Source organism: Janthinobacterium sp. BJB446, assembly GCF_002735655.1.
GTDB lineage: Bacteria > Pseudomonadota > Gammaproteobacteria > Burkholderiales > Burkholderiaceae_D > Janthinobacterium > Janthinobacterium lividum.
The window spans coordinates 173,015-284,037 of sequence record NZ_PDZK01000002.1 but is presented as its reverse complement, the minus strand read 5'-3'; the positions used below and the strand labels follow the sequence as shown (position 1 = coordinate 284,037).

The window sequence follows — 111,023 nt, the reverse complement described above, 5'->3', positions numbered from 1 at the left end:
GCAGCCAAGCCTGTAGCGAAAAAAGCCGCAGCCAAACCGGCCGCCAAGCCAGCAGCAAAAGCCGCTGCAAAACCAGCGGCCAAGGCAGCAGCCAAGCCAGCAGTGAAAAAAGCTGCAGCGAAGCCAGCAGCCAAGGCAGCAGCGAAACCGGTCGCCAAGGCAGCAGCCAAGCCAGCAGCGAAAAAAGTCGTCGCCAAGGCAGCCGCCAAGCCAGCAGCAAAAGCTGCAGCCAAGCCAGCAGTGAAAAAAGCCGCAGCGAAACCTGCAGCCAAGGCAGCAGCGAAACCGGCCGCCAAAGCGGCAGCCAAGCCAGCAGCGAAAAAAGTCGTCGCCAAGGCAGCAGCGAAGCCGGCCGCCAAAGCAGCAGCCAAGCCAGCAGCAAAAGCTGCAGCGAAGCCAGCGGCAAAAGCGGTAGCCAAGCCAGCGGCAAAAGCAGCAGCCAAACCGGCAGCGAAGCCAGCAGCGAAAGCTGCAGCCAAGCCAGCGGCCAAGGTAGCGGCGAAGCCGGCAGCAAAAGCTGCAGCCAAGCCAGCGGCCAAGGTAGCAGCGAAGCCGGCAGCGAAAGTTGCCGCCAAGCCAGCAGCGAAAGTCGCAGCCAAGCCGGCAGCCAAAGCAGCAGCGAAACCTGCGGCCAAGGTTGCAGCAAAACCTGCAGCGAAGCCAGCGGCCAAGGTAGCAGCGAAGCCAGCAGCAAAAGTTGCAGCCAAGCCAGCCGCCAAGGTAGCCGCGAAGCCGGCAGCGAAAGCAGCAGCGAAACCTGCCGCCAAGCCAGCCGCAGCGCCAGTCGTGGCAGCCGCACCGGCAGCAGCGCCGGCAGCAGCCCCAGCGGCACCAGCCGCCGTGGCAGCCAAGCCAGCCGCCAAGAAGGCCGCGCCTAAAAAGGCCGCACCGAAGAAGGCAGCTCCTGTCGCCAAGCCATCGGCACCTATCGCACCTGTAGCAAAAACCGTGTTGGCTCCGGCTGCAGCCTGGCCATTCCCAACCAGCACCCGCCCATCGTAATTCCAACGATACGGGTGCCTGGATGAGGCAACACGCCGCTGTGTGACTCAATCACACAGCGGTTTTTTTTTGGAGAATTAGTCGTGCTGATCGTTATCCTTACATTGATCGTTGATACCATCGCCACCTTGCTGGGCGGCGTGTTGCTGCTGCGCTTCTGGATGCAGGCGGTGCGCGTGCGGCCGCCTTCGTCGGTGGCGCAATTCACGTTTCAATTGTCCGACTGGCTGGTGCGCCCCCTGCGCCGCGTGGTGCCGGGCGTGGGCGGGTATGACTGGGCCAGCCTGATCGGCGCCTTCCTGATCGTGCTGCTGGCCAGCTCGGTGCTGTTTATTTCCGGCTACCCTGTCGAAGTGGTGCTGCTCAAGTCGCTGCAACGCTTCCTGCAATGGATACTCTACGGTTTCATGGCCTTGCTGATCATCGAAGCCATCTTCAGCTGGGTCAACCCGCATGCGCCGCTGGCGCCGTTTGTACGGGCCTTGAACGAGCCCCTGCTGCGTCCGATACGCAAGGTGGTGCCGCTGGTCGGCAGCCTGGATCTGTCGCTGCTGGTGGCTTTGATCCTGCTGCAGATCGCGCAGGTGCTGGTGGGGATGATTATTGTGGTGAGGTAATACGAGAAGGTCGGCCTGGCGCTTGGGCGCAAGCCGACCGGACTACATACTAATAGCGGTAACCGAACGCCGCTTCGAACTGGTCGGCGATGCTCTCCGGCGTAAACACATGGTTTTGCGCGCCCTGGGTGGCGATCTTGATGGCGCCCAGCAGGCTGGCCAGACGGCCGCTGGTTTCCCAGCCCAGGTCGTTGGTGATACCGAACAGCAAGCCGGCACGGTAGGCGTCGCCGCAGCCGGTCGGGTCCAGCACTTCTTTGGCGGTCACGACAGGAATGTCGATGCGCTTGCCGTCCGTATAGATTTCCGACCCTTTTTCGCCACGCGTGACGATCAGCGCTTCCAGGCGGCTGGCGATGTCCGGCAGGGTCAATCCCGTGCGTTCCATCAACATTTCCATCTCATAATCGTTGGCCGATACATACGTGGCTTTGTTGATGAAATCGATCAACTGTTCGCCATTGAAGCGTGGCAACTGCTGGCCCGGGTCGAACATGAAGGGGATGCCCAGCCCGGCCAGGTCGGCGGCGTGCTTGAGCATGCCCTGGTCGCCGTCCGGCGAAATGATGGCCACCTTGGCCGGGCCCGCATTGGCGATCGGGTTTTCATGCGCAAACGACATGGCGCCCGGGTGGAAGGCATTGATCTGGTTATTGTCCGCATCGGCCGTGACGAAGCACTGCGCGTTGTAGCTGTCGGCCTTGATGAGGATGTTGGCGGTGGAAATGCCCAGCTTTTGCAGGCGTTCCAGGTAGGCGGCGCTATCTTGCCCCATGACGCCGACGATGCGCGGGTCGCCGCCCAGCATTTTCAGGCTGTAGGCGATGTTGCCCGAGCAGCCGCCGAACTCCGTGCGCATGGTTGGCACGAGGAAGGACACGTTTACTTTGTGCAACTGGTCGGCCAGCAGGGATTCGCCGAAGCGGCCGGGGAATTGCATGATGGTGTCGGTGGCAAGCGAGCCGCAGATCAGCGATGTTTTGGTCATGATAGTGTCTGTTAAGGATAAAAGATGGCGATATGGTAGCCAGACGCCGTGAGCTGGTCTAATGCGAAATACAGTTTGATGGTTTGTTCCGAGCGCGGTGCAAACCCCGTGCTCACGTCGATCGTGGCCGGCAGGTAGTCGCGCGGCGCGATCACGCGGCGCAAGACCGGCTTGTCATTGGCGTCGTTGAGTATCAGTTCGATGCTGGGCCAGGCTTGCACGCTGCGGCTCTGGTTGCGCAGCAGCGAGACGTAGGAGAAAGTCTGGTCCTTCAAGGTCTGCAACTCGCCTTGCTCGATAGCCAGCGCCTCGATCTGCGCCGGCAAGTCGACCTGGCAGCCACTGAGCTTGCACAGCGCGACCAGGGTCGGCTTCCACTGCGGAAATTGCGCCGCCAGCGGATTGCGGAAGGTGGTCATCACTTGCAGGAATAGTAAAAGCAGCAGTACAACCGAGCCGATGGCCATGGCCACGCGCAAGGCCTTGCCGCTCTGTTCGCGGCGCCGGCCCAAGGTCACAAAGGCCGGCTCGTCGTCGGCCGGCGGCAGGATGGGTTCTTCCTGCTCTTCGGCGGCATCCGGCGCGACGGGGGCGGCGGGCAATGGCGTGAAGGAATGGTCGGCCAGCGTGGGTTCCCGGCGCGCGGGCTTGTCCAGACTGACTTTTTCAGCGGCAGGCAATGCCGGAGCGGCCGGGGCTGTCACCGTTTCCAGGTTCGGTTCGCGGCGGCTATCGCGCAAATACGTGGCGAAGGCGGGCGCGTCATCGATCTGGCGGCGCTTGAAGGGCGCCATCGGCTGGGGCAACGGTGGTTCGGGCAGCTCTGCCGGTGTTGCAGCAGATTCAGGCAGGTCGAGCGGTGCGGCGGCAGGCGTGTCGGCCAGCGCCTCGTCAGGCAGTGCCACGTCGAGGTCCAGCTCGATGTACTCGCCATCGTCTTCGTTCTCCTTGAGCTGCGCCGTTTCCGGCAGGATGCCGAACGGGTCGAACGAGGTGTCGAAGTCGAGGGAATAAATGGGTTCGTCGTCCGTGGCGGACGGCAGGCTGTTGTCGGCCGGATAACTGGTTGGCAGGGGAGCGGCAGTGCCGGGAGCGGACGTTAAAAACGGCGATGCCGCGGCTGGATCGATCAGCGCGGCATTGCCGTCAAACACTTCCCTGCACGTGCCACAGCGCACGATGCCCCCACGTAACTTCAATTGGTCAGCAGCGACCCGAAATATCGTGTTGCAATGGGGGCATTTGGTGGCGAGGGCCATTGCTGTGCTTATGCACCTTCCGCGCGGGGCGCAGGTGCTTGCGTGCTGCCCAGGCGGCCATGCAGAGCCACCCAGCCATCTTGCTCGGCCCACACACCCAGCTGGATGAATGGTGCGTAGGCAGCGGCCACTTCTTCCGCCTGGCGTGCCAGCACGCCGGACAGGATCAGCGCGCCGCCATCGGCGACACGGCCCGACAGCATCGGCGCCATCAGCTTCAATGGGCTCGACAGGATGTTGGCGACGACGATGTCAAACTTGGCCGTGGCGTGTGCCGAAGTGGCAAACGTGTCTGGCAAGAAATATTCGATCTCGCACTGGTTGCGTTCGGCATTGTCGCGCGCCGATTCGATCGCTTGCGGGTCGATGTCGACGCCGGCCACCGTTTCCGCACCGAGTTTCTTGGCCACCATGGCCAGGATGCCGGAACCGCAACCGTAGTCGAGCACAGTCTTGCCAGGAGCCGGATTGGCTTCCAGCCATTCCATGCACAAACGCGTGGTCGGGTGGCTGCCCGTGCCGAAGGCCAGGCCCGGATCCAGTTCCAGGATCAGGCCGTCAGGGTCCGGTGCCTCGTGCCAGCTGGGCACGACCCAGATATTCTTGCCGATGTGAATCGGGGCGAATTGCGACTGGGTCAGGCGCACCCAGTCCTGCTCTTCGACGGGGCGCATGGCAAAGGCGGGAACTTCCGCCATGCCGACGGCCTGGGCCGCAGCGGCCACGATGGCAGCCTGGTCGGCGTCGACGTCCGTCAGCGCCACCACGCGGCTGCGTTCCCACGCCGCTTCCTTCGGTTCCATGCCCGGCTCGCCAAACAGCGGCTGCTCGGCATCCGTGCCTTCATCGGCGTCTTCCACCGAGACCGACAGGGCGCCCGCTTCCATCAACGCGTCGGACATGGCCTCGGCGTTGTCACGGGCGATCTCGATGACGATTTCCGTCCAGCTCATGCGCCCGCCTTGATTTCGGACTTCTTGGCGATGCTGGGGCTGCCGCCATTCAGGTTCTTGCCCAGGTCCGGCATGTCGGCCAGTTTCTGTTCCAGATAGTGAATGTTGGTGCCGCCTTCGATAAAGCGCGCGTCGATCATCAGTTCGCGGTGCAGGGCGATGTTCGTGTTGATGCCTTCGACCACCATTTCGGACAGGGCGATCTGCATGCGGCGGATCGCCTGCTCGCGCGTGGCGCCGTAAGCGATCACTTTGCCGATCATCGAGTCGTAGTGCGGCGGCACGTAGTAGCCGGCGTAGGCGTGCGAGTCGACGCGGATGCCAGGACCGCCCGGTGCATGCCACGACACGATCTTGCCTGGCGATGGCGTGAACTTGAAGGGATCTTCGGCGTTGATGCGGCACTCGATGGCGTGGCCCGACAGCAGGACGTCGCGCTGGCGGAAACGCAGTTTTTCGCCGGCCGCGATGCGGATCTGTTCTTGCACGATGTCGATGCCGGTGATCATCTCGGTAACCGGATGTTCCACTTGCACGCGGGTATTCATTTCAATGAAATAGAACTCGCCGTTTTCGTACAGGAATTCAAACGTGCCGGCGCCGCGGTAGCCGATCTTGCGGCAAGCTTCGGCGCAACGGTCACCGATTTTCTCGATCAGTTTGCGCGGGATGCCCGGCGCTGGTGCTTCTTCGATCACTTTCTGGTGGCGGCGCTGCATGGAGCAGTCGCGCTCGCCCAGCCAGACGGCGTTCTTGTGTTCGTCGGCGAGGATCTGGATTTCCACGTGGCGCGGATTTTCCAGATACTTCTCCATATACACTTCAGGGTTGCCGAAGGCCGTGCCGGCTTCCGTCTTGGTCATCGCCACGGCGTTGATCAGGGCCGCTTCCGTGTGCACCACGCGCATGCCGCGTCCGCCACCGCCACCGGCGGCCTTGATGATGACCGGGTAGCCGATCTTGCGGGCAATTTGCACGATCGCTTTCGGATCGTCCGGCAACGCGCCTTCCGAGCCGGGTACGCACGGTACGCCAGCCTTGATCATGGTTTGCTTGGCCGACACTTTGTCGCCCATCAAACGGATCGATTCGGAGCGGGGGCCGATGAAGACGAAGCCCGATTTCTCGACGCGTTCGGCAAAGTCGGCATTTTCCGACAGGAAGCCATAGCCTGGGTGAATCGCTTGCGCATCCGTCACTTCAGCAGCGCTGATGATGGCGGGCATGTTCAGGTAGCTCAGGGACGACTGTGCCGGGCCGATACAAACGGATTCGTCGGCCAGCTTGACGTATTTCGCGTCCTTGTCGGCTTCGGAGTGGACTACAACCGTTTTAATGCCCATTTCGCGGCAGGCGCGCTGAATACGGAGGGCAATTTCACCACGGTTGGCAATCAGGATTTTTTCAAACATGGTAGGTTCGCGTATGTCTGTGAGAGCCGGCGAGCCGGCGAAACAACAAGTGTGAGGGGCTAAAACTGCAAACGGCCGTTGCCGGCCGTGTGGACTGGGTTTTAGCCGATCACAAACAAGGGTTGACCGAATTCGACCGGTTGGCCGTTTTCGACCAGGATCTGGGTCACGACACCGGCTTTATCGGAGTCGATTTCATTCAGGAGCTTCATCGCTTCGATAATGCACAGGGTATCACCTTCCTTGACGGTCGAGCCCACTTCAACATAGGCGGCGCTGCCAGGAGCGGAGGAACGGTAGAAGGTACCGACCATCGGCGACTTGACCACATAGCCCGTTGGCTCGGCGGCGACCACGACGGCAGCAGCCGCTGGTGCTGCGGCTGGCGCGGCTGGCTGGTATTGGGCTTGCATGCCTTGCGGCTGCATCATGACCATCTGGTTTTGCGGCATGGCCGACGATTTGACGATGCGAACCTTGCTTTCGCCTTCGGTAACTTCCAGCTCTGCGATATCCGATTCGGCGACCAGGTCGATCAAGGTCTTGAGTTTTCGTAGATCCATGTAAAACCCCTAGGAATGTAGTTTGTTTTATGAGTGATGCGGTGATGTCCAAGAACCTATCGCCGCGCTAAATGCGTGCAGATCGCGTAGATTAACGTTTTTTAAGCGCAAAGTCGATGGCAAACCGATATCCATCGATACCCAGGCCGCAGATCGTCCCCTGCGCGATCGCGCTGAGAAATGAGTGATGTCGAAACGTTTCGCGTTGATAAATATTCGAGATATGGACTTCCACGAACGGGATGGCGACCCCGGCCAGCGCATCGCGCAAAGCAACGCTGGTATGGGTCAGGCCGCCCGGATTGATGACGATGGCATCGATCCCTTCCGCTCGCGCGGCATGGATGCGGTCGATCAGCGCGCCTTCATGGTTGCTTTGAAAGCAAACCAGGTCGGCACCGGCCGCCATGGCTTGCGCCATTGCTGCCTGCTCGATATCGGCCAAGGTGCTGGCGCCGTAGACCTCAGGCTCGCGCGTTCCCAGCAAATTCAGGTTGGGACCGTTGAGCAGAAGGAGGTTTTTTGCCATGTATGGAAGACCGTTTTAGCGAAAGTTCCGCATTTTGCCGCCAAAGATACGCATTGGCAAGAGAAAAAAGCACGCTCCGAATTTACAATTTATCCAGATCGGCGCGCAACTGATCAAATTTCAAGCGGCCCAGATAGGTCTTTTTGACTTCGCCATCGGCGCCGATCAGCACCGTAAAGGGCAAACCGCCCGTGGCATTGCCAAAATGACGCGACAGGTCGGTGCCGCTCATGCCGGACACATACACGGGATAGGCGATCTTGACCTTGCTGGCAAAAGTGGCAATATTACTGGCCGAATCGATGCCGATACCGATCACCTGCAGATTTTTCGCCCCGTAGTGGCCTTGCACTTCGGATAACTCCGGCATTTCTTCCACGCACGGCGGGCACCACGGTGCCCAGAAATTGACCAGCAAATTCTTGCCTTTCCATTGCGACAAGGCTTGCGTGGCGCCTGCCGCGTCCGGCAGGGACAGCGCATACAGCTCGTTGACGGGACCCGTCGCGCCTGGCGCGATGGCGGTCGTCAGCGGTCCCGCTTCTTTCTCCGCTTCTTTCGCTTTTTCCTTGCTCAAACCGACGTAAGCGCCCATGCCGCCAAACATCAACGCCACGATGGCACAGGCGATCCAATTCTTTTTTGTCATAACTTTATCTATATCAATGTTAGTCGGCAGCCGGCACGCCATCGGCGAGGCTGGCGGCCAGCAGGCTGCGCAGCCCGGCGATATCGGTGCGCAGCACCTTGCCGTCCGCCTTGGCTTTCAGCGCGCCGCGCATATCGTCGAGCTCATACAGGGCCGCGTGCACGCCTTCGTTTTTCCACAAGAAACTGGCTGTCTCGACCGCATCATAACGCGCTCCCTTGAAATGCGGGCTTTCCGACATGTCGAGCACGACATTTTTATTGAGCAGGAAGATGTGGATTTCCTTGGCGCTCTCGGCAAACAGCTGCAAATAGATCTCGTCGTGGGGGCCGGCCGTGCCATTGAGTACGGGGCCACTGAGCAGGGGATGAAATTGTTGCAACGCCTCCATCACCTGCAGCGCGATCGTGCGCAGCTGGAACAATCGCGCCGGCTGGCTGTCGGCCAGGAACAGGGCATTGTATTGCCGCACCTGTTCTTCGATCATGTCGTTGTCAGGCAGTATATTGGGCAGGTTCGGCGCGTCACCGAGGACTTGCCGCGCCGCCTTGCGCTTGGCGCTGCCATAGTCGGCGCCATCCTGCGCCACGAGGCGCGCGGCAGCGGCAGCGATTTCCAGGCGCAACTGCGCGCTATCGTCAAATGCATCGTTTGTCATGAGCGAGATGATACTCCGAAGCGGAAAAAGTCATGGCGTCAGGTAAAATCCTGCACTTGCTGTTTTTTATCTCACCGTCTTACTTACTTAAGCGTGCACCTTTCGCACTGATCACATGCATATTCATATTCTCGGCATTTGCGGTACCTTCATGGGCGGCCTGGCTGTCCTGGCCAAGGAAGCCGGCCATAAAGTCACTGGTTGCGATGCCAACGTGTATCCGCCGATGAGCACCCAGCTGGAATCGCAGGGAATCGAACTGATCCAGGGCTTTGATCCGGAACAAACCAAGTTGAACCCGGATTTGTATGTGATTGGCAATGTGGTTTCGCGCGGCAACCCGCTGGTGGAAGAAATCCTCAACCGCAGCCTGCCGTATGTGTCCGGCCCGCAGTGGATCGGTGAACACATCTTGCGCAACAAGTGGGTGCTGGCCGTGGCGGGGACGCATGGCAAGACGACAACCTCGGCCATGCTGGCCTGGATACTCGAAGACGCGGGCTACGCGCCGGGCTTCCTGATCGGCGGGGTGCCGATGAACTTTGGCATTTCCGCCCGCCTCAGCGGCAAAATCGACGGCAAGAGCGCCGACTCGGACTTCTTCGTCATCGAAGCCGATGAATACGATACGGCCTTCTTCGACAAGCGCAGCAAGTTCGTGCATTACCATGCGAAGACGGCCGTCATGAATAACCTGGAATATGATCACGCCGACATCTTCCCCGATCTGCACGCGATCGAGACGCAATTCCATCACCTGGTGCGCACCGTGCCCGGCATTGGCCGCCTCGTGTTCAACGGCGACGAAGCGTCGCTGCAGCGCGTGCTGGCGCGCGGTTGCTGGAGTGAAAAGGAAAGTTTTGGTCAAGATGCCAACTGGCAACTGCAAGAGCAGGCCGATGGCAGCTTCGACGTGTATTTCAATGGCCAGCAGGAAGGCCATGTGGCGTGGGCGCTCACGGGCAAGCACAACCGCAGCAATGCGCTGGCGGCCATCGCCGCCGCGCGCCACGTGGGCGTGCCGATTGCCCAGGCCTGCGCTTCGCTGGCCAGCTTCGAGAGCGTCAAGCGGCGCATGGAAGTGCGCGGCGTGGTCAACGGCATTACCGTGTACGACGATTTCGCGCACCACCCGACGGCCATTGCCACCACCGTGGGCGGGCTGCGCCAGAAGATAGGCAGCAGCGGCCGCATCCTGGCCGTGCTGGAACCGCGTTCGAACACCATGAAGCTGGGCGCCATGAAAGATGCGCTGCCGGGCAGCCTGAAGGATGCCGACCTGGTCTTCGGTTTCGGCAGCCATGCCGCGCTGGGCTGGAGCCTGGGCGACGCGCTGGCGCCGCTGGGCAAGATTGCCAGCGCCTACGAAGACATCGATACCTTGGTGGCCGCCGTGGCCGCCAGCGCCCGTCCCGGCGACCAGATCGTGGTCATGAGCAACGGCGGCTTTGGCGGCGTGCACCAGAAGTTGCTGGAGGCGCTGGGCCGATGATTCTGTACCTGCATGGATTTCGCTCGTCGCCCCTGTCGATGAAGTCGCGCCTGCTGGCCGCGCAGATGCAGGCGCTGGGCCGCGAGGCCGAATGGCTGTGCCCGCAATTGCCGGCCTCGCCCAAGCTGGCCATCGAACTGGCCCTGTCGCTGGTCAAGGATGTGACGCCGGCCGAGCTGACGATCATCGGCTCCTCGCTGGGCGGCTATTACGCCACCTGGCTGGCGGAGCAGCTCGGTTGCCGCGCCGTGCTGCTGAACCCTGCCATCGTACCCCTGATCGACCTGGAACAGCATGTGGGCGTGACGACCGAGTTCCATTCAGACAAGCCATTCGAGTTCAAGCGCGAATACATCGACGAGCTGCGAACCTTTGCCGTAGAGAAAATTACCGAGCCGCAACGCTATTTCCTGATTGCCGCCACGGGCGATGAAGTGCTCGACTACCGCGACATGGTGGCGCATTATCAGGGGGCGCAGCAGTGCGTCATCGATGGCAGCGACCATGGCATCAGCGAATTTGCCGCATACGTGGCGCCCGTGCTGGCATTTTGCGGCATCGATGCGGACGCGGCCAAGTGAGGCCGGGGTCGCTGCGGCAGGCGCAATGGCATGCGCACGTGAACGCCGTCAATGCGCCGCTGGCCTTGCGCCACTGGCTCACGGGCGGTGGGTCGCTGACGGCCAAGCTGAAAGCGCATAGCCAGGCGTTTCGCGTGCAATGTTTGCATCAGAAAACATCGCGCTGTTTGACGGACGAGGCCGCCATCATCGGTTTGCACCGCGCGGGCCGGGTATGGGAACGCGAAGTGCTGTTGCGTTGTGATAACAAACCGGCCGTGTTTGGCCATACCGTCGTGCCCATGCAGGCGACGGCCACGGACTGGCCCTTGTTTTCCGCGCTGGGCGAGCGCTCGCTGGGCACGACCTTGTTTGGCGACCGCATGGTGCGGCGCGGCGAACTGGAATTTGCCCGCTTGCGCGCCGGCCACCCGCTGGTGCAGCGGGCGCAGGCGGCGCTGGCATTGGAAGGGCAGCGCGCCGGCGAGCAGGCGCTGTTTTTTGCCCGCCGCTGCCTGTACCAGCGTCACCAGGGATTGCTGCTGGTAACAGAAGTATTTTTGCCGGCGGTGCTGGAGTTGAATCCCTTCACTCGCACCGTTGCAACCGACACATTAATAAACAAAGCATAACAATGAATCTATTTTTTGAAGAATCCGGCGATTTCAAGGTCGGCACGGTCCTGTCGCAGGCGGGTGAAGCGTACCAGGTCGAAATGGCCAGCGGCAAGCGTACCAAGGTCAAGGTCAAGGATGTGCTGCTGCAGTATGAAAAGCCGTCCCCGGCCGAGTTGCTGGAGCAAGCCAAGACAGTTGCTGCCGAGATTGACCTCGATTTCCTGTGGGAAGTGGCGGGTGAAGACGAGTTCGGCTTTGCCGAGCTGGGCGCCGAGTATTTCGGCCACGCACCGTTGCCGCCGGAAGCGGCCGGCCTGATCCTGGCCCTGCATTCGGCGCCCGTGTATTTCTACAAGAAAGGCCGTGGCCGCTACAAGGCGGCGCCGGAAGCGTCGCTGAAGGCGGCATTGGCCGGTATCGAAAAGAAAAAGCAGCAGGCGCTGGTGCAAGCCGCCTATGTGGAAGAGCTGAAACAGAACCGCTTGCCTGCCTCGATGCAGCCCATGGTGCTGCAACTGCTGTTCAAGCCGGACAAGAACACCATCGAATACAAGGCGCTGGAAGCGGCGTGCACGGAATTGCACACGACGCCGCCGCGTTTGATGCTGGCTGTCGGCGGTATTGCTTCGCCGAAAGATTTGCACTTGTCGAAATTCCTCTTCGAAAATTTCCCGAAAGGCGCCGGCTTCCCGAGCGTGCCCGTGCCGTCCGTGACGGCCAAGCTGCCGCTGGCCGACGTGGCCGGCTTCTCGATCGACGACGTGACCACGACCGAGATCGACGATGCCTTCTCCGTGCAGCCGCTGCCCGATGGCACCGTGAAAGTGGGTATACACATCGCCGCGCCGGGCCTGGGCATCCGCCCGGAAGACGTGATCGACAAGATGGCGCGCCAGCGCATGTCGACCGTCTACATGCCCGGCGACAAGATCACCATGCTGCCGGACGAAATCGTCAACGCGTTTACCCTGGCGGAAGGCACGACGTGCCCGGCCCTGTCGCTGTACGCCACGCTGGACCCGAAAGCGGACTGGGCCGTGGTCAGCACGCAGACGCGGGCCGAGCTGGTGCCGATTGCCAGCAACTTGCGCCATAACCAGCTGGATGACCTGGTCAACGAGGAAACCTTGGCCAGCGGCGAAGGCGAGTACCCGCACAAGGCCGATTTTGCCGTGCTGTGGCAATGGGCGCAGCAGCTGGAACAGGGCCGCATGAAGAAACGCGAAGCGTTCGGCCTGAAGCCGGAACAGAATAACCGCGTCGATTTCAATTTCTATGTGGAAAACGACATCGTCACCGTGGCGCGCCGCAAGCGTGGCGCGCCGCTCGACAAGATCGTCGCGGAACTGATGATTTTTGCCAACAGTACCTGGGGCAAGATGCTGCACGACCATGGCGTGCCCGGCATCTATCGCAGCCAGGGCGGTGGCAGTGGCAATAGCTGGGCGGCAAAGATGCAGGTGCGCATGGTCACCCATGCGGCGCCGCACCAGGGCCTGGGCGTCGATCAATACGCGTGGAGCACCTCGCCGTTGCGCCGCTATACGGACCTGGTGAACCAGTGGCAAATCATCGCCTGCGCCGAGCATGGCGTGACGGCGCCGCTGGTGGCCCCGTTCAAGCCGCGCGATGCGAATCTGTTCGCCATCGTTTCGGCGTTCGACGCCGCGTATGCCGCGTATGGCGATTTCCAGTCGAACATGGAACGCTATTGGTGCTTGCGCTGGTTGCACCAGGAAAACGCGCGCCAGGTCGATGCCGTCGTGCTGAAAGACGAGATCCTGCGCCTGGTCGACATTCCGCTGGTCATCAAGCTGCCGGGCATGCCATCGGTGGCGCGCGGCGCCCAGGTAAAACTGGACTTGCTGCGCTGGGATGAGGTCGACCTGAGCATCGAAGCGCGCCTGCTGGAAATCGCCGCCGTACCGGATGCGGCGGCCGATGCCGAACTGGATTACGAAGAAGAATCGGGCGACGTGGCGCCGGAAGCATCGCCGGAAGCGGCGAACCAGGTCAGCGACGCCGATGCGGAAGTGGCGGAACTGGCCAGCGAAGACGTGGTCAGCGAACCCGAGGTCAAGTAAGGCCGTCGTCAGGCCATCAAGGCGGTGCTGAAAACTGTTGCCGGCACCGCCCTTTGACGTAGAATTCAGCCATCTTGTTATGGTGTGTTTGTTGCGAATTGGGTTGCGCGTGAAGTCTTTCCGAGAGAATCGTTTCCTGATGATTGCCGTGGCGGTATCGCTGCTGGCGCACGGCGCCTTGCTGGCGATGCATTTTGTCGCCCCGGCCCCGCAGCGGGCCGTGGCGACCGATCCCGGCCTGGAAGTGATCCTGGTCAACGCCAAGCATGCGAACAAGCCGCTGAAGGCCGATGCCCTGGCGCAAGCCAATCTCGACGGTGGCGGACAAGCCGACAAGGGCCGCGCCAAGTCGCCCTTGCCCGACATGCGCCAGGTGGAAGAGGGCGACAGCGTCAAGGCCAGCGCCCGGCGCATTGCCGAACTCGAGCAGAAGCAGCAGGAGCTGCTGACGCAGGCGGCCAGGCCGACGCCTTACAGCGCCGCGCCCGTCACGGAAAAAGACAAGCCCAATCCGCTCGCATCCGGTTCGGACTTGATGGAAAGCAGCAAGGCCATCGCGCGCATGGCGGCCGAGATCAGCCAGACCGTGGAAGACCAGAACAAGCGTCCGCGCAAGACTTTCATTACGCCCAGCACGCAGGAAGTCGGCTACGCCATGTATTACAAGACCCTGCAAAAGCGCATCGAGGAAATCGGCACCCTGAATTTCCCGCAAAAGAATGGCCGCAAGATGTATGGCGAACTGGTTGTCTACATCCCTATCTTCCAGGATGGCACGATTTACCAGAAGGAAGGCGGCGCCCGCGTGGAGAAAAGCTCGGGCAACCCCGCGCTCGATGCGGCGGCTCTGGCCATCGTGCGTCGCGCGGCACCGTATGGGCGTTTCCCACCGAACATGTTGTCAAGTGATAAGGATGACCTGTGGGTCGTCATTACCCGCTTCAAATTTACGCGCGAAGAAAAAATGGAAGCTAACCTGACTGGCGGCAGCAATTGAACAAGCAAGAAATGAATCCCGATCAATATTGTGTCTTCGGCAATCCCATCGCCCACAGCAAGTCCCCCTTGATCCACGCCGCGTTTGCCCTGCAGACGGGCGAGCCCATCGTCTACGATCGTCGCCTGGCGCCGCTCGATGGCTTTGCCCTGGCGGCCCGTACGTTTGCCGCCGAGGGCGGCAAGGGCGCGAATGTGACGGTGCCCTTCAAACTGGACGCGTGCGCGCTGGCCACCGTCCTGACGCCGCGCGCGCAAGCGGCCGGCGCCGTCAATACCCTGCGTTTCGATGGCGATACCATTCTTGGCGACAATACCGATGGCGCGGGCCTGGTGGCGGACATCATGCGCAACGCGGGCGTGAGTGTCTCCGGCAAGCGCGTCCTGCTGCTGGGCGCGGGCGGCGCGGCGCGCGGCGTCGTGCTGCCCTTGCTGGAACAGGGGCCGCAGGAAATCTTCATTGCCAACCGCACCGTGGCTACGGCCGAGGCGCTGGTGGCGCAGTTTGCCGATGCGCTGGATCAACCCGGTCAGTTGCGCGCCGGCGGCTACACGCAGCCCGATGGCGTCTTTGATATCGTCATCAATGCCACCTCGGCCAGCCTGGCGGGCGACTTGCCGCCCGTGCCGCCGGGAATCTTCGGCGATCACACGCTGGCGCTGGACATGATGTATGGCGCCCAGCCCACCGTCTTCATGGACTTTGCTGCGCAGCATGGCGCGCAGGTGCGCGACGGCCTGGGCATGCTGGTGGAGCAGGCGGCCGAAGCGTTTTACGTGTGGCGCGGCGTGCGGCCGCGGACGCAGGATTTGCTGGCGCAATTGCGCAGTGCCCTGTGAGCGCCGGCAAGAAGGGCCAGCGCCGCAGCGGCAGCCGCTACGGCTGGATCAAGTGGCTGTTCATCGTTCCCGTGCTGGCGTTTATCGTCGTGCAGCTGTATTTCTTCCTGCAAATCTGGTGGTGGGTCGAGCATAACCCGTCCAGTACGGCTTTCATGCGCGAACAGCTGTCTGTCTTGCAGGACAAGAATCCCAACGCCACGATCAAGCAGACGTGGGTACCGTACAACCGCATCTCGAACAACTTGAAACGGGCCATCATCGCTTCGGAAGACGCGAATTTTTCCGAGCACGAAGGCGTGGACTGGGAAGCCTTGCAAAAGGCATATGAAAAAAACAGCAAGAAGCAGAAGGTCGTGGCGGGCGGTTCCACCATCACGCAGCAGCTGGCGAAGAATCTGTTCCTGTCCGGCTCGCGCAGCTATGTGCGCAAGGGCCAGGAACTGATCATCACGTATATGCTGGAAAGCCTGATGGAAAAGCAGCGCATTTTCGAGATTTATTTGAACGTGGTGGAGTTTGGCACGGGCATCTTTGGCGCCGAGGCGGCCGGGCGCCACTATTACCGGGTCAGCGCGGCGGGCCTGAGCGCCGGGCAGGCGGCAAAACTGGCCGTGATGCTGCCGAACCCCCGCTTTTATGACCGTCACCGCGATACGGGCTACCTGAACCGGCGTACGGGCGTGATCCTGCGCCGCATGGGAGCGGCGGAACTGCCTTGATGGCAGCCGGCTTTCTTTGTATAAAGTTAAAGCTGCCTGATTGGCACTATTGCAGCGCAGCATCTTAATCGGCACCGGTTGGTGCAACGCCGCACTTTTTCGGTGAAAAAGCGGTGCCGGGGGTGGTCGTGAAAAGGCCTTTGCGGGTACACTTGCGCTGTTTTCATTTTTGGCGCCAGCGCCAGCACATCACGATAACCCAACATCCGGCTGAGAGCGCGCATGATCAATGTCTTTGTATTACAGAATGGCCGGCTCAACCAGGTGCCGATCGACAGCCGCGCAGACCTCGAAAATGCCGAACCGGTGTGGGTCGACCTGACCGACCCTACCGATGATGAACGGGCCTGGGTCAAGGCCATCTACAACGTTACCCTGCCGGGCGAAGACGAAGTCAAGGATATTGAAGCGTCGGCCCGCTATTACGAAGCGGAAAACGGCGACTTGCACCTGCGCACAGATTTCCTGCGCGAAGAGGACGATGGTCCCTCGCGCGTCATCACGGTCGCCTTCATCCTGGCCCGCAAGATCCTGTTTTCCATGCATACGGACGACTTGCCCGTGTTCCGCCTGGTGCGCATGCGCGCCCGTTCGCGGCCCGGCTCGATTGCCGACTACATGGACGTGCTGCTCGACCTGTACGCCACCGATGCCGAATATTCGGCCGACGTGCTCGAAGGCATCTACCAGAACCTGGAAGAAGTCAGCACGCGCGTGCTGCAAAAGGAATTTACCGATGCGCACGCGGCCGAAGCGCTGAATGCGATTGCCCACGAGGAAGATTTGAATGGCCGTATCCGCCGCAACATGATGGATACGCGCCGCGCCGTGAGTTTCCTGATGCGCGGCCGCTTGCTCAATTCCGAGCAGTTCGAGGAAGCGCGGCAGATTTTGCGCGACATCGAATCGCTGGACGGCCATACCTCGTTCCTGTTTGACAAGATCAACTTCCTGATGGATGCCACCGTCGGTTTCATCAACATCAACCAGAACAAGATCATCAAGATCTTCTCGGTGGCCAGCGTGGCCTTCCTGCCGCCGACCCTGATCGCTAGCGTATACGGCATGAACTTCAAGCTGATGCCGGAACTGGAATGGTCGTTCGGCTATCCGTGGGCCTGGGGCTTGATGATCACCAGCGCCATCGCGCCGTTCCTGTACTTCCGCCACCGCGGCTGGCTGAAGTAAACCGCATCGCCGGGGCGCTTTCCGCGTCCCAGTTTCAAGACGAACGCAGCGAATTCAAAAATCAGCGATAATCACTGGTATTGCGTGGTATTGAATTGGTATTTACGCGTCGACGCCTGCCTGGCGCCCGATTCTTTCCCCCGTTGGCTGCCTTTTGCAGAAAAGTATCGTCATTCAGACGTTTTCTGCGTGGTAGCGTCCGCCTGTTCCACCTATGATCATTGCGATGCCTGCCTTGGCCGGCTGGCCGCCGCATTTCCCGTCACCGTTGCCTTCTGGAGAGTCCATGCCTGATACCGCCACCACCCCACTGCGCTATACCCATTTGATCAGCGACTGCGATGGCGTGCTGATCGACAGCGAAGCCGTGGCCCTGCAAGCGCTGCTGGAATTGCTGGGACCGCGCCTGCAGAACCTGCCCGAGGGCGTCACCCTGCAAGGCTTGATCGAGCCGCGCCTGGGCCAGCGCCTGGTGCCGCTGATGCAGGATATCTACAAGGAGCTGGGCTTGCCGCAATTGCCGGCCGACGAGATCATGGCCATCGGCAACGCTGTCGATGCGGCCTGCGACGCGCAGCTGCGCGCCGTGCCTGGCGTGGCGCAGGCGCTGGCAGCCATTCCCCTGCCCAAGGCCGTCGCTTCGAACAGCGTCAGCGCGCGCGTGCTGTCGGCGCTCGAGCGGACCAGCATGGCGCCGCTGTTCGACAAGCGCGTCTTTACGCCGGACCTGGTGGGCCACGCCAAGCCGCATCCGGGCGTCTACCTGGCGGCAGCTGCCGCCTTCGGCGTGCCGCCAGGCCAGTGCCTGGTGCTGGAAGACAGCGTCACGGGCGTGACGGCGGCCGTGGCGGCGGGCATGACGGTGTTGGGGTTTATCGGCGGCGGGCATATCGCGCCCGGCCAGGAAGCGCGCCTGAAGGCGGCCGGTGCGCATGTCGTGTTCAGCGACATGGCCAGGCTGCCGGCGCTGGTGGCCGCGGTGATGGACACTGTGGCCGTGTAAAACGCTTATGCCAGTTTGGCAAAGACCTTGCGCGCGGCGGCGATGGTGGCGTCGATGACGGCGTCATCGTGCTGTGCCGAGACGAAGCCTGCCTCGAAGGCGGCGGGCGCGAAGTACACGCCTTCGTCCAGCATGGCGTGGAAGAAGGCGTTGAACTTGCTGCGGTCGCCCGCCATCATTTCCGCGTAGCTGGTCGGCGGGGTGGCGCTGAAATAGATGCCGAACATGCCGCCGATGTAGTCGGCGCAGAAGACCACGCCCGCTTCTTGCGCGGCGGCGGTCAGGCCTTCGGCCAGGCGCTTGGCCGTGGCGCCCAGCTGCTCGTAGAAGCCAGGCTGCTGGATCAGTTTCAAGGTGGCCATGCCGGCCGCCACGGCGACCGGGTTGCCGGACAGGGTACCGGCCTGATAGACGGCGCCCAGCGGCGCCATGTTGTGCATCAGCGCCGCGCTGCCGCCGAAGGCCGCCACCGGCATGCCGCCGCCGATCACCTTGCCCAGCGCCGTGAGATCGGGCTTGATGCCGTACAGCGCCTGCGCGCCGCCCAGGGCCACGCGCAAGCCGCACATGACTTCATCGAAAATGAGCAGGGCGCCGTACTGCGTGCACAGTTCGCGCATCGCCTGCAGGAATTCCGGCGTGGCTTTCACCAAGTTCATGTTGCCGGCCACCGGTTCGACGATGACGCAGGCGATTTCCGCGCCGAAGCTGTCGAAGGCGTCTTTCAGCTGTTCCACGTTGTTATAGTCGAGCACCAGGGTGTGCTTGACGACATCTTCCGGCACGCCGGCAGATGTCGGGTTGCCGAAGGTGAGCAGGCCGCTGCCAGCTTTTACCAGCAGCGAATCGGCGTGGCCGTGGTAGCAGCCTTCGAACTTGACGATCTTGTCGCGTCCCGTGGCGCCGCGCGCCAGGCGCAGGGCGCTCATGGTCGCTTCCGTGCCCGACGATACCAGGCGCACCTGTTCGATCGACGGCACCAGGCGCGTGATTTCCTCTGCCATCAGCACTTCGCCTTCCGTCGGCGCGCCGAACGACAGGCCCAGCGCGGCAGCATCCTGCACCGCCTTCACCACTTCCGGATGGGCGTGGCCGACGATGGCCGGGCCCCACGAACCGATGTAGTCGATATAGCGCTTGCCGTCCGCGTCCCAGAAGTACGGGCCTTCGGCGCGCGTGATGAAGCGCGGCGTGCCGCCGACCGAGCGGAAGGCGCGCACGGGCGAATTAACGCCGCCTGGCGTGGTTTTTTGTGCGCGGGCAAACAGGATGTCGTTTTGTGAAGTCGTCGTCATGATAATCGTGCCTTGAAAGTGGATCGTTGTCTGTGTCGTCTGTACTTATTGGGCGCCACGCTGGCGCTGCTGCCGGAACAGGCGGTTCGGCACCAGCTTGCCCATGCCGTGGCGCTGCGCGTGGGCCAGGGCGCCGGCCGTGAATTCCTGCGCCGCCACGACCACCTGCGGCACATCGTCTTCATCGTTCGCCAGGGCCAGCAGGGCGGTGGCGGCGGCAGACAGGGTGCTGCCGGCGCCGTTGAAGATGCCGGGCAGGTGCTGCCATTCGTCGTGGCGCACCACGCCGTCCTCGCCGAACAGGGTGTTGGCGCGCAGCTTGCCTTCGGCCGTGCCGGACTTGCTGGCGTCGGCCGGCATGCCGGTGACGAGCACGTATTCGCAGCCCAGGGCCACCAGGTAGTCGACGTCGTTTTGCAGGGTGTCGTCCGGATCGGCGTCGCGCCAGGTCTCGGCCAGGCGCTCCAGTTCCACCGGCGAGAGCACCAGCAGCGTCGTTTGCGGGATGAGGAGCTGGCGCACGGCCGTCAGGATGTCTTCATCGTCCATGCCCTGTTCCGGCAGCGCCGAAATGAAGGGATCGAGGATCAGCGGCACGTTCGGATAGTCGGAGACGATTTCGGCGATGGCCGTGACGTTTTCCACGCTGCCCAGCGCGCCGATCTTGATGGCCGAGACGGACATGTCTTCCAGCAGCACGCGCGCCTGGTCGGAAACCCAGTCCGGGTCGACCGCCTGCACGTCTTCCACGCGCGCCGTATCGCTGATCAACAGGCCCGTGGTGACGGACAGACCATGGCAGCCGAAGGCTGAAAACGTGGCCAGGTCGGCCTGGATGCCGATCGCGCCGACCGGATCGGACACGCCGAAGCTTAATATGAGGGGAGAAGTTTGGTTTTGCACGGCGGGTAGATTAAGATACCTAATTCAGCATTTTACTTGATTGAAGGGTGGCAGAACGTGAGTAGCAACGAAACAACGCAGCAATTCCAAACGTGGATGTGTCTTATTTGCGGCTGGGTTTATGATGAAGCGGCCGGCATGCCCGACGAAGACATCGCTCCGGGCACGCGTTGGGCCGATGTTCCGATGAACTGGACCTGTCCTGAATGCGGTGCGCGCAAGGATGATTTCGAGATGGTGGCGCTGTAATCAATCGAGATCCATGGGATGCCGCTGCCGCACGCAGGTATCGCGGCTGCCTGTGCTATGGTATGAAAGATTGTCGAATAATCACATGACGCGTCCCTTATTGCCCGAGGCGCCGTCCGATGCCGTGTGCGCCAGCGCCACGATACTCGTCATCGACGACAGCGCGACGATACGCAGCGCGGCCGCGAAGATCCTGGGCGAGGCCGGTTATCGCGTGGTGGTGGCGGAAAACGGCTTCGATGCCCTGGCCAAGATCGCCGACTGCCGGCCGGCGCTGATCGTGTGCGACATTGTGATGCCGCGCCTGGACGGCTACCGCACCTGCGCGCTGATCAAGTCCAGTGCGGCCTTCCACGCCACGCCGGTGCTGATGCTGTCGTCGAAGGAAGGCTTGTTCGACCGCGCGCGCGGGGCCATGGCGGGCGCCAGCGCCTGCCTGGCCAAGCCGCTGGCGCGCGAGGCGTTGCTGGAGGCCGTGCGGTTGCACCTGGCCGGGCATTTTGAATAAGTGTTTTTATTGATTGACAACGCAGCAAGGAAGCAGATGGCCATACACACAATTCTGATCGTCGACGACTCGCCGACAGAACGCTATTACCTGAGCGAGATGCTGGTGCGTGCCGGTTATGCCGTCCTCACGGCGCAGGATGGCGCCGACGCGCTGGCGCAACTCAAGCAGGCCAGGCCCGACCTGATCCTGATGGACGTGGTGATGCCCGGTGCGAATGGCTTCCAGATCACGCGCGCGATTGCGCGCGATCCCGAACTGCAGGACGTGCCGGTGATTATCTGCTCCAGCAAGAGCCAGGAAACGGATCGCATCTGGGGCTTGCGCCAGGGCGCGCGCGATTACCTGGTCAAGCCGGTGGTCGAAGCCGAGCTGCTGGCCAAGATCGCCGCGATTTCCTGAAAATGCACACGATGCCAGGTCACGGCGTGTCCACAGCGGCCCTTTCGTCTGCCGCTGCCATGCCATCTTTCGAGACGGGCGCGCGGCAGGGGCGCTTGCGCCAGTATCAGCTGCAATTGATCGAGCGGATACAGGCCGCGCGCAGCGGCGCGCTGGCAGCGCGCAAGGAACTGGGCGTGATGCTCGGTGGCCGGCCGTGCCTGCTCGACCTGACGCAGCTCGGCGAAATCGTCATTGCTTCCAGCGTGCAGATCCAGGGCGTGCCGCTGGCGCAGGACTGGTACCTGGGCCTGGCGGCCATGCGCGGACGCCTGACGGCGGTCGTCGACCTGGCCCGCTACATGGGCGAGCCGGCTTGCGTATCGGGCAATCACTGCCGCATCATCACGTTTTCTCCCCGTCTGGGCCTCAATTGCGCCTTGCTGGTCGAACGCGTACTGGGCTTGCGCCAGTTGCGCGCGATGCAATCCGTGCCCGTTCCCGATGCGGCGCAGGGTGTGCTCCCATCGTGGGCGGCGCAGGCGCTGCGCGACAGCGAAGGGCAGCAGTGGCTGCGCCTGGACCTGGCGCAGCTGGCGCAATCTGAACGCTTCCTCGATGCCGGCTTTGACGGCTTCCCCGACCACAAGGATATTTGCTGATGGGCGCCAATTCCCCCATTCTGGCGGCCGGCATGCCCGAAGCGCAGCACGCTGCGGATGCGCCGGCATCGGCGGCAGACCTGCCGCTGCGCCTGCGCGACGCGCTGGGACGGCGCAAGTCGCTGGCCAGCGCGCCGGTCAGCGACTTGAAGCTGCCGCTGATCGGCCATTTTCCGCTGCAAAAGCAGCTGAGCATCCTGTCCACGCTGATGGCCCTGAGCCTGGCCGCCAGCCTGCTGTTCGTGGGGCTGAATACGCGCAGCGGCAATATCGCCTCGGCACAAACGCAGCTGGCCAGCGATGCGCTGATGCATTCGCAGCGCATCGGCAAGGCCGCGCCCAACGCCGTGCAAGGCAATCCGGAAGCCTTCCGCCAGCTCGAGGAAAGCCGCAATGAACTGAACCAGGATTTCCGCCTGATGCTGCGCGGCGGGACGTATCACGGCCGCGATATCGGCGAGTCGCGTGCCGCCCTGCTGGCGGCGGTGGCCGACGCGCGCAAGAAGTGGGCCAGCAGCGACCGCGCGGCCAGCACCATCTTGCGCCTGAAACCGGAACTGGGCGAATTCGACAAGACCTTGCAGCAATTGAATGGGCTGTCGCCGGCGCTGCTGGCGCAGACCGAGGAAATCGCGGCCCTGAAGGTGCAGCGTGGCGGCAATGCGCGCGACCTGGCCGTCATCGGCCGCCTGATGATGCTGAGCCAGCGCATGAGCCGCAGCGCCAGCGAATTCCTGTCGTCGGGCAGCATCAGCTCGGAAACGGCATTTTCGCTGGGACGCGACACGACGTATTTCCGCACCGCCGTGGAAGGCTTGCTCAATGGCAGCGTGTCGCTGCAATTGGCGCCCACGCGCGACGCCGAACTGCGCGACCGCCTGGTGGCGTTGAAAGCCAGTTTCGACACGTACCAGAAGCTGGTGTCGTCGATACTCGACCGGCTCGACAAATTCAGTTCGGCGAAAAGCGCCGAACAGCTGATCTTCAACGAGAACGAAGACCTGCGCCAGCGTTTGACCCTGCTGCAGCAGATGTATCACGTGAACCAGGAAACCCTGGGCATCGCCTTCTGGATGATGGTCGGCGGGGTGTTGCTGACCCTGATCGCGGCGGCCGGCATCGGCCGCGTGCTGCTGCAGGACTCCGTCAACCGCACGCGCGACGCCGAGCGGCGGCGCCAGGAAGCGGAAATCCTGCGGCTCCAGTCGCAGGGAAAAGAGGAAGAGGCGAAGGCCAGGAATGAGCAGAACCAGGCGGCCATCCTGCGCCTGATGAATGAATTGCAGAAGGTCGCCGATGGCGACCTGACGGTGCAGGCGACCGTGTCGGAAGACATCACGGGCGCCATCGCCGATTCCGTCAACTATACGGTGGAGGAATTGCGCGGCCTGGTGGGGAGGGTGACGGCGACGGCCGAACAGGTCAATCGCGCCTCGACGCAGGCGCAAAGCATTTCCAGCAAGCTGCTGATCGCGTCGCAGCAGCAGTCGCGCGAAATCCAGGGCGTCAGCGCCACCGTGGTCAAGATGGCCAATGCGATTACCGACGTGTCGAAGTCGGCCAGCGTCTCGGCCGACGTGGCGCGCCAGTCGGTGGCGGCCGCGCAGCAGGGTTCGACGGCGGTGGAAAACGCCATCAAGGGCATGCATGAAATCCGCGAGCAGATCCAGGATACGTCCAAGCGCATCAAGCGCCTTGGCGAATCGTCGCAGGAAATCGGCGAAATCACCGAGCTCATTTCCGACATCACCGAGCAGACCAATGTGCTGGCGCTGAACGCCGCCATCCAGGCCGCATCGGCCGGCGAGGCGGGGCGCGGCTTTTCCGTCGTGGCCGAGGAAGTGCAGCGCCTGGCCGAACGCTCGGCCGCCGCCGCCAAGCAGATCGGCGCGCTGGTGCGCACCATCCAGGCCGATACCCAGGATGCGACGCGGGCGATGGAAACGTCCACGCAGGGCGTGGTCGAGGGCGCGCGCCTGTCGGACGCGGCCGGCGCAGCCTTGAACGACATCAGCCAGGTGTCGAAACACCTGGCAGAACTGATCCAGGGCATTTCGTTCGCCACCGGCACGCAGGCCGGTTCGGCCAGCGGCGTGGCCTTGAATATCCAGCATATCCTGAGCGTGACGGAGCAGACCCAGGATGGCACGCAGCAAACGGCGCAATCGATCCATAAACTGTCGATGCTGGCGCAGGAACTGAAAAATTCGGTGTCGCGCTTCCGCGTCGCCGCCTGAACGCCGCGCCAGTCCAGGCGATTTCCTTACCGAGGCATGCATGAGCACACCTGATAGTCCACAGCAGTCCAAGCCGTTCGACAGCGAACCTTTGTCGTGGGTGATGGTGGAAATCCGCGAAGCGCTGGGCCGCTCGAAAACGGCCCTGTTCGAGGCGGGTGGCCGCGAGCGCGAGGAACGCGCCACGGCCCTGCAGCATGCACGCTCGCATCTGCACCAGGCGCATGGCGCGCTGGTGATGGTGGACGTGGCCGGCGCCAGCCTGCTGACGGACGGCGCGGAACAGGCGCTGGCGCGCTTTCGCGACGGCAGCCTCGAATACACGCTGGACCATGCGCAAGTCGTCGCCGAACTGTATCAGGCCCTGATCGAATACCTGGAAGATCTGGTGGCCGGCACGCCGCCGCAGCCCACGCGTTTGTTTCCCTACTACCGCGACCTGCAAGCCATGCTGGGCGCCGAGCGTATACACCCGGCCGACCTGTTTTTTCCGCCGGCATCGATGCTGGAAGGGCATGCCATCGCGCTGGCGCAGGCGCCCCCGGTGGCCGATTATCCGGCCTGGCGCGGACGCTTTGAAAAGTCCCTGTTGCCCTTCCTGAAGGCGCAGGATGACGCGGCGCGGCGCCAGCATGCCAGCGACTTGCACGCCACCCTGACCCTGGTAGCCGACGCGCAGCAGGAAGCGCCGGCGCGCACCTTCTGGTTCGCCATGCAGGCCTTTGCCGGGCTGGCGGCCAGCGGCGAGGGCATGGGCACGCTCAACGTCAAACAGCTGTTCGGCCTGATCAACCTGCAATTGCGCCGCCTGGCGCAGGGCACGGCCAGCCTGCCCGAATCGATGCTGCGCGACGCCCTGTTCTTCATCGCGGCCGCCACCGAGCCGACGCCGGAGGCACGCCAGCTGCGCGCCGCCTTCGCCCTGGAGGGGCAGGTTCCGGCCGACGTGGAAACGCGGCGCTACGGCCAGGTTGACCAGGATGCCTTGCAAGGCGCCCGCACGGCCCTGGCGCAGGCGCGCGCCAGCTGGAGCCGCCTGGCGCAAGCCGACCTCGATCCAGGCCTGGGCACGGATTTCGAAGAGTCGCTGCAACAGGTGGCCGCACATGTGGAGTCCTTGAAGCAGCCGGCCCTGGCCAGCCTGCTGCGCGAATGCGCGGCCGTGGCGCGGCAAGCCGTGGCCAGCGGGCGCAGCGCGGCCCTGGAAAATGAAATCGGCATGGCGCTGCTGTTTGCCGACACGGGGCTGGAGCAGCTGCGCCGCCTGCCCGACGATTTTGCCGGCAATGCGGAAACCATCGCCGCGCGCCTGCAGGCATTGCTGGCTGGCGAAGCGCCGCCGCCCGTCACGGCGGGCGAGCTGTCGCGCCAGATCGAACAGGGCCAGACGGTGGCCGCGCTGGCCGAGGAAATGAAGACGGGCCTGCGCCAGGTGGAAAAGGTGCTCAACGCTTATTACGCGGATACGTTGCGGCCGGCGGGGGCACTCGATGGCGTCGCGCCGGTGCTGGGCCAGTTGCAGCAGCAACTGGCCGGGCTGGGACAGGAAGACGCGCGCGCCGCCGTGCTGCAGGTCGACGCGGCCGTGCGGCAGCTGGCCGGTAGCGGCGCCAAGGCGGAGGCGCATGCGGAGGCGCTCGACGAGATCGCACAAAACGTCAGCGCGCTGGGCTTTTTTGTCGATATGCTGGGCCGCAATGCGCAGGCGGCCAGCGGGCGTTTCCATTTCGATGCCGCCGCCGGCACCTTCCGCGCCCTGCCATTTGAGAAAGTCGCCGCCGCCGGTGCCGTACCGGTGCCCTTGCTCGACCAGACCCTGGCGCCCGCCGCGCCTGCCGGCATGGATGCCGCGCCCGCCGTGACCGATGTCGATGCGGAGATGCTCGATATCTTCCTGGCAGAAGCGCGCGAAGTGCTGGCCTTTATCGACACCACCCTGGCCCTGCCGCGAGAGCAGGCCGCCAGCGGCGACCACCTGGCCATGCTGCGCCGCTCGTTCCATACCCTGAAAGGCAGCAGCCGCATGATCGGCCTGGCGCAGTTTGCCGAAGCGGCCGGCGCCATTGAACGCGTCATGAATACCTGGCTGGCCGAGGCGCGCCCCGTCAGCGACGACTTGTTCACCTTGCTGAATTACGGCTGGTACCAGCTCAGCGAATGGGTGGCCGAACTGGAAGGCGGAGCGGGACGCGAGCGCGAGGCCGGCATGCTGCTGATGGCGGCCGAGCGCGTGCGCGAAGGCGGCCCGTTCGAATTGCGCAAGCCGCGCCCGGCCGCGCCCGTGGCCAGCAATGGCAATGTGATCGGACTTCCCCTGGCCACGGCGCCCACGCTGCACGAAGCGCCGGACGATCACCTCAAACACGTGGGCGAACTGCGCATCAGCCTTCCCTTGTACAACATCTACCTGGCCGAAACGGATGAATTGCTGCGCGTGCTCACGCGCGACTTCGGCGAGTGGCGCCATGAACAGCGCGCCGTCAGCGCGGAAGCGCTGCAAGCCGTGCATACGCTGGCGGGGACCTCGGGCACGGTGGGTTTCCAGTCCCTGCGCGACTTGGCGCACGCGCTTGAAACGGTGATCGAGACGGTGGTGCCGCCGCTGGCCGGCCTGCGCGCCGAACAGCACGACGTGCTGGAACAGGCCACGCAGCGCATCGGGCAAATGCTGCAGGCGTTCGCGCTGGGCGATTTGGCGCCAACGCAGCCGGACATGATCGAAGCGCTCAACACCCTGTGGCGCGCCCTGACGGCGCCGCCCGGCGAGAGCCAGGAAGACGGGCTCAATGCCCTGTTTGCGGCCGCCTACGCCAGCATCGTCGGCGCGCCGGCCCAGCCTGCCGAGTCGCTTGCCGACGCGCCGGCCGACGCATTGGCCGAGATTCCTGTACCCCAGCTCGAGACCCTGTTCGAGGCGACGTATGCGAGCATCGTCGCCGATGCGCTGCAGCCGGCTGCTGCCGAAGTGCCGGCACCGGCGCCGATGCAGGACAGCGGCGCCAGCGACGACCTGTTCGACGCCGGCTTCGAGCACGCGCCGCCATTGGAGCACGCGGCGCCGGAAGCGCCGGCGCCCGCCATCATGCCGGCCGACGCGGCCGCGCTGCTGGCGGCGAGCGCCGGCATCAGCGATGAACTCGACCTCGATTTATTGTCCGTCTTCCTGGAGGAGGGCGCCGACCTGCTGCCGCAGATCGGCGAGGCGCTGCGCAGCTGGCAGCAGCAGCCGCACGACAGCGGCCAGGCGCAGATGCTGCTGCGCACCCTGCATACGGTCAAGGGCAGCGCCCGCATGGCCGGTGCCATGCGCCTGGGCCAGCATGCGCATGAAATCGAGACGCATATCGAAAACATGCTGCATGCGGGTACCGCCACGCCGCAGGCCTTCGAGGAATTGCTGGCCCACTACGACCATGCGCTGCACCTGTTCGAACAGTTGCAGCAGCCCTTGCTGCCCTTGCCGGGCATGGAAGACACGCCTGCCGCCGAACCGAAGGCGGCCCTGGTGCGCGTGCGCGCCGATATCCTCGACCGCCTGGTGAACCAGGCTGGCGAAGTGTCGATCACGCGCTCCAAGATGGAGAATGAAGTGGGCGTGCTGGGCGCTTCGCTGGCCGAGTTTTCCGACAACCTGGCGCGCTTGCGGCGCCAGCTGCGCGAAGTGGAAATGCAGGCCGAATCGCAGATCGCCTCGCGCATGGCCGTCGGCAGCGAGCGCGATTTCGACCCGCTCGAATTCGACCGCTTTACGCGCTTGCAGGAACTCACGCGCATGATGGCCGAAAGCGTCAACGACGTGGCCTCGTTCCACGAAAACCTCAGCCACAGCGTCGATGCGGTAACGGACGACCTGGTGCTGCAGGCGCGGCTGACGCGCGAGCTGCAGCGCGACCTGATGCAGATCCGAATGGTGCCGTTTGCCAGCATCGCCGAACGGCTGTTCCGCGTGGCGCGGCAAAGCGCCAAGGAAGTCGACAAACGCGTCAACCTCGACATCCGCGGCGGCGGCGTGGAAATCGACCGCAGCGTACTGGAACGCATGGCGGCGCCCTTCGAGCACCTGCTGCGCAACGCCATCGTGCACGGCGTCGAGCCGCGCGACGCGCGCCTGTCCGCGGGCAAGAGCGAAACGGGCGAGCTGCTGGTGCAGGTCAGCCAGCAGGGCAATGAAGTGGCGATCGCCTTTTCCGACGATGGCGCGGGGCTGGACCTGGAACGCATCCGCGCCAAGGCGCACGGCGCCGGTCTGGTGGCGACGGATGCGCCATTGACCGACGCGCAGGCGGCCGAACTGATTTTCACGCCCGGCTTTTCCACCGCCGACAGCCTGACGGAACTGGCCGGGCGCGGTTTTGGCATGGACATCGTGCGATCCGAAGCGCTGGCCCTGGGCGGGCGCGTGGAAACGCTGACGCAGGCGGGCCTGGGCATGCGCTTCACCATCCACCTGCCGCTGACCCTGGCCGTCACGCAAGTGGTGTTGCTGGCGGCCAGCGGCAAGACGTATGCCCTGCCATCGGTGCTGGTGGAGCAGGTGCTGCACCTGAAAGGCGAACAGCTGGAGCAGGTGCGGGCGGCCGGGCGCATCGAGTCGCACGGGCAGTCGCTGGCGCTGCACCACCTGTCGGCCATGCTGGGCGAGACGCCGGCGGCGCAGGCCACGCAGCGCTATGCGCCCGTGCTGTTGCTGAGGAATGGCAATGACAGGCTGGCCTTGCAGGTCGATGATGTGGTGGGCAACCGCGAAGTCGTGGTCAAGCACGTGGGCCCGCAGCTGGCGCGCATGCCGGGCATCGCCGGCGCCACGGTGCTGGGCACGGGCGACATCGTGCTGATCCTCAATCCGGTGGCGCTGGCACAGCATCTGGAACACCATCCGGAACTGTTGGCGCAGTATGCGCTGGCCAGCAGCGAGCAGCATGCCGCTTCCAGCGCGCTGGCCGTGCCTGCCGTGCGCATGATGGTGGTCGACGACTCGCTGACGGTGCGCCGCGTGATGCAGCGCCTGTTCGAGCGCGAAGGCTACCAGGTGCTGCTGGCCAAGGATGGCGTCGATGCGCTGGAACAGCTGCATGCGCTGGAGCCGGCTGCCATGCCGGCCCTGCTGCTGGTCGACGTGGAAATGCCGCGCATGGATGGTTTTGATTTGACGCGCAATGTGCGCAGCGACGACAAGACGCGCGCCATCCCCGTCATCATGATTACCTCGCGCAGCGCCGACAAGCACCGCGCGCACGCGTTCGAGCTGGGCGTGAATGCGTATTTCGGCAAGCCGTTCCAGGAAGAGGAATTGCTGGCGGAAGTGCAGCGTTTGCAAACGGAGGCTGGTGCAGAAACACCGCGGCAACCATAACAGGCGTGCATCGCCAAATCAGGAAAACAATGAGCCTTCACGCCAAACTGAAAAAACTCGAAGACAAAGCCATGGCCAAAGGTGAGCATGCGGTCGCCGCGGCCGCCGCCCATCTGTTGCAGGATATCGACTCCATCGACAGGCAAATCAACTTCGTCGGGGCGTTGCATGAAGTGGGCTACCTGCAGAACTCGCTGAAGCCCTACTGGAATGCGTTCAGGGCCGATGAGGCGGCATGGATAGAACGCTGCCTGGCAAGGCTGGTCATTGCCGATCATGACTATTGGGCACTCGCCGCGCTGCTGGGGTGCGATGGTCCGGCCACCATCGGCATCGCCATGGGCAAGGGGTTCAAATCCGCCGCGACGAGGCAGTATGAACGTTTTGACAAACCCGCTGTCCATGTCGATACCCTGTATTTGTCAGGCATGGGCAAGGTGCTGCATCCCATATTGGAAATCGGCTATGACACGCGGGAAATGATCAATGTCGACGTGGGAAGGGCGCGGGCACTGAGCATCGACAATCAGTTGGACACTGCGCAATGGCAGCCAGGTGACCCGCTGGGGACGGGCGGACTATCCCTTTCCATGCAGGCGAAACTTCCGCACGGCGCCTGGCGGTCGGTGTGGACGCCGTTCACCGCACAGGAAGCCGGTGGTCCTACTTGACCACTTTGACCACTTCATAACGCTCCAGGGTCTCCTTGCGCGCCTCGTCGTGCTGCACCAGCGGTTCCGGATAATCGCGCCCCAGCATGATGTTTTTTTGCTCGAGCAGCATGCGCGGCACCAGCCAGGGGGCGTGGATTTCCTTGTCGCCCAGCGCCTTCAGCTGCGGCAGGTAGCGGCGGATGAAGCGCCCGCTGGCATCGAATTTTTCCGACTGCGTGACGGGGTTGAAGATGCGGAAGTAGGGCTGCGCATCGCAGCCGGACGACGAGGCCCATTGCCAGCCGCCGTTGTTCGAGGCCAGGTCGAAGTCATTCAGGTGCAGCGCGAAATACGCTTCGCCGCGGCGCCAGTCGATGCCCAGATCCTTGATCAGAAAGCAGGCCGTGACCATGCGCAGGCGGTTGTGCATGTAGCCCGTCTGGTTCAGCTGCGCCATCGCCGCGTCCACCAGCGGATAGCCGGTGCGTCCCTCGCACCAGGCGGCAAACAAGGCATCGGCCTCGGGTCCCGTTTCCCAGGCGATGGCGTCGTAGGCGGGTTTGAAGGCGCCGCCTTCCACATGCGGGTTCTGGTACAAAATCATGGCATAGAAATCGCGCCAGATCAGTTCCGCCAGCCACACGGGCGCGCCATCGCCGCCACCGCCACGGTCCATCAGGTCGACCACGGTGCGCACCAGATAGCGCAGCGACACGGTGCCGAAGCGCAGATGCATGGACAGGTAGGATGGCCCCTTCAGGGCGGGAAAATCGCGCGCCACGTCATAGCGGGCCACGCGCGGCAGGAAATCCTCGAACAGTTGACTGGCGCCCGCCATGCCGGTGGGGATGGCCAGTTCGGCCAAGTTGCTGGCCTCGAAACCCAGTTCGCCCAGGGTGGGCAGCGGCGCCGGCGTGCCGGCGCGCGGCGGCGCCAGGCTGGCCGCATGCGGCTCGATATCGAACGGCGCCAGGCAGGCGGGTTCGGCGCGCATTTTCTTCAGCCAGGCATTCTTGTACGGCGTGTAGACGGTATACGGCTTGGCCGAGAGCGTCAGCACCTCGTCCTTTTCAAAGATGACCTGGTCCTTGAAACTGAACCACAGGCGCGCGTCGCGCGTGAGCGCGGCGGCCACGCCGGCATCGCGCGCGATCGCTTGCGGCTCGTAGTCGTGGTTGGCAAAAACGGCGTCGGCGTTCAACTCGGCGGCCAGGCGCGGGATGGTCTCGGCCGCGTCCGCGTGCAGCACGATCAGGTCGCCGCCCAGCTGGCGCAGCTCGCTGGCGAGTTCGGCCACACTGGCATGGATGAAGTCGACCCGCCGGTCGCGGCGCGGCAGCGTTGCCAGGATGGCGGTGTCATACACGAAGACGCAATGCACGGCCTGGCTCTGGCGCAGGGCGTGATGCAGTGCAGCATGGTCAAATGCGCGCAGATCGCGCCGGAACCACACCAGGGAAGTCTTGATTGTCATTATTTCGCGTGTTCAGGGTCAAAGATAGGCGATTTTTTGCCGCCAACAGGGCTTTATGGCCGCTCGCGTCGTGCCTTTGGCGTCGCTGCAGCGGCAATTCAGTGTAAACTACCGGGTATGTTCATGGTGCTTTATGTGCGACAGCGATTTTGCAATCAATTTTACAATTGGCATTGAAATGCGCTTGCAGGGAAAGCGACGTTTCCTATCAAGCAAGTCACTCAGCGTGCAGGATGTCGCCGCATGGCACAGCGAATTGATAACTAATTTATAACATAACAAGAATAGCGCCTGGCAACACGGTTCCCGCCGCCCAGCATTCGCGGCAGGATGTGCCAGGCGTACGATAGCGGGGTAAGCGAGACTTGCCAGCAAGCCCACAGAGAGAGCATCGCGTATGAAAAAGAGTAAAATCGACCAGACTCTACCAGGACATCGTCTGATGCAGGGTGTGGGAGAGCCGGCCGCGACCGGTTCCTCCACCCTGAATCTGGCCAACCATTTCCTGATTGCGATGCCGGCCATGCAAGATCCGATCTTCGGCGGCACGGTCGTGTACGTGTGTGAACATAATGAAAACGGCGTGCTGGGCGTCGTCATCAACAAGCCCACCGACATGACCATGGAAGTGCTGTTCGACCGCATCGACCTGAAACTGGCGGCCGGCAGCGACACGCCCATCATCAACGAACCGATCATGTTCGGCGGTCCCGTGCAGGATGACCGCGGCTTCGTGCTGCACACGCCGGGCGCGCGCTATTCCTCGTCGCTGACGGTGACCGATGAAGTGGCGTTTACTACGTCGATCGACGTGCTCGAAGCCGTCGCCAAGGGCGATGGCCCCGAGCGCATGCTGGTCTCGATCGGCTATTCGGGCTGGAGCCCGGGCCAGCTGGAAGACGAGATCGGCCGCAACGGCTGGCTGACGGTAGGCGCCTCGGCCGACATCCTGTTCGACTTCCCCATCGAGCAGCGCTACGTGGCGGCCATCAAGTTGCTGGGTATCGATCCCCTCATGCTCGCCAGCGAGGCTGGCCACGCATGAGCGGTGACGCCATCGACACCATCCTCGCCTTCGATTTCGGCTTGAAACGCATCGGCGTGGCCATCGGCAATACCATGATTTGCCAGGCCAAGCCGCTCAGCGTGATCACGGCCACGGCGAACGAGCCGAAGTTTGCCGCCATCGATAGCCTGATCAAGGAGTGGGGCGCCAGCCGCATCGTGGTGGGCTTGCCCAGCCATCCCGATGGCACGGAACACGAGATGAGCGCGCGCTGCCGCCGTTTCGCCAACCAGGTGCATGGCCGCTTCAACCTGCCGGTGGAACTGGTCGATGAGCGTTACTCCTCGGCCGTCATCGCCGCCAAGCGCGGTGAAGTGATCGACGACCGCGCCGCCGCCATCATCCTGCAACAGTATTTCGACGCGAATTATTAATCTGACCCTAGACTTCCTCCCTGAATGATCAAGAACTCTATGCCGCATCCTACGAATCCTTCCCAACTCGACGCCGAGGCCCTGTACGCGGTCTTGCTGCAGCAAGTGCAGAGCGGCCTGGCGGGCATCTCCAACGTGGCCATCGTCGGCATCCATTCGGGCGGTGCCTGGCTGGCCGAACGCCTGGCGCGCGACCTGAACCTGGTCGACCGCGTGGGTGTGCTCGATGTCTCGTTCTACCGCGACGACTTCGCGCAAAAGGGCCTGCATGCGGACGTCAAGCCGACGCAGATCAGTTTTGACGTGGCCGGCGCCACCATCCTGCTGGTCGACGACGTGCTGTACACGGGTCGCACCACGCGGGCGGCCATCAACGAATTGTTCGACTATGGCCGCCCCGCGAAGATCATGCTGGCCGCCCTGGTCGACCGCGGCGAGCGCCAGTTGCCGGTGGCCGCCGATTTCGTGGCCGCCTTCACAGCCGTGCCGCCGGGCCAGGCCCTGGTCCTGAAGCAAGCCGACGATGGAAAATTCACGCTCACCATAGATACCCACCATGCTTAATCCGCAACTGAATAAACACGGCGAACTGCAACATCTGCTGACGATCGAAGGCTTGCCGAAGTCTATCGTCAACCACATCCTCGATACCGCTTCCTCGTTCGTCGGCATTTCCGACCGCGATGTGAAAAAGGTGCCGCTGATGCGCGGCAAGAGCGTTTTCAATCTGTTCTTTGAAAACTCCACGCGCACCCGCACCACCTTCGAGATCGCCTCGAAGCGGCTGTCGGCCGACGTCATCAACCTGAACATCCAGGCGTCGTCGGCCAGCAAGGGAGAGTCCCTGCTCGACACCATCGACAACCTGTCGGCCATGCATGCCGACATGTTCGTCGTGCGCCACGCGCAGTCGGGCGCGCCCTACCTGATCGCCAAGCACCTGATCGACACCAGGCAGCCGCACGTCCACGTCGTCAACGCGGGCGACGGACGCCATGCGCACCCGACCCAGGGCTTGCTCGACATGTACACGATCCGCCACTACAAGAAGGATTTCACGAATCTGACGGTGGCCATCGTGGGCGACATCCTGCACAGCCGCGTGGCCCGTTCCGACATCCATGCGCTGACCACGCTGGGCGTGCCGGAAGTGCGCGCCATCGGCCCGCACACCCTGCTGCCGGGAGGCCTGGAGCAGATGGGCGTGCGCACCTTCACCAACATGGATGAAGGCCTCAAGGGCGTCGATGTGATCATCATGCTGCGCCTGCAAAATGAACGCATGAGCGGCGCGCTGCTGCCATCGGCGCAGGAATACTTCAAGAGCTATGGCTTGACGCCCGAGCGCCTGGCGCTGGCGAAACCGGACGCCATCGTCATGCATCCGGGCCCGATGAACCGCGGCGTGGAAATCGATTCGGCCGTGGCCGACGGTCCGCAGGCGGTGATCCTGCCGCAGGTGACCTTCGGTATCGCCGTGCGCATGGCGGTGATGAGTATTTTGGCTGGTAATCAGGGCTGATAGCCCAAGGACGAGTAAGCGAGCATGACGACACTACATATCAAGAACGGCCACCTGATCGACCCTGCCAACGGCATCGATGGCTTGCAAGACCTGTTTATCGCCGACGGCAAGGTGCTGGCCGTGGGCAGCGCCCCGGCCGGTTTCAAGGCCGACACCACGTTTGACGCGGCCGGCCTGGTGGTTTCCCCCGGCCTGGTCGACCTGTCCGCGCGCCTGCGCGAGCCGGGCTACGAATACAAGGCGACCCTGGAATCGGAATTGCAGGCGGCTCTCCAAGGCGGCGTCACGAGCCTGGTATGCCCGCCTGACACCGACCCCGTGCTGGACGAGCCGGGCCTGGTGGAAATGCTGAAATACCGCGCCAAGACGCAGAACAAGGCCCACGTGCATCCGCTGGGCGCACTGACCATGGGCTTGAAGGGCAAGTCGCTGACGGAAATGGCGGAACTGACGGAAGCGGGCTGCATCGGCTTCGCGCAGGCGGAAGAGCCGATCGAAGACACCACCGTGCTGCTGCGCGCGATGCAGTATGCGAATACCTTCGGCTACACCGTCTGGCTGCGCCCGCAAGACCCGCACATCGGCCGCGGCGGCATCGCCCACAGCGGCCCGCTGGCGTCGCGCCTGGGGCTGTCCGGCGTGCCCGTGATGTCCGAAACCATCGCCTTGCACACGATTTTCGAATTGATGCGCGCCAGCCGCGCGCGCGTGCACCTGTGCCGCATCTCGTCGGCGGCCGGCCTGGAACTGATCCGTGCGGCCAAGGCTGAAGGCTTGCCCGTCACCTGCGACGTGGGCGTGCACCATGTGCACCTGACGGACGCCGATATCGGCTTCTTCGACCCGAATGCGCGCGTCACGCCGCCGTTCCGCAGCCAGCGCGACCGCGATGCGATCCGCGCCGGCCTGTTTGACGGCACGGTCGACGCCATGTGCTCGGACCATACGCCTGTCGATGACGATGAAAAACTGCTGCCGTTCGGCGAAGCGTCGCCCGGTGCCACGGGGCTCGAGCTGCTGCTGTCGCTGGCCCTGAAATGGGCCGACGACTATGCGCTGGCGCAGCCGCAAGCGGGCGCCCGTCCGCTGGCGCGCGCCGTGGCCAAGGTCACGGCGGACGCGGCCCGTGTCGCCGGCATCCCGGCCGGCAGCCTGGCCGTGGGCGAAGCGGCCGACATCTGCGTCTTCGATCCCGCCGCGCGCTGGACCGTGTCGTCGGCGTCGCTGGCCAGCCAGGGCAAGCACACGCCTTTCCTCGGCTATGAGCTGAGCGGCATCGTCAAGGCGACCATCGTTGCCGGACAGGTGGCGTTTCAGCGTTAAAAAATCAGATCCATGGACCGGGGCGCGCTGCCCCGGCATCCCTTGTCTGCTCCCGGATTTCGGTTCTGGTTTATTTGTTGGTGTGATTTGAAACTTCTGCTTACCTACCGCCTCGCGCGCATCGCCATTCACCTGGGCTGCGGCATGGCCAAGAGCGCCGTGCTCTTTCCCTGGCTGGACCTGGAGGGGCGCAACCGGCGGATCCGCCGCTGGTCGACGCAACTGCTCGACATCTGCGGCGTGCACGTGGCGCAGCCGGCAGACAGCGTGCCGGCACTCGACCATGCGATGGTGGTGGCGAACCACGTTTCGTGGCTCGATATCTTCGTCATCAATGCCGTCCACCCCTGCCGTTTCGTCGCCAAGGCGGAAATCCGCGCCTGGCCGATCCTGGGCTGGCTGGCGGGGCGTGCCGGCACCATCTTCATTTCGCGCGGCAGCAAGCGCGACCTGCGTTTGATTTTCCAGGGCCTGGTGGATAAATTGACGGCGGGCGAGCGCATTGCGTTCTTCCCCGAAGGCACGACCGCCGCGCAAGGACAGATCCTGCCGTTTCACGCCAACCTGTTCGAGGCGGCCATCGACGCGCAAGTGCCGGTGCAGCCGTTCGCGCTCGTGTATGTGGATGACAAGGGAGCCTTGCACCACGCCGTCGACTTCATCGGCGAGATGAGCTTTGCGCAAAGCATGGTGGCGATTCTGAGCGGCCCGCCCATCACGGCGCGCCTGACCTGTCTGGCGCCAGTGGCGACGCTCGACGCGCACCGCCGTGAACTGGCAGCGGCAACGCAGGCGACTATCGCCGCCACGCTGCCGCTGGATAAGGCGGCTTAGTTCTTCACGTGCAGCCAGCGCGCATGGGCGGCGCGGGCCAGGTAGTCGAGGATGAAACCGAGTATGCCGATCAGCACGATGGCGGCCATCAGCTCCGAGTACGCGAGCCGGTCGCGCGTGTCGAGGATGAAGTAGCCGAGGCCCGCCGACACGCCCAGCATTTCCGCCGGTACCAGCACGATCCAGATGATGCCGATGGCCAGGCGCACGCCCGTCAGGATATCGGCCGTAATGCCCGGCAAAATTACCTTGAAGACGATCTCGCTGCGCGTGGCCGACAGGCTGCGAGCCAGCAGCAGCCAGTTCGGATCGAGCCGCGCCACGCCGGCCGCCGTATTGAGCAGGATCGGCCAGACGGCCGCAAACGCCAGAAGGAAGTACACGGGCGCGTCACCGACACCGAGCACCATCACGGCAATCGGCATCCACGATAACGGCGAAATCATGCGCAGCAGCTGGAACAGCGGCATGGCCGCGCCGGAAAAGCTCTTCGACATGGCCACCAGCACGCCCAGCGGCACGCCGATGACGATGGCCAGTCCCAGGCCCACGGCTACCCTTTGCAGGCTCAGTACCACGTGCAGCCAGATATCCGAACCGCCCACCATCTCCTGGAACGCCAGCGCCGTGGGCAAGGGCGCGAAGGCGGTGGCGATCGGCGTGGATTTCTCCAGCGCCGTCACGCCGATGGACCACAGCAGCAAGGCACAGGCCAGCCCCACCAGGGGCAGGCCGAACTTCGTGAACAACTTGCTTGCCATCGTCAGACCGCCACGGTTTCGCTGCGCAGCAGGTTGGCCGGCAAGCCGAAGGCGGCCGGGCCGCCGACTGCCGTGATGGCCTTGCGCACGAAGCGGTCATCGACCAGGTCGCGCGCGGCGAACTTCGGATCGAGGTTGGCCAGGAAGCGCGTATCGCCTTCGACCTTGGTGCGGCCGATGGCGCGCACCAGCTCTTCCGTGTACGAGGCGAATGGATACGGCTGGAAGTCGATGCGGCGCTGCTGCCAGTTCTTGTGCACGATCAGGCCCTGTTTTTCATAGCTGGCGTAATCGGTGGTGGCCAGCACCTTCGTCAGCACTTGCAGCGGATGCGGCGTGTAGCGGTGCTCGCCCACGTTCGACAGCAGCTTGGCCGTGTCGACCTGGTTCGAGCGCGTCCACAGCTGCGCCTTGACGATGGCGTTGGTGACCTTTTGCGCCCATTCGGGACGCGTGTTGATGTCGCGTTCGGACAGGAACGTGACACAGCATGCATGGTTTTTCCACACGTCGCCCGAGAAGCGCAGGATCTTGCCGATGCCGGCGTTTTCCGCCGCCGCATTGAACGGCTCGGCCACGATGTAGCCGGCAATCGACTTGCTGGCCAGTGCGGAGACCATCTCGGCCGGCGCCAGCACGATCAGATTGACCTCATTCGATTTGATGGCTGCGTTGCGCGCGCGTGTGACCGGGGTCAAGCCATTCGAGGACAGGATTTGCTGCAACAGGATGTTGTGGATCGAGTACCAGAACGGGATGGCGACCGTGCGCCCGCCCAGGTCGGAGACCTTGTTGATCTCGTTGGCCACCGTCAGCGCGGAACCGTTGACGTGGTTCCAGGCGACAACTTTGGCGGGGAACTTGGCGCCGTAGCGCACCCACAGGGTGGCCGGCGACAGCAGGTGGATGACGTTGACCTGGCCGGCGACGAAGGCTTCGATGATCTGCGCCCAGCTGCGGAACAGGCGCGGCGTTTCCGCCTGCAAGCCCTCGGCCTCGAACAGCTTGCGGGCGTGCGCGACGAGCAGCGGGGTGGCGTCGGTAATCGGCAGGTAGCCGATCTTCACGGGCTGGTCGTCGCCTTTCGGACCCTGCTGGGCCATGGCGTCGCCGGCGAACAGCAGCGGCGAGGCGACGCTGGCCGTGGCCAGGGCCGACATGCGCAGGAAGTCGCGCCGCGTCAGGCCGCAATCGCAATCGGACGAGGCGCAGATGTGCAGGGGTTTGTTTTGGTCTTCGAATGTCATGGGAATGTTCCGGTCGATTAATGGGGAGCAAAGGCGGGCGTTTGATCCTGCTTTTGCAGCGCCTGCAGGGCGTCGAGGATGTCCATCTTGAGGGCGATGACGTCGGCGCTGTGGCCGATTCTGGGCTGGGCGATGGCGACGGGCCATTCGCGCACGATGTTGCCCGGCTTGCCGCCCATGAGCAAGATGCGGTCGGCCACGAGGATCGCTTCATCGATATCGTGCGTGACGAGCAGCACGGCCGTGTGCCAGCGGTGCACCACGTCGACCAGCAGTGACTGCATCTCGGCGCGCGTGATGGCGTCGAGCGCGGAAAACGGTTCATCGGCAAACAGCAGTTCCGGTTCGCGCGCCAGCGCACGGGCCAGCGCCACGCGCTGCGCCATGCCGCCCGACAGGGCGGACGGGTACAGTTTTTCGCGGCCCTTCAAACCGACCGCTTCGATGGCTTGCGCCACGCGCGCCTGGTGCGCCTCGCGCGTGAGCTGCGGCTGGTGCTTGAAGTCCAGGCCAAAGCCGGCGTTGCCCGTGACATTCAGCCAGGGCAAGAGGCTGGCTTGCTGGAACACGAGGGCGCTGCGCGGATCCGGTTCGCGCATGGGTGCATCGAGGAACTGGATCTCGCCCGTCGATGGCGGCTGCAAGCCGGCCAGCACGCGCAGCAAGCTCGATTTACCGCAGCCGCTGCCGCCCAGCAGGCAGACGATTTCACGCTTGCGCACGCCTAGCGAGACGTGCTGGAACACAGGCGCTGTGCCGGGATAGGCGTAGCTCAGGTCCTGCGCCTGCAGCGCCCAGTCCTGCGCCGCTGCCGTCATGCCGGGGCTCCCGCCGCCTTGGCCGCCTGCTGGCTGTCGAACAGCTGCAAGGCCGCCTGCAATTGCGTCAGGCTGGGGGTGACGATGGGGATGAACGACGATTCGCGCCAGCGGCGGGCAAAGCCCTGCTGCTCGGCGTTCAGGTAGGCGCGCCCGCCCATGGCTTGCAGTTCCAGCATCAGCGCCTGCTGCAGCACGTCGGCCAGCTGTATGCGCAGGCGGAACATGGCTGGCGCCTGCGTCTGGAAGCGGCCATCATGCACGCCGGCCAGCAGGGTAGCGACAGCGTTTTCCAGGGTGGCTTGCAGCGCTTCGATGCGGGGCGTGAGCTGGTTGCGCGAGCCGGCGGAAATCTGCGCCGCTTTTGCCAGGCTGGCGCGCGCCAGGCCGATCGACAGGCCGCACTGCATGCCGAGGAACGATGGGCGGACCTGCGGCAGCCAGGCTGGCGCATTGTCGCTGATGATGTCCGCGGCGGGAATGTGCACCTGCGCCAGCTTGACGGAAGCCGTATTGCTGCCGCGCAGGGCGATCAGGTCCAGGTCTTCGCTGCGCTTGACGCCTGCCGTGCCGCTGTCGAAGGCGACGATGACGGGGGGCGCGCCGTCGTTCGGCGCCACGGCGGCCGCCGCGACAAAGCCCGCCTTGCGCAAGTTCGTCACCCAGGCCAGGCCGCCGTCGACCAGCAGGCCGTCATCGTGGCGCGCGCCCGTGATCTGCAGCTGCTCGATGCCGGACAAGAATTTCATGGCGTTCGACAAACCGCTGGCGCCCGCTTGCGTGCCTGCCAGCAGGCCTGGCAAGCGGCGCTCGGCCAACGCGCGGTTCTCGCTTTGCAGCAGGAATTCGATGAAGCAGCGCTGGCCCCAGAAAACAAAAGCTGCCGTCACCGATTGCTCGGCCACTTTGGCGATGGCGTCGATGGCGTCGCGTACGTCGCCGCCCGCGCCGCCATGTGCCTGCGGCACGCCGATGGCCAGCAGCTGGTCGCCAGCGAGGGCCGGCAAAACGGTTTCAGCCAGTTCCGATGTTTGGTCAAGCTGGTCGGCATGCATGTGCAGCCAGTGATTGAGGCGGCCCATGTCAGACGGCGCCAGGCAGGTAGGGTGTCAACTGCGGATTGACGGGCGTGCCGGCCAGGCTGTTGGCGAAATTGCACAGGGTGGCCAGGCTGATGCCCAGCACGACTTCCAGCGCCTGCTGTTCCTCGTAGCCGGCGGCCAGGAAGGCTTGATATTCGGCGTCGCTGACGGCGCCGCGCGTGGCGATGACGGCCGTGGCGAAGGCGGCGACGGCGTCCAGTTTGATGTCACCCGTCGGCTGGCCGTGCTGCAGGGCGCGCACCGTGTCCGGTGTCTGGCCCGCTTTTTTCAGCGAGATGGCGCTGTGGCCGGCGATGCAGAAATCGCACCCATGGATGCGCGCTGCCGTGATTTGCACCACTTCGCGTTCCATCAGGCTCAGGCTGGCGCGTCCATTGATGCCGGAGACGGTCAGATAGGTTTCCAGGGCCAGCGGGGCATTGGCCAGCACGCCGATCAGGTTGGGCAGGAAGCCATTGTTGGCGATGGCCTTTTCCACGAAGGGACGGCTATCGGCCGGAGCGGTATCTAGAGTGTGCAGCGTCAGACGGGACATGGGGTACCTTGCTAAGTTGGTAAGTCACCCGGCCATTATATCGGCCATGCCGTGCGCGCAACAGACGTCAGCGTCGCCCTTTTGTGCTCGTTCGTCTGCGATTGTGAGATCCTTGATTTCAGCTGGCCAGCTGGCGCAGGCGCTGGTCGCGCCGGTAGGCGCCCGGCTGCTCGCCCGTGACCCGCTTGAAGGCGCGCGTAAAGGCGGCGTGCGAGCGGTAGCCCACCAGTTCGGCCGCGCGTTCGACGGAGACGCCGTCGTGCAGCCGGCGCGCCGCGATCTTCATGCGCAGCAGGAGCAGGAACTGGGCCGGCGAGTGGCCGCTGGCGCTGGCGAAATGCTTGCAGAAGCTGGCGCGCGACATGCACGCTGCCTTGGCCATGTTCTCGATCGACCAGTCGGCGGCGGGGGCGTCGAGCATGCGTTCGAGCAGTGGCGAAAACGCGGGCTGGTGCAGCAACGACAGCAGGCCGGCCGCCACCTGCTCGCCCTGCGCCACATGGCGGATCAGGTAAAAGAACAGCAGTTCGACCAGGCGGGCGATGAGCGGCGATGGTTGTTCCGGATCGCCGCCCGCCTCCGCCAGGATCAGGTCGAACAGCGCGGCGGCGGCGCTGAAGGCGGGCGCGTCGCCGCGTATCAGCAGATATGGCGGGAAGGAGTCGACGATCAGCGCTGAGAGGGCACCGCGAAATTGAAAGAAGCCGCAGGCCAGCGCCGTCGCCGGCAGTTTCGTGGGCGCCTGCAGCGGCAGCATGGCTTGCGCGCTGACCGCCTGCAGCGGGTCGCTGTGGGGACTCAGAAAGTGCGGCAAGTCGCGCAGCAGGAAGACGCCGTCGCGCGGGCCGAGCGCGATTGGCGCCGCGCCGTCGAGGTGCAGATAGCAGTGGCCATCGAGCACCAGGTGAAAGCTGCCCAGTTCCCGGCCTGCCGTGGAGGCGCGCCAGCGACCGCAGTACTGGCCCACATGCAGGACGGCGGTGTCGAGTTCCAGGCTGCCGAGCAGCCAGCGCGCCAGTCTGTCGGTATCAGGGGGCATGGGATCGCACAGACAAAAGCTGCATCATAAAAGTTGCATCATAAGGGCCACGCGCGGCAAGGCCAACGACCGATTTCGACTAAGCATATGCGCGCCATGCTTGTCACTTACCGCTTGCCACTGTGCTGCTGGAAGGCAGGGCAATCGACTTGCAGCAGCGAGCGGTCTTCCAGACACACGGCCGACAGTTTTCCGCCCCACACGCAGCCGCTATCGAGGCCAATCAGGTGTGGCCGCAACTGCAGTCCCAGCGCCGACCAGTGGCCGAAGACGATGGTGTCGCCAGCGCTGCGCCGTCCCGGCACGTCGAACCACGGCAGCAGGCCGGAGCCGGGCGGCGGGCTGCCGCTTTCCTTCATCTTGAAGTCCATCACGCCGTCCGGCGTGCAAAAGCGCAGCCGCGTCATGGCGTTGATGATGCAGCGCAGCCGGTCGGCGCCCTGCAGGTCGTCGCGCCAGGCGGCCGGCTCGTTGCCGTACATGGTGCGCAGGAACGCCACCCAGCCGTCGCTGCGCAGCATGGCGGACACCTCCCCGCTCAGCGACAGGGCCTGGGCAGCGCTCCATTGCGGCAGCAAGCCCGCATGCACGAGCACATGGCCGTCGTGTTCCAGTGCCAGTGGCCGCTGGCGCAGCCAGGCGAGCAATTCCTCGCGGTCGGGCGCATCGAGGATCTCGGCCAGCGTATCGGACGCATGCTCGGGGCGGATGCCGTTGGCCACAGCCAGCAGGTGCAAGTCATGGTTGCCCAGGACGCTGTCGGCCAGGCCCTGCCGCGCCAGCGCATGCACGTGGCGCAGGGTGGCCAGCGATGCGGGGCCGCGATTGATCAGGTCGCCCGCGAACAGCAGGCGGTAGGGGCCATCCGCTGCCGCCTGGATCCGTTCGATCAGCTCGACGGTTTGTGCGTGGCAGCCTTGCAGATCGCCGATAAAGTAAGTTTTCATATGTGCCGGGTGAAGTGAACTACGCGCCTGCATTATAAGCATGCCAGTCCTTTGGCGTTGGGGACATTGCGGATCTGCGAGCAATTGCGCGCATGGCCGGCGGGAAGGAAAAAGCGGATGCCGATTATGCCGCATGGGGATTTAATAGGGCTGCATTTCCCGTTGCCGTACATCGATAATAATCTGCCAGCGCGTTTATCGGCATGGCATGGCTGCGCCATGCCAGCCTTGCAAGCAGCATGCGCAGCCATTCCGGAATGCCACGCATCCTTGTTTATTTATTTTTCACGCGCGCTTTCGGCATATTCCTCATTGAATCTTAATGTTGAACGGATAAATACGCTGATGGCCGCGATTCAATAGCTGATGGATTATGCAACGGTGCGCAGCTGTTTATACAATGTAGTATATTTCACGTGATTTTATTATTTAAATTAATGTAAAGGATGTACCGGATGGATCTGTCAACGATGACGATGCTGGAATTGCGCAAGCTGGAAGATAATGTGAAGCAGGAATTGAACGGCCGCGAGCGCGAAGACTTGAACAAGGCGCGCGAACAGATCATGGCCATCGCGCAGCAGGCGGGCATTCCGCTGAAACAGCTGATACTCGATGGTTTGCACCCGCGCACGGGCAAGGTCGCGGTGCGTTACCGCCACCCTGACAATGCGACCGAGCAATGGACAGGCCGTGGTCGCCAGCCGCTGTGGGTCAAGCAGTGGGTGGAATCGGGCAAGTCGATCGATCTGCTGCGCGTATAATTCGGTATACTCTTGGCGCAGCAGCAAGCTGTCAGCCGCGCGCTGCACCTTGCCAGGCACCACACTATTCCCTTACTTATACCGCCCACACCATGCTTCCATTGTCCAGAACGATCTTCAAGGCCTACGATATCCGCGGCATCATCGCTAAAACCCTCGATGCCAGCGTGGCGCACAAGATCGGTCAGGCATTTGGCCAGGCAGCCCTGGCCAAGGGCGAGCAGCGGGTCGTGATCGGCCGCGATGGCCGCCTGTCGGGACCGGAATTGACGGCAGCGCTGGCGCAGGGCTTGCAAGCGGCAGGCATCGACGTGATCGACCTGGGCGTGGTGGCTACGCCGATGGTTTATTTCGGCACGAATGTGCTCGACACGCGCTCCGGCATCATGGTCACGGGCAGCCACAATCCGCCCGACTACAACGGCTTCAAGATGGTGCTGGCCGGTGAAGCCATTCACGGCGAAGCGATCCAGGCCCTGTACCACAGCATCGTCGCGCACGACGGCAGTGCCAGCAGCACGCCGGGCAGCTATGCCACGCACGATATCCGCGCCGCCTACCTGGAGCGCATCCTGGGCGACGTCAAGCTGGCGCGCCCGATCAAGATCGCCGTCGACTGCGGCAATGGCGTGGCCGGCGCATTCGCGGGCGACCTGTTCCGTGGCATGGGCTGCGAAGTCATCGAACTGTTCTGCGAAGTCGATGGCAATTTCCCGAACCACCACCCGGACCCGGCGCATCCTGAAAACCTGCAAGACCTGATCCGCTGCCTGGCCGAGACGGATGCCGAAATCGGCATCGCCTTCGACGGCGACGGCGACCGCCTGGGCGTGGTCACCAAGGATGGCCAGATCATCTACCCTGACCGCCAGATGATGCTGTTTGCCGCCGACGTGCTGACCCGCCACCCAGGCGCGCAGATTTTGTATGACGTGAAATGCACGCGCCACCTGGCGCCGTGGATCAGCAAGCATGGCGGCGTGCCGCTGATGTACAAGACGGGCCACTCGCTGGTGAAAGCCAAGCTGCGTGAAACGGGCGCGCCGCTGGGCGGCGAAATGAGCGGCCACATCTTCTTCAAGGACCGCTGGTACGGTTTCGACGACGGCCTGTATTCGGCTGCGCGCCTGCTGGAAATCCTCACGCGCGAAGCGGATCCGTCAAGCCTGCTCAATTCCCTGCCGCAGTCCGACAGCACGCCGGAACTGCACCTGGAACTGAAGGAGGGCGAGAACGTCGCGCTGATGGACATGCTGCGCCGCGACGCCGTCTTCCCCGGCAATGAACAGATCATCACCATCGACGGCTTGCGCGTGGAATACGCGGACGGCTTCGGCCTCGCCCGCTCGTCGAACACCACGCCGGTGATCGTCATGCGCTTCGAAGCGGAAACGCCGGAAGCCCTGGCGCGCATCCAGGGGCAGTTCAAGAGCGTGATCCTGGCGGCCAAGCCAGACGCTGTCCTGCCGTTCTGACAGCATGGCCGGTCAACCTGACGCACAGGCGCCCTTGAAAATCCTGCTGGTGCGGGTATCTTCGCTGGGCGACGTGCTGCATAACTTGCCGATGGTGGCGGACATCGCCCGCCATTTTCCGAACGCGACCATCGACTGGGTGGTCGAGGAGGGCTATACCAGCCTGGTGCGCCTGAACCCGCGCGTGGCTACCATCTTCCCGTTTGCGCTACGGCGCTGGCGCAAGAGCCTGGGCAAGAAAGAGACGCGCGCGGAAATCGCCGCCTTCTTCCGCAGCCTGCGGCAGACGCGCTACGATTATGTGTTCGATACCCAGGGCCTGCTCAAGACGGGCATCATCATGGGCGCCGCGCGCCTGGCGCCGGGCGGACAGAAAGTCGGCCTGGCCAATGGCAGCGAAGGTTCCGGCTATGAAGGCATCTCGCGCCTGTTTCACACGAAAAGCATTCCCCTCGACCCGCGCACGCATGCGGTAGCGCGGGGCCGCCTGGTGGCCGCCGCGGCACTCGGCTACACGGTCGACACGCCGGCCGATTTCGGCTTGCCGGAAGTATCAGGCAGCGAGCCGCGCCCGGACTGGATGGGCGAGGCGCCTTACTGCGTGTATTTCCACGGCACGGCGCGCGACGCCAAGAAATGGGCGCCGGAAAACTGGATCGCCCTGGGCCAGGCGCTCGCGCCCATGCCGATTCTGCTGCCCTGGGGTTCGCCCAAGGAAAAGGCGGAAGCCGAACAAGTGGCGGCCGGCTTGCCGAATGCGCGCGTGCTGCCTAAGCTGTCGATGGGCGACGCCACCCTGCTGGCGCGCCACGCGGCGCTGGTGATCGGCGTCGACACGGGCTTGACGCATATCGCCGCCGCCTTTGTGCGTCCGACGGTGGAAATCTATGCCGATTCCCCGTTGTGGAAAACGGAAGGCAACTGGTCGCCGAAAATCATCAACCTGGGCGACAAGGGCGCGCCGCCCGGCGTGCCGGAAGTGCTGGCCGCGGCGCAGCGCCTGCTGGCCGACTATCCTCCCGCCTGACTTCAACATCAAACAATCATGCGACTTCTTTATACCCTTGCCTGGTGGCTGGCCTTGCCACTGGTGCTGGCGCGGCTGTGGCTGCGCGGACGCCAGGAACCCGGCTACCGCCAGTACTGGGGCGAGCGCCTGGGCTTTTACGGGCGCCAGCCAGCGCCTGCCATGGACACCATCTGGCTGCACGCCGTTTCCGTCGGCGAGACGCGCGCGGCCGAGCCGCTGATCGATGCGCTGCTGGCCGCATGGCCCGCTTGCCGCATCGTCCTCACGCACATGACGCCGACGGGGCGCGCCACGGGCAAGTCCCTGTTCGCCAAACACGGTACGCGTCTCGTGCAAAGCTATCTGCCGTACGACACGGGCGCCATGCCGGCCCGCTTCATCCGCCATTTCGCGCCGCGCATCTGCATCCTGATGGAGACGGAAGTGTGGCCGAATCTGATCCACCAATGCAATCGCTACAAAGTGCCGGTGGTGCAGGCCAATGCGCGATTGTCGCAGCGCTCGCTGGGCAAGGCGCAGCGCCTGGGCAAGCTCATCACCGATGCGGCGCGCGGCATCACCCTGGTGGCGGCGCAGACGCAGGACGACGCCGATCGCGTGCGCCAGCTGGGCGTGCGGGACGTGGTCGTCACGGGCAGCATCAAGTTCGACGTCGTCGTGCCCGAGGCGGCGCTGGCGACGGGGGCGGCGCTGCGCGCAGCCATCGGCGCACGTCCCGTGCTGCTGTGCGCCAGCACGCGCGAAGGGGAAGAGCAGCTGATCCTCGCCGCACTGGCGCGCGCCAGCCTGCCACCTGACGCGCTGCTGCTGGTCGTGCCGCGCCATCCGCAGCGCTTCGACGAAGTGGAAAAACTGATCGCGGCGCAGGGCCTGGCCGTGCAGCGCAGGTCCGGCCTGGCGCAGGGCGATACCGTTGCGGCGGCCACGCAGGTGCTGCTGGGCGACTCGATGGGCGAGATGTTTGCGTATTATGCGGCCTGCGATTGCGCTTTCGTCGGCGGCAGCCTGCTGCCGCTCGGCGGGCAAAACCTGATCGAGCCGGCAGCCCTGGGCAAGCCCGTGCTGATCGGTCCCCACACCTTCAATTTTGCGCTGGTGACCGAGCAGGCGATTGCCGCCGGCGGCGCCGCGCTGGTGGCAGACGCCGATGCGCTGATGGCGCAGGCGTCGGCCCTGCTGCAGGATCCCGCGCGCCTGGCGGCTATGGGAGAAAAAGCGCTGGCGTTTGCCAACCAGCACCGGGGCGCCACGCCACGCACGATAGCGGCCATCAAGCCCCTGTTGCCGTGATGGATGCACGGCCAACAATGTTGTCGGATTACGGCCTGCGGCCTAATCCGACCTACTGCCGTGATCGAGGTAGGTCGGATTAGCGCTTGCGCGTAATCCGACAGGCGACGCCAACAATGTTGTTTACGCGAACAGGACTGGCAGCTCTTGCGAGCGTTTTCTGAGCGCCTGCTTGGCACCGTCGTAATCGGGATAGATCGATTCCACGGTGGCCCAGAAGCGGGGGCTGTGGTTCATTTCCAGCAGGTGCGACAGTTCGTGCGCCACCACGTAGTCGATCAGCGGCAGGGCGAAGTGGATCAAACGCCAGTTCAGGCGGATCTTGCGCTCGATGGTGCAGCTGCCCCAGCGCGTGCCGGCCGACGATAGCGACAATGAGTCGTAGCGCACGCCCAGCTTGTCCGCATACAGGTCCAGCCGCGCCTCGAACAGCTGGCGCGCTTCATGCTGGAACCAGCCCTTCACTTTTTCCTTCAATTGCTGCTCGCTGCCCGTGGGCGTGACCCATACGTGCAGCTCATTCGTCTCGCGCTGGAAGCTGGCGCGGTGGCGCGGCGCCTGGTGCAGTCGCAGGGTGATGTCGCCGCCGAGGTAGGGCAGTACGGCGCCATCGACCCAGGCCACGGGCGGACGCTGCTGGCGCTGCACCTTGCGCTCGCCCCGCTCCAGCAGCTTCGAGACGATCCAGCCTTGCTTGGCGCGGATGGCGTTGTCGATTTCGGCCAGGGTGACGCGCTTGGGCGCCGTGACGCGCAAGCCGTTATCGTCGATCATGAAGCCGATGGAACGGCGCGTGGAGCGGCGCAGGGCGAATTCGACGAGGTGGCTGCCCAGCTGCAGCTGACGCAGCGGCGGGCCATCGGCGGTGCGTGGCGGGGAAGGCAGGGGAGGCGGGGCAGGACGAATGATGGGGGGCGCGGGCGCCACTACCGGTGGCGCCACGGGCGGCGCTGGCGGTGCCGTGGGGCGCACCGCCGGGGGCGTGCTGGTCGAGACGTCATGCGCGAACAAATCCAGTTGCTGGTCGCCGACCTTGATGGTCTTCATCTGCTGGCGCAGTGTCGGCTCCTGGATGACCGCGCTGATGCCGTCTAGCCAGCGTTGTAGGCGTGAGGCGAAATGACGCGCATTTCTGATTCTATCCAATTTTCCACCTGTTGCATCATGCTGTCCGGGGTTTGCCCTTCCGGCGAAATCGGTTTGCCTATCGAGACGGTGATCAGTCCCGGGCGTTTGAGGAATGACTGCTTGGGCCAGCACTCGCCTGAGTTGTGTGCAATCGGCACCACCACGGCGCCCGTGGCGATGGCCAGACGCGTGCCGCCGCTCTTGTATTTGCCCGCCTGGCCCACGGGAATGCGCGTGCCTTCAGGGAACATGATAATCCATTGGCCATCGGCCAGGCGGCGCTTGCCATGCGCGACCACGCTCTTGAACGCATGCTTGCCCTGCTTGCGGTCGATGGGGATCATGCGCAGCAGCGCCATGGCCCAGCCGAAGAACGGGATGTACAAAATCTCCTTCTTGAACACATACACGAGCGGGCGTGGCAGGCTGGGAAGTAAAAAGATGGTTTCCCATGCCGACTGGTGCTTCGACAGCACGATGGCCGGCGCGTCGGGGAAGTTCTCGGCGCCCTTGACTTCATAGCGGATGCCGCAAATGACCTTGGCACACCACAGGATAAACACGTTCCAGCGCGAGGTGACCCAATAGCGCTTGTTGTAGCTCAATGGCGCGGCAAAAAAGCACACGCAGGCCCAGACGATGGTGGCCACGATCATGATGATCATGAACAGCAGGGATCGCAGGAACAGGGAAATATTACGCAATGCGGTTCTCCGAAGATTAGATACTCAATGCCACGCTGGGCGCCGCTGCGGCGGGTGCCTTGAGCAGGTGGCTGACGACGGCGGCCAGGTCGGAGAAGACCTGCGTGCCAGGCGGCAGGCCACCCGTTTCGTTGGTCTTTTCGCCCTTGCCCGTCAATACCAGGTAGGGCACGCAGCCGCTGATGAAGCCGGCCTGCAGGTCGCGCAGCGAATCGCCGACGGTGGGCACGCCTTTCAGGCTGGTGTTGTAGCGCTGCGAGATTTCATGGAACATGCCGGGCTTGGGCTTGCGGCAGTCGCAATTGTCCGCGCCCGCGTGCGGGCAAAAGAAGATGGCGTCGATATCGGCGCCTACCTGCTGCGCCAGGGTGTGCATCTTCTGGTGGATCGCGTTCAGCACCGTCATGTCGAAATATTCGCGCGCGATGCCCGACTGGTTCGAAGCGATGACGACGCGATAGCCAGCCTGGTTCAGGCGGGCGATCGCGTCGAGCGAGCCGGGGATCGGCAGCCATTCGGCCGGCGACTTGATGAAGTCCGGCGAGTCATGATTAATGACGCCGTCGCGGTCGAGAATAATCAGTTTCAGAGCCGGAGTACCCATTATGCCGCCAGCTTGGAAATGTCGGCCACGCGGTTCATCATGCCGTGCAAGGACGACAGCAAGGCCAGGCGGTTGTTGCGCAGGGCGACATCCTCGGCCATCACCATCACGTCATTGAAGAAGCCATCGACATCGTCGCGCAGCTGCGCCAGGGTTTGCAGGGTGCTGGTGAAATCGCCCTTGGCAAAGGCCGCGTCGACTTCCGGCTGCACGCGCGAAACGGCGGCGGCCAGTTTTTTCTCCGCTTCGTCCTGCAGCAGCGCCACGTTCACGCCACCGGCGGCGACCTGGCTGACGGCTTCCTCGTTCTTTTTCAGGATGTTCGTGATGCGCTTGTTGGCGGCGGCCAGCGAGGCGCTTTCCGGCAGTGCTGCAAACGCCTGCACGGCTTCCAGGCGCTGCACGATGTCGTCCAGGCGGTCCGGGTTTTGCGCCACGACGGCTTCGATTTCATTTGGCGAGAAACCGCGCTCGCGCAGGATGCCGCGCAGGCGGTCCAGCATGAAGGTGGTGACATCCGCGACCGGATCCTTGAAGCCGGGCACCGTTGCGAACTGCGCGGCGGCATCGGCCAGCAAGCCCTGGATCGACAGTGGCAAGCGTTTTTCCAGCAGCATGCGCAGCACGCCCAGAGCGTGGCGGCGCAGCGCGAACGGATCCTTGTCGCCCGTCGGCGCCAGGCCGATGGCCCAGATGCCGACCAGGGTTTCGAGCTTGTCGGCCAGGGCCACGGCGGTGCCGGTGCCGGTGGTCGGCAGGCTGTCGCCGGCAAAGCGCGGCTGGTAGTGTTCGGAGGCGGCCAGCGCCACTTCTTCCGGTTCGCCGTCATGGCGCGCGTAATACGTGCCCATGATGCCTTGCAGTTCGGGGAATTCGCCCACCATATCGGTCAGCAGATCGGCCTTGGCCAGCAGGGCACCGCGTTCGGCCAGGGCCACGTCATATTGCAGCTTGGCGGCGATGGCGCCGGCCAGCGACTTGACGCGCTCTGTGCGTGCCGCTTGCGTGCCCAGCTTGTTGTGGTAGACCACGTTGGCCAGCAGCGGCAGACGCGCTGCCAGGGTCTTCTTCTTGTCTTGCTCGAAGAAGAACTTGGCGTCGGACAGGCGCGGGCGCACGACGCGCTCGTTGCCGCCGATGATGTGCTCGGGCGTGTCCGTCTCGATGTTCGAGACGATCAAAAAGCGCGAGCGCAGCTTGCCTTCGCTGTCCGTCAGGGCGAAGTATTTCTGGTTCGTCTGCATGGTGAGGATCAGGCATTCCTGCGGCACGGCCAGGAATTCTTCCTCGAAGTGGCATTCATACACGACCGGCCATTCGACCAGGGCGGTGACTTCATCGAGCAGCGCTTCGGGCATCAGCACCTGGTCGGCGCCGGCCTTGTCCAGCAACTGGGCGCGGATGCGTTCCTTGCGTTCCTCGTTGCTGGCGATGACGCTGGCGTTGAGGATCAGCGAAGGCGCATAGTTTTCCGCGTGCGCGATGGTGATCGGTTCGCCATCGGTGAGGAAGCGGTGGCCCAGGGTGGTGCGGCCGGCCGTCAAGCCCAGCAGAGTCAACGGCAGGATATTGATGCCGTGCAGGGCGATCAGGCTGTGGGCCGGGCGCACGAATTGCACGGTGGTGCCGTCCGGGCGCTGATAGCTCATCAGCTTTGGAATCGGCAGCTTGGCGCAAGATTCCGTCAATGCCGCCTGCGCGCCGGTGGCGAGCTGGCTGCCTGGCGCCGTGTAGGTGTAGAAGAAGCTTTCGGCCTTGCCATCGACGGCGCGTTCCAGCTCGGCCACCGTCAGTTCGGGGAAGCCCAGTGCGGCCAGTTTCTTGGCCAGCGGCGGCGTGCCGTTGCCGTTCGCGTCCAGCGCCACGGAGACGGGCAGGACTTTTTCGCGGATCGATTTGTCGGGCGAGACTTCGCGCACGTTGGTGATGGAGACGGCCAGGCGGCGCGGCGAGGCGTAGCTGGTGGCGACGCTGTCGGCTTCCAGGAAGTCGCGCGCTTTCAGGCCGTTGACGATGCCGGCCGTGAAGGCGGCGCCCAGTTTGGCCAGCGCTTTCGGCGGCAGTTCTTCGGTCAGCAGTTCGATGAGCAGTGTTTGGTTCATGGTGTTCTTGTCTGGTACGGCGGTGTATGAGCTAGGCGATCAAGCGGCGGCGGGTTGGTCTGCGGCGGGCAGCATCGGGAAACCGAGGCGCTCGCGCGAGTCGTAATACGCTTGCGCCACCAGGCGCGACAGGGTGCGCACGCGGCCGATGTAGGCGGCGCGTTCCGTCACCGAGATGGCGCCGCGCGCGTCGAGCATATTGAAGCTGTGCGAAGCCTTCATGATCTTTTCGTAGGCGGGCAGGGTCAGTTGCAGCTCGATCAAACGCTTCGCTTCCGCTTCGTAGTTGCCGAACTGTTCGAACAGCAGGTCCGTGTTCGCGTGCTCGAAGTTGTAGGTCGATTGCTCCACTTCGTTCTGGTGGAAGACGTCGCCATAGGTCAGCTTCTTCGTGACTCCGTTTTCTTCCCACTCGGTCCACACCAGGTCATACACGTTTTCCACGCCTTGCAGATACATGGCCAGGCGTTCGATGCCGTAGGTGATCTCGCCCAGCACGGGCTTGCAATCGAGGCCGCCCACTTGCTGGAAGTAGGTGAACTGGGTCACTTCCATGCCGTTCAGCCAGACTTCCCAGCCCAGGCCCCAGGCGCCCAGGGTCGGGCTTTCCCAGTCGTCTTCGACGAAGCGCACGTCATTCTGCTTCAAGTCCAGGCCCAGCGCGGCCAGCGAACCCAGATACAGGTCGAGGATGTTTTCCGGCGCAGGTTTGAGCACCACCTGGTACTGGTAGTAGTGCTGCATGCGGTTCGGGTTTTCGCCATAGCGGCCATCTTTCGGGCGGCGCGACGGCTGCACATACGCGGCGCGCCAGGGTTCCGGGCCGATCGCGCGCAGGAAGGTGCCGGTGTGGAAGGTGCCGGCGCCGACTTCCATGTCGTAAGGCTGGAGCAGGGCGCAACCTTGCTTGTCCCAATAGGTTTGCAAGGTCAGGATAATTTGTTGAAATGTGAGCATCGTATGAGTTCGCCGCGCGGGAGACTGCGCGCTGTTAAGGTTTGCTTGAAGCCCGGACGCTGCCAGTCAAGCGCGTCCGGGCCGGGGTTTTGCTAATTTTAGCGGTTTTTACGGGCCCACTGTGACTCTTCCGGCAATATCGGCCGCTTATTGCTGCCCGGCGCGGCCACGGCGGGCGGCGCGCGACAGCAGGAAGGCCGCCAGCAGGGCCAGCGCGGCCAGGGCCAGCACCAGTTTGTTGCCGTACAGAATGTATGGCGTCATGCCGCCCATGCCTTGCACCTTGGCTGCCAGCGTGGCTTGCTGTTCCGGCGGCAGCAGGCTTTGCACCACGCCCTTGCCGTCGATGACGGCGGTGGCGCCCGTGTTCGTCGAGCGCAGCATCGGGCGGCCCGTTTCCAGGCTGCGCATCTGCGAAATCTGCAAATGCTGCGGGATGGCGATCGAGTCGCCGAACCAGGCCAGGTTCGAAATATTCAGCAGCACGGACGCCGACTGCTTGCCATGGCGGTGGGCGCTGGCCAGCTGGCCCGCGATTTCCTCGCCAAACAAGTCTTCGTAGCAGATATTCGGCAGCACCAGCTGGTCGCGCACCTGCAGCGGCGCCTGCACTTCCGCGCCGCGGCCCATGTCGCCCAGCGGGATGGCCATCATGGCGACAAACCAGTGCAGGCCGGGCGGCACGAATTCGCCGAACGGCACCAGATGGTGCTTGCGGTACTGGTAATACGGTCCCGGCGCGCCGTTGGGCGTGATCCCCAGGGCCGCATTGTAGAAGCGCTGCTGTTCGTCGAGCACGGGCATGCCGACCAAAATCGTGCTGCCCGTCTGCTGAGAATAAGCCGTCAGGCTATCCAGATAGCCGGGCGGCAGCTGGTGCGGCAGTACGGTGACGGCCGTTTCCGGCGTGGCGATCAGGTCGGCCGGCGCGCTGGTGATGGCGCTCTGGTACATTTGCAGGGCGCCCAGCACGAAGCCGGGGTCGAATTTCTGCTGCTGCGGCACGTTGCCCTGCAACAGGCGCACCGTGATCGGGCGTCCGACCGGGTGCGTCCACGCCACGTACTGCAAGCCGATGCCGGCCGCGTACAGCGCGATGACGCCGCCCAGCGCAAACCAGCGCGTGCGGTGCGTCAGCAATAGCAGGGCGCCGGCCGACAGCGCCGCCAGCCAGCCCAGGCCATACACACCGACGATGGGGGCAAAGCCGGCCAGCGGGCTGGCATTGTGGGCGTAACCGGTGGCCAGCCACGGGAAGCCCGTAAACAGCCAGCCGCGCGTCCATTCGAACAGCGTCCATGTGGCGGGCAGCACCAGCAAGGTCATGGCGGGCAGGGACAGCACCCAGCGCTGGCGCAGCCAGGCGGCCGCGCCCATGGCCAGGGCCACGTAAATGGCCATCAGGAGGGCCAGCAGGGCCACGGCGATGACCGCGATCGGCGCGGCCATGTCGCCATAGCGGTGCATGGAGATATACAGCCAGTGCGTGCCGGCCGCGCACCAGCCAAAACCGTAGGCCCAGCCGATCAGCGCGCCGGCCTTGACGTTCGCCGCGCGCAGCACCTGGTAGAACAGCACGCCCAGGCTGAGGATTTGCAGGGGCCAGTAGCCGAAAGGGGCGAATGCCAGCACCGCGACGGCGCCGGCAACGGCGGCAGTCAGCATGCGCGCCCCTATGCTGCGGGGCGGTTTGGCGGGGGCGTTGGGGTCAGCGCGTCTGAAACGCATTTACAGCACGCGCATGTCAGAGTTCCAGTTCCGGCACGTTGGGCAGGCGCTCGACCAGCAGCACGTGCACCTGGCGCGCATCGGCGCGCAGCACCTCGAAGCGCAAATTGCCCAGGTCGAAAATATCGCCCTTGTGCGCCATGCGGCCCAGGTACTTCGACACGAGGCCGCCGATGGTATCGACGTCGTCGTCGACCAGGTGGCTGCCCACTTCTTCGTTGAACTGCTCGATCTCGGTCAGCGCCTTGACGCGCCAGCGGGGGCCGAACTGGCCTTCCTTGAGCGACAGGATGTTGTCCTCGGCTTCGTCGAAGTCGTATTCATCCTCGATATCGCCGACGATCTGTTCCAGCACGTCTTCGATGGTGATCAGGCCGGCGACGCCGCTGTATTCATCGACGACGATGGCCATGTGATTGTGGTTGGCGCGGAAATCGCGCAGCAGCACATTCAGGCGTTTCGATTCGGGGATGAAGATGGCGGGGCGCAGCATGTCGCGGACGTCGAAAGTTTCTTCTGCGTAATAACGCAGCAAGTCTTTCGCCAGCAGGATGCCGATGACCTTGTCGCGCTCGCCTTCGATCGCGGGGAAGCGCGAGTGGGCGGTGGACAGGACTTCCGGCATCCATTCCTCGATCGGCTTGCTGATGTCGATGACATCCATTTGCGAACGGGGAATCATGATGTCGCGCGCGCAGAGATCCGATACCTGAAACACGCCTTCGATCATCGACAGGGCGTCGGCGTCGATCAGCTTGCGTTCATGCGCATCGTGTAGAACTTCGAGCAATTCTGCACGGTTCTCTGGCTCGGGGGAAATGAGTGCGGTCAGGCGTTCAAACAGTGACCGGTGGGGCTTGACGTCAGTTCTGACGCCACTAGGGTGCTCGGGCATAGGAGGCGTGAGCCGTTGTTGCGAAGGGATATAGGATACACCAAAAGTGGGGGAATACCGGATTTCCCCGCTTTTGATGCAAATTTAATATGTTGAAGTGCGCCGTTGCCCGACGTTTCAGGCGTCCGCGCCTAGCACGCGCGCGCGCAGGGCCGCCACGTCGGCCTGCCAGTCGGCGAAATGCTCGCTGTCCTGCCACAGCTGGCGCAGTTCCGACGCTTCCCCGCCGATCTTGTCGAAGGCCAGGCGTGCTTTTTCCAGCAACGGCGGCGTGACCTTCTTCTTGCAGGCGGCCACCCATTCGTCCACTTCCGCGGTGGCCGGGTCGTCCTCGCCCGGCTTGCCCAGCAGGCGCGCGATCACTTCCAGCGCGGCCAGCGCTTCGGCGGCGAACGGCGCCTCCAGTTGCGCTTCCTGGCTGTCGATGACGTTGTCGAGCGTCGTCTCGACCAGTTCCAGGGTTTTATATTCGTGCAAGTCCTGCGCCCAATCCATGGCGTAGTCGTTGCCGAAGGCATCCAGTGCCCAGGTTCCCATGCTCTTACTCCTTGTACGGGTCGGTAATGCCGAGTTTCGCGAGGATGTCCGTTTCCAGGCCCTCCATCTCGGTGGCTTCCTCGTCATCCATGTGGTCGTAACCCTGCGCATGCAGCACGCCGTGCACGATCAAATGGGCCGTGTGCTCTTCCACGCTCTTTTTCTGCTCCGCCGCTTCCTTCTCCAGCACGTCGGTGCACAGGATGATGTCGGCGCGCGTCGGCTCGTCGTCATTCAGCTCTTCGCCTTCGTTGTAGGCGAACGTCAGCACGTTGGTGGCGTAATCCTTTTCGCGGTAGTCGCGGTTCAAGGTACGGCCTTCTTCCGCGTCGACGAAGCGGATCGTGAATTCGGCGGGGGCGAACAGGGCCGCCTTGACCCAGCGGCGCACTTTCGGGCGCGTGATCAGGGTTTCCAGGCGGGCATCCGGGTATTGCACGGACAGGGACAGTTTATTTTTTTCGGACATTTTTGGCGGCAGCTGGTTTCAACAAGGGGAGTAACTGGGCGGCGTCGGCGCCGGCCGCCTGCGCCGTTTCATAGGCGTCGACGATGCGCGCGACGAGCGGGTGGCGCACCACGTCGGTGCTGTTAAATTGCGTGAAGCCGATGCCGCGCACGTCTTTCAGCACGTGTACGGCGTCGATCAGGCCGCTCGTCTGGCTCTTGTGCAGGTCGACTTGCGTGACGTCGCCCGTCACCACGGCCTTGCTGCCGAAGCCGATGCGCGTCAAAAACATCTTCATCTGTTCGACGGTGGTGTTTTGCGCCTCATCGAGGATGACAAACGCGTGGTTCAGGGTGCGCCCGCGCATGTAGGCCAGCGGGGCGATCTCGATCACCTGTTTTTCAAACAGCTTTTGCGTGCGGTCAAAGCCCAGCAAATCATACAGCGCATCGTACAGGGGACGCAGATACGGATCGACCTTTTGTGCCAGGTCGCCCGGCAAAAAGCCCAGGCGCTCGCCCGCTTCGACGGCCGGGCGCGTCAAAATGATGCGCTTGACGGCGTCGCGTTCGAGCGCGTCGACGGCGCAGGCGACGGCCAGATAGGTTTTACCCGTGCCGGCCGGGCCCACGCCGAAGCTGATGTCGTGTTCGAGGATGTCGCGCAGGTAGGCGATCTGGTGCGGCGTGCGCCCGCGCAGGTCGGAGCGCCGCGTTTTCAGCACGGGGCTGGCGATATCCGGCTCGACGAAGGTGCTGGCGGGCGCGTTGGCGTGGTGTTCCGAGGCGGCGGACAGTCCCGCGCGCTGTTCCACCAGGGCCAGCTGCACTTCTTCCAGCGGCACGACCTTGTTGGCGATGGCGTAGAACTGCTCGAGGATTTCCACGGCGCGTTCGGCATTGCTGCCGCCGACGATGAATTTCTCGCCGCGGCGGAAGATCGTCACGTCGAGGGCGGCGGAAATCTGGCGCAGGTTTTCATCGAGGGGGCCGCACAGGTGCGCCAGGCGCGTGTTGTCCAGCGGCTCGGGGATGAAGTAATGCGGCTGTATCGGGGCTTTGGTTTTCAACTGGCTCTTTTCAATGCGGGTGCGCTGGCGACGAGTTCGCCGCGCAGGGTGTAGGAATGGCTTTCGGTGATGCGCACGTCGACCAGCTGGCCGGTCAATTGCAAGCCGTCGGGACCGGCGTCGAAATTGACCACGCGGTTGTTTTCCGTGCGGCCTTGCAGTTCGCTATCGTCTGTATCCTTTTTGGAGCGGCCTTCGACGAGGATGGTTTGCACCGTGCCCACCATGGCCAGGCTGTATTTGCGCGTGTTGGCGTCGATGGCCGCCTGCAGCTGCTGCAGCCGGGCCAGCTTGACTTCGTGCGGCGTATCGTCTTCCAGGCTGGCGGCCGGCGTGCCGGGGCGCTTGCTGAAGATGAAGCTGTAGCTGTTGTCGAAGCCGACATCGGCGATCAGCTTCATCATGGCGTCGAAGTCGGCCTGCGTCTCGCCGGGAAATCCCACGATGAAATCGGACGAAATGGCCATGTTCGGGCGCACGGCGCGGATGCGGCGGATGATGGACTTGTATTCGAGGCCCGTGTAGCCGCGCTTCATGGCGCCGAGGACTTTGTCGGAACCGTGCTGCGCCGGCAGATACAAATGGTCGACCAGCTGCGGGATCTTCGCATAGGCGTCGATCAGGCGCTGCGTGAATTCCTTCGGGTGGCTGGTGACGAAGCGCATGCGTTCGATGCCGGGGATGTCGGCCACGTATTCGAGCAGCAAGGCGAAGTCGGCGATCTCTCCGCCTTCCATCGCACCGCGGTAGGCGTTCACGTTTTGCCCCAGCAGCGTGATTTCCTTGACGCCCTGGGCGGCCAGGCCCGCCACTTCCGTCAGCACGTCCTCGAAGCGGCGCGACACTTCCTCGCCGCGCGTGTAGGGCACGACGCAATAGCTGCAATATTTGCTGCAGCCTTCCATGATGGAGACGAATGCCGAGGCGCCCTCGACCTTGGCCGGCGGCATGTGGTCGAATTTTTCGATTTCCGGGAAACTGATGTCCACTTGCGAGGCGCCGCTGGAGCGGCGCAACTCGATCATCTGCGGCAGGCGGTGCAGGGTTTGCGGGCCGAAGACCATGTCGACATACGGCGCGCGCTTGACGATGGCGTCGCCTTCCTGCGACGCCACGCAGCCGCCCACGCCGATCAAGAGGTGCGGCTTGGCCAGCTTCAGGTCGCGCAGACGGCCCAGGTCGGAAAACACTTTTTCCTGCGCCTTTTCTCGCACGGAGCAGGTATTGAGCAGGATCACATCGGCATCTTCCGGCGTGTCCGTGCGCACCAGGCCATCTGAGGCGCCCAGCACGTCGGCCATCTTGTCCGAGTCGTACTCGTTCATCTGGCAGCCGAAGGTTTTAATGAATACTTTTTTCTGCATGGAGTTGGGCGCTTATCGGTAAATGTGGCGGCAAACAAGATGGCTGGGCGGGATGCTGCAGCGCAGGGGGCCGCTCAGGGCGGGCGCGGTGGATGACCGGCCTGGCGCCTCTGGCTGCCCGGCGGCAGGCTCGCTGCAAGTTCAGGCGATAGTTTAGCGTAAAACGCCGGGGCGGGCCATGTTGTGCTTACCTTGCCGACAAGGTTGCCGCCTGCATATGCCGCCATGTGTCGTGGTGCTCAAAAGCATTTATTGCCGTGCGACACCATTGATTTGTAACAAGTTGCTGCAAAGCCTTGTGTGCGCCCGCTGGCATCCTAATGTGTTGAAATAGCATCGTTGCCAAGCCAACCAGCAGCTTGATTGATATTTAACAATCAGGAAGTTTGCGCGAGGCGCAGATGCTGCGTGTTTGGGCTAGTATATTGCCTTATATGCAATTCATTTTTGGCGAGTCATACGTGCTTTGAGTGTCTTTATTCACGCGGCAAGTTGCGTACGTTGGCTGGGCGTGGCAGTGCGAGTCCTGTACAGGCAGTGCGATAAGGAGGGAGGGCTGAATCCGATGGAAGACGTTTATTTGAACACTCTAAGCCAGCCTTAAGTTCGTATCGGCATTATTTTCTACATTCACCAGACGAGGAAAAATCATGGCACATCATGCATTAGCATCGCAAGAGAGTTACAACCCGAACCACCTGCTGGACATTCTGCTGAGCAAGATGCAGCTGAAAAACGATGCAGCCCTGTCGCGTCTGCTTGAAGTGGCGCCACCGGTCATCAGCAAGATCCGCCACCACCGCTTGCCGGTCGGCGCCTCGCTGCTGATCCGCATGCACGAAGTGACGGGCATGAGCATTCGTGACCTGCGTGACTTGATGGGCGACCGCCGCACCAAGTATCGTCTGTCCGACGCCCAGGGCCGTCCAAAAGCGGAAGACCGCGGCGATGCGCAAGAATCGAATTACGCGCACTGATGTGGTGGTTGTACGCTGACTGTGCCGCTTGCGTAGCTGCTGGCGGCAACAGGCTGGCGTGGACCGGGCAGCATGGACGTACCGCAGTACCTATAACGGCTTTCGCCTCGCAGCGAGAGCCGTTTGCGTTTGCGGCTGTGCCTGCCGAGTTCGCTTAAGCAATCAGCTTAGCAAGGCCGAGGTGATTTCATCGTAGCGCAGCTCCGTTTCGCGGAACAGCTGCAGATACGTGTCTTCGCCCAGTCCCAGCGCATCCCAGGCCACCGGCGAGACGCGCGGCACCATGTCGTCGCCCGCCTGCGCCAGGTCGAGCGCGCAAACAAGCGCATTGGCCACGTGGATCAGCGATGCGAGGAAGCCTGCCCCCGGCGTTTCCGGCTGCAGGTAGTTGGCCAGCGCCAGGCGCATGGTGTCGGAAAAATTCCAGTGTTCGGCTAGCGCCACGCCGGCCTGCACGTGGTCCACGCCCAGCACGGTTTGCTCCGCTTCGAGCAGGCTGCAATCGTGCGCCGCCTGGTGCGCGATGACTTGCGCGTAGTGCGCGGGAAAGCTGCTGACCAGCACCAGGCGGCCGATGTTGTGCAGCAGGCCGGCCGTGAAGGCGTAATCCTGGTTGAAGCGGATCTGCCGCGCCAGCACCTTGGCGCAGGCGGCTGTCGCCACCGAATGGCGCCAGAAGGCCTTGTCGTCGAAGCCGGGGCAACGACCTTCCGGGAAGCAGCCCGTGATGGCGGCCGACGTGATCAGGCTGCGCGTGGTCTGGAAGCCCAGGTACGTGATTGCCTGCTGGATGGTGGTGGCCTTCACTTGCAAGCCGTATTGCGACGAGTTGGCCAGGCGCAGGGTTTTCGCCGTCAGTGCCTGGTCGTACGACACTTTTTTGGCCAGCACGGAAATATCGACGTCTTCCTGGTCGATGCTGTTGAGCAGTTCCATGACGACGGCGGGCAGCGAGGGCAAATCGTCGAGGTGGGCGACGATATCGTCGAGGGTCAGCTGGGTGCTCATGCGGCCTCTCCCGTGCCCAGGCGGTACGCCGTGACATAGCTGCGCAGCAAGGTGGTGGCCGCGTCCAGGGGATCCTCCGGGTCATGCTTGCGGAACAGGTAGGCCAGCCGTTCGCTGTCGGCCGCCTGTTGCGCGGCGATTTCTTCGGGCGACGGTGGCGGCGCCTGGATCGGCAGCATGTCGATGTTGTGGCGCGGCATCAGGGCCAGCATGTTTTCAGTCAATACCGCGCCTTGCGGCAACAGCACTTGTCCATGCGCATCGAGCAAGACATCCGACAAGACCATGCCAGGACGAACTTGTTCCAGGGGTAGATGTTGATGCATGACCGCCATGACGACTCCTTAGATGATTGCGGGATATTACCATTGCCATGACGCAATGTCTCAACCTGTATCAAGGCCCAGTGGAAAACGGCATTGCTGTAAATCTTGCCAATAAGCATGTCATACCGTACATTTGATTCAGGCTGTTGTCCGCTGACGTATCTGCGCCCGCGCCGCGGGCCGGCGGCCGGCCTGGCCCGGGGAGTGTTGATTGATGGTGAGTATCCAAGTCCGGCTGACCCTGCTTTTTGTCGTGATCGTCACCCTGGTGCTGGGCATTTCGGGTACCTATACCCAATATACCTTGAGCAAGGAACTCGAATCGGGCAGCGCGCGCCTGCGCAGCGGCGTGCTCACGCGCTTACAGACGAGTTTGCCTTCCGCCCTGTGGGATCTCGATAAATCCAAGGTCGACAGCATCGTCGCGGCCGAAATGCTGCCGCCGGAACTGGTCGGCATCCGCGTCTACGACGCCTCCGTCGGCCTGTTCGCGGGCGAAGTGCGCGACGCGGCGGGTACCCTGGTGCCGCTGACGGCCGACGTGGCCATGGGCGGCACGCCCGTCGAGGCGCCGCTGGTGTTCCGCGACGCCGTGGCCGCGGCCACGGGCGGCAAGCCCGTGATCGTCGGCAAGGTCATCGTCAATTTCAGCCGCGCCCAGATCGATGCGGCCCTGCGCGGGGAAGTGCGGCGCAAGGTGCTGGAAGTGTTGCTGCTTGACATCATTTTGGTGGGTGCCCTGGCGCTGAGCCTGCGCATTGTCTTCGGACCCTTGAAACAGTTGCGCGACGGCTTGTTCGACCTGGCCACGCGCGGCAGTGACGATGTCGAAGAGCTGCCGGAAAACCGGCGCGACGAGCTGGGCGACGTGATCCGCGGCTTCAATGCCGTGCAGCGCAAGCTCAAGTCCATCATCGAGGGCAGCCGCGAGGCGGAAGACATGGCGCGCCGCTCGCAGCAGGCAACGGCGCAGGCCATGGACGAGCTGCGCCGCGCGCAGGAATCGTTGCTGCAGTCGGAACGCCTGGCCTCGCTGGGCAGCCTGGTGGCCGGCGTGGCGCATGAAATCAACACCCCGGTCGGCATCGCGCTGACCAGCGCCTCGGTGCTGAAGGAAGCCACCGATGCCATCAGCACGGCGGTGGCCGGCGGCAGCGTGAAGAAGACCGATATCGTGCGCTACCTGGAAACGGCCGGCGAAAGCGCGCGGCTGATCATGAACAATGCCTATCGCGCCGCGCACCTGATCCACAGTTTCAAGCAGATCGCCGTCGACCAGGTCAGCGAGGCGCGCCGCTTGTTCGAATTGCGCGACTATATCGGTGAAGTGATTTCGAGCCTGAAGCCGACCCTGAAAAAGACGCGCATCCGCATCGATATCGATTGCCCGCCCGGCATCATGCTCGACAGCTATCCGGGCGCGCTGGCGCAGGTGCTGACCAACCTGGTCTTGAACTGCGTCGAGCACGCCTTTGATGCGGACACGGACGGCCATATCCATATCGGCGTGCATGGCGATAACGACTGGATCGCCATGCAGGTGCGCGACGATGGCCGCGGCATCGCGCCCGACATGCTCGACCGCGTGTTCGACCCGTTTGTCACCACGCGGCGCGGACAGGGCGGCACGGGCCTGGGCTTGAATATCGTATTCAACTTGATTGCCAAGCAGTTTGGCGGCACCATCACGGTCAGCAGCACGCTGGGGCAGGGCGCGACGTTCCTGCTGCGCCTGCCCAAGGTGACGCCATTGCCGGAAGGCGCCGCCAGCGGTCCTGCCGGCCACGCATAGGCAAGGAGACAATACATGGCACAGATGGAAAACAGTCAGCAGGTGGCGCTGTTGCGCGGGATCAATGTGGGCCGCGCCAAGCGCGTGGCCATGGCCGACTTGCGCAAGTTGCTGGGCGACCTGGGGTTTGCGCAGGTAAGTACCGTGCTCAACAGCGGCAACGTCGTGTATGACGGGGGCAAGGTCACGCCGGCCGACGCCGCTGCCCGCATCGAGGAAGCGCTGGTGCTGAAACTGGGCGTGGCGGCCAGGGTGACGGTGCTGTCGGCCAGCCAGTTTGCCGAACTGATCGAACAAAACCCCCTGGCGCCGGCGGCCGATGCGGCCCGGCTGCTGGTGCTGGTGCTGAACAATCCGGCCGACGTCCAGCGTCTGGCGCCGCTCTTGCAGCAGCCGTGGCAGCCGGAAGCGCTGGCGCTGGGGCGATGGGCCGCGTATGCCTGGTGTCCCGATGGCGTGCTGGCCAGCAAGGTGGTGGCGGCCCTGGGCGTGCTGCTGGGCGATGGCGTCACCTCGCGCAATTGGGCCACCATGCAAAAATTACATGCGCTGCTGAACGGGCCGGATGCGGCAGTCATATCGACCAAGGAGCACTGATGCCTTTCATTACCGGAACCTTTGATGTCAGCATCACCCCGGAAACCTTGTCGGACACGGCCGCGCAATCGGGGCTGGGGCGCTTGTCGCTCGACAAGCGCTACCACGGCGCCCTCGATGCCAGCGCGCAGGGCGAGATGCTCAGCGCGCGCGCCAGCGTGGCCGGTTCGGCAGGCTATGTGGCGCTGGAGCGGGTGGAAGGCAGCCTGGACGGGCGCCATGGCAGTTTTTATTTGCAGCACAGCGGCACCATGACGCGCGGCGCGCCCGCTTTGTCGGTGACGGTGGTGCCCGATACGGGGACGCAGCAGTTGCAAGGGCTCACCGGCAGCCTGGCCATCCGCATTGAGGACGGCAAGCATTATTATGACTTTACGTATGACATTGTTGAGACGCAATGAACTGGGATATCGTCAAGGGGGTCTTGATCGTGCTCGTGGCCATCAGCGTGGTGGTGACGGCCTTCGTGCTCATTTCCGCCTCGGGTCCGGACAAGGCGGGCTGCATCGCGCGGGCCCTGAAGTCGGGCATTCCGGTGGGGAATATCGAACGGGTCTGCCGCCTGCTGGATAAATGATGACGCCATAAAAAACATTCCGCACCAGGCGGAATGTTTTTCAGCAGCGCCTTGCCAGTGCTGGCGCCGTCAGTTATCGAATTTTTCCTGTTTTTCGCCGTGCAGGCTCAAGGCCACCAGGCCCAATCCCACCAGTAGCATCGAGTACATGCTTGCTTCAGGCACGGGAGCCGGCACGTGGGCTTGCTGTGCGGGCGCGGCCGTCATGGGCCTGGGCGGCGCCAGGGTCACATGGTGCGCGCCACTGGTGCTCCAGTGCGGTGCCGCGGCCGCGCTGCTGGCAAGCAGGCGTGCATACGGCAAGTCCGGCGTTTCCCAGCCGGGATTATTATTCAAGCTGATGCTTTCATCGATCGCCACGCGTTCGCCGGTTTCCTGCTGCTTGTCGGCCGTCGTGTCGCTGACTGCCGCCACGCTCCATGTGCTGGCCCACAGCGCCAGCAAGGCCACGCATAACGGCTGATAGATACTCATCGTGCTCTCCCTGTTGTTCACCGCGCGGCGCAGCCGAAACCGGCTTGCGCATGGACGGATAATTCGCCTGTACGGGGGCGTATCATGGTTTTTCTGCTGTTCTCCCATTACAGCACAGATCGTGACAATTTTGATACGTTTATTTCCTCTTTATTACGAATATTTGTCATTTTGATAGCGTAAACATGATCGTTGCCGCACACTTTGCATGAGCACGCTATCGCCAAAAAACACTGTTGTTTTTTTGTGCGAATCGCCAGCAGGAAAACAGTATATTGATTAGTATATTGTTTATCGCATGATGATCAATATGACCGCCTGTGGGAGGGCAAGATGGAGACAGTCGTAACACCGCAACACGCATACAACCTCGACGCCATGCGTGGCTCGGCCTACAAGGCCAGCTCGCTGCTCAAGGCCATGGGCAATGCCGACCGCCTGATGCTGCTGTGCCAGCTATCGCAGGGCGAGCATTGCGTCAGCGACCTCGAACAAAAAGTGGGCATCGGCCAGCCGACCCTGTCGCAGCAGCTGGGCGTGCTGCGCGAAGAGATGCTGGTGGCCACGCGGCGCGATGGCAAGCAGATTTATTACCGCGTCGCCAGCCCGCCCGTGCTGGCCGTGCTGCAAGTGCTGTACGCGCAATTTTGCGCGCCGCGCCCCGCCTTCAACGACGAAGCGGACTGAACGCTGCCATGAGCATAGCCTGGCAGCACTTCACGCCGTGGGCCTCGCTGGCTGGCGGCATGCTGATCGGCCTGGCGGCTGCCCTGCTGATTCTGTTCAATGGGCGCATCGCCGGCATCAGCGGCATCCTCGGCGGCTTGCTGCGGCCGCGCAGTGGCGACCTGGGCTGGCGCATCGCCTTTCTTGCCGGCCTGATCGGCACGCCCCTGCTGTACCAATTGTGGCAAGCCTTGCCGCCCGTGCAGATAGACGCGGGCACGCCGGCCCTGATCGTCGCGGGCTTGCTGGTGGGCGTGGGCGTGCGCTATGGCGCCGGCTGCACCAGCGGCCACGGCGTGTGCGGCCTGTCGCGCCTGTCCCCGCGCTCGCTGGCGGCCACCATCGCCTTCATGGCGGCCGGATTCCTCACCGTCTATCTGTTGCGCCATCTGTGAGCAAGCTTATGAGCAAGCTGATCCTTTCCCTGTTGAGCGGCCTCCTCTTTGGCCTGGGCCTGATCGTCTCCGGCATGGGTAATCCGGCCAAGGTGCTCGCTTTCCTCGACCTGGCCGGGGCCTGGGATCCGTCGCTGGCGCTGGTAATGGGCGGCGCCATCGGCGTGGCCCTGCCAGCCTTCTGGCTGGCGCGCCGGCGCAGCACGGCGCTGCTGGGCGAGCCCATGCAGTTGCCGGCATCGCGGCGCATCGACCGGCGCTTGCTGCTGGGCAGCCTGGCCTTTGGCGCGGGCTGGGGCATCGCCGGTTTTTGTCCCGGTCCCGCCCTCGTATCCCTGCTGGCGGGCCAGCCGAAAGCGTGGCTGTTTGTGGGCGCCATGCTGGCCGGCATGGTCCTGTTTGAAGTGCTGGAGCGCCGCAAGCTGCCCGCGCCGGTCTGAGACGGTACAATCTGGCGCATCGCCACTTTGGATACTGCTTACATGAAGACCGTGATTTTCCGCGCCGGCGCGCGCGCCGCCCTGCTGTCCAGCGTGCTGGCGCTGGCCGCCTGCGGCAGCTTGCTGAAGAAGGACGCGCCGCCCGCTCCCGTGCCCGTGGCCGACACCTTGCCCAATCCGCAAGTCTTGCTGCTGGGCGAAGTCCATGACAATGCGCAAGGCCAGCGCCTGCGCGTCGAAGAATTGCGCCGCCGCCTGGCAGCCGGCTGGCGCCCAGTGATTGTGATGGAGCAGTTCGACCGCGAAAACCAGGATTTGCTGACGCGCGCCGCGCGCGATTGCGCCGATCCCGACTGCATCATCCGCGTGATGGAACAGCCGCGCTGGGACTGGAGCTTGTACCGGCCCGTGCTGGACCTCGTCATCAGCTACCAGCTGAGCCTGGTCGCCGGCAACCTGTCGCCGGCCGATGCGTCGCGTATCGTGCGCGACGGCATCCGGTGGTCCATGCCGCCCGCCATGGTGGCCACTTACCTGGCCGCACCCGTGCCGGCCGATATCCTGGACGGGCAACAGAAGGAAGTCCAGGCGGCCCGCTGCAATATGCTGCCCGACATGATGATCAACGGTGTCGTCAACGCCCAAGTGGCGCGCGATATCTGGATGGCCAAGCTGATCCGCGACCAGGCGCCGCGCGACGTGGTGCTGATCGCCGGCAATGCCCATGTGCGCAAGGATATCGGCGTGCCCCGCTGGCTGAAGCTGGCCGACCCGCAGCTGAACGTGCGCAGCATCGGCTACCTGGAGCAGGGCGGTAGCGGCTACAAGGGCACATTTGACCTGACGCAAACGATGCCGGCGCAGCCGCGCGTGGACCCGTGCTTGAAGTTTAAAAAATAAGGTTTAAGAAATAATCACTGCTGCACCCGCACCAGGGCGCTGACCCGGCTGGCCGTCTCGAGCAGTTTCGGCAAGCTGTGTTCCAGCAGGTACGCCACGGACGGCCCCGCCGTCTGGCCGCTGACGTTGATCGCCGCCACCACCTTGCCAGCCCGGTCGAACACGGGCGCGGCCAGGGCGATCAAGCCCTGTTCCAGCTCTTCCTGCACCAGGCACCAGCCCTGGCGCCGCACTTGCGCAATCTCTTCCATCAAGACGTCGATATCGACCTTGGTCGCCGGCGTGATTTTCAGCAGTGCCATTTTCGACAGCCGTGCGTGCAGCACGTCGGGCGCCAGGCCCGCCAGCAAAACCCGTCCCATCGAGGTGCAGTAGGCGGGCAGGCGGCTGCCGATGCCCAGGTTGATCGACATGGTGCGGTGCGCGGACAGGCGCACCACATACACGATGTCATCGCCGTCGAGCACGGTGGCCGAGCACGACTGGCGCAAGGTCTGCATCAATTCTTCCAGCAGCGGCTGCGCCTGCGTCCACACGGGCAAGGACGACAGATAGGCATAGCCGAGGTCCAGCACCTTGGGCGTCAAACGGAACAGCCGTCCATCCGCTTCCACATAACCGAGATGCAGCAAGGTATGCAGGATGCGCCGCGCGCCCGCGCGCGTCAGCTGCGCCCGCTCCGCCACTTCGCTCAGGGTCTGTTGCGGCGCGTCCGCGCCAAAGCTGCGCAACACGGCCAGCCCCCGCGCGAACGATTGCACATAGCTGTCGCCGGGACGCGGAGCGCCGTCGGCGTCAAGGGTGTCTGCGGCGGAAAGGGGCGTGCTGCGGAGGTCGGTCATGGCAATTCCAATTGATCAAGGTGGCAATTATAGCCATGGCGCTGGCGAAAACGGCAAATTGACAAGCGCCCCGATCAGGCATATTCTCACGAATAAGTTCTAAATACGAATATTTGTTCGTTATGCGAACAAATAACAGATGGCTTTGATTTGGAGGAGGCAGGCAATGATCGACAAACTGCGTTCCAGCGTGCTTGATGCGCTGGCCGATATCCACGATGGCGCCACCGTCATGATTGGCGGCTTTGGCGGCGCCGGCCAGCCGGCCGAGCTGATCGACGGCTTGATCGCCCAGGGCGCGCGCGACCTCGTCATCGTCAACAATAATGCGGGCAATGGCGATACGGGCCTGGCTGCCCTGCTGAAAAACGGGCAAGTGCGCAAGATCATCTGCTCATTTCCCCGCCAGGCCGATTCCCACGTCTTCGATGCCCTGTACCGTGCGGGCAAGCTGGAACTGGAGCTGGTGCCGCAGGGCAACCTGGCCGAGCGCATCCGCGCCGCCGGCGCCGGCATCGGCGGCTTTTTCACGCCCACGGGCTATGGCACGGACTTGGCCAAAGGCAAGGAAACGCGCGAGATCGATGGCCGCATGTATGTGTTCGAGTCACCGATCCACGCCGATTTCGCGCTGATCAAGGCGGAGCAGGGCGACCGCTGGGGCAACCTGACCTACCGCAAGACGGCGCGCAACTTCGGCCCGATCATGGCCATGGCCGCGAAAGTCAGCATTGCTTCCGTGCATGAAGTTGCCGAGTTGGGCAGCATCGATCCCGAGCACGTCATCACGCCGGGCCTGTTCGTGCAGCGCATCGTGCAAGTGCCGCGCACGGCCACCGGCCCCGCCGGCTTCAAAGCTGCCTGAGGAGTATCAAGTGAATAAATGGAATCGAGATCAAATGGCGGCCCGCGTGGCGGCCGACATCCATGAAGGCAGTGTCGTCAACCTGGGCATCGGCTTGCCGACCCTGGTGGCGAACCACTTGCCGGCCGGCGCGGACATCATCCTGCACAGCGAAAACGGCGTCATCGGCATGGGCCCCGCGCCCGCGCCCGGCGAGGAAGACTACGACCTGATCAACGCGGGCAAGCAGCCCGTCACCCTGCTGGCGGGCGGCAGCTATTTTCACCATGCCGACAGCTTTGCCATGATGCGCGGCGGCCACCTGGACATCTGCGTGCTGGGGGCGTTTCAAGTGTCCGCCACGGGCGACCTGGCCAACTGGCACACGGGCGCGCCGGACGCCATTCCCGCGGTGGGCGGGGCCATGGACCTGGCCATCGGCGCGAAAAAAACTTGGGTCATGATGGAATTACTGACCAAGACGGGTGAAAGCAAGCTGGTGCAAGCCTGCAGCTATCCGCTGACGGGCATCGCCTGCGTCAGCCGTATCTACAGCGACCTGGCCGTGCTCGACCTGTCGCCGACCGGCGCCGTGGTGGTCGAACTGGTCGACGGCTTGAGTTTTGAACAGCTGCAGGCATTGACGGCCGTGCCGCTGACGGACGGACGTTAATTCACCATCAATACGTCGCCATCAATACGTCACCATCAATACGCAAACTACTTTCTTGGAGGAAAGAACATGACCCACGCATATATCTGCGACGCCCAGCGTACGCCCTTTGGCCGCTATGGCGGCGGACTCGCCGGCGTGCGCGCCGACGACCTGGGCGCCGTGCCCATCCGTGCATTGATGGCACGCAATCCGCACGTGGACTGGACGGCTGTCACCGACGTGCTGTACGGCTGCGCCAACCAGGCGGGCGAGGATAACCGCAACGTGGCGCGCATGGCAGCCTTGCTGGCCGGCTTGCCCGACAGCGTGCCGGGCGCCACCCTGAACCGCCTGTGCGGCTCGGGCCTGGACGCCATCGGCAGCGCCGCCCGCTTCATCAAGAGCGGCGAGGCGGGCTTGCTGATCGCCGGCGGCGTGGAAAGCATGAGCCGCGCACCGTTTGTCATGGGCAAGGCCGACAGCGCCTTTGCACGCGGCATGAAAATGGAAGATACGACCATCGGCTGGCGCTTCATCAATCCCTTGATGAGGGCGCAGTACGGCGTCGATTCGATGCCGGAAACGGCGGAAAACGTGGCCGTCGACTTTGGCATCAGCCGCGCGGACCAGGATGCGTTTGCCCTGGCCAGCCAGGTAAAAGCCCTGGCGGCGCAGCAGGCGGGCGTGTTCGACAGTGAAATCTGCCCCGTCAGCATCGCGCAAAAGAAGGGCGATCCCGTCGTTGTCAGCCGCGACGAGCATCCGCGCGCCACCACGCTCGACACCCTGGCCAAATTGAAACCCGTCGTGCGCGCGGACGGCACGATTACCGCCGGCAACGCGTCCGGCGTCAACGATGGCGCGGCGGCCCTGCTGCTGGCCGATGAAGCGAATGCGGCCCGCTTTGGCCTGACGCCCCGCGCCCGTGTCGTGGCCATGGCGACGGCTGGCGTGGCGCCGCGCATCATGGGCATCGGCCCCGCGCCCGCCACCCTGAAAGTGCTGGCCATGACGGGCTTGACCCTGGCCGACTTCGACGTCATCGAACTGAACGAAGCGTTCGCCGCGCAGGGCCTGGCCGTGCTGCGCCAGCTGGGCTTGCCTGACGACGACCCGCGCGTGAACCCGAACGGCGGCGCCATCGCCCTGGGCCACCCGCTGGGCGCGTCGGGCGCGCGCCTGGCCATGACGGCCGTCAACCAGCTGCACCGCACGGGCGGCCGCTATGCCTTGTGCACCATGTGCATCGGCGTGGGGCAGGGTATTGCGCTGGTGCTCGAGCGCGTCTGACCTGCAGCGCGTCCGGGCAGGCGCCATGCACTGTGCACTGACACAAGATGCGGCATTGGCATCGGCCAGGGCATCGCGCTGGTGCTGGAACGGGTCTGATTCCACGCGCCCGCAGGTGAAAAAAAGTTGCCGGCGATACGTATTAACGCGTATGCCGGGCGGCTTTTTGACCCCGATCAAGGGCGTATGATGCAAAACCAGCCCGGGCAACCCGGCTGGCGTTGGCTTTTTCACACGAACAAGAAGACTGATATGACATCCCACGATACTCCGCATGACGTTGCGCAGCTGACTTCCCAGCAGCGCATCAAGGCCATCATTGGCGCTTCCTCCGGTAACCTGGTCGAATGGTTCGACTTCTACATTTACTCGTTCTGCGCGCTGTATTTCTCGCACGCCTTCTTCCCGTCCGGTAACCCGACCACGCAGCTGCTGCAGACGGCCGGCATCTTTGCCGCCGGCTTTCTCATGCGCCCGGTGGGCGGCTGGCTGTTCGGCCGCATCGCCGACAAATACGGCCGACGCCAGTCGATGATGATTTCCGTGCTGATGATGTGCGGCGGCTCGCTGATGATCGCCGTGCTGCCCACGTATGAAACCATCGGCGCCTTCGCTCCGTTCCTGCTGCTGGTGGCGCGTCTGTTCCAGGGCTTGTCCGTGGGCGGCGAATACGGCACCAGCGCCACCTACATGAGCGAAGTGTCGGAATCGGGCAAGCGCGGCTTCTTTGCCTCGTTCCAGTACGTGACCCTGATCGGCGGCCAACTGCTGGCCTTGCTGGTGCTGGTGGTCTTGCAGCAATTGCTGACCCTGGAAGAATTGCGTGCCTGGGGCTGGCGCATTCCGTTCGTGTTTGGCGCCCTGGCGGCCCTGGTATCGCTGAACCTGCGTAAATCCCTGACGGAAACGACCACCGCCAGCGAGCGCAAGGACAAGGACGCGGGCAGCCTGCGCGGCTTGCTCAAGCACAAGCGCGCCTTCATCACGGTACTCGGCTTTACGGCCGGCGGCTCGCTCGTGTTCTACACGTTTACCACCTATATGCAGAAATACCTGGTCAACACGGCCGGCATGGACACCAAGACGGCCAGCGCCGTCATGACCTGCGCCTTGCTGGTCTACATGGTGCTGCAGCCGGTATTCGGCGCCTTGTCCGACCGCATCGGCCGCCGCACCTCGATGCTGTTCTTCGGCGGCCTGGCCACCCTGTGCGTGCTGCCGATCATGCATGCCTTGAAGGATATCACCAGCCCGTACGCGGCGTTTGGCCTGATCATCATCGCCCTGGCCATCATCAGTTTCTATACGTCGATCAGCGGCTTGATCAAGGCGGAAATGTTCCCCGTCGAAGTGCGCGCGCTGGGCGTGGGCCTGTCGTATGCGGTCGCCAACGCCATGTTCGGCGGTTCGGCCGAATACGTGGCGCTGCAGTTCAAGGCTTGGCATGTGGAAGAGTATTTCTATTGGTACGTGACTGTCATGTGCCTGATTTCCTTCATCGTCGCCATCCGCATGCCGGATCCGAGCCGCTCGGGACTGCTGAAGTAAGCTTGCCGTAAAATGGGGGACACTGCGGTGTCCCTTTTTCATCACCGCCTTTTTATCGTGCCGATCAGGAGTCTTCATGCCGTATGTCATTCCCGCACCGATCCAGCCCAGCGTTCCCGTCACGGGCAGCGCCGACAGCTTTCCCGTCCACCGCATCTATTGCGTGGGTCGCAACTATGTCGACCACGCCAAGGAAATGGGCCACACGGGCCGCGAGGCGCCATTTTTCTTCATGAAACCAAACGACGCCGTGCTGCCCGTGCCTGCCGGCACGACAGGCGAGCTGCCGTATCCGGCGCAGACGCAGGATTTCCAGCATGAGATGGAACTGGTGGTGGCCATCGGCAAGGGCGGCAGCGACATCGGCGTGGCCGATGCGCTGAGCCACGTGTGGGGCTATGCGATCGGCCTGGACATGACGCGCCGCGACGTGCAGGGCGCAGCGAAAAAGCTGGGACGCCCATGGGATACGGGCAAGGCCTTCGAGCATTCGGCGCCCATCGGCCCCATCACCCCGGCCGCGCAGGCGGGCGACGTCAAGCATGCCGCCATCACCCTGCACGTGAACGGCGAGCTGCGCCAGGGCAGCACGATCGACATGCTGATCTGGAACGTGGCTGAAACCATTGCCGACCTGTCGACCTACTTTACCTTGCAGCCGGGCGACCTGATCTACACGGGCACGCCGGCCGGCGTGGCAGCCGTGCAGCGCGGCGACGAGCTGGTGGGGGCCATCGATGGCCTGGAGACCTTGCGCGTGAAAGTGGTCTAAGTTTTCAAGGAGAGCGGCATGATGCACGATACGTATTCTGCAGCGCAACCGGCGCGCGCCGAGATCGACGCTTTGACGGGGCCGGCCCTGCTGGAATTCGGCACGGGCTGGTGTGGCCACTGCCGCGCCACCCAGGCGCCGCTGGCCGCCGCCTTTGCGCTGCACCCCGGCGTGCCGCATCTGCGCGTGGAAGACGGCCCCGGCCGCGCGCTGGGGCGTTCGTTCCGGGTAAAACTGTGGCCGACCTTGATTTTCCTCAAGGATGGCCGGGAAGTGGCGCGCCTCGTGCGCCCGCTCGACAGCCGCGAAATTGAGCAGACTTTTGCATTGATTGATGCGTAGGTCGGCTTAGCGCAGCGTAAGCCGACACCACCGCACATGCTCCATCACAACTTCTTGCCGCACTGCACCACTGCGCGTATCATAAGCCGCTTACAGCAAGATCAACCGCATCCTTCGTGATGCAGGCGCGATCATCGCCGGCCCGCTCCACCCGGAGGGGCCGCAGGCAAGGATTCACCACAAATGACCGATGCCGCGATGCCGACGCGCGGGTCTGGTATGGAATGCCTGGCGATACGCCGGGCCTGATACACGTCGCCCATCCCCTGACGCCTTTCCTGCCGTGCCCCGGGTAACCGGATGGCGCACGACCGTTGTTTCTCTAAATCAGCACTGTTCACAGCGCGATAGCGCGCGTTGCCGGCAGTTCGCTACGGCAACTAAAACCGTTGTTTTTTGTTTGCAAATTTAATAGCAAATGCGCAGCAAATGCCTGCGCGCAAGGCTATGATATGCGAACGACACGGAGACAACGTGCTGTGCTGCTGCCTGAAAAAACATCCAGAGAATGGCCTTTAGACACCCTCCCCAAGGAGCGCAGTAAATGAGCACCCCCCCCAAGAAAAATTCCCCCGGCACGGTGCTGTTCGCCAGTTTGATCGGCACCACCATCGAGTTCTTTGACTTTTATATCTACGCCACGGCCGCCGTGCTGGTGTTCCCGAAACTGTTCTTCCCCGCCGGCGACCCGTCGGCCGCCGTGCTGCAGTCGCTGGCCACGTTCGCCATCGCCTTCTTCGCCCGTCCCATCGGTTCGGCCGTGTTCGGCCACTTCGGCGACCGCATCGGCCGCAAGGCTACTCTTGTGGCAGCCTTGCTGACCATGGGTATTTCCACCGTCATCATCGGCTTGCTGCCGACGTATGCCGCCATCGGCACCCTGGCGCCGCTGCTGCTGGCGCTGTGCCGTTTCGGCCAGGGCCTCGGCCTGGGTGGCGAGTGGGGCGGCGCGGTGCTGCTGGCCACGGAAAACGCGCCACCGGGCAAGCGCGCCTGGTACGGCATGTTCCCGCAGCTGGGTGCGCCGATCGGCTTCTTCCTGTCGGGCGGCATTTTCCTGCTGCTGAGCGAAACCATGACCGATGAACAGTTCTTCAGTTATGGCTGGCGCATCCCGTTCCTGGCCAGCGCGCTGCTGGTCATCGTCGGCCTGTATGTGCGTCTGAAGATCACGGAAACGCCGGACTTCCAGAAAGTCATCGAGAAGAACGAGGTCGTCAAACTGCCGGTCGCCACCGTGTTCCGCCAGCATGGCCGCATGTTGTTCCTGGGCACCATCATCGCCCTGGCCACTTTCGTGCTGTTCTACCTGATGACGGTGTTCGCGCTGAGCTGGGGTACGACCAAGCTGGGCTTCACGCGCAAGGAATTCCTCATCGTGCAGCTGTTTGCCGTGCTGTTCTTTGCGCTGACGATACCCTTCTCGGCCGTGCTGGCCGACCGACGCGGCCGCCGTGCGACCATGATCTGGGTCTCCGTCGCCATCGCCATCTTCGGCCTGGTGCTCGCGCCCATGTTCGGTTCCGGCGTGACCTGGGAAGTGACCGTCTTCATGGCCGTCGGCCTGGGCCTGATGGGCATGACCTACGGGCCGCTGGGTACGATGCTGTCCGAGCTGTTCCCGCCTGAAGTGCGCTACACGGGCGCCTCGCTGACGTTCAACCTGGCCGGCATCCTGGGTGCTTCGCTGGCGCCGTACATCGCCACCTGGCTGGCCACCAACTACGGCTTGCAATACGTGGGCTACTACCTGTCGCTGGCGGCCGTGCTGACACTGGGCGCGCTGCTGATGGTGGGCAAGCCACGCGCGGGCAAGGAAGCCTGGGAATAAACACCCGCGCCAGCTGAATCCCCTTATGTAACAAACCCCGGAAGTTGGCATCCAACTTCCGGGGTTTTTTTATGGCGCCTCCGCCGCGCCATCATTCTGGCCGGTCATCCCGGCTCTCAGCCTCCCGATCCGTTTACCACTTCGGCGTGTACTTCAGGGTGAACTGCACGTTGCGCGGGTCGCCATAGTAGTTGTTCGAACCGGTGGTGTTGTAGGACGGGATGATGTAGCGCTTGTCGAACACGTTGTTCACGTTGAGCGACAGGGCCACTTGCGGCGTGGCTTGCCAGCCCAGGCGCGCGTTCCAGATCGAGAAACCGGCAACCTTGAAGCTGCGTTCGGTATCGACCGTATGGCTTTGCAGGTTGGCGCCGGCGCCCACGCTGAATTTGTCCCAATCGCCAGGCAGGGTGTAGTTCGACCAAAGGCGCAGCATGTGCTTGGGCGTCCACGTGGAGAAGACCTGGCCCTTGTTGTCCGGATCGTCGAGGTAGGTCGTCGTCGTATAGGCGTAGCCGGCCGACAGTTGCAGGCCGCGCGCCACTTCGCCCGACATTTCCGCTTCCAGACCCTGGCTGCGCACCTTGCCCGAGGCGCGCGAGCAGTACCAGCCATCGCAGGCGAAACCGGCGGCGTAATCGGTGACGGCGCGGTCCTTGTGGTCATAGCGGAACACGGCCAGCGAGGTGTTGAGCCTGCCGTCCAGCAGTTCACCCTTGATGCCGCCCTCGTAGCTGCTGCCCGTGATCGGCTTGAGGGTCCGGCCTGCCACATCGTGGTTCGTCTGCGGCTGGAACACGTCCGCATAGCTGGCGTAGGCCGACCATTGCGGCGTCAATGCATAGATCAGGCCCACCGATGGCGTGAACTTTGCCGTGGCGCTGGTGGCGTCGCGATAGCCGTCCGGCGTGGCATACAGGAAGTCGTACCAGTTGAAGCGCCCGCCCAGCAGGACCTTCAGATTGCTCGTCAGCTGGCCGTTCCAGGTGGCGTACAGGCCTTTCTGGCGCATGTCGTAGGTGCTGTAGCTGGTCACGCCCGCTGGGCGCGCGGCGATGGTGTCGAAGTCCTGCCACGGGCGATGGTGGTTGATATTGAAGATGTCCGCACCTGTTTCCCACGCGCGCGCATAGCGGTCGGTCGACGTGAAGCTGGCATAGCTGGCGCCGACGACGACTTCGTGCGCGATGCCCAGGCCATTGAATTTGCCGCGCACGAAGGCGTCGATGCCGCGCTTGCGGTTGTCGAAATCGGTGGAAAAGTCGCCATAGCGCGCGCCGCTGCCATCGGGATTGATTTCAAAGGCCGTGCGCTGGTGCGTGGAGGTGGTGCTTTCATTCGTGCCCAGCGCCGAGGCTTTCAGGCTCCATTGCGTATTGAAATGGTGTTCCAGATCCAGGTAGACGGTGCTCTGCTCGACCTGGCTGCGGTTCCAGTCGGCGCCCGTGAAGGTAGAGCGCGGCAGTGGCAGTGCGCTGCCGTCCTTGTAGCGGGGCAGGCCGATGAAAGTGGGACGGCCGTGGGCCTTGACATGGCTGGCGGCAAGGCCCACGGTGGTGGCGGGCGCCAGGTCGTAGTCGAGCGCCGCGTACAGGGTGCGGTTCTTGCTCCACACCTGGTCGATGAAGGAGTGGCTATCGTCTTCATCGACGATGGCGCGTCCGCGCAGGGTGCCTTCCGCATTCAGGGGGGTGCTGATGTCGATCTGGGCGCCATAATGGTCCCAGGAACCGGCGCGGCCCGTCAGCGTGATCGCGCGCGTGGCCAGCGGACGCTTGCGCACCAGATTGACTGAACCACCGGGGCTGCCCGTGCCGACCAGCATGCTCGAGGCGCCGCGCAGCACTTCCAGGCGGTCGTAGATGACCATGTTTTCCTGGCCCCAGTTGCCCAGCGCATAGGTGTTGCGGTCGATCGGCACGCCATCGTACTGCCATTGGTCGATTTGGAAGCCGCGCGCCGTGATCACCACGCCCGGCCCCACGCCATGCACGCCCACCACGCCCGTGACGTTGTTGACGGCTTCGCGCAAGTCCGTGATGCCCTGGTCATCCAGGCGCTGGCGCGTCAGCACGCTCACCGATTGCGGGATGTCCTTCATCGACTGCTCGCCCTTGCCGATGGTGATCTTGCGCGCCGTGTAGGAGCCGCTGCCTTCGGTGGTGGCGCCTTGCTCGGCCTGGCCGACGATGGTAATCGATGGCATGGTGCGCTCGGCAGCCGAGGCGGAGGTAGCGGCCGCTGTGGGCGCGGTTGCCGGCGCGGCCACCAGCACATAGCCGGTCGGGGTCTTGCCGATGGCGTAGCCGCTGCCGCGCAGCAGCACGGCGAAACCGTCATCGATGGCATAGCTGCCCTGCAGTCCGGCGCTTTGCAAGCCTTGCACCTTGGCGGCGTCGATGACGATGGAGACGCCCGCCTGCTGCGCATAGCGGTTCAGGGCGCCTGCCAGCGGGCCGGCGGGGATGGCGTAGCTGGCGACAGCCGGCATGGCCTGGGCGACTGCCTGGGCGTGCAGGCCGGCGCCAGCGAGCAGCATGGCGGCCAGGGCCAGCGGGCGCAGACGCGTGCGCAGGGTGTTCGGGGAGGAAACGGCAACGACTTGAGCGTACATGTGACAGCCTTTTTTGAATGATCTCAGCTGCCTTGACGCACGAGATGCGCACAGTGGAACCGCGAACGCAAAAAATTCTCTATTTATTTTTTGCGGCCCCGCTGGCGGGGGCGTCGACCATCACGAGATAGCGCGTCAGCATGCGGATGCGCAGCTGCGGGAAATTGTCGATCAGGAGTTGCAGCGCCTTGTCCGTGTCATCCAGCGGCAGCACGGCGGCCACGCGGATGCCGGCGATCTGCGCGCGGTCGTAATGCAGCTGGCCGGGGCGGTGGCGCGCCAGCTCGTCGAGTACTTCGGTCAGCGGCTGGTCGTCGACCACCAGCTGGTGCGCGCGCCACGCTTCCTGCACGCTGGCCGCATCGATGGCCACGATAGGTCCCACGCCATCGTCCGTGATGCGCGCGCGCTGGCCCGCCTGCACCACGACGGCCGGATGTTGCGGCACCTGTGCCAGCACTTTGGACTCCAGCATGCTCAAGGTGGTGCTGCCGCCTTCCTTGCGGACGCTGAAGCGCGTGCCCAGCGCGCGGATCGCCGCCTGGTTGCTGTCGACGATGAAAGGGCGCTGCGCATCCTTGGCCACGTCGACGAGGATGTCGCCGCGTACCAGTTCCACATGCCGCTCTCCCGCATTGAAGCGCACGTTGACGGCGCTGTGGCTGCCCAGGGTCAGGCGGCTGCCATCGGCCAGGGTGTGCGTCTGCCATTGTCCCGTGGGGCTGCGCAGGTCGGCCAGCAGGTAGGCGGGGCGCTCGCTGATGACCAGCGCGCCGGTCAGCGCCAGCACGGCCACGGCGCTGGCGGCGGCCAGCTGGCGCAGACGCTGGCGCTTTGGGGCGATGGCGGCCAGGGCGGCGCGCGCGGGGCGATGGTCGCCGCCGGCCGGCTCGCGCACGGCGCTCAATTGAAGCAGCAGGTTTTCCATGCCGGCGGCGACTGTCGCGTGCAGCGGGTCGGCCGCCTTCCATGCGGCGAAGCCGGCCCGCGCCGTGTCGCGCTCGGACGGGTCGTCGGCGCTCAGACGCACGATCCACCGTGCGGCCTGCTCGGCCGCCGCGTCGGTGCGCGTGCTGTTCATGTGGCCATGGCCGGGCAGGCGTGGCGGCAGGCCAGCAAGGCTTGCACCAGGTATTTCTGTACCATGCGCGTGGAGACGTTCAGCTGCGCGGCGACGGCGGCCTGCGGCTGTTCTTCCAGGTAGTGCAGCAAAAAAGCGTCGCGCGCCTTGGCGGACAAGCCATCCAGTGCCGTGGCGATCTGCTCGAGCGCCTGCACGGCCATCAGGATCTCGTCCGGCGAAGGTGCGCCGGGCAGGCTGTCGGCCAGCAGGGCCAGTTCCGCCAGGTAGCTGCGCTCGAGTATCTGGCGGCGCGCGCGGTCGAGCAGCAATCGCTTTGCCGTGGTGGACAGATAGGCGCGCGGCTCGCGCATGCCGAACAGGGCGTCGCGCGAGGCGATGATGCGCACGAACGTATCTTGCGCCACGTCGGCCGCGCCATGTGGACAGCTGAGTTTTTTGCGCAGCCAGCCGACCAGCCAGCCGTGATGCTCGCTGTAGAGCGAATGCACTTGCTGTTGCAGGCTGGGCTGGATGGCGGACATGGGTGATGAGTAATATAAATGAGAATTATTCTCATTGTAAGCCGCAGGGGCCGCTTGCCACAATCCCCAATGCATGCGCAGAGGGCAGGTGTTGCGTGGAGGCCGCATGCGCGATGATGGCGGAAATGAAAAAACCCGCCGCTGCACGGGGCAGGGGCGGGTTTATCAATGCTGCAAATTCTTGGTGGTGATAGGTGGACTTGAACCACCGACCCCAGCATTATGAATGCTGTGCTCTAACCAACTGAGCTATATCACCAAACAGACCGGTCAGACCGGATGCTGGTTGCGACCATGGTGATACCATGATCCTTGTTCTTTGGTGGTGATAGGTGGACTTGAACCACCGACCCCAGCATTATGAATGCTGTGCTCTAACCAACTGAGCTATATCACCCAACAGCCGAGCATTATCCAGTCTTCCCATTTCCTTGTCAATGCCGGCGCAAAAAAATGTGCGGATTTTTCACGCGCCAGCACAGGCATGATTATTTTTGTAACGGCGTCAGCAAGGGCTGGATCTGCGCCAGCATGGACGAGGCCGGATCAGCGCCCAGGCAATCGATGACGATGCGTTCCGGCATCGAGCGCAGCCAGGTGAGCTGGCGCTTGGCCAGCTGGCGCGTGGCGATGATGCCCGTCTCGCGCAGGGCGGCGCGGTCGATGCGGCCATCGAGATACTCCCAGGCCTGGCGGTAGCCCACGCAGCGCATCGAGGGCAAGCCCGGGTGCAGGTCGCCGCGCCGGCGCAGCTGCTCCACTTCATCGAGCAGGGCGTCGTCTTTCAGCATGAGGTCGAAGCGCGTGGCGATGCGCGCATGCAGCACGGCGCGGTCTGACGGTTCCAGCGCGAACGACTGCAATTGAAACGGCAGCACGGTCTTTTCGCGCCGGGCCAGCAGGGCCGACATGGGTTGGCCGGACAGGGCGATGATTTCCAGCGCGCGGCCGATGCGCTGCGCGTCCTGCGGCGCCAGGCGCGCGGCCGTGACGGGGTCTTGCAGCGCCAGGCGCGCATGCATGGCGGGCCAGCCGATGGCGGCCGCGTCTTCTTCCAGCCGGGCGCGCAGGACGGGATCGGCGCCGGGCAAGTCGTCGAGGCCATCGGCCAGGCCCTTGAAGTACAGCATGGTGCCGCCGACGAGCAGCGGCAGCCTGCCGCGCGCCGTGATCTCCGCCACCAGGCGCAGGGTGTCATTGCGGAACTGCGCCACGGAATACGCGTCGAGCGGGTCGATGATGTCGATCAAATGATGCGGTACCTGGGCCAGTTCTTCCTTCGACGGCTTGGCCGTGCCGATATCCATGCCGCGGTAGACGAGGGCGGAATCGACGGAGATGATCTCGGATGGAATGGCTTGCGCGATGGCCAGCGCACTGGCCGTCTTGCCGCTGGCCGTGGGGCCCATGATGGCGACGGCCAGGGGGAGGTGAGCAGTGATTGTCATGGTGCTTTTTGATGTGCTTGCTATGTCAAACCCAACGACAAGGGCTGGGGTCGGACCCTCAGGGTCCGACCCCAGTAGTCGCCGTTCGGGGTGAAAAGTTATTGGCCGCGCAGGAACAGTTTATCGAGCGCATTGATCTCGACCTGTACCCACGTCGGCCGGCCATGGTTGCACTGGTCGGCGCGTTCCGTGCTCTCCATCTGGCGCAGCAGGGCGTTCATTTCCTGCACCGATAAAATCCGGTTGGCGCGCACGGCCGTATGGCAGGCCAGGGTACCCAGCAATTCGTTCTGGCGCTCGATCAGCACGCGCGAGCCGCCGTATTCGCGCACGTCGCGCAGCACGTCGCGCGCCAGGGTTTGCGCGTCCGCGTTTTTGAGCAGGGTCGGCACGGAACGCACGGCCAGGGTGGTGGGCGACAGGGCGGCGATGTCGAAGCCCAGCGCTTTCAATGTGTCCTGGTTTTCATTCGCCGTCGACACTTCGATGGCGTCCGCGTAGAACGTCACGGGTATCAGCAGCGATTGCACCTGCATGTCCTGGCCGGAGACTTGCGCCTGCAGCGCGTTTTTCAGCTGCTCGTACAGGATGCGTTCGTGCGCCGCGTGCATGTCGACCAGCACCAGGCCCTTGGTGTTCTGCGCCAGGATGTAGATGCCATGCAGCTGGGCCAGGGCAAAGCCCAGCGGATATTCTTCGCGCGCCATCGCTTCGGGCGAGGCGATATACGGTTCCACCTGCGTGATCGGCGAGGACGCGCCGCCGCCGAACAGGGCGCCGTAGGCGGACGTGTCCTGCGCCACGCCTGGCGCATCGGCAAAGAAGGGGCGGGTCGCGCCGGGCGAGGCAGGCGCGAAGGTATTCGTGAATTGTGCGCCGAACGAGGTCTGCGTCTGCTCGCGGCGCCAGATGCCAGGTCCACCCAAACCCGCGCCCGCGGTATCACCGCCGAGGCTGGAGGCAGCCGGCAGGGGCGCCGGCACGCTGCCGAACGCCGTGGCCGACGTTTGCGCCAGCGCGCGCTGCACCGCGTGGAAGACGAACTGGTGCACGGAACGGCTGTCGCGGAAGCGTACTTCGATCTTCGACGGGTGCACGTTGACGTCGACCAGGGCCGGGTCGAGGTCGAGCGCCAGCACGTAGGATGGAAAACGGTCGCCATGCAGCACGTCCTGGTAGGCCATGCGCACGGCGTGCACCAGCAGCTTGTCGCGCACGAAGCGCCCGTTGACATAAAAGAACTGGCCGTCGGCGCGCGCCTTGGACGCCGTCGGCAAGCCGGCAAAGCCGTGAATGCGCAAGGTGCCGGCCGATTCATCCAGCGCCAGGCGCGCTTCGGCGAAGTCGTTGCCCAGGATGTGGGCGCTGCGCTTGGCCAGTTCGCTGATATTCCACTGGTCGATGGTGCGGCCATTGTGCGACAGCGAGAACGATACGTCCGGCCGCGCCAGCGCGATGCGGCGCACGACTTCGGCGCAGTGGCCGTATTCCGTCTGCTCGGACTTGAGGAATTTGCGCCGCGCGGGCGTGTTGAAATACAGGTCTTGCACGTCGACCGTGGTGCCGTGCGCGCCGGACGATGGCGAGACGCTGCCATTGTGCGAGCCGACGATTTCCCACGCGTGGGCCGCGTCCGCCGTGCGCGACGTCACGGTAACGGCAGCCACCGAGGCGATCGAGGCCAGCGCCTCGCCGCGAAAGCCCAGCGTGCCCACGTTTTCCAGGTCGTGCAGGGACGCGATCTTCGAGGTGGCATGGCGCGCCAGGGCCAGCGGCAGCTGGTCCTTGTCGATGCCGCGGCCGTTATCGGTAATCGCGATGCGTTTCACGCCCCCTTCTTCCAGCCGCACCGTGATCTGCGTGGCGCCCGAGTCGAGCGCGTTTTCCAGCAGTTCCTTGACGACGGCGGACGGCCGCTCGACTACCTCGCCGGCGGCGATTTGCGAAATCAACTGGTCAGGCAAGGCCTGGATCGGGCGGTGGGGCGTGATGGGAGCGTTCATGCCCTGATTATAACGGGTTGCGAATTGCCGGGCATCGGCTACTTCGCCACCTCCCGTACCGGTATCGGCGCATTGCACAGGTCAATATGGCCGGCCGTGACCTTGCTCCACGGGCCGCCGCGGTGGCGCTGGGCGTCCAGCACGGCCTGGTAGGCGGCGCTGTCGGTGCGCATCACTTCCAGGTTTGCGCGCTGTGCCAAGGGCACGCTGGCGGCCAGGCGGATGGACTTGATCGGCACGTTTTTCTCGGGGCTGTCATAAAAGCCCATGGGCCCCGTGCCGCGCGGCAGGGTCGACAGCAATGGCATGCCGGAGACGACTCTGCCGACGACGGTGATGTCGCGGTCCAGGTGGCGCGGCGACTGGCCGATGACGGCGTACAGTTCCGTGCCGCCGCCACTGTCGCTGGCGCTGTCGCGGCCCACGCCCACGGTGGCGTAGCAATGCGTGAGCCAGGCCGTGCCGGTTTTCGGGTCGCGCGCGGACGGGAAGCCGTTCGAATGCCCCACTTGCGGCGCATAGCCATCGACGTCCGGCAGGCGCGTGAAGCTCCTGACGTTTTTCAAGGGCACGGTGAATTCACCGGGCAAGGTGCGCTGCGCATGCTGGATCGGCTTGGGATTTTTCTCGTTCGGATCGCCCCACTGCGCCACCCAGTTGTCCTGCGCGCGCGTGATGGCCAGGCCGTCGTAATACTGTTCGGCCACCAGGGCCTTGATGTTGGCCACGTGCTTCGGTGCGAAGTCTGGCGCCAGTTCGATCACCACGCGGCCGGCGGGAATGTCCAGGTACAGGGTGTTGTCCGGATCCAGCGGACGCCAGTCGGACGGTTTCGAAGCCTTGATCACGTCGGCCAAGCCCGCTTTGGCGGGCAGTTCGGCGGGCGCCTTGATCTGCACAGGCGCCGCGTGGGCAGTCAGATGCGCAAGGCCCAGTACGGTGGCCATGGTCAGGCCGCTCAGTGGGTGTCGATACATGTTTTCTCCTGGTCGGCGCGGGTTGCGCCGGTCAGAAAGTGTATACCGGAATGGCAATATTTCGCTGAAAAAACGTTGCGCGGACCGAACACGGTATGCCAGCAGGAAAACTGGCCTGAGCGAGTTGGCGGCGGTAATTCCTTAACCTTTCCTTAAAATGCCACACGCGCACGGGCACAGCATAATTAATCCTGAAATATCGGGCCGGGGACTGCCGTTGCGCTGGCCGGGTGGTGTATGATTCCGCCGCTACCTTTAGGGAAAAATATATGGATTTTGTGCAATTCCTCGACATGATCGTGCATGTCGACAAGACGCTGGGTCTCTTGATCGAGCAGTACGGTACCCTCGTGTATGCGGTGCTGTTCGCCATTATTTTTTGCGAGACAGGCCTCGTGGTGCTGTTTTTCTTCCCTGGGGATACCTTGCTGTTTATCGCCGGCGCGTTCTGCGCGACGGGGCAGATGCACCTGGGCTTGCTGATTTTCCTGCTTGTCACGGCCGCCATCACGGGCAACACGCTCAATTACTGGATAGGCGAGGCCATCGGGCAAAGGGTGTTTACCCACGATTACCGCTGGATCAACAAGGATGCCATGCGCCGCACGCACGAATTCTTTGAAAAGCACGGCGGCAAGACCATCATCCTGGCCCGTTTCGTGCCGGTGGTGCGTACCTTTGCGCCGTTCGTCGCTGGCATTTCCGACATGACGCATGCGCGCTTCCAGATGTACAACGTGACGGGCGCCCTGTTGTGGGTAGTCGGTCTGGTGACGGCGGGTTACTTCTTCGGCAATATCCCGTGGATCCGCGACCACCTGACCTTGATCGTGCTGATCGGTGTCGGCGCCGCCGTCGTGCCGGTGGTACTGGGCGGCTTGTGGAAACTCTACAAGCGCATGGTCGGCAAGTCGGCGTAAGCGTAAGGCCGCATGGATCCGGGGCAAGCGCGCTGCGGCACAGCCCGCAGCCGGCCCCGGATCCCGTTTTTCTCTGCCTTGTTTTTGTTTTACTCCCGCGCTGATTCAAGTTTTGTTGCTTTCCAGCCGTAAACCAGAGGGTATTCTCACTTTCTGGATTTCCATGCGACATTTGAGCGCCCTGTTAGCTTGCAGCCTTGCCGCGATGACGGCCATGGCAAGCGCCAAAGATGCCCCCGCCCCGGCGAGCGCCGCCGCATCCGCGCCCATGTCGGCGTCGGCGCGCGCGGCCGCCATGAAAACCCTGACCGAATCGGTGAAGGGCAAGGAGGCCAAGGCGCCTGTCGTCGTCGCACCCACGGCGCGCGAAAAGGAAGAAGCGGCCGAAGTCGACCTGTCCGAACGCATCGCGGCGCGCCTGGCGGAAATGCGCGCGACCCAGGCGGCCCGCGCCGCCGCCCGCGCCAAGCGCGCCGCCGTGGTGAAGGCCGCGCCGCCGCCACCACCGCCCGTGCCGCGCGGCACGCACTGGTCGTACGAGGGCGACAGCGGCCCGGCCCACTGGAGCAAGATCAATGTCGACTGGGCCAAGTGCGGCAATGGCAGCCGGCAGTCGCCGATCGATATCCGCGACGGCATGAAGGTGGAACTCGAGCAGATCAGCTTTGACTACCATCCGTCGTCGTTCAATGTGGTCGACAATGGCCATACGGTGCAGGTGGGCGTGAGCGGCGGTAATTACATCACGGTGCAGAACCGCATGTTCGAGCTGCAGCAATTCCATTTCCACCGCCCGTCCGAAGAGCGCATCAATGGCAAGGCATTCGAGATGGTGGTGCACCTGGTGCACCGCGATGCGGAAGGCCGGCAAGCCGTGCTGGCGCTGCTGCTGGAGCGGGGCGCGCCGCAGGCGACCATCCAGACCGTGTGGAACAACTTGCCGCTGGAAAAATTCGAGACCATGCAGCCGACCATCCTGCTCGACCCGGCCGAGATGCTGCCCACGCGGCGCGATTACTATACCTACATGGGATCGATGACGGAGCCGCCTTGCAGCGAAGGCGTGTTGTGGCTGGTGATGAAGCAGCCGGTGCAGGCTTCGCCGGCGCAGATGGCGCTGTTCAGCCGCTTGTATCCCTTGAATGCGCGCCCGATTCAGCCTTCGAATGGCCGCATCATCAAGGAGTCGAATTAACAGCGCCTGAGAAAAGCCCATGGCGTTGTTGCCTTGCCTCGTCGTACATGCGTACTGCCTTCGGCAAGGCGCCTAGCCCTGGACTTTTTCAGTCGCTCTTATGTAAATGCGAGATGCTGGCGGCCCGTCCATTCGGCGCCGGCGGCCAGCAGGTCTGGCTGGATCAGGGCTGGCTCGATGCAGATGAAGCGCTGGTATTCATCGTCAGCCAGGTCGGGCAGGGCGGCCGCGTCTTGCGCGCCCGGGTTCCACACGACGGCGTCCGTAAAGCCCTGCTGTTCCAGGCGCAGCGTATGGCCGCCGGACTGCAGGCTCAAGGCGCCCGGCAACTGGTAGTAGATGCGGTCCAGCTTGTCCGCGAATTGCAGCACCTCTTCCGCCTGCAAGGCATCTTGCGGCGTTTCGTCCGAATAGCGCACGCGCTGCAAGCCGCCGACGCGCGCCTCGCTCAATTGATCTATCGAAAAATAGCTGTGCAGGGCCGCCGAGAATGGAAACGCCTGCTCGCCCGTGTTATGCACGGACAGGTGCAGTTCCAGCGTCTGCGCCTTGACGGCCACGCGCAGGCGCAAGGTGAAGGCATAGGCCCAGGTGGCGGCGATCGCTTCCGGCAAGTCAGCCTGGGTCAGGGCAAATTGCGCCCATGCAGCGCCATCGGTGTCGCCGCTCGATTCCAGCTGCCAGGTCGCCACGCGCGCAAAGCCGTGGCGCATGCCCGTGCCGCGCGCGCCGAACTGGGGAAAGATCACGGGCACGCCGCCACGGATGGCGCGGCTGCCATCGAGCGCGGAATCCCGGCTGCAGAACAGGCGCTCCTGGCCGTCGCTGGTCCGCCACGAGACCAGGTGGCCGCCGTACAGGGTGACGGTCGCCTGCGCGCCGTCGGCGGCGCGGATGGTCACGGCCGGCAGTTCGCCAAAGATACTCTTGCTCATGCTAGGCTTTCATGTCAGGTCAGGCGGCTTTTCGCCAGCGGCGGATTCTTGGCAAAATAATTCTTGATGCCCGTGACGATGGCGTCGGCCATCTGGTCCTGATAGCCGTTGTCGGTCAGCTTGGCTTCTTCTTCCGGATTGGAGATGAACGCCGTCTCGATCAGGATGGAAGGAATATCCGGCGCTTTCAGCACGGCGAAGCCGGCCTGCTCGACGGAACCCTTGTGCAGACGGTTGATGCCGCCGATTTCGCGCAGCACGGCCTTGCCCAGCTTCATGCTGTCATTGATCTGCGCCGTCGTCGACAGGTCGAGCAGCACGCTGGCCAGCTGCTTGTCATGGTTCTTTACGTTCACGCCGCCGATCAGGTCGGCCTGGTTTTCCTTGTTGGCCAGCCAGCGCGCGGCCGTCGAGGTGGCGCCTTTTTCGGACAGCACGAAGACGGACGAGCCGCGCGCCGTCGGCTGGATGAAGGCGTCGGCGTGGATCGAGACGAACAGGTCGGCCTGTACCTTGCGCGCCTTTTCCACGCGCATGCCCAGCGGGACGAAGAAATCGGCGTCGCGCGTGAGCATGACGCGCATGTTCGGCTGCAGTTCCAGCTTGGTCTTGAGGCGCTTGGCGATGGCCAGCACCACGTCTTTTTCGCGGCTGCCCCGGCTGCCCATGGCGCCAGGATCTTCGCCGCCGTGGCCGGGATCGAGCGCGATGGTAATCATGCGCACCACTTTCTGGCCCGGCAGGGGCCGCGCTTCGGGACGCTGTTCCGGGCGGATATCGGGCACGGGCGGCACGATGGGCGCTACCGGTGGCACGACGGCGGCCACGGGCGGCTTGCCGCTCTCGGGCAGGGGCAGCGCGGGCGGCGGCGTATGCGTGCCGGCCATCGGCGGCTTGGCAGGGTCGCTCGACCAGTCGCCCTTTTCGATCATTTGCGCGATCAGGTCCGGCTCGCGCACGGGATACAGGTCGAAGATCAAACGGTGGTTGTAGGAGCCGGCCGGCGGCAGCGTAAACAGCTGCGGCGTGACCTCTTCCTTCAGGTCGAACACCAGGCGCACGACGTTGGGCCGGTTCTGGCCCACGCGCACCTGCTTGATGTAGGGGTCGTTCGACTGGATCTTCGCCACCAGGCCCTTGAGCGTTGGATTGAGTTCCAGGCCTTCGATGTCGACCACCAGGCGCTCCGGGTCCTTGACGATGAAGTGGGTCGCCTTGAGGATGCTGTCGTTTTCCAGCGTGACGCGGGTGTAATCCTCGGCCGGCCAGACGCGCACGGCGAGAATTTGCGCCGCCATCGCCGACATGGGCGCGAACACGGACAGCAGCAGGGTGCCGCCGGCCTTGAGTACCGTGCGCCGGGTGATGGGCGAGGAGATCAAAGGTTCGGGGCGAATTTGAGACGGTGAAGGCATGACAGACCCAATTCAGAAGACGCTTGCAATTCTACATCACGTCCTGTACCCGCAACGTTCAAATAAATATTCAGGTCGGCCGGCGGCAGCACCGGCTCGGCTTTCTCCGGCCATTCGACGATGCAGATATTGCGGCCGTCGAAGTCTTCGCGAAAACCCGCGTCGAGGAATTCCTCGGCGCTGCCCATGCGGTACAGGTCGAAATGGATGACGTTGACGCTCTGGCCATCGAGCTGCACCGTGTACGGTTCGGACAAGGTATAGGTGGGGCTTTTCACGTGGCCCGCATGGCCGGCCGCGTGCAGCAGGGCGCGGGTGAGGGCCGTCTTGCCGGCGCCAAGGTCGCCGTGCAGGTAGATCGCCAGGCCCGGCGCCAGTGCGCGCGCCAGCGCGGCGCCCAGCGCGGCGGTGCCGGCTTCGTCGTGGAGGTGGGCTTTGAAGTGTTCGGTCATTATCTTCGGTATCGCATAAAATGGAGGCTGCTGTCATTGTAACCGCCCGCGCGCCTGCCGTTTTCCGTAAAGTCCCCTATGTCCGCCACCGTCACCGATCTCGCCGCCTTGGCGCGCACCATTAAAGAATGGGGGCGCGAGCTGGGTTTTGCCGAGGTGCGTATCGCCGACGTGGACCTGTCGCACATGGAAGCGCCCTTGCAAGCCTGGCTCGATGCAGGGTATCACGGCGAAATGGATTACATGGCCAGCCACGGCATGAAGCGCGCGCGCCCGGCCGAACTGGTGCCGGGCACGGTGCGCGCCATCAGCGCGCGCATGAATTATCTGCCGCCGGCGCTGGGGCCCGACTGGCGTGAGCACGAGGCGGCGCGCGATGCCGATCCCGCGGCGGCCGTGATCTCCGTGTATGCGCGCGGCCGCGACTATCACAAGGTCATGCGTTCGCGCCTGCAGCAGCTGGCCGAGCGGATCAAGGGCGAGATCGGCGACTTCGGCTACCGCGTCTTCAGCGATTCGGCGCCCGTGATGGAAGTCGAGCTGGCGCAAAAGGGCGGGCTGGGCTGGCGCGGCAAGCATACCTTGCTGATCAACCGCCAGGGCGGTTCCTTCTTTTTTCTCGGCGAGATACTCATCGACGTGCCGCTGCCCGTCGACCCGCCGGAGACACCGCGCTGCGGCCAGTGCTCGGCGTGCATCACGGTGTGTCCGACGCAAGCCATCCTGGGGCCGTACAAGCTTGACGCGCGCCGCTGCATCTCCTACCTGACGATCGAATTGAAGGGAGCCATTCCCGTTGAGATGCGTCCCTTGATCGGCAACAAGGTGTATGGCTGCGACGATTGCCAGACCGTCTGCCCGTGGAACAAGTTCGCTCAGCGCGCCGTCGTGCCGGACTTCGACGAGCGCCACAGCCTGGGCAGCGCCGGCATGGTGGAACTGTTCGCCTGGACGGAAGAGGAATTCAACCGCCGCATGGAAGGCAGCGCGATCCGCCGCATCGGCCACGAACGCTGGCTGCGCAACCTGGCCGTCGGCATGGGCAACGCGGCGGCCAAGGCCCGGGGCCAGGCCGACATCGTCGCGGCCCTGCTGTCGCGCCGCGAGCATCCGTCGGCCATCGTGCGCGAACACGTCGAATGGGCGCTGGCGCTGCACGGCATCGCCTGACCTGCGTTTATTTCTGCGTTTATCCCTGCGTTTAAACCTGCTTCAGGCGCAGCGCCGACCACTGACTATCGATGGCGACCATCGCCACGCTGTCGAGGCCCATGGTTTGCGCAAAGTCGCGGATATCGTCGCGCTGGATGTCGCTGCCCGCTTTGATTCCGCCCTTGCGGTACGCCACCCAGACCGCGCCGCCGGGCGCCAGGCGCGCCTGCGACGCCGGCAGGTACTGCTCCAGTTCCGCGCGGCTGCGCGCGAACAGCAATAGCCAGTCGGCATTTTCACCGTCCCGCACCAGCCGCTCTGGCGGCAACTGCGCCAGCAATTCCCCATGTTCGCCGCCGTCATTGAGCACGGCCAGGGCCTTGGCATTTTTCACATACATTTTTTCTGGGACAGTTTTTTCAGGCATGGCAAGGGCGTGTCGATTGCGGAAAGACGAGCATAACAAATTTCTCCTTGACTTATCGATATATCGTTATAAAATGACGATACCTACTAACGATATATCTTTAAAGAGAAAACATGAGAAACTCACACCACGCAGAACACGGCCATCACGGCCATCACCATCATCACGGCCATCACGGCCATCACGGCCATCACGGCCATTGCGGCCAGCAGCATCACCATGGCGAACACCGCCACGAGCACCGCAGCGAATACGCCATGCATGGCCGCGGCCCGCGCGGCTTCGACGAGCGCGGCGACGGCATGGGCCATGGCGGCCCCGGTGGCCCAGGTGGACGAGGGCGCGGCGAACGGGCCGAGCGCGTCTTCGGCCGCGGCGACCTGCCGCTGATCGTGCTGGCGCTGATCGAGATCAGCCCGCGCCACGGTTACGAAATCATCAAGGCCATCGAAGAGCGTTGCGGCGGCGCCTACGCCCCCAGCCCGGGCGCCGTGTACCCGACCCTGACCCTGCTGGAAGAGCAGGATCACGTCACCTCAAGCGAGAGCGCCAGCGGCAAGAAGCTCTACACGATCACGGACCTGGGGCGCGCGTATCTCGACGAGAACCGCGCCCAGGTGGATGGCATCCTGGCCCGCCTCGACATGTTTGCCCGCGTCCAGGCGCGCAACGCCTTGCCCGAGCGCGTGCGCCAGGCCATGCACACCCTCAAGCATGCGCTGTTGCTGAACAAGACCAGCTGGAACGACGCCGAAGCCGAGCGCGTCTCCGCCGTGCTGGAGCAGGCGGCGAATGCCATCGTCGACGGCCACTGAGCCTACTTTACAAGGATAAGCAATGACTACTGCATCACCTGCAGCACCACGTCCGCATGCCATCGAGCGCGTGCGGCATGACTTGAAACTGCGCGTGCTCACCGTCGTGCGCACGGAGCAGCTGACGCCGCACATGCGCCGCATCACCTTGGCGGGCGACGACCTGGATGGCTTTGTCTCGCCGGCGCACGACGATCACGTCAAGCTGTTCTTCCCCGCCCCGGGCGAGACAGCGCCCGTGTTTCCCGTGCTGGGCAATGGCCCGAATCCCATCCAGTACGCGGAAGGCGCGCGTCCCATCGCCCGCAATTACACGCCGCGCCGCTATGACGCCGCGCGGCGGGAGCTGGAAATCGACTTCGTGCTGCATGGCGACGGCCCCGCGGCCAGCTGGGCGGCGCAAGCGGCGCCCGGCCAGACCCTGGGCGTGGGCGGACCGCGCGGCTCCATGCTGGTGCCGCTCGATTTCGACTGGTATGTGCTGGTAGGCGACCAGACGGCCTTGCCGGCCATCGCCCGCCGCCTGGAGCAGTTGCCGGCCACGGCGCGGGCGATTGCCGTGATCGAGATCGTCGAAGACGGCGAACAGATCGCGTTGGAGTGCGCCGCGCAGCTGGACGTGCGCTGGGTCGCGCGCAATGGCCGCAAGGGGCCGCTGCTGCTGGAAGAATTGGCGAAGGTCGCCTTGCCGCAGGATGGCGACGGCTATGTGTGGGTGGCGTGCGAGCATGCGCAGGTGCAGGGCTTGCGCGGGCATTTCATCGATGCCGGCGTGCCGAAGCAGCACCTGCATGTGGCCAGTTACTGGAAGCATGGGGCGGCGGAGCATCACGAGCACCATGATGCGTGATGGCGGTGGTGTCGGGTTACGCGCTGCGCGCTAACCCGACCTACCCGACCTACATTGCAATGTAGGTTGGATTAGCGGCGCGCCAGCGCCGCGTAATCCAACATTGCTGCATTACTTCAACAACCCCGCCAGCTCCACCGCCGTCTTGACCTGCATCTTGTCGAAGATATGCGCGCGGTGGACTTCCACGGTCCGCATGCTGATGCCCAGCTTGTCGGCTACCACCTTGTTCATCTTGCCCGCCAAAATCAGGTCCAGCACTTCGCGTTCGCGCGTCGACAGGGTGGCCAGGCGCGCATGCACGGCGGCCAGTTCGCCCGCCTGGCGCGAGTTGGCCAGTCCCTGTTGCACGCGGTCCATCAGGTCGTTGTCGTTGAACGGCTTTTCAAAGAAATCGAAGGCGCCCCGTTTCAGGCTGTCCACGGCCATCGGCACGTCGCCGTGGCCGGTGAGGAAAATCACGGGCAGGCGCGCCGTCAGGTCGCGCTTGACCAGCTGGTCGAACAGGGCGATGCCGTTCATGTCGGGCATGCGCACGTCGAGCAGCACGCAGTCGCCGGCGGCGTCGAAGCTGCCGTCCAGGCTATCGAGGAATTGCTGCGCGCTGGCATAGTTGCGCGCCTCGATGCTGCGCGAGGCGGCCAGCCAGGACAGGGAGTCGCGTACGACCTCTTCGTCGTCAATGATGTGTAGCATGTGGTCTCCGGCTTGTCGTTATGCGTTATTAGTTAATGCGAGTGCGGCGCGCGCGGCGCGGCCGGCACGCTGAATGTAAAGATGGTACCGCCAGCGGGGTTGGCGCCGAAGGTCAGCGCGCCGCCATGAAATTCGATGGCGGTGCGGCAGATGTTCAAGCCCATGCCCATGCCTTCGGACTTGGTCGAGAAAAACGGCGAAAATAGCCGCTCGGCCACGTCCTGGGGAATGCCGTGGCCATGGTCGATCACGTCCACCGTCACCATGCCCTGCTGCGCGTCGTGGCTGGCCCGCAGGCGCATGATACGCCGTCCCGGCGCCGCATCCTGCATCGCTTCGATGGCGTTGCGCGTCAGGTTCAGCAGCACTTGCTCGATCATCACGGGGTCGGCGCGCAGCAGCGGCAGGTCCGGCGGCAGCTCTTCCTGGATGGTGACATAGTATTTGCGGGCCTGCAGGTCGATCAGCGCGCGGATGCCGTCGATCAGGGTGCGGATGGAGATATCCTGGCGTTGCGGCTCGCTCTTGCGCACGAAATCGTGCACGCTGCGGATGATCTGGCCGGCCCGCTGCGCCTGCGCGCTGGCTTGCTCCAGCGCCGGTTTCAAGGTGCCCGGATCGACGGGGGCGTCATGCTCGATGGCGCGGCGGATCAGGTTCAGCGCCCCCGTGGTGTAGCTGGAAATGGCCGCCAGCGGCTGATTCAATTCATGCGCCAGCATCGACGCCAGCTCGCCCATGGTGGCCAGGCGCGAACTCGTTTGCAGTTTTTCCTGCTGCTGGCGATTCAGTTCCTCGACCCGCTTGCGGTCCGAGATATCGAGCACGGAACCCATCCAGCCCGTCTGCTGGCCGTTCTTGTCCACCAGCGGCGCTTCGAAGATCAGCACCGCCACGCGCGTGCCGTCGGGGCGCTGGAAATAGGTTTCGAACTGCGGCGTGGGATTGCCGGCCAGGGCCTTGACGAAGCGCTGCTGGTATTCCTCCAGCGCCTCGGGCACCCAGTAGGGCATGGGCGGCAAACGGCCCAGGATTTCCTCGGGCGGATAGCCGACGATCTGGCAAAACGCGGGATTCACATATGTGACTCTTCCTTCGAGGTCGCGCGCGCGCATGCCCGTCACCAGCGAGTTTTCCATCGCCGTGCGAAACAGCATCTGCTGGCGCAGCGCGCCCTCGGCCACCAGGCGGCGCGAAATATGCCGCCACAGGGCCAGCAGGCTCCATAATAAACCCAGCGACAGGGCGATGACGGAGCCGACCAGCAGATTGGGCAGCAGCTTGGGCTGGCTTTTCACGCTGTCGGTAAACAAGGTGATGGTGGCGCCGGGCACGTCGAGCGCGCGCTTGTGCGTGTACACGCCGTGGCCGGGACCGGCGGCGGCGCGCCGCGCCAGCACCTTGTCGTCGCGGTCGATCAGCGAAATCTGGTTATCCTGCGCAAACCACCACGGCACCATTTCATCGAGCAGGCTGCTGATCTGGTAGGTGGCCACCAGGCTGCCGACATAGCGCTGGCCATCGAACAGGGGCTGGTGGTAATCCATCAGCATGGCGCCCGGCGGCGCGTCGGGAAAGCCGCTCTGCTGCGAAGGCTGGGCGTACTGGCCCCGGTGCAGTCGGCGCGCATTGTCGGCCGCCGTCAGCGAGGCCGGTGAAAACGACAAGGCATGCGGCAGGCTGTTGTCGCTGGTGGCCAGCACCTTGCCGCTGGTGTCGAGCCACAGCACGCGTTGCAGTTCGCGGCCATTGCGCAGCATCTGCTGCAGCCGTTCGTGCACTTTTTCCGCGCCCAGAGAGGCGCTGGCGATATCGACACCCAGGTTGAACAGGCTTTCCTCGTTGCGCGCCAGCTGGAAGCGGATGGTCTGCTCCACCCACAGGGTGTCGGCGATCAATTGCTCCTGGCGCTCGTTGCTTTCCATCTGGCGCGCCTGCCAGGGCAGCCAGAACAGGATGGACAGGAACAGCAGCAGCAATATGACGGGCAGCAGCCAGCGCATCGGGCTCGATAGCTTGAAGCGGCGTGCAAGGGTGGGGGGAGTCGGCATGGCTGGCAGGGTAGCGGCTTATCGGGAGCCGGCTATTGTGGTTAACCACAATAGCCGAAGCAGTTTCTTTGGCACAATATCCAAGTAGACAAATAATAAAGTTTTTCTAAAAACCATCCAGGAGACAAAAATGCAGATGAAAACCATGTTCGTCGCGCTGTGCGCGGCCATCGGCGCCACCGCCGGCGCGCACGCTTACGCGCAAGCCCCCATCGTCATCAAGTTCAGCCACGTCGTGGCGACGGACACGCCGAAAGGCCAGGCCGCCGAGCGTTTCAAGCAGCTGGCCGAGAAAGCCACGAATGGCAAGGTCAAGGTCGAACTGTACCCGAACAGCCAGTTGTACAAGGACAAGGAAGAACTCGAAGCCCTGCAGCTGGGCGCCGTACAGATGCTGGCGCCCTCGCTGGCCAAGTTCGGCCCGCTGGGTGTGAAGGAGTTCGAAGCGTTCGACCTGCCCTACATTTTCCCCACCAAGACGGCGCTGTACAACGTTACCGAAGGCGAAATCGGCAAGAGCCTGCTGAAAAAACTGGAACCCAAGGGTATCACGGGCCTGGCCTACTGGGACAATGGCTTCAAGGTGATGTCGGCCAACAAGCCGCTGCACAGCCCGGCCGACTTCAAGGGCCTGAAAATGCGCATCCAGTCGTCCAAGGTGCTCGACGCGCAGATGCGCGCGCTGGGCGCCAATCCGCAGGTGCTGGCCTTCTCGGAAGTGTATCAGGCGCTGCAGACGGGCGTGGTCGACGGCACGGAAAATCCGCCGTCGAATATGTACACGCAAAAGATGCATGAAGTGCAAAAGCACGTGACCGTGTCGAACCACGGCTACCTGGGTTATGCCGTCATCGTCAACAAGAAATTCTGGGATGGCTTGCCGCCCGATATCCGCGCCCAGCTGGAAAAAGCCATGCGCGAAGCGACCACGTTCGAAAAAGCCATCGCCCAGCGCGACAACGACCAGGCCCTCGACGCCATCAAGAAAGCGGGCAAGACGCAGATCTATACCTTGACGGTGCAGGAACAGGCCGAGTGGCGCAAGGCGCTGGCGCCCGTGCAAAAGACCATGGAAGCGCGCATCGGCAAGGACCTGATCTCGGCCATCAACAAGGAAAGCGCGAAGTAATAGCGCTGGCCGCGCCACCCGGTGCGGCTTTCAGGCGCATCCCTGTCTTTCTGCAGCAACGGCACCTGCGCGTCCTGCGCGGGTGTCAGCGTACCCGCATTCTTTGAAAGTCCACCATGAAATTTCTGGATCACCTGGAAGAGTGGCTGATCGCGACCCTGATGGGCGCAGCCACCTTCATCATCTTCGTCGCGGTCGTGCACCGCTACCTGGCAGGCTTGCCGATACCGGTCGTGCAAGACTTCCTGATTCAAATCAATACCAGCTGGGCCCAGGAACTGTGCATCTACATGTTCGTCTGGATGGCCAAGTTCGGTGCCGCGTATGGCGTACGCACGGGCATCCACGTGGGCGTCGATGTCTTGATCAACCGCATGAACCCGCGCTGGCGCGACCGTTTCATCGTCTTCGGCCTGGGTGCCGGCGCCCTGTTTACGGGTGTCGTGGGGACCCTGGGCGCCAGCTTCGTGTGGTCGATCGGCCACACGGACCAGACCTCGGCCGACATGGAAGTGCCGATGTGGCTGGTCTACCTGGCCGTGCCGCTCGGTTCCTACCTGATGTGCTTCCGCTTCCTGCAAGTGATGGTGCATTTCATCAAGACGGGCGCCTTGCCGAAACACGACCATTCGCACGTCGAGGGCCTGGAAGACGAACTGACGGCTGAAGAAAAAGGAGCCAAGGCATGAACGCGCTGATCATTTTTGTGTTGCTGCTGGCGCTGATGCTGACCGGCATGCCGATTTCCATTTCGCTGGGCCTGACGGTACTCACGTTCCTGTTTACCATGACGAGCGTACCCATCGAATCGGTGGCCCTGAAGATTTTCACGGGCATCGAGAAGTTCGAGATCATGGCCATCCCGTTCTTCATTTTGGCGGGCAACTTCCTCACGCATGGCGGCGTGGCGCGGCGCATGATCAACTTCGCCAGTTCCATGGTGGGCCACTGGCATGGCGGCCTGGCGCTGGCCGGCGTGATGGCGTGCGCGCTGTTTGCGGCCGTCTCCGGCTCCAGCCCCGCCACCGTGGTGGCGATCGGCTCCATCATCCTGCCGGCCATGGTCAAGCAGGGCTACCCGCGCGGTTTCGGCGCTGGCGTCATCACCACCTCGGGCGCGCTGGGCATCCTGATTCCGCCATCGATCGTGATGGTGATGTATTCCGTCAGCACGAATACCTCGGTGGGCAAGCTGTTCATGGCAGGCGTGATTCCCGGCATGATGCTGGCCATGCTGCTGGGCCTGACCACGTGGTTCTTGGCGCGCAAGCACAATTATCCACGCATGAAAAAGGCCAGCTGGGGCGAGCGCTTCGTCACGTTCAAGAAGAGCGCCTGGGGCCTGCTCTTGATCGTCATCGTCATGGGCGGCATCTACTCGGGCGCCTTCACGCCGACGGAAGCGGCCGCCATGGCAGCCGTGTATGCCTTCATCATCGCCGTCTTCGTCTACAAGGACTTGAAGATCAAGCAAGTGGGCAAGGTCTTGCTCGACTCGGCCGCCATGTCGGCGATGCTGTTGTACATCATCACCAATGCCGTGCTGTTCTCGTTCCTGATGACCAGTGAAAACATCCCGCAAGCGATGGCCGAATGGATCACGGGCAAGGGCCTGGGCGTGATCAGCTTCCTGTTGGTGGTCAACGTGCTGTTGTTGTTGGCTGGTAATGTCATGGAACCGTCGTCCATCGTGCTGATCATGGCGCCGATTTTGTTCCCAGTCGCCATGAAGCTGGGCATCGATCCTGTGCACTTCGGCATCTTGATCGTGGTCAATATGGAAGTGGGCATGTGCCATCCACCCGTGGGCCTGAACCTGTACGTGGCGTCCGGCATTACCAAGATGGGCATTTCGGAGCTGACCGTGGCCGTGATGCCGTGGCTGCTGACGATGCTGGGCTTCCTGGTGCTGATTACCTACGTACCACAAATCTCGCTGTGGCTGCCAAATTTAATTTACAACTAAAACAGTTGTCCCCGTCATGGTGCAAAAAAAGTCGATCCGGCCGAATAAATGCGCTATGATGGGCAGCCTTAAGGGGAAACACGTATATGCATATACGCCCAGGTAGCAAGGCTGAAATACAGAATTGGCAACAAGGTTAGTGGGGGAGTGGTCTATAAAAACGGTATTGATACCGGGGATATATTGAGGAGACACACGTTTCACAGAAGTTGTTGAGTCATAGCTGTCTGCGGCCACAAGCCGGCACCGGCGGACCCAAACGACCGGGAACGTGAAGCAATATTTGAAGCGCACCGACTGGTGCGCTTTTTTTTCGTCCCCGGGAAACGTCCGCCGGCACGCCCAAAGTCGGTGCATAATTCCCGTGGCGCTGTTTCCGGCGCCGGCAGGTTGCATATATGCCACACTTGAATAATGATCAGCAGATGAAAAAACAACAGGGCAGTGAACTGTTCAGCGCCATCGTGGCCGCGCCGTTCGGCGCCATGGGCGTGCGCACGCAGGATGGCCAGGTATGCGAGCTGGTGTATCTGCCGCCGCACTTTGCGGAAAAAGACGCGCAGGATGCCGTCTCCGAGCGGGCGTGCCAGCAACTGGCGCGCTATTTTATCGATCCCGATCAGGTCTTCGACTTGCCGCTGGCAGGCTCGGGCAGCGCCTACCAGCAACGGGTATGGGCGGCGATCGCCGGCATCCCGCGCGGCCAGGTGCGCACCTATGGCGACGTGGCACGCCTGATCGGCTCGGCGCCGCGCGCCGTGGGCCAGGCCTGCGGCGCCAACTGGTTTCCCGTGGTCATACCCTGTCACCGGGTCACGGCCGCTGGCGGCCTGGGCGGCTTTGCCCACCATGACGATGCGACGGGCTTCCACTTGGGTGTGAAGCGCTGGCTGCTGGCGCATGAAGGCGTGGCGGGCATGGGGTGGTCAACACGATGATGAACAGCCTGCTGGCGCCCGACAACACTACCCTGATCGATGAATTTTGCGACAGCCTGTGGCTGGAAGACGGCCTGTCGAAAAACTCGCTGGACGCCTACCGGCGCGACATGCGGCTGTTTTCGCGCTGGCTGGAAGTGGCGCGGCCCGGGCGCGAGGGCTTGTACGACGTGTCCACGGCCGATATCGAGGCGTACTTCGCCGCCCGCCACGACGAGAGCAAGGCCACGTCGTCGAACCGGCGCCTGTCCGTGCTCAAGCGTTTTTACCAGCTGGCCCTGCGGCACAAGCATATCGCGGCCGACCCGTGCCTGAAGATGGTGTCGGCCAAGCAGCCCGCGCGCTTCGTGCATACCTTGAGCGAAGCGCAGGTGGAAGCGCTATTGGCGGCGCCCGACGTCAGCACGCCGCTGGGCTTGCGCGAGCGCACGATGCTGGAACTCATGTATGCGAGCGGCTTGCGCGTGTCGGAACTGGTGGACTTGAAATCCGTGGAGCTGAGCCTGAACGATGGCGTGCTGCGCATCACGGGCAAGGGCAGCAAGACGCGGCTGGTGCCGTTCGGTGAACAGGCGCGGCTGTGGATCGAACGCTACCTGAAGGAAGCGCGCGGGGTCATCCTCGACGGGCAAATGGATGATGCGCTGTTCGTTACGCGGCGCGGCGGCGCCATGACGCGGCAAATGTTCTGGGTCATCATCAAGAAACACGCGCTGAGCGCCGGCATCACGGCGCCGCTGTCGCCGCACACCCTGCGCCACGCGTTCGCCACCCATTTGCTGAACCATGGCGCGGACTTGCGTGTTGTGCAATTGTTACTGGGACACTCCGATATTTCCACCACGCAGATTTACACGCATGTGGCCCGCGAACGGCTGAAACTGCTGCATGCGCAGCATCATCCGCGAGGCTAAACATTTGGTGTTTGGTCCAACTACGTCATAATGTGGCTTATATGCTTATCTGTAACATCTAAAAACTAAAGAGGTAGTAAATGGCCAAGACAAATTTCCAATACGAAAAACGGCAAAAAGAGCTGGAAAAGAAGAAGAAAGCCGAGGAAAAAGCCAGGCGCAAGCTGGAAGCGAAAAACAATCCGAAGCCGGCCGACGGCGGCGAGGGCGATGAGCCGGAAGCGGACGACGCCGACGTCGACGCCGATCCGGCCGCCGAAGGCGACGCTCCCGCCCAGCCCCAGTAATTCTCCGTTCCTGACGACCGGTGCGGCTTGGCCGCGCCGGTATCTCCTCGTTCTCTCCTTCCCCGCTACAAGCGCGGCCGCTGGCCGATCGCCAGTTGCAGCTGCGTGCTGGCGATGGCCGCATCGGCGCGCGCCTGCACATAGCCCTGGTACGCCTCATCGGCCGAGCGCTGCGCCGCCAGCCATTCCAGCAGCGAGGCATTGCCGCTGAAGTAGGACAGGCGCATGCCATCGACCACCTTTTGCGCATCGACCAGCACGCCGTCACGGTAGTGCGCCAGCCTGTCCTGCGCCGCCCGCAGTTGCCGCTGCGCCGTGCGCACTTGCGTTTCCGCTGTCAGTTCCGCCTGGCGCAGGGCCAGCATCGCCTGTGTCACGCCCGCTTCCGCCTGTACGATGTCGCCCTTGTCACGCCGCGACAGGGGAATGGGGATGGCCAGCGAGATGGACAGCGCACGGGAGCGGGGCGCGCCTTCGACGGGATTGCCGCTGGCGTCGATGCCGTCATGGTAGCCGCGCGCGGCGGCCAGGCCCAGCGTCACGGTCGGGTCGACGGCGCGGTTGGCGCGCACCAGCGCCGCGCCGTCGCGCAGGTTGTCCAGCGTGGCGCGGGCGATGCGCACGTCGCTGCGGGCATCGAGCGCTTGCGGCACCAGCACACCGGCATCCTGGTTTTCAAACGCGGCGAAATCGCATACCAGCTGCGCCTCCGGAAACAGCGTGTCGAACTGGCGTCCCAGCGGCGGCGACAGGGCCAGCATGGCGCTGTCCGACTCGCTGCGCGCCTGCGCCAGCTCGGCCTGGAACTGGTCGCGTTCCACGCGCGACTGCAGCAGCTCGATGCCGCCCACGTCGCCCGCCTTGCGCCGCACGGCGTTCGCCTCGACTACCTTCGACAGGGCCGCCATGGTCTGCTCCTTGCGCGCGAGGACTTCGCGCGTGCGGCACGCTTCCGTGAACGCGGCGGCGGCCGTGCCATACAGTTCGCTTTTGAAGCCTGCCACCGTTTCCTCGGCCAGCGCGACATTGCTGTGCGCGGCCTTCAGGCGCGCGGCGCGCTTGCCGCCCGTCTCGATGGCCATGCTGATGGCCGGGTTCCACGTGACGGGCCGGTGTTCGACGCTGCGCACGGTTTCGCGCGTGGCGCCCAGGGTGAATTCGGGATCGGGACGCAGGCCGGCGATGCCGATGCCGGCCCTGGCCGAGACGATGCTTTCCTGCTGTGACTGCAGCTCCAGGCTGTGGCTTTCCACGGCGGACAAATAGGTTTCAAAGCTCAGGGGGGCGGCGATGGCGCAAGGGGCGATCAGCCAAGCCGCCAGCAGTACATTAAAACGTGTCATGGGTCTCTCCTTCGGTATCGATCCGGCGTTTGTGTACGTGCGCCTCGATCAGGTAATACAGGGCCGGCAACAGCAGCAGGGTCAGCGCCGTCGCCGTCACCAGACCGCCCACCACGACGGTGGCCAGCGGGCGCTGCACGTCGCTGCCCAGACCCGTGGCCAGCATGGCCGGCGTCAAGCCCAGGGCGGCCACGGTGGCCGTCATGAGGACGGGGCGCATGCGGTCGCGGGCGCCTTCCAGCACGGCGTCGCGCAAACTGCGGCCTTCGTCGGCGCGCAAGCGGTTGATCTGCGCCAGCATCAGCACGGCGTTCAGGACGGCCACGCCGAACAGGGCGATGAAGCCGACGGCGCTTGACACGTTCAAGGTCATGCCGCGCAGGTGCAGCGCGGCCAGGCCACCGAGCATGGCCAGCGGCACGGCCAGCAAGACCAGCGCGGGCTGGCGCAGGTTGCGGAACTGGCCAAACAGCAGCAGGAACATGGCGCCCAGCGTCATCGGCAGGATCAGGGCCAAACGGCTTTGCGCGCGCTGCAGGTTCTCGAACTGGCCGCCCCATTCGACGCTGATGCGCAGGTGCTCGCCGGCCACGGCTTGCGCCACCAGCGGACGCGCTTCGGCCAGGAAGCCGGCCAGGTCGCGCCCGCGGGCATTCAGGCGCACGATGATGTGGCGCCGGCCCATTTCGCGCACGATGACGCTCTCGCCCGAGGTGGTGCCGATGCTGGCCACCTGCGCCAGCGGGATCTTCGCGCCATTCGCGGCCGTGAGTTTCAGGTTGGCGATGGCGTCCGGGCTGGAACGCGTGGCGGGCGGGAAGCGCACGGTGATGTCGTAGCTTTTCTCGCCCACGTACACCTGGCCGATGGGCGCGCCGCCGATGCCGGTGGCAATCAGGTCGGCCACGTCGGCCGCATTGATGCCGTAGCGGGCCGCCTTTGCGCGGTCCAGTTCCACCTTCAGGTTGGGCAGGGGCGGTTCCACGTCCACGGCCACGTCGGAGGCGCCGGGGACGCCTTTCAATACGTGCGCCACCTTGCCGGCGATGGCGCGCACTTCATCGAGGTCGTTGCCGAAGATTTTCACCGTCAGGTCGCTGTGCGCGCCCGACAATTTATCCTGCACGCCATCGATCATCGGCTGCATGAAGGCCACCGTAAAGCCGGGCATGTGCGCGAAGCGCTCATTCATTTTCGCGATCAGCTGCTGCTTGCTCATGCCCGATTTCCAGCTGGTATATGGATGCAGTCCCACGCTCGCCTCGATGTGCGACGGCGTCCAGTAATCGGTGCCGTCGTCGTTGCGCCCCGTCTGCGTGACGATGGTCGACACTTCGGGGAATTCCAGCGCGGCGCGCCGCAGTTCGCTGGCCATGTCGGACGCCTTGTCGAGCGTGATCCCGGGCGGCATCTGCACCTGCAGCCACAGGGAGCCTTCATCGAGATAGGGCAGGAAATCGCGTCCGATGCTGCCGCCCAGCAGGGCCAGGCCCGCCAGCGAAGCGGCGCACACCATCGTCACCCAGCGCTTCCTGCCCACCATGCGCTCGAGGAAGCGGCCGTACGCGGCCGCCAGCTTGTCCAGCGCGCGGTTATGGAAGGTGCGGCGCGGCTTGCGCAAGGCCAGCCAGGCCAGGCCGGGGATCAGCACCAGGGCCACGACCAGCGCGCCCACCAGCGCCGCGCCCACCGCATACGCCATGGGAGAGAACAGCTTGTATTCGATGCGCTGGAAGGCGAACAGGGGCAGGTAGGCGGCGATGATGACGGCCATGCCGAACATGATGGGGCGCGCCACCTGCAGGGTCGCGTCGATGGCGTCCTGCAGGGTGAGGGGCCGCTCCTGTTCCCGCTCGCGGCGGCGCAGCATGTTTTCCAGTACCACCACGGAGCCGTCGACGAGGATGCCGAAGTCGATCGCCCCCAGCGACAGCAAATTGGCGGGAATTTTAAAGTGGTGCATGAAGATGAAGGCGATCAGCAGGGCCAGCGGGATCGTCAGCGCGACGATGGCGGCTGCGCGCGGGCTGCCCAGATACAGCAGCAGCACGAGGGCGACCAGCAGCATGCCTTCGCCCAAGGTATAACTGACCGTGTGCAGGGTGGCGTCGATCAGCGAGCTGCGGTCCAGGTAGGGCGCCACTTTCACATCTTTCGGCAGCAGGTTGGCATTCAAGTCATCGACGGCCGCGTGGATGCCGGCCAGCGCCTCGGACGGATTGAAGTCTTTCAGCAGCAGGGTGATGCCTTCGATGGTGTCGGGGTTGTCGTCCTTGCCGAGGATGCCGCGCCGCTCCACGTTGCCATAGGCGAGCTTGCCCAGGTCTTTCACCAGCACGGGCACGCCGTCCTTGCTGCTGACGACGACGTTGCCCATGTCGTCGAGTGAATGCAGCAAGCCCACGCCGCGCACCACGTACGATTGCTGGCCACGGTCGATGACGCTGCCGCCGCCGCTGATATTGTTGGCGTTGATGGCGTCCTTGACCTGCGCCAGCGAGAAGCCGTAGCTGTCGAGTTTTGCGGGATCGAGTTCCAGCATGAATTGCGTCGTCAGGCCGCCGAAATTGCTGACGTCGGCCACGCCGCGCACTTGCTGCAGGCGCGGAATCACCGTCCAGAACTGCAGCTCGGACAGTTCGCGCAGCGAGCGTGTTTTCGATTCCAGCGTGTAGCGGTAGATCTCGCCCGTGGGCGAGGTATAGGGATCGAGTCCCGGCTTGGCCTCGTACGGCAGGTTCACGCTGGCCAGGCGTTCCTGCAGCCGCTCGCGCGTGAAGTAGCCATCGCTGCCATCCTCGAACACCACCGTGATCAGCGACAGGGCGAACAGGCTGCGCGTGCGCAGCACGTGCATGCCCGGCGTGCCGAGCAGGGCGCGTTCCAGTGGAATGGTGATCTGCTGCTCGATTTCCTCGGCGCCCAGGCCCGGCACCTGCGTGACGATCTGCGAGGTGACGTCGGCGATGTCGGGGTAGGCTTCGATGGGCAGCTGCTTCCAGCAATAGACGCCGTAGACGGCGACAAACAGCAGTACCAGCCAGACGATGCCGCGCCGCTGGCAGCAGGTGGCGATGAAACGGTCAATCATTGAGCAGCACTCCTTCCTTGACGACGATGCGTTCGCCCGCGCGCAAGCCCGAGACGATTTCCACCTGCCCGCCATGGCTGGCGCCCACTTCCACCGTGCGCGGCGAGAACACCAGCGGGCTGCGCTCCACCATCACGCGCGTCGATGGCCCGCTTTGCAGCACGGCGGCCGCCGGCACGAGAAGGGCGCGGCGGGAAGCGCCGGCGAATCCCGCGTGGGCGAACATGCCCGGCTTGAAGGCGCCGGCGCGGTTGTCGATGGCCACGCGCACCTTTACCGTGCGCGTCTCGGGATCGAGCACGGCGCCCACATACGCGACCTTGCCCTCAAAAGCCTTGCCGGGCCAGGCGTCGACGGTGATGCTGCTCTTTTGTCCCACGGCCACCTGCGCCAGGTCTCTCTCGGCCACGTTGGCCGACAGCCACACGGTGGACAGGTCGGCCAACGTCATGACGGGCGCGTTGATATCGTTCCAGTAGCCGCCCTGGGCCCCTTCCATGGCGATCACGGTGCCGGCGATCGGCGAGCGCAAGACATAGTCGCGGCGCGAACCGCGTGTGCCGGCGCCGTACTGGGCCAGCTTGTCGGCGCTGGCCTGGGCATCGCTGCCGGCCTGCGCAAAAGCCGCCTGCGCTGCTTCGTACTCCTTGCGCGCAGCGATTTCCGCCTCGAACAGGGTTTTCTGGCGCTCCAGTTCCTGGCGCGCCTGCAGCAGGGCGGACTTCGCCTTGCTGTCGTCCGCGTAGGCGGCGCTCAGTTCCGCCGAATCGAGCGTGAACAGCGGGTCGCCCGCCTTCACGCTGTCGCCCAGCGTGCGCTGCAAACGCGTGATCCGGCCAGCCAGCGGCGGCGTGATTTTCACCAGTTTTTCCGGCATCGCTTCGATGCTGCCTGGCGCATCCGTCTGCGTGGCGATCTCCTGTTCCTGCACGGCGGCGACCTGCAGGCGCTGGCGCAGCGGCGACATCTTGTCGACGGCGATGCTGCCGTCGTCCAGGTGTCTCGATTGGGCGGGCGGCGTGGCTGCCGCCGTCGGTTTGGCGCAGCCGGCCAGGGCCGAACAGGCGAGAGCGAGGGCGCAGCTGGCGCCCAGGGCGTTGCGGGTGGTCGTGTTCATCCCGTGTTTCCTTGTTATTGATGGTGATGGGGCATGCGTGGATGCCGTGCCCAGGCGGGCGGTCAGAAGGGGGCGCGGGCAGAGATATGACAGCGCCGGAAAAGCATAGCAATGTGGTCCTGAAGAAGCGCCCAAGAATGCCTGAATCATTCTTCAGGTTCGGTGTGCGGGCGGTGGAGCGCGGTAAAATGCCAGCATGGAAAACAGGGCGCGACGCGAAAGGCAGGCATGAGAATCCTCCTGGTGGAAGACGACCGCAAGGCGGCGCGCCTGCTGGCCCGCGGCTTGCAGGAAGAAGGCTTTGTTGTCGACATGGCGCATAGCGCCGAGGAAGGCGAGGATGAAAGCTACGCCGTCGATTACGATGCGATCGTGCTGGACTGGATGTTGCCGGGCAAGCAGGGCATCGATTTTTGCCGCGACTTGCGCGCGCGCGGCATCCAGACGCCCGTGCTGATGCTCACGGCGCGCGACGCCACGGCCGACCGGGTGGCGGGCCTGAACACGGGCGCCGACGATTACCTGACCAAGCCTTTCGAATTCGAGGAACTGCTGGCGCGCATCCGCGCCTTGCTGCGCCGCTCCGACATCAGCCGCCCGCTGGTGCTGGCGCTGGCCGATTTGACGCTCGATCCCGTCAGCCACCAGGCGACACGGGCCGGTGCGCCGCTGGTGCTCACGCCCAAGGAATACGCGATTCTGCTGATCCTGCTGCGCCAGGCCGGCGAAGTGGTCAGCCGTGCGCGCCTGGCCGAGCAGATATGGCAGGCGGACCTGATCGGCATCGACAACCTGATCGACGTCCACGTGCGCAACCTGCGGGGAAAAGTGGATACGCCGGGCTTGCCGCCATTGATCCATACGGTGCGCGGGCGCGGCTTCCGCCTGGCGGAAAACAACGGTGGCTAGCTTTCGCAAGCGCCTGCTGCTGGTGCACCTGGCCGTTATCCTCGCCATCGTCGCCTGCACGGCGCTGGCCGGCTACTGGGGCCTGTCGCGCGCCGTGCATGGCCAGCTCGATGCGGCCCTGCTGGCGCTGGCCGAGACGGAAATGGCCATGCTGCCGGCCGCGCCGCGCCAGCCCGTGCAGGTGCACGAGGTGGCGCCTGGCCTGGCGCAGCCCTCGTTGACGCGCCTGGACCGCCTGGTACAGATCATCGATGGCGAAGGCCGCGTGCTGGCGCGCAGCCGCAACCTGGAGGCGGCGCAGCTGCCGGCGCCGCCCGCCCTGCTGGCGCGCCTGGCGGCCGGCGAGACTGTCTTCGAGACCCTGCCCAAGTTTGGCGAAGAGCCGCTGCGCATGGTCTCGATTCCCGTGCCATCGTCCGGCGCAGGCCTGGCGGTACAGGTGGCCGGTTCGCTCGACGACGCCAACCACGTGCTGGCCGCAGCCACGGTGCTGTTTGCCGCCATGGCGCTGGCCTTGCTGGCGGCCGTGGGCTTGGCCGGCGAAATGCTCACGCGCCGCGTGCTGGGCGCCATCGACGATGTGGTGGACCAGGCGCATTCGATCGGCGAAGCCAGCCTGCACCAGCGCTTGCCCCATCCCGGCACGCAGGACGAAATCGGCCGCCTGGTCGATACCCTGAACGCCATGCTGGACCGACTGGAGCATGGCTATGATGCGCAGCGCCGCTTCACGGCCGACGCCTCGCACGAATTGCGCTCACCCCTGTCGCGCCTGCGCACGGAAATTGAAATCACCCTGCGCCGCCCGCGCGAGTCGCCCGAGTATGTCGATGCGCTGGCGTCCTGCCTCGACGAAGTGCAGCGCCTGACGACCCTGGTGGAAGAATTGCTGATGCTCACCCGCCTGGATGTGGGCCAGGAGCGCAATGCGGTGGAAACCATCGCGCTCAATCCCCTCGTGCGGGCGGCCGCGCAGCGCCTGGAAAAGGCGGCGGCGCAGCGCGGCATCCGCATCGTCTTTGATGACAGTGTGACCGTCCAGGCCAAAGTGGCAGCCGGCCCGGTGGACCTGGTGCTGGCCAATCTGCTCGATAACGCCGTGAAGTTTTCGCCGCCAGACAGCGTCATCACGGTGCGCGTGGTGCGCGACGGCGAACAGGCGTTTGTGGGCGTGGCGGATGCGGGGCCGGGCATCGGCGTGGACGATTTGCCGCATCTGTTCGAGCGCTTTTACCGGGGCGCCCAGGCGCGTGCGGGCGAGGCACCGGGCTTCGGCCTGGGTCTGGCCCTGTCGCAGGCCATCGTGCACGCGTATGGCGGCAGTATCGAGGCGTGCAACCGTCCGGAAGGAGGCGCGCTGTTCATCATGCGCCTGCCCGCCTCAGATTGACGGTGCGACGCCTTCCCAGCGCACTTGCCGCACTTGCGGCCAGGCGCCCGCGCGGTTGACGAAGCGTACCAGCACGGCGCGCTGCACGGCCTGGCACAGCACCGTGGCGATCAGTTGCACCACCTGCCTGGCGTCGTCCCAGCTGCGCAGCATCTGCGACGGCGCCAGACCTGCGCCCTTGAGTTCGGCCAGCAGCAGGCGCACCACATGGTCGGCTTGCGCCGCGGGGCAGGTGACGGTCAGGCGGTAGGTGGCCACGACAGGCGCTTGCCTGGCAAACCAATGGAAGAACTTTTTCATCATCATACCCCCCGCTCGGCGACAAATTCCGCGTTGTTTACCAGCGCCCAGCGCACGGCCGAAACGCTGCCTTCCAGGCTCACCTGGCTGACGATCTGCTCCAGCAATCCCAGGCTGGACAAGGGCGTGAGCAGGTCGGCGCGCACTTCGATGCGCCCCGCGTGCGCGGCATCCTCGCTGTGCAGCGATTGCAGCATCAGCGCCGGCATGCCGCTGATCAAGCGCAGCATCAGCTTGCGCACCTGGACTTCCTGCTCCGCCTCGCACACGGCCGTCACGCGGTAGATGCTTTCCGTTTCGATGCCCGCTTCGCTGCCATGCGCGTTGATGCGTTGCGCCAGATGGCGCAGCACCAGATTGGCGATCAGCACGAAGCCCGTGCCGATGGCCGCTTCCAGCGCGAAGCCCAGGCCGCACAGGATGCCGATGGCGGCCGAGCACCACAGGGTGGCGGCCGTGTTCAGGCCGCGCACCGTCATGCCTTCTCGCATGATGACGCCGGCGCCAAGAAAGCCGATGCCCGAGACCACTTGCGCGGCGATGCGCATGTGGCCAGAGGCATCGCCTTCGAGCACGGAAACCATCACGAACAGCGAGGCGCCGACGGACACCAGCGCATTCGTGCGCAAGCCCGCCATGCGCTGGCGCAGCTGGCGTTCGGCGCCGATCATGGCGCCCAGGGTCAATGCCGCGGCAACGCGCAGCGCAAAGTCAAATACCACCATAGTTTCTCCCGGCTGGGGAGGAACAGGCGAGTGCCAGGGCGTGCGGAAACCGCCCGGTAAAGGGGGCAGCAGACGATAACGGTGGAACGATGAGGAGGGAAGTGCGGCGAATGGACATCGCCGCTGGTATAACCGCACCTTGCCATGGGCAGGGCGGGCGGAATGCGCGCGTCTTGCCTAAGGCCGATCGCCGATGGTCAATCGACTACTGTCACTGGAACAAGCACCCACGAGTCACTCCATATCATTGATAACGGGGACAGTCTAGCCAGTGGGACAGCTTTGGTCAACTGAAGCTCTCTTCAGAAAGCCGCCGCGTCGTCCCCGCCAATGCGGGGACGGTGAAGGCGACCGGTCTATCAGTGGGCGTGTGCCTTGCCGTCGCCGGCGGATTCGGCATGCTCGCCGCCGCTGCCACCAAAGAAGCGCGCGGCGCGCTTGCCCAGGCTATCGAGGTAGGTGTAGGCGACGGGCACCACCACCAAGGTCAGCAAGGTCGAGGTGATGACGCCGCCGATGACGGCGCGGCCCATCGGCGCCTGCGATTCGCCGCCGTCGCCCATGCCGATGGCCATCGGCAGCATGCCGAAGACCATCGCCAGGGTCGTCATCAGGATGGGGCGCAAACGTACTTGCCCCGCTTCCATCAGCGCCTCGAACTGTCCCAGGCCTTCGCGCTGGCGCTGGTTGGTGAAGTCGACCAGCAAGATCGCATTCTTGGTGACCAGCCCCATGAGCATGATGAAGCCGATCACGGAGAAGATGTTCAGGGTGCTGCCCGTGATCAGCAGGGCGGCCAGCACGCCGATCAGCGACAGCGGCAAGGACACCATAATGGCGATCGGCTGCAGGAAGCTGCCGAACTGCGACGCCAGCACCAGGTAGATGAAGATCACGGCAATGCCCAGCGCCATCATCGCGCCGCCCATGGTTTCGGCCATCTGCTGCGCATTGCCGGCCACGTCGAAGCGCACGCCGGGCGGCAGGTCGATGGACTTGATGGCTTTCTGCACGTCGGCGTCGACGTCGCCGGCAGGGCGGCCCTGCACGCCCGCATAGATGGCGACCCGGCGCTGCAAGGCCTGGCGTTTCAGCACTTGCGGGCTCGATGACGGCACGAATTCGACCACCTGGCGCAGCGGAATCATCACGGGCTTGCCGTTCGCGTCAAACTTGCTGGACGCCAGCGACAGGTCGGCCAGGTCGGCCACTTTCTGGCGGCCCGATTTCGGCAGCTGCACGTTGACGTCGTAGTTCTGTCCGTCGCTGGCTAACCAGTGGCTGACCGTGTCGCCCGCTACAAAAGGCCGCAGGGCATTGCCGATCTGCTGCACCGACAAGCCCAGGTCGCTGGCCAGCTCGTTATTGATTTTCACGGTGGTCGATGGATTGGCGCCTTCCTGGCTGTACTCCATGTCGGCCAGGCCCTTGATGGTGCGCATCTTGTCCATCAGGCGGTGCGCCACCGCATCGAGCTTGCCTTCATCCGTGCCGAGGATGGCGATGAAG

General features: G+C 64.0%; 110 protein-coding genes and 2 tRNA genes (2 of these 112 running past the window's edge). 57 read left to right on the top strand and 55 right to left on the bottom strand.

The window, feature by feature from the left end; translation table 11 throughout:
- Nucleotides 1-832, bottom strand: partial view of a hypothetical protein gene (locus CSQ92_RS29080; protein WP_180277042.1) — the 5' portion only. Its footprint begins 164 nt before the window's first position; 832 of the gene's 996 nt are visible here — the first part of the coding sequence; its start codon is at nt 830-832; its stop codon lies beyond the left edge, outside the window.
- 253 nt (nt 833-1,085) lie between these two features.
- On the opposite strand from CSQ92_RS29080, the gene CSQ92_RS17015 reads away from it, so the two are divergent.
- A complete protein-coding gene (locus CSQ92_RS17015; protein WP_034780256.1) occupies nt 1,086-1,619 on the top strand; it encodes a YggT family protein in 534 nt (177 codons plus the stop codon).
- A gap of 49 nt (nt 1,620-1,668) precedes the next feature.
- On the opposite strand, the gene CSQ92_RS17010 is transcribed toward CSQ92_RS17015, so the two are convergent.
- The 8 genes from CSQ92_RS17010 to CSQ92_RS16975 all read right to left on the bottom strand — a co-directional run bounded on the left by CSQ92_RS17010 (nt 1,669) and on the right by CSQ92_RS16975 (nt 8,630).
- Nucleotides 1,669-2,607 (bottom strand): carbohydrate kinase family protein, encoded by a 939-nt coding sequence (locus CSQ92_RS17010; protein ID WP_070255959.1) that lies wholly within the window; start codon nt 2,605-2,607, stop codon nt 1,669-1,671.
- 11 nt (nt 2,608-2,618) lie between these two features.
- Nucleotides 2,619-3,866 carry a DUF3426 domain-containing protein gene (locus CSQ92_RS17005; protein WP_099394858.1) on the bottom strand — a complete coding sequence of 416 codons (1,248 nt, stop codon included), beginning with the start codon at nt 3,864-3,866 and terminating at the stop codon, nt 2,619-2,621.
- An 8-nt stretch (nt 3,867-3,874) separates the two neighbouring features.
- A complete protein-coding gene (gene prmA, locus CSQ92_RS17000) occupies nt 3,875-4,819 on the bottom strand; it encodes a 50S ribosomal protein L11 methyltransferase (protein ID WP_070281556.1) in 945 nt (314 codons plus the stop codon).
- Nucleotides 4,816-6,231, bottom strand: a complete 1,416-nt coding sequence (accC, locus tag CSQ92_RS16995; protein WP_034746622.1) for an acetyl-CoA carboxylase biotin carboxylase subunit — start codon at nt 6,229-6,231, stop codon at nt 4,816-4,818. The genes prmA and accC overlap by 4 nt, the downstream gene beginning before the upstream one ends.
- Before the next feature lie 101 nt (nt 6,232-6,332).
- Nucleotides 6,333-6,794: an acetyl-CoA carboxylase biotin carboxyl carrier protein gene (accB, locus tag CSQ92_RS16990; protein WP_034780252.1), complete on the bottom strand. Its 462-nt coding sequence runs from the start codon at nt 6,792-6,794 to the stop codon at nt 6,333-6,335.
- A gap of 91 nt (nt 6,795-6,885) precedes the next feature.
- Nucleotides 6,886-7,323, bottom strand: a complete 438-nt coding sequence (aroQ, locus tag CSQ92_RS16985) for a type II 3-dehydroquinate dehydratase (RefSeq protein WP_034746628.1) — start codon at nt 7,321-7,323, stop codon at nt 6,886-6,888.
- 82 nt (nt 7,324-7,405) lie between these two features.
- Nucleotides 7,406-7,972, bottom strand: a complete 567-nt coding sequence (locus CSQ92_RS16980) for a TlpA family protein disulfide reductase (protein ID WP_034780251.1) — start codon at nt 7,970-7,972, stop codon at nt 7,406-7,408.
- A 19-nt stretch (nt 7,973-7,991) separates the two neighbouring features.
- Nucleotides 7,992-8,630, bottom strand: a complete 639-nt coding sequence (locus CSQ92_RS16975; protein ID WP_034780250.1) for a hypothetical protein — start codon at nt 8,628-8,630, stop codon at nt 7,992-7,994.
- 115 nt (nt 8,631-8,745) lie between these two features.
- On the opposite strand from CSQ92_RS16975, the gene mpl reads away from it, so the two are divergent.
- The 9 genes from mpl to CSQ92_RS16930 all read left to right on the top strand — a co-directional run bounded on the left by mpl (nt 8,746) and on the right by CSQ92_RS16930 (nt 18,132).
- A complete protein-coding gene (gene mpl, locus CSQ92_RS16970) occupies nt 8,746-10,122 on the top strand; it encodes a UDP-N-acetylmuramate:L-alanyl-gamma-D-glutamyl-meso-diaminopimelate ligase (RefSeq protein ID WP_099394857.1) in 1,377 nt (458 codons plus the stop codon).
- Entirely contained in the window at nt 10,119-10,703 is a 585-nt protein-coding gene (locus CSQ92_RS16965) for a YqiA/YcfP family alpha/beta fold hydrolase (RefSeq protein ID WP_099394856.1), read from the top strand. Before mpl ends, CSQ92_RS16965 begins: the two co-directional genes overlap by 4 nt.
- Complete coding sequence (locus tag CSQ92_RS16960; protein ID WP_099394855.1) at nt 10,700-11,314, top strand: chorismate--pyruvate lyase family protein; 615 nt, start codon at nt 10,700-10,702, stop codon at nt 11,312-11,314. Before CSQ92_RS16965 ends, CSQ92_RS16960 begins: the two co-directional genes overlap by 4 nt.
- Before the next feature lie 2 nt (nt 11,315-11,316).
- A complete protein-coding gene (locus CSQ92_RS16955) occupies nt 11,317-13,383 on the top strand; it encodes a ribonuclease catalytic domain-containing protein (RefSeq protein WP_099394854.1) in 2,067 nt (688 codons plus the stop codon).
- A 139-nt stretch (nt 13,384-13,522) separates the two neighbouring features.
- Entirely contained in the window at nt 13,523-14,380 is an 858-nt protein-coding gene (locus CSQ92_RS16950; protein WP_034780245.1) for an energy transducer TonB family protein, read from the top strand.
- Nucleotides 14,381-14,391: 11 nt separating this feature from the next.
- Complete coding sequence (gene aroE, locus CSQ92_RS16945; protein WP_099395087.1) at nt 14,392-15,219, top strand: shikimate dehydrogenase; 828 nt, start codon at nt 14,392-14,394, stop codon at nt 15,217-15,219.
- Complete coding sequence (gene mtgA / locus CSQ92_RS16940) at nt 15,216-15,941, top strand: monofunctional biosynthetic peptidoglycan transglycosylase (RefSeq protein ID WP_070255932.1); 726 nt, start codon at nt 15,216-15,218, stop codon at nt 15,939-15,941. Before aroE ends, mtgA begins: the two co-directional genes overlap by 4 nt.
- A gap of 222 nt (nt 15,942-16,163) precedes the next feature.
- Nucleotides 16,164-17,129 carry a magnesium/cobalt transporter CorA gene (gene corA / locus CSQ92_RS16935; protein ID WP_034746658.1) on the top strand — a complete coding sequence of 322 codons (966 nt, stop codon included), beginning with the start codon at nt 16,164-16,166 and terminating at the stop codon, nt 17,127-17,129.
- Between the two features lie 286 nt (nt 17,130-17,415).
- The gene (locus tag CSQ92_RS16930; protein ID WP_099394853.1) at nt 17,416-18,132 is read left to right on the top strand and encodes an HAD family hydrolase; all 717 of its coding nucleotides are present in this window, start codon (nt 17,416-17,418) and stop codon (nt 18,130-18,132) included.
- A gap of 5 nt (nt 18,133-18,137) precedes the next feature.
- Here the strand turns inward: CSQ92_RS16930 and hemL are convergent, their stop codons facing one another.
- Nucleotides 18,138-19,427: a glutamate-1-semialdehyde 2,1-aminomutase gene (gene hemL / locus CSQ92_RS16925; RefSeq protein ID WP_099394852.1), complete on the bottom strand. Its 1,290-nt coding sequence runs from the start codon at nt 19,425-19,427 to the stop codon at nt 18,138-18,140.
- Between the two features lie 45 nt (nt 19,428-19,472).
- Entirely contained in the window at nt 19,473-20,330 is an 858-nt protein-coding gene (gene thiD / locus CSQ92_RS16920) for a bifunctional hydroxymethylpyrimidine kinase/phosphomethylpyrimidine kinase (protein WP_034780239.1), read from the bottom strand.
- A 96-nt stretch (nt 20,331-20,426) separates the two neighbouring features.
- Here thiD and CSQ92_RS16915 point away from each other — a divergent pair, with 96 nt between their 5' ends.
- From CSQ92_RS16915 to CSQ92_RS16885, 7 genes are all read left to right on the top strand, one after another.
- A complete protein-coding gene (locus CSQ92_RS16915; RefSeq protein WP_034780237.1) occupies nt 20,427-20,579 on the top strand; it encodes a rubredoxin in 153 nt (50 codons plus the stop codon).
- A gap of 85 nt (nt 20,580-20,664) precedes the next feature.
- Nucleotides 20,665-21,087, top strand: coding sequence for a response regulator (locus CSQ92_RS16910; RefSeq protein WP_099394851.1), 423 nt, complete (start codon nt 20,665-20,667; stop codon nt 21,085-21,087).
- Between the two features lie 36 nt (nt 21,088-21,123).
- On the top strand, nt 21,124-21,489 hold the full coding sequence (locus CSQ92_RS16905) for a response regulator (RefSeq protein ID WP_034780235.1): 366 nt from the start codon (nt 21,124-21,126) through the stop codon (nt 21,487-21,489).
- Between the two features lie 59 nt (nt 21,490-21,548).
- On the top strand, nt 21,549-22,130 hold the full coding sequence (locus tag CSQ92_RS16900) for a chemotaxis protein CheW (protein WP_257219254.1): 582 nt from the start codon (nt 21,549-21,551) through the stop codon (nt 22,128-22,130).
- Entirely contained in the window at nt 22,130-24,367 is a 2,238-nt protein-coding gene (locus CSQ92_RS16895; protein ID WP_034780233.1) for a methyl-accepting chemotaxis protein, read from the top strand. The genes CSQ92_RS16900 and CSQ92_RS16895 overlap by 1 nt, the downstream gene beginning before the upstream one ends.
- Before the next feature lie 40 nt (nt 24,368-24,407).
- A complete protein-coding gene (locus tag CSQ92_RS16890) occupies nt 24,408-29,720 on the top strand; it encodes an Hpt domain-containing protein (RefSeq protein ID WP_099394849.1) in 5,313 nt (1,770 codons plus the stop codon).
- A gap of 29 nt (nt 29,721-29,749) precedes the next feature.
- Nucleotides 29,750-30,391 carry a hypothetical protein gene (locus CSQ92_RS16885; RefSeq protein WP_099394848.1) on the top strand — a complete coding sequence of 214 codons (642 nt, stop codon included), beginning with the start codon at nt 29,750-29,752 and terminating at the stop codon, nt 30,389-30,391.
- Here CSQ92_RS16885 and CSQ92_RS16880 read toward each other — a convergent pair.
- Nucleotides 30,384-31,847: a cryptochrome/photolyase family protein gene (locus tag CSQ92_RS16880; protein WP_092607845.1), complete on the bottom strand. Its 1,464-nt coding sequence runs from the start codon at nt 31,845-31,847 to the stop codon at nt 30,384-30,386. The two genes, CSQ92_RS16885 and CSQ92_RS16880, sit on opposite strands and share 8 nt — an antisense overlap.
- 442 nt (nt 31,848-32,289) lie before the next feature.
- Here CSQ92_RS16880 and CSQ92_RS16875 point away from each other — a divergent pair, with 442 nt between their 5' ends.
- The 6 genes from CSQ92_RS16875 to CSQ92_RS16850 all read left to right on the top strand — a co-directional run bounded on the left by CSQ92_RS16875 (nt 32,290) and on the right by CSQ92_RS16850 (nt 36,969).
- Nucleotides 32,290-32,892 (top strand): YqgE/AlgH family protein, encoded by a 603-nt coding sequence (locus tag CSQ92_RS16875; protein WP_034746689.1) that lies wholly within the window; start codon nt 32,290-32,292, stop codon nt 32,890-32,892.
- Complete coding sequence (gene ruvX / locus CSQ92_RS16870) at nt 32,889-33,287, top strand: Holliday junction resolvase RuvX (RefSeq protein WP_223278885.1); 399 nt, start codon at nt 32,889-32,891, stop codon at nt 33,285-33,287. The genes CSQ92_RS16875 and ruvX overlap by 4 nt, the downstream gene beginning before the upstream one ends.
- Before the next feature lie 39 nt (nt 33,288-33,326).
- Nucleotides 33,327-33,851 (top strand): bifunctional pyr operon transcriptional regulator/uracil phosphoribosyltransferase PyrR, encoded by a 525-nt coding sequence (pyrR, locus tag CSQ92_RS16865; RefSeq protein ID WP_099394847.1) that lies wholly within the window; start codon nt 33,327-33,329, stop codon nt 33,849-33,851.
- Complete coding sequence (locus CSQ92_RS16860) at nt 33,844-34,809, top strand: aspartate carbamoyltransferase catalytic subunit (RefSeq protein WP_034780223.1); 966 nt, start codon at nt 33,844-33,846, stop codon at nt 34,807-34,809. The genes pyrR and CSQ92_RS16860 overlap by 8 nt, the downstream gene beginning before the upstream one ends.
- 24 nt (nt 34,810-34,833) lie before the next feature.
- The gene (locus tag CSQ92_RS16855) at nt 34,834-36,135 is read left to right on the top strand and encodes a dihydroorotase (RefSeq protein WP_070255919.1); all 1,302 of its coding nucleotides are present in this window, start codon (nt 34,834-34,836) and stop codon (nt 36,133-36,135) included.
- 87 nt (nt 36,136-36,222) lie between these two features.
- On the top strand, nt 36,223-36,969 hold the full coding sequence (locus CSQ92_RS16850) for a lysophospholipid acyltransferase family protein (protein ID WP_070281543.1): 747 nt from the start codon (nt 36,223-36,225) through the stop codon (nt 36,967-36,969).
- Here CSQ92_RS16850 and CSQ92_RS16845 read toward each other — a convergent pair.
- From CSQ92_RS16845 to CSQ92_RS16815, 7 genes are all read right to left on the bottom strand, one after another.
- A complete protein-coding gene (locus CSQ92_RS16845) occupies nt 36,966-37,730 on the bottom strand; it encodes an ABC transporter permease (RefSeq protein ID WP_099394846.1) in 765 nt (254 codons plus the stop codon). The genes CSQ92_RS16850 and CSQ92_RS16845 overlap by 4 nt on opposite strands.
- A gap of 2 nt (nt 37,731-37,732) precedes the next feature.
- Nucleotides 37,733-38,977, bottom strand: a complete 1,245-nt coding sequence (locus CSQ92_RS16840) for an ABC transporter substrate-binding protein (RefSeq protein ID WP_099394845.1) — start codon at nt 38,975-38,977, stop codon at nt 37,733-37,735.
- Nucleotides 38,978-38,994: 17 nt separating this feature from the next.
- Nucleotides 38,995-39,795, bottom strand: coding sequence for an ABC transporter ATP-binding protein (locus CSQ92_RS16835; RefSeq protein WP_034780212.1), 801 nt, complete (start codon nt 39,793-39,795; stop codon nt 38,995-38,997).
- The gene (locus CSQ92_RS16830; RefSeq protein WP_099394844.1) at nt 39,792-40,877 is read right to left on the bottom strand and encodes an acyl-CoA dehydrogenase family protein; all 1,086 of its coding nucleotides are present in this window, start codon (nt 40,875-40,877) and stop codon (nt 39,792-39,794) included. Before CSQ92_RS16830 ends, CSQ92_RS16835 begins: the two co-directional genes overlap by 4 nt.
- Before the next feature lies 1 nt (nt 40,878).
- The gene (locus CSQ92_RS16825) at nt 40,879-41,433 is read right to left on the bottom strand and encodes a carboxymuconolactone decarboxylase family protein (protein ID WP_099394843.1); all 555 of its coding nucleotides are present in this window, start codon (nt 41,431-41,433) and stop codon (nt 40,879-40,881) included.
- A 118-nt stretch (nt 41,434-41,551) separates the two neighbouring features.
- Nucleotides 41,552-42,472: an AraC family transcriptional regulator gene (locus CSQ92_RS16820; protein WP_099394842.1), complete on the bottom strand. Its 921-nt coding sequence runs from the start codon at nt 42,470-42,472 to the stop codon at nt 41,552-41,554.
- A 107-nt stretch (nt 42,473-42,579) separates the two neighbouring features.
- A complete protein-coding gene (locus CSQ92_RS16815) occupies nt 42,580-43,419 on the bottom strand; it encodes a symmetrical bis(5'-nucleosyl)-tetraphosphatase (protein ID WP_092607863.1) in 840 nt (279 codons plus the stop codon).
- A 117-nt stretch (nt 43,420-43,536) separates the two neighbouring features.
- On the opposite strand from CSQ92_RS16815, the gene CSQ92_RS28775 reads away from it, so the two are divergent.
- The 5 genes from CSQ92_RS28775 to waaA all read left to right on the top strand — a co-directional run bounded on the left by CSQ92_RS28775 (nt 43,537) and on the right by waaA (nt 47,978).
- A complete protein-coding gene (locus tag CSQ92_RS28775) occupies nt 43,537-43,782 on the top strand; it encodes a hypothetical protein (RefSeq protein ID WP_143450378.1) in 246 nt (81 codons plus the stop codon).
- A gap of 92 nt (nt 43,783-43,874) precedes the next feature.
- On the top strand, nt 43,875-44,183 hold the full coding sequence (locus CSQ92_RS16810; RefSeq protein WP_034780203.1) for an H-NS histone family protein: 309 nt from the start codon (nt 43,875-43,877) through the stop codon (nt 44,181-44,183).
- A 92-nt stretch (nt 44,184-44,275) separates the two neighbouring features.
- Nucleotides 44,276-45,658: a phosphomannomutase/phosphoglucomutase gene (locus CSQ92_RS16805; protein WP_034780201.1), complete on the top strand. Its 1,383-nt coding sequence runs from the start codon at nt 44,276-44,278 to the stop codon at nt 45,656-45,658.
- A 4-nt stretch (nt 45,659-45,662) separates the two neighbouring features.
- On the top strand, nt 45,663-46,685 hold the full coding sequence (waaC, locus tag CSQ92_RS16800; RefSeq protein ID WP_099394841.1) for a lipopolysaccharide heptosyltransferase I: 1,023 nt from the start codon (nt 45,663-45,665) through the stop codon (nt 46,683-46,685).
- An 18-nt stretch (nt 46,686-46,703) separates the two neighbouring features.
- Entirely contained in the window at nt 46,704-47,978 is a 1,275-nt protein-coding gene (waaA, locus tag CSQ92_RS16795; protein ID WP_099394840.1) for a lipid IV(A) 3-deoxy-D-manno-octulosonic acid transferase, read from the top strand.
- A gap of 123 nt (nt 47,979-48,101) precedes the next feature.
- Here waaA and CSQ92_RS16790 read toward each other — a convergent pair whose 3' ends face one another.
- The 11 genes from CSQ92_RS16790 to miaB form a co-directional block, all read right to left on the bottom strand.
- Nucleotides 48,102-49,025 carry a M48 family metallopeptidase gene (locus CSQ92_RS16790; RefSeq protein ID WP_099389016.1) on the bottom strand — a complete coding sequence of 308 codons (924 nt, stop codon included), beginning with the start codon at nt 49,023-49,025 and terminating at the stop codon, nt 48,102-48,104.
- A 44-nt stretch (nt 49,026-49,069) separates the two neighbouring features.
- Nucleotides 49,070-49,810: a lysophospholipid acyltransferase family protein gene (locus CSQ92_RS16785; protein WP_034746739.1), complete on the bottom strand. Its 741-nt coding sequence runs from the start codon at nt 49,808-49,810 to the stop codon at nt 49,070-49,072.
- Between the two features lie 16 nt (nt 49,811-49,826).
- Nucleotides 49,827-50,414, bottom strand: coding sequence for a D-glycero-beta-D-manno-heptose 1,7-bisphosphate 7-phosphatase (gmhB, locus tag CSQ92_RS16780; protein ID WP_099394839.1), 588 nt, complete (start codon nt 50,412-50,414; stop codon nt 49,827-49,829).
- The gene (gene glyS / locus CSQ92_RS16775; RefSeq protein WP_099389015.1) at nt 50,414-52,516 is read right to left on the bottom strand and encodes a glycine--tRNA ligase subunit beta; all 2,103 of its coding nucleotides are present in this window, start codon (nt 52,514-52,516) and stop codon (nt 50,414-50,416) included. Before glyS ends, gmhB begins: the two co-directional genes overlap by 1 nt.
- A gap of 39 nt (nt 52,517-52,555) precedes the next feature.
- Nucleotides 52,556-53,473: a glycine--tRNA ligase subunit alpha gene (gene glyQ, locus CSQ92_RS16770; protein ID WP_034780177.1), complete on the bottom strand. Its 918-nt coding sequence runs from the start codon at nt 53,471-53,473 to the stop codon at nt 52,556-52,558.
- Nucleotides 53,474-53,620: 147 nt separating this feature from the next.
- Nucleotides 53,621-55,138 (bottom strand): apolipoprotein N-acyltransferase, encoded by a 1,518-nt coding sequence (gene lnt, locus CSQ92_RS16765; protein ID WP_099394838.1) that lies wholly within the window; start codon nt 55,136-55,138, stop codon nt 53,621-53,623.
- Nucleotides 55,139-55,217: 79 nt separating this feature from the next.
- The gene (locus CSQ92_RS16760; RefSeq protein WP_034746750.1) at nt 55,218-56,096 is read right to left on the bottom strand and encodes an HlyC/CorC family transporter; all 879 of its coding nucleotides are present in this window, start codon (nt 56,094-56,096) and stop codon (nt 55,218-55,220) included.
- 117 nt (nt 56,097-56,213) lie between these two features.
- Complete coding sequence (locus CSQ92_RS16755) at nt 56,214-56,633, bottom strand: DUF4259 domain-containing protein (protein ID WP_034780174.1); 420 nt, start codon at nt 56,631-56,633, stop codon at nt 56,214-56,216.
- Between the two features lie 4 nt (nt 56,634-56,637).
- Entirely contained in the window at nt 56,638-57,102 is a 465-nt protein-coding gene (gene ybeY / locus CSQ92_RS16750) for an rRNA maturation RNase YbeY (RefSeq protein WP_034780171.1), read from the bottom strand.
- A complete protein-coding gene (locus CSQ92_RS16745; RefSeq protein WP_034780157.1) occupies nt 57,086-58,150 on the bottom strand; it encodes a PhoH family protein in 1,065 nt (354 codons plus the stop codon). Before CSQ92_RS16745 ends, ybeY begins: the two co-directional genes overlap by 17 nt.
- Nucleotides 58,147-59,514 (bottom strand): tRNA (N6-isopentenyl adenosine(37)-C2)-methylthiotransferase MiaB, encoded by a 1,368-nt coding sequence (gene miaB, locus CSQ92_RS16740; RefSeq protein WP_092607882.1) that lies wholly within the window; start codon nt 59,512-59,514, stop codon nt 58,147-58,149. The genes CSQ92_RS16745 and miaB overlap by 4 nt, the downstream gene beginning before the upstream one ends.
- 650 nt (nt 59,515-60,164) lie before the next feature.
- Here miaB and CSQ92_RS16735 point away from each other — a divergent pair.
- Nucleotides 60,165-60,491 carry a hypothetical protein gene (locus CSQ92_RS16735; RefSeq protein ID WP_034746769.1) on the top strand — a complete coding sequence of 109 codons (327 nt, stop codon included), beginning with the start codon at nt 60,165-60,167 and terminating at the stop codon, nt 60,489-60,491.
- A gap of 162 nt (nt 60,492-60,653) precedes the next feature.
- On the opposite strand, the gene CSQ92_RS16730 is transcribed toward CSQ92_RS16735, so the two are convergent.
- Both CSQ92_RS16730 and CSQ92_RS16725 read right to left on the bottom strand, forming a co-directional pair.
- Complete coding sequence (locus CSQ92_RS16730) at nt 60,654-61,499, bottom strand: HDOD domain-containing protein (RefSeq protein ID WP_070257434.1); 846 nt, start codon at nt 61,497-61,499, stop codon at nt 60,654-60,656.
- Nucleotides 61,496-61,834: a hypothetical protein gene (locus tag CSQ92_RS16725; RefSeq protein ID WP_070257435.1), complete on the bottom strand. Its 339-nt coding sequence runs from the start codon at nt 61,832-61,834 to the stop codon at nt 61,496-61,498. The genes CSQ92_RS16730 and CSQ92_RS16725 overlap by 4 nt, the downstream gene beginning before the upstream one ends.
- 205 nt (nt 61,835-62,039) lie before the next feature.
- Here CSQ92_RS16725 and CSQ92_RS16720 point away from each other — a divergent pair, with 205 nt between their 5' ends.
- From CSQ92_RS16720 to CSQ92_RS16705, 4 genes are read left to right on the top strand one after another with little or no spacing between them, the layout of a single operon-like run.
- Nucleotides 62,040-63,617, top strand: coding sequence for a sensor histidine kinase (locus CSQ92_RS16720; RefSeq protein ID WP_099394837.1), 1,578 nt, complete (start codon nt 62,040-62,042; stop codon nt 63,615-63,617).
- A 15-nt stretch (nt 63,618-63,632) separates the two neighbouring features.
- On the top strand, nt 63,633-64,214 hold the full coding sequence (locus CSQ92_RS16715; protein ID WP_099394836.1) for a DUF1697 domain-containing protein: 582 nt from the start codon (nt 63,633-63,635) through the stop codon (nt 64,212-64,214).
- The gene (locus tag CSQ92_RS16710) at nt 64,214-64,615 is read left to right on the top strand and encodes a DUF3224 domain-containing protein (RefSeq protein ID WP_070257437.1); all 402 of its coding nucleotides are present in this window, start codon (nt 64,214-64,216) and stop codon (nt 64,613-64,615) included. Before CSQ92_RS16715 ends, CSQ92_RS16710 begins: the two co-directional genes overlap by 1 nt.
- A complete protein-coding gene (locus tag CSQ92_RS16705) occupies nt 64,612-64,791 on the top strand; it encodes a hypothetical protein (protein ID WP_034746783.1) in 180 nt (59 codons plus the stop codon). The genes CSQ92_RS16710 and CSQ92_RS16705 overlap by 4 nt, the downstream gene beginning before the upstream one ends.
- A gap of 69 nt (nt 64,792-64,860) precedes the next feature.
- Here the strand turns inward: CSQ92_RS16705 and CSQ92_RS16700 are convergent, their stop codons facing one another.
- Nucleotides 64,861-65,265, bottom strand: coding sequence for a PEP-CTERM sorting domain-containing protein (locus tag CSQ92_RS16700; RefSeq protein WP_143450377.1), 405 nt, complete (start codon nt 65,263-65,265; stop codon nt 64,861-64,863).
- A gap of 333 nt (nt 65,266-65,598) precedes the next feature.
- Here CSQ92_RS16700 and CSQ92_RS16695 point away from each other — a divergent pair, with 333 nt between their 5' ends.
- Genes CSQ92_RS16695 through CSQ92_RS16680 form a run of 4 tightly spaced genes read left to right on the top strand, consistent with a single transcriptional unit; the run spans nt 65,599 to nt 67,726 of the window.
- Nucleotides 65,599-65,952 (top strand): ArsR/SmtB family transcription factor, encoded by a 354-nt coding sequence (locus CSQ92_RS16695; protein WP_070257439.1) that lies wholly within the window; start codon nt 65,599-65,601, stop codon nt 65,950-65,952.
- Nucleotides 65,953-65,960: 8 nt separating this feature from the next.
- The gene (locus tag CSQ92_RS16690; protein WP_034780106.1) at nt 65,961-66,386 is read left to right on the top strand and encodes a YeeE/YedE family protein; all 426 of its coding nucleotides are present in this window, start codon (nt 65,961-65,963) and stop codon (nt 66,384-66,386) included.
- 8 nt (nt 66,387-66,394) lie between these two features.
- Entirely contained in the window at nt 66,395-66,826 is a 432-nt protein-coding gene (locus CSQ92_RS16685) for a YeeE/YedE family protein (RefSeq protein WP_099394834.1), read from the top strand.
- Nucleotides 66,827-66,868: 42 nt separating this feature from the next.
- Nucleotides 66,869-67,726, top strand: a complete 858-nt coding sequence (locus CSQ92_RS16680; RefSeq protein WP_099394833.1) for a ChaN family lipoprotein — start codon at nt 66,869-66,871, stop codon at nt 67,724-67,726.
- A 14-nt stretch (nt 67,727-67,740) separates the two neighbouring features.
- Here the strand turns inward: CSQ92_RS16680 and CSQ92_RS16675 are convergent, their stop codons facing one another.
- Nucleotides 67,741-68,568, bottom strand: coding sequence for an IclR family transcriptional regulator domain-containing protein (locus tag CSQ92_RS16675; protein WP_099394832.1), 828 nt, complete (start codon nt 68,566-68,568; stop codon nt 67,741-67,743).
- A 166-nt stretch (nt 68,569-68,734) separates the two neighbouring features.
- Here CSQ92_RS16675 and CSQ92_RS16670 point away from each other — a divergent pair, with 166 nt between their 5' ends.
- The 7 genes from CSQ92_RS16670 to CSQ92_RS16640 all read left to right on the top strand — a co-directional run bounded on the left by CSQ92_RS16670 (nt 68,735) and on the right by CSQ92_RS16640 (nt 75,850).
- Nucleotides 68,735-69,433, top strand: a complete 699-nt coding sequence (locus CSQ92_RS16670) for a 3-oxoacid CoA-transferase subunit A (RefSeq protein WP_070281525.1) — start codon at nt 68,735-68,737, stop codon at nt 69,431-69,433.
- Nucleotides 69,434-69,443: 10 nt separating this feature from the next.
- On the top strand, nt 69,444-70,085 hold the full coding sequence (locus tag CSQ92_RS16665; protein WP_099394831.1) for a 3-oxoacid CoA-transferase subunit B: 642 nt from the start codon (nt 69,444-69,446) through the stop codon (nt 70,083-70,085).
- A 69-nt stretch (nt 70,086-70,154) separates the two neighbouring features.
- A complete protein-coding gene (gene pcaF, locus CSQ92_RS16660; RefSeq protein WP_099394830.1) occupies nt 70,155-71,357 on the top strand; it encodes a 3-oxoadipyl-CoA thiolase in 1,203 nt (400 codons plus the stop codon).
- 252 nt (nt 71,358-71,609) lie between these two features.
- Nucleotides 71,610-72,905, top strand: a complete 1,296-nt coding sequence (locus tag CSQ92_RS16655; protein WP_034780684.1) for an MFS family transporter — start codon at nt 71,610-71,612, stop codon at nt 72,903-72,905.
- A gap of 76 nt (nt 72,906-72,981) precedes the next feature.
- Nucleotides 72,982-73,677 carry a fumarylacetoacetate hydrolase family protein gene (locus CSQ92_RS16650; RefSeq protein ID WP_070257445.1) on the top strand — a complete coding sequence of 232 codons (696 nt, stop codon included), beginning with the start codon at nt 72,982-72,984 and terminating at the stop codon, nt 73,675-73,677.
- Nucleotides 73,678-73,695: 18 nt separating this feature from the next.
- The gene (locus CSQ92_RS16645; protein WP_099394829.1) at nt 73,696-74,019 is read left to right on the top strand and encodes a thioredoxin family protein; all 324 of its coding nucleotides are present in this window, start codon (nt 73,696-73,698) and stop codon (nt 74,017-74,019) included.
- Nucleotides 74,020-74,563: 544 nt separating this feature from the next.
- Nucleotides 74,564-75,850 carry an MFS transporter gene (locus tag CSQ92_RS16640; RefSeq protein WP_099394828.1) on the top strand — a complete coding sequence of 429 codons (1,287 nt, stop codon included), beginning with the start codon at nt 74,564-74,566 and terminating at the stop codon, nt 75,848-75,850.
- A 133-nt stretch (nt 75,851-75,983) separates the two neighbouring features.
- On the opposite strand, the gene CSQ92_RS16635 is transcribed toward CSQ92_RS16640, so the two are convergent.
- The 8 genes from CSQ92_RS16635 to CSQ92_RS16600 all read right to left on the bottom strand — a co-directional run bounded on the left by CSQ92_RS16635 (nt 75,984) and on the right by CSQ92_RS16600 (nt 84,497).
- Nucleotides 75,984-78,464, bottom strand: a complete 2,481-nt coding sequence (locus CSQ92_RS16635; RefSeq protein ID WP_099394827.1) for a TonB-dependent siderophore receptor — start codon at nt 78,462-78,464, stop codon at nt 75,984-75,986.
- Between the two features lie 79 nt (nt 78,465-78,543).
- Complete coding sequence (locus CSQ92_RS16630) at nt 78,544-79,545, bottom strand: FecR family protein (protein ID WP_099394826.1); 1,002 nt, start codon at nt 79,543-79,545, stop codon at nt 78,544-78,546.
- Nucleotides 79,542-80,069: a sigma-70 family RNA polymerase sigma factor gene (locus CSQ92_RS16625; RefSeq protein ID WP_099394825.1), complete on the bottom strand. Its 528-nt coding sequence runs from the start codon at nt 80,067-80,069 to the stop codon at nt 79,542-79,544. Before CSQ92_RS16625 ends, CSQ92_RS16630 begins: the two co-directional genes overlap by 4 nt.
- 182 nt (nt 80,070-80,251) lie before the next feature.
- Nucleotides 80,252-80,328, bottom strand: a tRNA-Met gene (locus CSQ92_RS16620).
- Between the two features lie 61 nt (nt 80,329-80,389).
- Nucleotides 80,390-80,466 (bottom strand) — tRNA-Met (locus CSQ92_RS16615).
- A gap of 91 nt (nt 80,467-80,557) precedes the next feature.
- Complete coding sequence (gene miaA / locus CSQ92_RS16610) at nt 80,558-81,517, bottom strand: tRNA (adenosine(37)-N6)-dimethylallyltransferase MiaA (RefSeq protein ID WP_099394824.1); 960 nt, start codon at nt 81,515-81,517, stop codon at nt 80,558-80,560.
- Between the two features lie 98 nt (nt 81,518-81,615).
- On the bottom strand, nt 81,616-83,520 hold the full coding sequence (mutL, locus tag CSQ92_RS16605; RefSeq protein ID WP_099394823.1) for a DNA mismatch repair endonuclease MutL: 1,905 nt from the start codon (nt 83,518-83,520) through the stop codon (nt 81,616-81,618).
- A gap of 38 nt (nt 83,521-83,558) precedes the next feature.
- Complete coding sequence (locus CSQ92_RS16600) at nt 83,559-84,497, bottom strand: peptidylprolyl isomerase (protein WP_099394822.1); 939 nt, start codon at nt 84,495-84,497, stop codon at nt 83,559-83,561.
- 269 nt (nt 84,498-84,766) lie between these two features.
- Between CSQ92_RS16600 and CSQ92_RS16595 the strand changes: the two genes are divergently transcribed.
- On the top strand, nt 84,767-85,417 hold the full coding sequence (locus tag CSQ92_RS16595) for a VTT domain-containing protein (RefSeq protein ID WP_034780059.1): 651 nt from the start codon (nt 84,767-84,769) through the stop codon (nt 85,415-85,417).
- 214 nt (nt 85,418-85,631) lie between these two features.
- Nucleotides 85,632-86,612 (top strand): carbonic anhydrase, encoded by a 981-nt coding sequence (locus CSQ92_RS16590; protein WP_373606047.1) that lies wholly within the window; start codon nt 85,632-85,634, stop codon nt 86,610-86,612.
- Between the two features lie 98 nt (nt 86,613-86,710).
- Here CSQ92_RS16590 and CSQ92_RS16585 read toward each other — a convergent pair whose 3' ends face one another.
- Genes CSQ92_RS16585 through tsaE form a run of 3 tightly spaced genes read right to left on the bottom strand, consistent with a single transcriptional unit; the run spans nt 86,711 to nt 89,414 of the window.
- A complete protein-coding gene (locus tag CSQ92_RS16585; protein WP_099394821.1) occupies nt 86,711-87,547 on the bottom strand; it encodes a D-hexose-6-phosphate mutarotase in 837 nt (278 codons plus the stop codon).
- Between the two features lie 14 nt (nt 87,548-87,561).
- Entirely contained in the window at nt 87,562-88,962 is a 1,401-nt protein-coding gene (locus CSQ92_RS16580) for an N-acetylmuramoyl-L-alanine amidase (protein WP_099394820.1), read from the bottom strand.
- On the bottom strand, nt 88,926-89,414 hold the full coding sequence (tsaE, locus tag CSQ92_RS16575; protein ID WP_034780043.1) for a tRNA (adenosine(37)-N6)-threonylcarbamoyltransferase complex ATPase subunit type 1 TsaE: 489 nt from the start codon (nt 89,412-89,414) through the stop codon (nt 88,926-88,928). The genes CSQ92_RS16580 and tsaE overlap by 37 nt, the downstream gene beginning before the upstream one ends.
- A gap of 78 nt (nt 89,415-89,492) precedes the next feature.
- On the opposite strand from tsaE, the gene queG reads away from it, so the two are divergent.
- Entirely contained in the window at nt 89,493-90,584 is a 1,092-nt protein-coding gene (gene queG / locus CSQ92_RS16570) for a tRNA epoxyqueuosine(34) reductase QueG (protein ID WP_099394819.1), read from the top strand.
- A 31-nt stretch (nt 90,585-90,615) separates the two neighbouring features.
- On the opposite strand, the gene CSQ92_RS16565 is transcribed toward queG, so the two are convergent.
- Both CSQ92_RS16565 and CSQ92_RS29220 read right to left on the bottom strand, forming a co-directional pair.
- A complete protein-coding gene (locus CSQ92_RS16565) occupies nt 90,616-90,960 on the bottom strand; it encodes a DUF3052 family protein (protein ID WP_180277040.1) in 345 nt (114 codons plus the stop codon).
- Nucleotides 90,961-91,115: 155 nt separating this feature from the next.
- Complete coding sequence (locus CSQ92_RS29220) at nt 91,116-91,256, bottom strand: hypothetical protein (protein WP_218964075.1); 141 nt, start codon at nt 91,254-91,256, stop codon at nt 91,116-91,118.
- Here CSQ92_RS29220 and CSQ92_RS16560 point away from each other — a divergent pair.
- Both CSQ92_RS16560 and CSQ92_RS16555 read left to right on the top strand, forming a co-directional pair.
- Nucleotides 91,251-91,808 (top strand): PadR family transcriptional regulator, encoded by a 558-nt coding sequence (locus CSQ92_RS16560; protein ID WP_225317419.1) that lies wholly within the window; start codon nt 91,251-91,253, stop codon nt 91,806-91,808. The genes CSQ92_RS29220 and CSQ92_RS16560 overlap by 6 nt on opposite strands.
- Before the next feature lie 22 nt (nt 91,809-91,830).
- Complete coding sequence (locus CSQ92_RS16555; RefSeq protein WP_099394816.1) at nt 91,831-92,658, top strand: siderophore-interacting protein; 828 nt, start codon at nt 91,831-91,833, stop codon at nt 92,656-92,658.
- 111 nt (nt 92,659-92,769) lie between these two features.
- Here CSQ92_RS16555 and CSQ92_RS16550 read toward each other — a convergent pair whose 3' ends face one another.
- Together CSQ92_RS16550 and CSQ92_RS16545 are read right to left on the bottom strand one after the other, a co-directional pair.
- Nucleotides 92,770-93,354 (bottom strand): response regulator transcription factor, encoded by a 585-nt coding sequence (locus CSQ92_RS16550; RefSeq protein WP_034780029.1) that lies wholly within the window; start codon nt 93,352-93,354, stop codon nt 92,770-92,772.
- A 32-nt stretch (nt 93,355-93,386) separates the two neighbouring features.
- Nucleotides 93,387-95,405: a sensor histidine kinase gene (locus CSQ92_RS16545; protein ID WP_034780025.1), complete on the bottom strand. Its 2,019-nt coding sequence runs from the start codon at nt 95,403-95,405 to the stop codon at nt 93,387-93,389.
- Between the two features lie 136 nt (nt 95,406-95,541).
- Here CSQ92_RS16545 and CSQ92_RS16540 point away from each other — a divergent pair, with 136 nt between their 5' ends.
- The 6 genes from CSQ92_RS16540 (at nt 95,542) to CSQ92_RS16515 (ending at nt 100,639) form a co-directional block, all read left to right on the top strand.
- Complete coding sequence (locus CSQ92_RS16540) at nt 95,542-96,534, top strand: TRAP transporter substrate-binding protein (protein WP_373606054.1); 993 nt, start codon at nt 95,542-95,544, stop codon at nt 96,532-96,534.
- A gap of 116 nt (nt 96,535-96,650) precedes the next feature.
- Nucleotides 96,651-97,223, top strand: coding sequence for a TRAP transporter small permease (locus CSQ92_RS16535; protein ID WP_034780017.1), 573 nt, complete (start codon nt 96,651-96,653; stop codon nt 97,221-97,223).
- Nucleotides 97,220-98,500 carry a TRAP transporter large permease gene (locus CSQ92_RS16530; RefSeq protein WP_070257459.1) on the top strand — a complete coding sequence of 427 codons (1,281 nt, stop codon included), beginning with the start codon at nt 97,220-97,222 and terminating at the stop codon, nt 98,498-98,500. The genes CSQ92_RS16535 and CSQ92_RS16530 overlap by 4 nt, the downstream gene beginning before the upstream one ends.
- A gap of 425 nt (nt 98,501-98,925) precedes the next feature.
- A complete protein-coding gene (locus CSQ92_RS16525; protein WP_099394815.1) occupies nt 98,926-99,438 on the top strand; it encodes a methylated-DNA--[protein]-cysteine S-methyltransferase in 513 nt (170 codons plus the stop codon).
- Nucleotides 99,435-100,352 (top strand): site-specific tyrosine recombinase XerD, encoded by a 918-nt coding sequence (gene xerD / locus CSQ92_RS16520; RefSeq protein ID WP_240317586.1) that lies wholly within the window; start codon nt 99,435-99,437, stop codon nt 100,350-100,352. The genes CSQ92_RS16525 and xerD overlap by 4 nt, the downstream gene beginning before the upstream one ends.
- 80 nt (nt 100,353-100,432) lie before the next feature.
- Nucleotides 100,433-100,639 carry a hypothetical protein gene (locus CSQ92_RS16515; RefSeq protein WP_070257461.1) on the top strand — a complete coding sequence of 69 codons (207 nt, stop codon included), beginning with the start codon at nt 100,433-100,435 and terminating at the stop codon, nt 100,637-100,639.
- Nucleotides 100,640-100,704: 65 nt separating this feature from the next.
- On the opposite strand, the gene CSQ92_RS16510 is transcribed toward CSQ92_RS16515, so the two are convergent.
- From CSQ92_RS16510 to CSQ92_RS16500, 3 genes are read right to left on the bottom strand one after another with little or no spacing between them, the layout of a single operon-like run.
- Entirely contained in the window at nt 100,705-101,982 is a 1,278-nt protein-coding gene (locus CSQ92_RS16510; RefSeq protein WP_099394814.1) for a TolC family protein, read from the bottom strand.
- Nucleotides 101,969-105,073 (bottom strand): efflux RND transporter permease subunit, encoded by a 3,105-nt coding sequence (locus CSQ92_RS16505; RefSeq protein WP_099394813.1) that lies wholly within the window; start codon nt 105,071-105,073, stop codon nt 101,969-101,971. The genes CSQ92_RS16510 and CSQ92_RS16505 overlap by 14 nt, the downstream gene beginning before the upstream one ends.
- The gene (locus tag CSQ92_RS16500; protein WP_099394812.1) at nt 105,066-106,190 is read right to left on the bottom strand and encodes an efflux RND transporter periplasmic adaptor subunit; all 1,125 of its coding nucleotides are present in this window, start codon (nt 106,188-106,190) and stop codon (nt 105,066-105,068) included. Before CSQ92_RS16500 ends, CSQ92_RS16505 begins: the two co-directional genes overlap by 8 nt.
- A gap of 228 nt (nt 106,191-106,418) precedes the next feature.
- Here CSQ92_RS16500 and CSQ92_RS16495 point away from each other — a divergent pair, with 228 nt between their 5' ends.
- A complete protein-coding gene (locus tag CSQ92_RS16495; RefSeq protein ID WP_099394811.1) occupies nt 106,419-107,099 on the top strand; it encodes a response regulator transcription factor in 681 nt (226 codons plus the stop codon).
- Nucleotides 107,092-108,489 carry a sensor histidine kinase gene (locus CSQ92_RS16490; protein WP_099394810.1) on the top strand — a complete coding sequence of 466 codons (1,398 nt, stop codon included), beginning with the start codon at nt 107,092-107,094 and terminating at the stop codon, nt 108,487-108,489. Before CSQ92_RS16495 ends, CSQ92_RS16490 begins: the two co-directional genes overlap by 8 nt.
- Here CSQ92_RS16490 and CSQ92_RS16485 read toward each other — a convergent pair.
- The 3 genes from CSQ92_RS16485 to CSQ92_RS16475 all read right to left on the bottom strand — a co-directional run.
- A complete protein-coding gene (locus CSQ92_RS16485; protein ID WP_092607970.1) occupies nt 108,481-108,795 on the bottom strand; it encodes a hypothetical protein in 315 nt (104 codons plus the stop codon). The two genes, CSQ92_RS16490 and CSQ92_RS16485, sit on opposite strands and share 9 nt — an antisense overlap.
- Complete coding sequence (locus tag CSQ92_RS16480; protein WP_205412515.1) at nt 108,792-109,511, bottom strand: MgtC/SapB family protein; 720 nt, start codon at nt 109,509-109,511, stop codon at nt 108,792-108,794. Before CSQ92_RS16480 ends, CSQ92_RS16485 begins: the two co-directional genes overlap by 4 nt.
- A gap of 362 nt (nt 109,512-109,873) precedes the next feature.
- Nucleotides 109,874-111,023 carry the 3' portion of an efflux RND transporter permease subunit gene (locus tag CSQ92_RS16475; protein ID WP_099394809.1) on the bottom strand. The gene runs 1,970 nt beyond the window's last position, so 1,150 of the gene's 3,120 nt are visible here — the last part of the coding sequence; the start codon falls outside the window, past its right edge; its stop codon occupies nt 109,874-109,876.

Bases quoted from the DNA above. Each gene is read 5' to 3' on its own strand.
- CSQ92_RS17010 (WP_070255959.1), bottom strand. From the start codon at position 2,607: ATGACCAAAACATCGCTGATCTGCGGCTCGCTTGCCACCGACACCATC.
- CSQ92_RS17005 (WP_099394858.1), bottom strand. From the start codon at position 3,866: ATGGCCCTCGCCACCAAATGCCCCCATTGCAACACGATATTTCGGGTC.
- prmA (WP_070281556.1), bottom strand. From the start codon at position 4,819: ATGAGCTGGACGGAAATCGTCATCGAGATCGCCCGTGACAACGCCGAG.
- accC (WP_034746622.1), bottom strand. From the start codon at position 6,231: ATGTTTGAAAAAATCCTGATTGCCAACCGTGGTGAAATTGCCCTCCGT.
- accB (WP_034780252.1), bottom strand. From the start codon at position 6,794: ATGGATCTACGAAAACTCAAGACCTTGATCGACCTGGTCGCCGAATCG.
- aroQ (WP_034746628.1), bottom strand. From the start codon at position 7,323: ATGGCAAAAAACCTCCTTCTGCTCAACGGTCCCAACCTGAATTTGCTG.
- CSQ92_RS16980 (WP_034780251.1), bottom strand. From the start codon at position 7,972: ATGACAAAAAAGAATTGGATCGCCTGTGCCATCGTGGCGTTGATGTTT.
- CSQ92_RS16975 (WP_034780250.1), bottom strand. From the start codon at position 8,630: ATGACAAACGATGCATTTGACGATAGCGCGCAGTTGCGCCTGGAAATC.
- mpl (WP_099394857.1), top strand. From the start codon at position 8,746: ATGCATATTCATATTCTCGGCATTTGCGGTACCTTCATGGGCGGCCTG.
- CSQ92_RS16965 (WP_099394856.1), top strand. From the start codon at position 10,119: ATGATTCTGTACCTGCATGGATTTCGCTCGTCGCCCCTGTCGATGAAG.
- CSQ92_RS16955 (WP_099394854.1), top strand. From the start codon at position 11,317: ATGAATCTATTTTTTGAAGAATCCGGCGATTTCAAGGTCGGCACGGTC.
- CSQ92_RS16950 (WP_034780245.1), top strand. From the start codon at position 13,523: ATGATTGCCGTGGCGGTATCGCTGCTGGCGCACGGCGCCTTGCTGGCG.
- aroE (WP_099395087.1), top strand. From the start codon at position 14,392: ATGAATCCCGATCAATATTGTGTCTTCGGCAATCCCATCGCCCACAGC.
- corA (WP_034746658.1), top strand. From the start codon at position 16,164: ATGATCAATGTCTTTGTATTACAGAATGGCCGGCTCAACCAGGTGCCG.
- CSQ92_RS16930 (WP_099394853.1), top strand. From the start codon at position 17,416: ATGCCTGATACCGCCACCACCCCACTGCGCTATACCCATTTGATCAGC.
- hemL (WP_099394852.1), bottom strand. From the start codon at position 19,427: ATGACGACGACTTCACAAAACGACATCCTGTTTGCCCGCGCACAAAAA.
- CSQ92_RS16915 (WP_034780237.1), top strand. From the start codon at position 20,427: ATGTGTCTTATTTGCGGCTGGGTTTATGATGAAGCGGCCGGCATGCCC.
- CSQ92_RS16910 (WP_099394851.1), top strand. From the start codon at position 20,665: ATGACGCGTCCCTTATTGCCCGAGGCGCCGTCCGATGCCGTGTGCGCC.
- CSQ92_RS16905 (WP_034780235.1), top strand. From the start codon at position 21,124: ATGGCCATACACACAATTCTGATCGTCGACGACTCGCCGACAGAACGC.
- CSQ92_RS16900 (WP_257219254.1), top strand. From the start codon at position 21,549: ATGCCATCTTTCGAGACGGGCGCGCGGCAGGGGCGCTTGCGCCAGTAT.
- CSQ92_RS16895 (WP_034780233.1), top strand. From the start codon at position 22,130: ATGGGCGCCAATTCCCCCATTCTGGCGGCCGGCATGCCCGAAGCGCAG.
- CSQ92_RS16890 (WP_099394849.1), top strand. From the start codon at position 24,408: ATGAGCACACCTGATAGTCCACAGCAGTCCAAGCCGTTCGACAGCGAA.
- CSQ92_RS16885 (WP_099394848.1), top strand. From the start codon at position 29,750: ATGAGCCTTCACGCCAAACTGAAAAAACTCGAAGACAAAGCCATGGCC.
- CSQ92_RS16880 (WP_092607845.1), bottom strand. From the start codon at position 31,847: ATGACAATCAAGACTTCCCTGGTGTGGTTCCGGCGCGATCTGCGCGCA.
- CSQ92_RS16875 (WP_034746689.1), top strand. From the start codon at position 32,290: ATGCAGGGTGTGGGAGAGCCGGCCGCGACCGGTTCCTCCACCCTGAAT.
- ruvX (WP_223278885.1), top strand. From the start codon at position 32,889: ATGAGCGGTGACGCCATCGACACCATCCTCGCCTTCGATTTCGGCTTG.
- pyrR (WP_099394847.1), top strand. From the start codon at position 33,327: ATGCCGCATCCTACGAATCCTTCCCAACTCGACGCCGAGGCCCTGTAC.
- CSQ92_RS16860 (WP_034780223.1), top strand. From the start codon at position 33,844: ATGCTTAATCCGCAACTGAATAAACACGGCGAACTGCAACATCTGCTG.
- CSQ92_RS16855 (WP_070255919.1), top strand. From the start codon at position 34,834: ATGACGACACTACATATCAAGAACGGCCACCTGATCGACCCTGCCAAC.
- CSQ92_RS16845 (WP_099394846.1), bottom strand. From the start codon at position 37,730: ATGGCAAGCAAGTTGTTCACGAAGTTCGGCCTGCCCCTGGTGGGGCTG.
- CSQ92_RS16840 (WP_099394845.1), bottom strand. From the start codon at position 38,977: ATGACATTCGAAGACCAAAACAAACCCCTGCACATCTGCGCCTCGTCC.
- CSQ92_RS16835 (WP_034780212.1), bottom strand. From the start codon at position 39,795: ATGACGGCAGCGGCGCAGGACTGGGCGCTGCAGGCGCAGGACCTGAGC.
- CSQ92_RS16830 (WP_099394844.1), bottom strand. From the start codon at position 40,877: ATGGGCCGCCTCAATCACTGGCTGCACATGCATGCCGACCAGCTTGAC.
- CSQ92_RS16825 (WP_099394843.1), bottom strand. From the start codon at position 41,433: ATGTCCCGTCTGACGCTGCACACTCTAGATACCGCTCCGGCCGATAGC.
- CSQ92_RS16820 (WP_099394842.1), bottom strand. From the start codon at position 42,472: ATGCCCCCTGATACCGACAGACTGGCGCGCTGGCTGCTCGGCAGCCTG.
- CSQ92_RS16815 (WP_092607863.1), bottom strand. From the start codon at position 43,419: ATGAAAACTTACTTTATCGGCGATCTGCAAGGCTGCCACGCACAAACC.
- CSQ92_RS28775 (WP_143450378.1), top strand. From the start codon at position 43,537: ATGCCGATTATGCCGCATGGGGATTTAATAGGGCTGCATTTCCCGTTG.
- CSQ92_RS16810 (WP_034780203.1), top strand. From the start codon at position 43,875: ATGGATCTGTCAACGATGACGATGCTGGAATTGCGCAAGCTGGAAGAT.
- CSQ92_RS16805 (WP_034780201.1), top strand. From the start codon at position 44,276: ATGCTTCCATTGTCCAGAACGATCTTCAAGGCCTACGATATCCGCGGC.
- waaC (WP_099394841.1), top strand. From the start codon at position 45,663: ATGGCCGGTCAACCTGACGCACAGGCGCCCTTGAAAATCCTGCTGGTG.
- waaA (WP_099394840.1), top strand. From the start codon at position 46,704: ATGCGACTTCTTTATACCCTTGCCTGGTGGCTGGCCTTGCCACTGGTG.
- CSQ92_RS16790 (WP_099389016.1), bottom strand. From the start codon at position 49,025: ATGAAGACCATCAAGGTCGGCGACCAGCAACTGGATTTGTTCGCGCAT.
- gmhB (WP_099394839.1), bottom strand. From the start codon at position 50,414: ATGGGTACTCCGGCTCTGAAACTGATTATTCTCGACCGCGACGGCGTC.
- glyS (WP_099389015.1), bottom strand. From the start codon at position 52,516: ATGAACCAAACACTGCTCATCGAACTGCTGACCGAAGAACTGCCGCCG.
- glyQ (WP_034780177.1), bottom strand. From the start codon at position 53,473: ATGCTCACATTTCAACAAATTATCCTGACCTTGCAAACCTATTGGGAC.
- lnt (WP_099394838.1), bottom strand. From the start codon at position 55,138: ATGCTGACTGCCGCCGTTGCCGGCGCCGTCGCGGTGCTGGCATTCGCC.
- CSQ92_RS16760 (WP_034746750.1), bottom strand. From the start codon at position 56,096: ATGCCCGAGCACCCTAGTGGCGTCAGAACTGACGTCAAGCCCCACCGG.
- CSQ92_RS16755 (WP_034780174.1), bottom strand. From the start codon at position 56,633: ATGGGAACCTGGGCACTGGATGCCTTCGGCAACGACTACGCCATGGAT.
- ybeY (WP_034780171.1), bottom strand. From the start codon at position 57,102: ATGTCCGAAAAAAATAAACTGTCCCTGTCCGTGCAATACCCGGATGCC.
- miaB (WP_092607882.1), bottom strand. From the start codon at position 59,514: ATGCAGAAAAAAGTATTCATTAAAACCTTCGGCTGCCAGATGAACGAG.
- CSQ92_RS16735 (WP_034746769.1), top strand. From the start codon at position 60,165: ATGGCACATCATGCATTAGCATCGCAAGAGAGTTACAACCCGAACCAC.
- CSQ92_RS16730 (WP_070257434.1), bottom strand. From the start codon at position 61,499: ATGAGCACCCAGCTGACCCTCGACGATATCGTCGCCCACCTCGACGAT.
- CSQ92_RS16725 (WP_070257435.1), bottom strand. From the start codon at position 61,834: ATGGCGGTCATGCATCAACATCTACCCCTGGAACAAGTTCGTCCTGGC.
- CSQ92_RS16720 (WP_099394837.1), top strand. From the start codon at position 62,040: ATGGTGAGTATCCAAGTCCGGCTGACCCTGCTTTTTGTCGTGATCGTC.
- CSQ92_RS16715 (WP_099394836.1), top strand. From the start codon at position 63,633: ATGGCACAGATGGAAAACAGTCAGCAGGTGGCGCTGTTGCGCGGGATC.
- CSQ92_RS16710 (WP_070257437.1), top strand. From the start codon at position 64,214: ATGCCTTTCATTACCGGAACCTTTGATGTCAGCATCACCCCGGAAACC.
- CSQ92_RS16705 (WP_034746783.1), top strand. From the start codon at position 64,612: ATGAACTGGGATATCGTCAAGGGGGTCTTGATCGTGCTCGTGGCCATC.
- CSQ92_RS16700 (WP_143450377.1), bottom strand. From the start codon at position 65,265: ATGAGTATCTATCAGCCGTTATGCGTGGCCTTGCTGGCGCTGTGGGCC.
- CSQ92_RS16695 (WP_070257439.1), top strand. From the start codon at position 65,599: ATGGAGACAGTCGTAACACCGCAACACGCATACAACCTCGACGCCATG.
- CSQ92_RS16690 (WP_034780106.1), top strand. From the start codon at position 65,961: ATGAGCATAGCCTGGCAGCACTTCACGCCGTGGGCCTCGCTGGCTGGC.
- CSQ92_RS16685 (WP_099394834.1), top strand. From the start codon at position 66,395: ATGAGCAAGCTGATCCTTTCCCTGTTGAGCGGCCTCCTCTTTGGCCTG.
- CSQ92_RS16680 (WP_099394833.1), top strand. From the start codon at position 66,869: ATGAAGACCGTGATTTTCCGCGCCGGCGCGCGCGCCGCCCTGCTGTCC.
- CSQ92_RS16675 (WP_099394832.1), bottom strand. From the start codon at position 68,568: ATGACCGACCTCCGCAGCACGCCCCTTTCCGCCGCAGACACCCTTGAC.
- CSQ92_RS16670 (WP_070281525.1), top strand. From the start codon at position 68,735: ATGATCGACAAACTGCGTTCCAGCGTGCTTGATGCGCTGGCCGATATC.
- pcaF (WP_099394830.1), top strand. From the start codon at position 70,155: ATGACCCACGCATATATCTGCGACGCCCAGCGTACGCCCTTTGGCCGC.
- CSQ92_RS16655 (WP_034780684.1), top strand. From the start codon at position 71,610: ATGACATCCCACGATACTCCGCATGACGTTGCGCAGCTGACTTCCCAG.
- CSQ92_RS16650 (WP_070257445.1), top strand. From the start codon at position 72,982: ATGCCGTATGTCATTCCCGCACCGATCCAGCCCAGCGTTCCCGTCACG.
- CSQ92_RS16645 (WP_099394829.1), top strand. From the start codon at position 73,696: ATGATGCACGATACGTATTCTGCAGCGCAACCGGCGCGCGCCGAGATC.
- CSQ92_RS16640 (WP_099394828.1), top strand. From the start codon at position 74,564: ATGAGCACCCCCCCCAAGAAAAATTCCCCCGGCACGGTGCTGTTCGCC.
- CSQ92_RS16635 (WP_099394827.1), bottom strand. From the start codon at position 78,464: ATGTACGCTCAAGTCGTTGCCGTTTCCTCCCCGAACACCCTGCGCACG.
- CSQ92_RS16630 (WP_099394826.1), bottom strand. From the start codon at position 79,545: ATGAACAGCACGCGCACCGACGCGGCGGCCGAGCAGGCCGCACGGTGG.
- CSQ92_RS16625 (WP_099394825.1), bottom strand. From the start codon at position 80,069: ATGTCCGCCATCCAGCCCAGCCTGCAACAGCAAGTGCATTCGCTCTAC.
- miaA (WP_099394824.1), bottom strand. From the start codon at position 81,517: ATGACAATCACTGCTCACCTCCCCCTGGCCGTCGCCATCATGGGCCCC.
- mutL (WP_099394823.1), bottom strand. From the start codon at position 83,520: ATGAACGCTCCCATCACGCCCCACCGCCCGATCCAGGCCTTGCCTGAC.
- CSQ92_RS16600 (WP_099394822.1), bottom strand. From the start codon at position 84,497: ATGTATCGACACCCACTGAGCGGCCTGACCATGGCCACCGTACTGGGC.
- CSQ92_RS16595 (WP_034780059.1), top strand. From the start codon at position 84,767: ATGGATTTTGTGCAATTCCTCGACATGATCGTGCATGTCGACAAGACG.
- CSQ92_RS16590 (WP_373606047.1), top strand. From the start codon at position 85,632: ATGGCAAGCGCCAAAGATGCCCCCGCCCCGGCGAGCGCCGCCGCATCC.
- CSQ92_RS16585 (WP_099394821.1), bottom strand. From the start codon at position 87,547: ATGAGCAAGAGTATCTTTGGCGAACTGCCGGCCGTGACCATCCGCGCC.
- CSQ92_RS16580 (WP_099394820.1), bottom strand. From the start codon at position 88,962: ATGCCTTCACCGTCTCAAATTCGCCCCGAACCTTTGATCTCCTCGCCC.
- tsaE (WP_034780043.1), bottom strand. From the start codon at position 89,414: ATGACCGAACACTTCAAAGCCCACCTCCACGACGAAGCCGGCACCGCC.
- queG (WP_099394819.1), top strand. From the start codon at position 89,493: ATGTCCGCCACCGTCACCGATCTCGCCGCCTTGGCGCGCACCATTAAA.
- CSQ92_RS16560 (WP_225317419.1), top strand. From the start codon at position 91,251: ATGCATGGCCGCGGCCCGCGCGGCTTCGACGAGCGCGGCGACGGCATG.
- CSQ92_RS29220 (WP_218964075.1), bottom strand. From the start codon at position 91,256: ATGCATGGCGTATTCGCTGCGGTGCTCGTGGCGGTGTTCGCCATGGTG.
- CSQ92_RS16555 (WP_099394816.1), top strand. From the start codon at position 91,831: ATGACTACTGCATCACCTGCAGCACCACGTCCGCATGCCATCGAGCGC.
- CSQ92_RS16550 (WP_034780029.1), bottom strand. From the start codon at position 93,354: ATGCTACACATCATTGACGACGAAGAGGTCGTACGCGACTCCCTGTCC.
- CSQ92_RS16545 (WP_034780025.1), bottom strand. From the start codon at position 95,405: ATGCCGACTCCCCCCACCCTTGCACGCCGCTTCAAGCTATCGAGCCCG.
- CSQ92_RS16540 (WP_373606054.1), top strand. From the start codon at position 95,542: ATGAAAACCATGTTCGTCGCGCTGTGCGCGGCCATCGGCGCCACCGCC.
- CSQ92_RS16535 (WP_034780017.1), top strand. From the start codon at position 96,651: ATGAAATTTCTGGATCACCTGGAAGAGTGGCTGATCGCGACCCTGATG.
- CSQ92_RS16530 (WP_070257459.1), top strand. From the start codon at position 97,220: ATGAACGCGCTGATCATTTTTGTGTTGCTGCTGGCGCTGATGCTGACC.
- CSQ92_RS16525 (WP_099394815.1), top strand. From the start codon at position 98,926: ATGAAAAAACAACAGGGCAGTGAACTGTTCAGCGCCATCGTGGCCGCG.
- xerD (WP_240317586.1), top strand. From the start codon at position 99,435: ATGATGAACAGCCTGCTGGCGCCCGACAACACTACCCTGATCGATGAA.
- CSQ92_RS16515 (WP_070257461.1), top strand. From the start codon at position 100,433: ATGGCCAAGACAAATTTCCAATACGAAAAACGGCAAAAAGAGCTGGAA.
- CSQ92_RS16510 (WP_099394814.1), bottom strand. From the start codon at position 101,982: ATGACACGTTTTAATGTACTGCTGGCGGCTTGGCTGATCGCCCCTTGC.
- CSQ92_RS16505 (WP_099394813.1), bottom strand. From the start codon at position 105,073: ATGATTGACCGTTTCATCGCCACCTGCTGCCAGCGGCGCGGCATCGTC.
- CSQ92_RS16500 (WP_099394812.1), bottom strand. From the start codon at position 106,190: ATGAACACGACCACCCGCAACGCCCTGGGCGCCAGCTGCGCCCTCGCT.
- CSQ92_RS16495 (WP_099394811.1), top strand. From the start codon at position 106,419: ATGAGAATCCTCCTGGTGGAAGACGACCGCAAGGCGGCGCGCCTGCTG.
- CSQ92_RS16485 (WP_092607970.1), bottom strand. From the start codon at position 108,795: ATGATGATGAAAAAGTTCTTCCATTGGTTTGCCAGGCAAGCGCCTGTC.